Origin of the sequence: Paracoccus zhejiangensis (assembly GCF_002847445.1) — a bacterium.
GTDB classification, from domain to species: Bacteria; Pseudomonadota; Alphaproteobacteria; order Rhodobacterales; family Rhodobacteraceae; genus Paracoccus; species Paracoccus zhejiangensis.
In genome coordinates this window covers 2,639,394-2,753,702 of sequence record NZ_CP025430.1, presented here as the reverse complement: position 1 = coordinate 2,753,702, position 114,309 = coordinate 2,639,394, and the positions used below count along the sequence as shown (strand labels likewise).

General features: G+C 65.9%; 101 protein-coding genes, 1 tRNA gene, 3 pseudogenes and 1 riboswitch (2 of these 106 running past the window's edge). Of the genes and pseudogenes, 63 read left to right on the top strand and 42 right to left on the bottom strand.

The window, feature by feature from the left end:
• Positions 1-614 carry the 5' portion of a sulfatase-like hydrolase/transferase gene (locus CX676_RS13260; protein WP_101753043.1) on the bottom strand. 958 nt of this gene lie to the left of the window's left edge, so 614 of the gene's 1,572 nt are visible here — the first part of the coding sequence; it begins with the start codon at positions 612-614; the stop codon falls past the left edge of the window.
• The gene (locus CX676_RS13255; protein ID WP_232816452.1) at positions 611-1,372 is read right to left on the bottom strand and encodes a CDP-alcohol phosphatidyltransferase family protein; all 762 of its coding nucleotides are present in this window, start codon (positions 1,370-1,372) and stop codon (positions 611-613) included. The genes CX676_RS13260 and CX676_RS13255 overlap by 4 nt, the downstream gene beginning before the upstream one ends.
• A 111-nt stretch (positions 1,373-1,483) precedes the next feature.
• On the opposite strand from CX676_RS13255, the gene CX676_RS13250 reads away from it, so the two are divergent.
• Entirely contained in the window at positions 1,484-2,020 is a 537-nt protein-coding gene (locus tag CX676_RS13250; RefSeq protein ID WP_101753042.1) for a cytochrome b, read from the top strand.
• A gap of 60 nt (positions 2,021-2,080) precedes the next feature.
• Positions 2,081-3,094: an NAD(P)H-dependent flavin oxidoreductase gene (locus CX676_RS13245; protein ID WP_101753041.1), complete on the top strand. Its 1,014-nt coding sequence runs from the start codon at positions 2,081-2,083 to the stop codon at positions 3,092-3,094.
• Here CX676_RS13245 and serB read toward each other — a convergent pair.
• Positions 3,084-3,959, bottom strand: coding sequence for a phosphoserine phosphatase SerB (gene serB, locus CX676_RS13240; protein ID WP_101753040.1), 876 nt, complete (start codon positions 3,957-3,959; stop codon positions 3,084-3,086). The genes CX676_RS13245 and serB overlap by 11 nt on opposite strands.
• Positions 3,960-4,297: 338 nt before the next feature.
• On the opposite strand from serB, the gene CX676_RS13235 reads away from it, so the two are divergent.
• Positions 4,298-5,464 carry a nuclear transport factor 2 family protein gene (locus tag CX676_RS13235; protein WP_101753039.1) on the top strand — a complete coding sequence of 389 codons (1,167 nt, stop codon included), beginning with the start codon at positions 4,298-4,300 and terminating at the stop codon, positions 5,462-5,464.
• 60 nt (positions 5,465-5,524) lie between these two features.
• On the opposite strand, the gene CX676_RS13230 is transcribed toward CX676_RS13235, so the two are convergent.
• On the bottom strand, positions 5,525-6,592 hold the full coding sequence (locus CX676_RS13230) for a nuclear transport factor 2 family protein (RefSeq protein WP_101753038.1): 1,068 nt from the start codon (positions 6,590-6,592) through the stop codon (positions 5,525-5,527).
• Positions 6,593-6,797: 205 nt separating this feature from the next.
• Between CX676_RS13230 and CX676_RS13225 the strand changes: the two genes are divergently transcribed.
• From CX676_RS13225 to CX676_RS13165, 14 genes are all read left to right on the top strand, one after another.
• Complete coding sequence (locus tag CX676_RS13225) at positions 6,798-8,039, top strand: ABC transporter substrate-binding protein (RefSeq protein ID WP_101753037.1); 1,242 nt, start codon at positions 6,798-6,800, stop codon at positions 8,037-8,039.
• A 91-nt stretch (positions 8,040-8,130) separates the two neighbouring features.
• Positions 8,131-9,159, top strand: coding sequence for a carbohydrate ABC transporter permease (locus tag CX676_RS13220; RefSeq protein WP_101753036.1), 1,029 nt, complete (start codon positions 8,131-8,133; stop codon positions 9,157-9,159).
• Between the two features lie 4 nt (positions 9,160-9,163).
• Positions 9,164-10,045 (top strand): carbohydrate ABC transporter permease, encoded by an 882-nt coding sequence (locus CX676_RS13215; protein WP_101753035.1) that lies wholly within the window; start codon positions 9,164-9,166, stop codon positions 10,043-10,045.
• A 6-nt stretch (positions 10,046-10,051) separates the two neighbouring features.
• Entirely contained in the window at positions 10,052-11,104 is a 1,053-nt protein-coding gene (locus CX676_RS13210; protein ID WP_101753034.1) for an ABC transporter ATP-binding protein, read from the top strand.
• A gap of 70 nt (positions 11,105-11,174) precedes the next feature.
• Entirely contained in the window at positions 11,175-12,503 is a 1,329-nt protein-coding gene (gene hisD / locus CX676_RS13205; RefSeq protein WP_101753033.1) for a histidinol dehydrogenase, read from the top strand.
• 3 nt (positions 12,504-12,506) lie between these two features.
• Complete coding sequence (locus tag CX676_RS13200; protein ID WP_101753032.1) at positions 12,507-13,271, top strand: SDR family NAD(P)-dependent oxidoreductase; 765 nt, start codon at positions 12,507-12,509, stop codon at positions 13,269-13,271.
• On the top strand, positions 13,271-14,290 hold the full coding sequence (locus CX676_RS13195; RefSeq protein ID WP_101753031.1) for a LacI family DNA-binding transcriptional regulator: 1,020 nt from the start codon (positions 13,271-13,273) through the stop codon (positions 14,288-14,290). Before CX676_RS13200 ends, CX676_RS13195 begins: the two co-directional genes overlap by 1 nt.
• Positions 14,290-15,264, top strand: coding sequence for a nuclear transport factor 2 family protein (locus CX676_RS13190; protein WP_101754330.1), 975 nt, complete (start codon positions 14,290-14,292; stop codon positions 15,262-15,264). The genes CX676_RS13195 and CX676_RS13190 overlap by 1 nt, the downstream gene beginning before the upstream one ends.
• Positions 15,261-16,265, top strand: a complete 1,005-nt coding sequence (locus CX676_RS13185) for a nuclear transport factor 2 family protein (protein ID WP_101753030.1) — start codon at positions 15,261-15,263, stop codon at positions 16,263-16,265. The genes CX676_RS13190 and CX676_RS13185 overlap by 4 nt, the downstream gene beginning before the upstream one ends.
• Positions 16,265-17,260 carry a cupin domain-containing protein gene (locus CX676_RS13180; protein WP_408634461.1) on the top strand — a complete coding sequence of 332 codons (996 nt, stop codon included), beginning with the start codon at positions 16,265-16,267 and terminating at the stop codon, positions 17,258-17,260. The genes CX676_RS13185 and CX676_RS13180 overlap by 1 nt, the downstream gene beginning before the upstream one ends.
• Before the next feature lie 11 nt (positions 17,261-17,271).
• Positions 17,272-17,964 carry an alpha/beta fold hydrolase gene (locus CX676_RS13175; RefSeq protein ID WP_101753029.1) on the top strand — a complete coding sequence of 231 codons (693 nt, stop codon included), beginning with the start codon at positions 17,272-17,274 and terminating at the stop codon, positions 17,962-17,964.
• On the top strand, positions 17,964-18,659 hold the full coding sequence (locus CX676_RS13170; protein WP_101753028.1) for an RraA family protein: 696 nt from the start codon (positions 17,964-17,966) through the stop codon (positions 18,657-18,659). Before CX676_RS13175 ends, CX676_RS13170 begins: the two co-directional genes overlap by 1 nt.
• On the top strand, positions 18,659-18,820 hold the full coding sequence (locus CX676_RS22575; protein ID WP_157935932.1) for a hypothetical protein: 162 nt from the start codon (positions 18,659-18,661) through the stop codon (positions 18,818-18,820). Before CX676_RS13170 ends, CX676_RS22575 begins: the two co-directional genes overlap by 1 nt.
• Positions 18,807-20,159 (top strand): amidase, encoded by a 1,353-nt coding sequence (locus CX676_RS13165; protein WP_101753027.1) that lies wholly within the window; start codon positions 18,807-18,809, stop codon positions 20,157-20,159. The genes CX676_RS22575 and CX676_RS13165 overlap by 14 nt, the downstream gene beginning before the upstream one ends.
• On the opposite strand, the gene hisD (CX676_RS13160) is transcribed toward CX676_RS13165, so the two are convergent.
• From hisD (CX676_RS13160) to CX676_RS13145, 4 genes and pseudogenes are all read right to left on the bottom strand, one after another.
• The gene (hisD, locus tag CX676_RS13160; protein WP_101753026.1) at positions 20,147-21,439 is read right to left on the bottom strand and encodes a histidinol dehydrogenase; all 1,293 of its coding nucleotides are present in this window, start codon (positions 21,437-21,439) and stop codon (positions 20,147-20,149) included. The genes CX676_RS13165 and hisD (CX676_RS13160) overlap by 13 nt on opposite strands.
• A gap of 100 nt (positions 21,440-21,539) precedes the next feature.
• Complete coding sequence (locus tag CX676_RS13155) at positions 21,540-22,085, bottom strand: cupin domain-containing protein (RefSeq protein WP_101753025.1); 546 nt, start codon at positions 22,083-22,085, stop codon at positions 21,540-21,542.
• A 380-nt stretch (positions 22,086-22,465) separates the two neighbouring features.
• Positions 22,466-22,771 (bottom strand): hypothetical protein, encoded by a 306-nt coding sequence (locus CX676_RS22790; RefSeq protein WP_198590374.1) that lies wholly within the window; start codon positions 22,769-22,771, stop codon positions 22,466-22,468.
• Positions 22,696-23,700 (bottom strand): annotated as a pseudogene (locus CX676_RS13145) (IS3 family transposase). Before CX676_RS13145 ends, CX676_RS22790 begins: the two are co-directional and overlap by 76 nt.
• 43 nt (positions 23,701-23,743) lie before the next feature.
• On the opposite strand from CX676_RS13145, the pseudogene gatB reads away from it, so the two are divergent.
• Positions 23,744-24,140: pseudogene (gene gatB, locus CX676_RS22970) on the top strand (Asp-tRNA(Asn)/Glu-tRNA(Gln) amidotransferase subunit GatB); the annotation flags it as partial.
• Between the two features lie 75 nt (positions 24,141-24,215).
• Here gatB and xrtE read toward each other — a convergent pair.
• The 5 genes from xrtE to istA form a co-directional block, all read right to left on the bottom strand.
• A complete protein-coding gene (gene xrtE, locus CX676_RS13135) occupies positions 24,216-25,838 on the bottom strand; it encodes an exosortase E/protease, VPEID-CTERM system (RefSeq protein ID WP_101753023.1) in 1,623 nt (540 codons plus the stop codon).
• An 86-nt stretch (positions 25,839-25,924) separates the two neighbouring features.
• On the bottom strand, positions 25,925-26,116 hold the full coding sequence (locus tag CX676_RS13130) for a VPEID-CTERM sorting domain-containing protein (RefSeq protein ID WP_101753022.1): 192 nt from the start codon (positions 26,114-26,116) through the stop codon (positions 25,925-25,927).
• 146 nt (positions 26,117-26,262) lie between these two features.
• Complete coding sequence (locus CX676_RS22570) at positions 26,263-26,406, bottom strand: hypothetical protein (RefSeq protein ID WP_232816451.1); 144 nt, start codon at positions 26,404-26,406, stop codon at positions 26,263-26,265.
• 115 nt (positions 26,407-26,521) lie between these two features.
• On the bottom strand, positions 26,522-27,286 hold the full coding sequence (istB, locus tag CX676_RS13125; RefSeq protein ID WP_028095139.1) for an IS21-like element helper ATPase IstB: 765 nt from the start codon (positions 27,284-27,286) through the stop codon (positions 26,522-26,524).
• The gene (istA, locus tag CX676_RS13120) at positions 27,283-28,770 is read right to left on the bottom strand and encodes an IS21 family transposase (RefSeq protein WP_157935855.1); all 1,488 of its coding nucleotides are present in this window, start codon (positions 28,768-28,770) and stop codon (positions 27,283-27,285) included. The genes istB and istA overlap by 4 nt, the downstream gene beginning before the upstream one ends.
• Before the next feature lie 84 nt (positions 28,771-28,854).
• On the opposite strand from istA, the pseudogene CX676_RS22965 reads away from it, so the two are divergent.
• A pseudogene (locus CX676_RS22965) lies at positions 28,855-29,287 on the top strand (DDE-type integrase/transposase/recombinase); the annotation flags it as partial.
• Between the two features lie 173 nt (positions 29,288-29,460).
• Here CX676_RS22965 and CX676_RS13110 read toward each other — a convergent pair.
• The 3 genes from CX676_RS13110 to trxC form a co-directional block, all read right to left on the bottom strand.
• Positions 29,461-29,536: transfer RNA gene (locus CX676_RS13110), tRNA-Ala, on the bottom strand.
• A gap of 44 nt (positions 29,537-29,580) precedes the next feature.
• Positions 29,581-29,910 carry a hypothetical protein gene (locus CX676_RS13105; RefSeq protein WP_157935929.1) on the bottom strand — a complete coding sequence of 110 codons (330 nt, stop codon included), beginning with the start codon at positions 29,908-29,910 and terminating at the stop codon, positions 29,581-29,583.
• Positions 29,911-29,976: 66 nt separating this feature from the next.
• The gene (gene trxC, locus CX676_RS13100; protein WP_101753019.1) at positions 29,977-30,420 is read right to left on the bottom strand and encodes a thioredoxin TrxC; all 444 of its coding nucleotides are present in this window, start codon (positions 30,418-30,420) and stop codon (positions 29,977-29,979) included.
• Positions 30,421-30,821: 401 nt separating this feature from the next.
• Between trxC and CX676_RS13095 the strand changes: the two genes are divergently transcribed.
• Positions 30,822-31,964, top strand: coding sequence for a hypothetical protein (locus CX676_RS13095; RefSeq protein WP_157935928.1), 1,143 nt, complete (start codon positions 30,822-30,824; stop codon positions 31,962-31,964).
• A 36-nt stretch (positions 31,965-32,000) separates the two neighbouring features.
• Positions 32,001-32,225 carry a methylamine utilization protein MauJ gene (mauJ, locus tag CX676_RS23315; RefSeq protein ID WP_408634460.1) on the top strand — a complete coding sequence of 75 codons (225 nt, stop codon included), beginning with the start codon at positions 32,001-32,003 and terminating at the stop codon, positions 32,223-32,225.
• Positions 32,226-32,531: 306 nt separating this feature from the next.
• Here mauJ and CX676_RS13090 read toward each other — a convergent pair whose 3' ends face one another.
• The 6 genes from CX676_RS13090 to CX676_RS13065 all read right to left on the bottom strand — a co-directional run bounded on the left by CX676_RS13090 (position 32,532) and on the right by CX676_RS13065 (position 41,189).
• Positions 32,532-35,183: a DNA translocase FtsK gene (locus tag CX676_RS13090; protein WP_101753017.1), complete on the bottom strand. Its 2,652-nt coding sequence runs from the start codon at positions 35,181-35,183 to the stop codon at positions 32,532-32,534.
• A 15-nt stretch (positions 35,184-35,198) separates the two neighbouring features.
• Positions 35,199-36,383, bottom strand: coding sequence for an aminotransferase class I/II-fold pyridoxal phosphate-dependent enzyme (locus CX676_RS13085; RefSeq protein ID WP_101753016.1), 1,185 nt, complete (start codon positions 36,381-36,383; stop codon positions 35,199-35,201).
• Positions 36,384-36,530: 147 nt separating this feature from the next.
• Positions 36,531-37,775, bottom strand: a complete 1,245-nt coding sequence (locus tag CX676_RS13080; protein WP_157935927.1) for an anaerobic sulfatase maturase — start codon at positions 37,773-37,775, stop codon at positions 36,531-36,533.
• Positions 37,776-37,841: 66 nt separating this feature from the next.
• Complete coding sequence (locus CX676_RS13075) at positions 37,842-39,467, bottom strand: arylsulfatase (protein WP_198590192.1); 1,626 nt, start codon at positions 39,465-39,467, stop codon at positions 37,842-37,844.
• Positions 39,468-39,675: 208 nt separating this feature from the next.
• Positions 39,676-41,001 (bottom strand): amidase, encoded by a 1,326-nt coding sequence (locus tag CX676_RS13070; RefSeq protein ID WP_101753013.1) that lies wholly within the window; start codon positions 40,999-41,001, stop codon positions 39,676-39,678.
• The gene (locus CX676_RS13065; protein WP_101753012.1) at positions 41,001-41,189 is read right to left on the bottom strand and encodes a DUF1674 domain-containing protein; all 189 of its coding nucleotides are present in this window, start codon (positions 41,187-41,189) and stop codon (positions 41,001-41,003) included. The genes CX676_RS13070 and CX676_RS13065 overlap by 1 nt, the downstream gene beginning before the upstream one ends.
• 59 nt (positions 41,190-41,248) lie before the next feature.
• On the opposite strand from CX676_RS13065, the gene CX676_RS13060 reads away from it, so the two are divergent.
• The 4 genes from CX676_RS13060 to CX676_RS13045 are packed head-to-tail and all read left to right on the top strand — an operon-like array spanning position 41,249 to position 45,349.
• On the top strand, positions 41,249-42,514 hold the full coding sequence (locus CX676_RS13060; protein ID WP_101753011.1) for an RsmB/NOP family class I SAM-dependent RNA methyltransferase: 1,266 nt from the start codon (positions 41,249-41,251) through the stop codon (positions 42,512-42,514).
• Positions 42,515-42,574: 60 nt separating this feature from the next.
• Complete coding sequence (gene purH, locus CX676_RS13055) at positions 42,575-44,164, top strand: bifunctional phosphoribosylaminoimidazolecarboxamide formyltransferase/IMP cyclohydrolase (protein WP_101753010.1); 1,590 nt, start codon at positions 42,575-42,577, stop codon at positions 44,162-44,164.
• A gap of 3 nt (positions 44,165-44,167) precedes the next feature.
• Positions 44,168-44,791, top strand: coding sequence for a signal peptidase II (gene lspA / locus CX676_RS13050; protein WP_332872932.1), 624 nt, complete (start codon positions 44,168-44,170; stop codon positions 44,789-44,791).
• Between the two features lie 33 nt (positions 44,792-44,824).
• A complete protein-coding gene (locus tag CX676_RS13045; RefSeq protein ID WP_101753009.1) occupies positions 44,825-45,349 on the top strand; it encodes a DUF3035 domain-containing protein in 525 nt (174 codons plus the stop codon).
• A 26-nt stretch (positions 45,350-45,375) separates the two neighbouring features.
• Here CX676_RS13045 and CX676_RS13040 read toward each other — a convergent pair whose 3' ends face one another.
• Positions 45,376-46,344 carry a YVTN family beta-propeller repeat protein gene (locus tag CX676_RS13040; RefSeq protein WP_101753008.1) on the bottom strand — a complete coding sequence of 323 codons (969 nt, stop codon included), beginning with the start codon at positions 46,342-46,344 and terminating at the stop codon, positions 45,376-45,378.
• A gap of 20 nt (positions 46,345-46,364) precedes the next feature.
• Positions 46,365-47,582: an ABC transporter substrate-binding protein gene (locus tag CX676_RS13035; protein ID WP_101753007.1), complete on the bottom strand. Its 1,218-nt coding sequence runs from the start codon at positions 47,580-47,582 to the stop codon at positions 46,365-46,367.
• A 172-nt stretch (positions 47,583-47,754) separates the two neighbouring features.
• Here CX676_RS13035 and pedF point away from each other — a divergent pair, with 172 nt between their 5' ends.
• The gene (gene pedF, locus CX676_RS13030) at positions 47,755-48,468 is read left to right on the top strand and encodes a cytochrome c-550 PedF (protein WP_101753006.1); all 714 of its coding nucleotides are present in this window, start codon (positions 47,755-47,757) and stop codon (positions 48,466-48,468) included.
• A gap of 10 nt (positions 48,469-48,478) precedes the next feature.
• The gene (locus CX676_RS13025; RefSeq protein ID WP_232816450.1) at positions 48,479-49,498 is read left to right on the top strand and encodes a substrate-binding periplasmic protein; all 1,020 of its coding nucleotides are present in this window, start codon (positions 48,479-48,481) and stop codon (positions 49,496-49,498) included.
• A gap of 6 nt (positions 49,499-49,504) precedes the next feature.
• Here the strand turns inward: CX676_RS13025 and CX676_RS13020 are convergent, their stop codons facing one another.
• The 5 genes from CX676_RS13020 to CX676_RS13000 form a co-directional block, all read right to left on the bottom strand.
• Positions 49,505-51,721, bottom strand: coding sequence for a hybrid sensor histidine kinase/response regulator (locus CX676_RS13020; protein ID WP_101753005.1), 2,217 nt, complete (start codon positions 51,719-51,721; stop codon positions 49,505-49,507).
• Positions 51,718-52,863, bottom strand: coding sequence for an FIST N-terminal domain-containing protein (locus CX676_RS13015; RefSeq protein ID WP_232816449.1), 1,146 nt, complete (start codon positions 52,861-52,863; stop codon positions 51,718-51,720). Before CX676_RS13015 ends, CX676_RS13020 begins: the two co-directional genes overlap by 4 nt.
• Positions 52,860-53,570 carry a response regulator transcription factor gene (locus CX676_RS13010; RefSeq protein WP_101753004.1) on the bottom strand — a complete coding sequence of 237 codons (711 nt, stop codon included), beginning with the start codon at positions 53,568-53,570 and terminating at the stop codon, positions 52,860-52,862. Before CX676_RS13010 ends, CX676_RS13015 begins: the two co-directional genes overlap by 4 nt.
• Before the next feature lie 62 nt (positions 53,571-53,632).
• Complete coding sequence (locus CX676_RS13005; protein ID WP_101753003.1) at positions 53,633-54,532, bottom strand: FAD:protein FMN transferase; 900 nt, start codon at positions 54,530-54,532, stop codon at positions 53,633-53,635.
• On the bottom strand, positions 54,529-56,622 hold the full coding sequence (locus CX676_RS13000; RefSeq protein ID WP_101753002.1) for a 4Fe-4S binding protein: 2,094 nt from the start codon (positions 56,620-56,622) through the stop codon (positions 54,529-54,531). The genes CX676_RS13005 and CX676_RS13000 overlap by 4 nt, the downstream gene beginning before the upstream one ends.
• 126 nt (positions 56,623-56,748) lie before the next feature.
• Here CX676_RS13000 and CX676_RS12995 point away from each other — a divergent pair, with 126 nt between their 5' ends.
• The 5 genes from CX676_RS12995 (at position 56,749) to dnaJ (ending at position 63,686) form a co-directional block, all read left to right on the top strand.
• Positions 56,749-57,303 (top strand): SEL1-like repeat protein, encoded by a 555-nt coding sequence (locus CX676_RS12995; RefSeq protein WP_101753001.1) that lies wholly within the window; start codon positions 56,749-56,751, stop codon positions 57,301-57,303.
• A gap of 151 nt (positions 57,304-57,454) precedes the next feature.
• On the top strand, positions 57,455-59,266 hold the full coding sequence (locus tag CX676_RS12990; RefSeq protein WP_101753000.1) for a PQQ-dependent methanol/ethanol family dehydrogenase: 1,812 nt from the start codon (positions 57,455-57,457) through the stop codon (positions 59,264-59,266).
• Positions 59,267-59,681: 415 nt separating this feature from the next.
• Positions 59,682-60,317 carry a LysE family translocator gene (locus tag CX676_RS12985; RefSeq protein ID WP_101752999.1) on the top strand — a complete coding sequence of 212 codons (636 nt, stop codon included), beginning with the start codon at positions 59,682-59,684 and terminating at the stop codon, positions 60,315-60,317.
• 217 nt (positions 60,318-60,534) lie between these two features.
• Positions 60,535-62,457 (top strand): molecular chaperone DnaK, encoded by a 1,923-nt coding sequence (dnaK, locus tag CX676_RS12980; RefSeq protein WP_101752998.1) that lies wholly within the window; start codon positions 60,535-60,537, stop codon positions 62,455-62,457.
• Between the two features lie 74 nt (positions 62,458-62,531).
• Complete coding sequence (dnaJ, locus tag CX676_RS12975; protein WP_101752997.1) at positions 62,532-63,686, top strand: molecular chaperone DnaJ; 1,155 nt, start codon at positions 62,532-62,534, stop codon at positions 63,684-63,686.
• A gap of 39 nt (positions 63,687-63,725) precedes the next feature.
• Here the strand turns inward: dnaJ and yiaK are convergent, their stop codons facing one another.
• Positions 63,726-64,739: a 3-dehydro-L-gulonate 2-dehydrogenase gene (gene yiaK, locus CX676_RS12970; RefSeq protein WP_101752996.1), complete on the bottom strand. Its 1,014-nt coding sequence runs from the start codon at positions 64,737-64,739 to the stop codon at positions 63,726-63,728.
• Between the two features lie 120 nt (positions 64,740-64,859).
• Between yiaK and radC the strand changes: the two genes are divergently transcribed.
• From radC to CX676_RS12940, 6 genes are all read left to right on the top strand, one after another.
• A complete protein-coding gene (radC, locus tag CX676_RS12965; protein ID WP_101752995.1) occupies positions 64,860-65,642 on the top strand; it encodes a RadC family protein in 783 nt (260 codons plus the stop codon).
• Positions 65,643-65,936: 294 nt separating this feature from the next.
• Complete coding sequence (gene petA / locus CX676_RS12960; protein WP_101754325.1) at positions 65,937-66,497, top strand: ubiquinol-cytochrome c reductase iron-sulfur subunit; 561 nt, start codon at positions 65,937-65,939, stop codon at positions 66,495-66,497.
• 11 nt (positions 66,498-66,508) lie between these two features.
• Positions 66,509-67,831, top strand: coding sequence for a cytochrome b (petB, locus tag CX676_RS12955; RefSeq protein WP_101752994.1), 1,323 nt, complete (start codon positions 66,509-66,511; stop codon positions 67,829-67,831).
• A gap of 549 nt (positions 67,832-68,380) precedes the next feature.
• Entirely contained in the window at positions 68,381-69,193 is an 813-nt protein-coding gene (locus CX676_RS22960) for a cytochrome c1 (RefSeq protein ID WP_269801964.1), read from the top strand.
• A gap of 96 nt (positions 69,194-69,289) precedes the next feature.
• Positions 69,290-70,171, top strand: coding sequence for a ribokinase (locus CX676_RS12945; protein ID WP_101752992.1), 882 nt, complete (start codon positions 69,290-69,292; stop codon positions 70,169-70,171).
• Complete coding sequence (locus tag CX676_RS12940; protein ID WP_101752991.1) at positions 70,168-70,815, top strand: fumarylacetoacetate hydrolase family protein; 648 nt, start codon at positions 70,168-70,170, stop codon at positions 70,813-70,815. Before CX676_RS12945 ends, CX676_RS12940 begins: the two co-directional genes overlap by 4 nt.
• A gap of 16 nt (positions 70,816-70,831) precedes the next feature.
• Here CX676_RS12940 and aroC read toward each other — a convergent pair whose 3' ends face one another.
• Positions 70,832-71,932 (bottom strand): chorismate synthase, encoded by a 1,101-nt coding sequence (aroC, locus tag CX676_RS12935; RefSeq protein ID WP_101752990.1) that lies wholly within the window; start codon positions 71,930-71,932, stop codon positions 70,832-70,834.
• Positions 71,929-74,565: a DNA mismatch repair protein MutS gene (gene mutS, locus CX676_RS12930; protein WP_101752989.1), complete on the bottom strand. Its 2,637-nt coding sequence runs from the start codon at positions 74,563-74,565 to the stop codon at positions 71,929-71,931. Before mutS ends, aroC begins: the two co-directional genes overlap by 4 nt.
• Before the next feature lie 66 nt (positions 74,566-74,631).
• Positions 74,632-74,729, top strand: a riboswitch (TPP riboswitch).
• A gap of 29 nt (positions 74,730-74,758) precedes the next feature.
• Between mutS and CX676_RS12925 the strand changes: the two genes are divergently transcribed.
• The 9 genes from CX676_RS12925 to CX676_RS12885 all read left to right on the top strand — a co-directional run bounded on the left by CX676_RS12925 (position 74,759) and on the right by CX676_RS12885 (position 84,961).
• A complete protein-coding gene (locus tag CX676_RS12925; protein WP_101754324.1) occupies positions 74,759-75,739 on the top strand; it encodes a thiamine ABC transporter substrate-binding protein in 981 nt (326 codons plus the stop codon).
• Complete coding sequence (locus tag CX676_RS12920) at positions 75,715-77,274, top strand: thiamine/thiamine pyrophosphate ABC transporter permease ThiP (protein WP_101752988.1); 1,560 nt, start codon at positions 75,715-75,717, stop codon at positions 77,272-77,274. The genes CX676_RS12925 and CX676_RS12920 overlap by 25 nt, the downstream gene beginning before the upstream one ends.
• Positions 77,267-77,962, top strand: a complete 696-nt coding sequence (locus tag CX676_RS12915) for a thiamine ABC transporter ATP-binding protein (protein WP_101752987.1) — start codon at positions 77,267-77,269, stop codon at positions 77,960-77,962. The genes CX676_RS12920 and CX676_RS12915 overlap by 8 nt, the downstream gene beginning before the upstream one ends.
• A gap of 66 nt (positions 77,963-78,028) precedes the next feature.
• Positions 78,029-78,829: an NAD-dependent epimerase/dehydratase family protein gene (locus CX676_RS12910; RefSeq protein WP_101754323.1), complete on the top strand. Its 801-nt coding sequence runs from the start codon at positions 78,029-78,031 to the stop codon at positions 78,827-78,829.
• 222 nt (positions 78,830-79,051) lie between these two features.
• A complete protein-coding gene (locus CX676_RS12905) occupies positions 79,052-80,062 on the top strand; it encodes a TRAP transporter substrate-binding protein (protein WP_101752986.1) in 1,011 nt (336 codons plus the stop codon).
• A gap of 67 nt (positions 80,063-80,129) precedes the next feature.
• The gene (locus CX676_RS12900) at positions 80,130-80,930 is read left to right on the top strand and encodes a TRAP transporter small permease subunit (protein WP_157935926.1); all 801 of its coding nucleotides are present in this window, start codon (positions 80,130-80,132) and stop codon (positions 80,928-80,930) included.
• A 3-nt stretch (positions 80,931-80,933) separates the two neighbouring features.
• The gene (locus tag CX676_RS12895; protein WP_101752984.1) at positions 80,934-82,526 is read left to right on the top strand and encodes a TRAP transporter large permease; all 1,593 of its coding nucleotides are present in this window, start codon (positions 80,934-80,936) and stop codon (positions 82,524-82,526) included.
• Between the two features lie 13 nt (positions 82,527-82,539).
• Entirely contained in the window at positions 82,540-84,033 is a 1,494-nt protein-coding gene (locus CX676_RS12890) for a UxaA family hydrolase (protein WP_101752983.1), read from the top strand.
• Positions 84,034-84,040: 7 nt separating this feature from the next.
• On the top strand, positions 84,041-84,961 hold the full coding sequence (locus tag CX676_RS12885) for a DMT family transporter (RefSeq protein ID WP_101752982.1): 921 nt from the start codon (positions 84,041-84,043) through the stop codon (positions 84,959-84,961).
• On the opposite strand, the gene CX676_RS12880 is transcribed toward CX676_RS12885, so the two are convergent.
• The 5 genes from CX676_RS12880 to CX676_RS12860 are packed head-to-tail and all read right to left on the bottom strand — an operon-like array spanning position 84,958 to position 89,931.
• The gene (locus tag CX676_RS12880) at positions 84,958-85,650 is read right to left on the bottom strand and encodes a GntR family transcriptional regulator (protein ID WP_232816448.1); all 693 of its coding nucleotides are present in this window, start codon (positions 85,648-85,650) and stop codon (positions 84,958-84,960) included. The two genes, CX676_RS12885 and CX676_RS12880, sit on opposite strands and share 4 nt — an antisense overlap.
• A gap of 21 nt (positions 85,651-85,671) precedes the next feature.
• On the bottom strand, positions 85,672-86,613 hold the full coding sequence (locus CX676_RS12875; RefSeq protein WP_101754321.1) for a 2-hydroxyacid dehydrogenase: 942 nt from the start codon (positions 86,611-86,613) through the stop codon (positions 85,672-85,674).
• 11 nt (positions 86,614-86,624) lie between these two features.
• Entirely contained in the window at positions 86,625-87,392 is a 768-nt protein-coding gene (locus tag CX676_RS12870) for an SDR family oxidoreductase (RefSeq protein WP_101752981.1), read from the bottom strand.
• A 1-nt stretch (position 87,393) separates the two neighbouring features.
• On the bottom strand, positions 87,394-88,137 hold the full coding sequence (locus CX676_RS12865) for an SDR family oxidoreductase (protein ID WP_101752980.1): 744 nt from the start codon (positions 88,135-88,137) through the stop codon (positions 87,394-87,396).
• Between the two features lie 12 nt (positions 88,138-88,149).
• Positions 88,150-89,931, bottom strand: a complete 1,782-nt coding sequence (locus CX676_RS12860; protein ID WP_101754320.1) for an IlvD/Edd family dehydratase — start codon at positions 89,929-89,931, stop codon at positions 88,150-88,152.
• Between the two features lie 105 nt (positions 89,932-90,036).
• Between CX676_RS12860 and CX676_RS12855 the strand changes: the two genes are divergently transcribed.
• From CX676_RS12855 to CX676_RS12815, 9 genes are all read left to right on the top strand, one after another.
• Positions 90,037-91,188: a fumarylacetoacetate hydrolase family protein gene (locus CX676_RS12855; RefSeq protein ID WP_101752979.1), complete on the top strand. Its 1,152-nt coding sequence runs from the start codon at positions 90,037-90,039 to the stop codon at positions 91,186-91,188.
• Positions 91,189-91,252: 64 nt separating this feature from the next.
• Positions 91,253-92,233 (top strand): D-erythronate dehydrogenase, encoded by a 981-nt coding sequence (denD, locus tag CX676_RS12850; RefSeq protein ID WP_232816447.1) that lies wholly within the window; start codon positions 91,253-91,255, stop codon positions 92,231-92,233.
• Positions 92,220-92,963 carry a GntR family transcriptional regulator gene (locus tag CX676_RS12845; protein WP_198590191.1) on the top strand — a complete coding sequence of 248 codons (744 nt, stop codon included), beginning with the start codon at positions 92,220-92,222 and terminating at the stop codon, positions 92,961-92,963. The genes denD and CX676_RS12845 overlap by 14 nt, the downstream gene beginning before the upstream one ends.
• 39 nt (positions 92,964-93,002) lie before the next feature.
• Positions 93,003-93,455 (top strand): GAF domain-containing protein, encoded by a 453-nt coding sequence (locus tag CX676_RS12840; RefSeq protein ID WP_101752978.1) that lies wholly within the window; start codon positions 93,003-93,005, stop codon positions 93,453-93,455.
• Complete coding sequence (locus CX676_RS12835) at positions 93,433-93,825, top strand: GFA family protein (protein ID WP_101752977.1); 393 nt, start codon at positions 93,433-93,435, stop codon at positions 93,823-93,825. Before CX676_RS12840 ends, CX676_RS12835 begins: the two co-directional genes overlap by 23 nt.
• Positions 93,822-94,190, top strand: a complete 369-nt coding sequence (locus CX676_RS12830; protein WP_101752976.1) for a GFA family protein — start codon at positions 93,822-93,824, stop codon at positions 94,188-94,190. The genes CX676_RS12835 and CX676_RS12830 overlap by 4 nt, the downstream gene beginning before the upstream one ends.
• Complete coding sequence (locus CX676_RS12825) at positions 94,190-94,561, top strand: GFA family protein (protein ID WP_101752975.1); 372 nt, start codon at positions 94,190-94,192, stop codon at positions 94,559-94,561. The genes CX676_RS12830 and CX676_RS12825 overlap by 1 nt, the downstream gene beginning before the upstream one ends.
• Positions 94,562-94,617: 56 nt before the next feature.
• Positions 94,618-95,244 carry a LysE family translocator gene (locus CX676_RS12820; protein WP_101752974.1) on the top strand — a complete coding sequence of 209 codons (627 nt, stop codon included), beginning with the start codon at positions 94,618-94,620 and terminating at the stop codon, positions 95,242-95,244.
• The gene (locus CX676_RS12815; RefSeq protein ID WP_101752973.1) at positions 95,241-95,888 is read left to right on the top strand and encodes an RluA family pseudouridine synthase; all 648 of its coding nucleotides are present in this window, start codon (positions 95,241-95,243) and stop codon (positions 95,886-95,888) included. Before CX676_RS12820 ends, CX676_RS12815 begins: the two co-directional genes overlap by 4 nt.
• Before the next feature lie 207 nt (positions 95,889-96,095).
• Here the strand turns inward: CX676_RS12815 and CX676_RS12810 are convergent, their stop codons facing one another.
• Entirely contained in the window at positions 96,096-96,857 is a 762-nt protein-coding gene (locus CX676_RS12810) for an MBL fold metallo-hydrolase (protein WP_101752972.1), read from the bottom strand.
• Positions 96,858-96,999: 142 nt separating this feature from the next.
• On the opposite strand from CX676_RS12810, the gene CX676_RS12805 reads away from it, so the two are divergent.
• The 5 genes from CX676_RS12805 (at position 97,000) to CX676_RS12785 (ending at position 103,046) form a co-directional block, all read left to right on the top strand.
• The gene (locus tag CX676_RS12805) at positions 97,000-98,055 is read left to right on the top strand and encodes a saccharopine dehydrogenase (RefSeq protein WP_101752971.1); all 1,056 of its coding nucleotides are present in this window, start codon (positions 97,000-97,002) and stop codon (positions 98,053-98,055) included.
• A gap of 1 nt (position 98,056) precedes the next feature.
• Complete coding sequence (locus CX676_RS12800; protein ID WP_101752970.1) at positions 98,057-99,196, top strand: saccharopine dehydrogenase C-terminal domain-containing protein; 1,140 nt, start codon at positions 98,057-98,059, stop codon at positions 99,194-99,196.
• Between the two features lie 103 nt (positions 99,197-99,299).
• Entirely contained in the window at positions 99,300-100,484 is a 1,185-nt protein-coding gene (locus CX676_RS12795) for a PQQ-dependent sugar dehydrogenase (protein WP_101752969.1), read from the top strand.
• Between the two features lie 77 nt (positions 100,485-100,561).
• Positions 100,562-101,788: a PQQ-dependent sugar dehydrogenase gene (locus CX676_RS12790; protein ID WP_101752968.1), complete on the top strand. Its 1,227-nt coding sequence runs from the start codon at positions 100,562-100,564 to the stop codon at positions 101,786-101,788.
• 331 nt (positions 101,789-102,119) lie between these two features.
• Entirely contained in the window at positions 102,120-103,046 is a 927-nt protein-coding gene (locus CX676_RS12785; protein ID WP_157935925.1) for a hypothetical protein, read from the top strand.
• 90 nt (positions 103,047-103,136) lie between these two features.
• Here CX676_RS12785 and CX676_RS12780 read toward each other — a convergent pair whose 3' ends face one another.
• The gene (locus CX676_RS12780) at positions 103,137-103,508 is read right to left on the bottom strand and encodes a DUF3775 domain-containing protein (protein ID WP_101754317.1); all 372 of its coding nucleotides are present in this window, start codon (positions 103,506-103,508) and stop codon (positions 103,137-103,139) included.
• Between the two features lie 47 nt (positions 103,509-103,555).
• Positions 103,556-105,400: a DNA mismatch repair endonuclease MutL gene (gene mutL / locus CX676_RS12775; RefSeq protein WP_101752966.1), complete on the bottom strand. Its 1,845-nt coding sequence runs from the start codon at positions 105,398-105,400 to the stop codon at positions 103,556-103,558.
• 128 nt (positions 105,401-105,528) lie between these two features.
• Here mutL and CX676_RS22780 point away from each other — a divergent pair, with 128 nt between their 5' ends.
• Positions 105,529-105,705 (top strand): hypothetical protein, encoded by a 177-nt coding sequence (locus tag CX676_RS22780; RefSeq protein WP_198590190.1) that lies wholly within the window; start codon positions 105,529-105,531, stop codon positions 105,703-105,705.
• Positions 105,706-105,746: 41 nt separating this feature from the next.
• Here CX676_RS22780 and CX676_RS12770 read toward each other — a convergent pair whose 3' ends face one another.
• Positions 105,747-107,096, bottom strand: a complete 1,350-nt coding sequence (locus CX676_RS12770) for a M16 family metallopeptidase (RefSeq protein ID WP_198590189.1) — start codon at positions 107,094-107,096, stop codon at positions 105,747-105,749.
• Positions 107,093-108,484 carry a M16 family metallopeptidase gene (locus CX676_RS12765; protein ID WP_101752965.1) on the bottom strand — a complete coding sequence of 464 codons (1,392 nt, stop codon included), beginning with the start codon at positions 108,482-108,484 and terminating at the stop codon, positions 107,093-107,095. The genes CX676_RS12770 and CX676_RS12765 overlap by 4 nt, the downstream gene beginning before the upstream one ends.
• Positions 108,485-109,071: 587 nt before the next feature.
• On the opposite strand from CX676_RS12765, the gene CX676_RS12760 reads away from it, so the two are divergent.
• Positions 109,072-114,309 carry the 5' portion of a hypothetical protein gene (locus tag CX676_RS12760; protein ID WP_157935924.1) on the top strand. It continues 1,149 nt past the right edge of the window, so only the first 5,238 of its 6,387 coding nucleotides appear in the window; it begins with the start codon at positions 109,072-109,074; its stop codon lies beyond the right edge, outside the window.

Below are 114,309 nucleotides of genomic sequence, written 5' to 3'. Positions count from 1 at the left end.
CCGGTCAGCAGCCCGCCCTCTGCCGCCATCGGGTCCTGTTCTGCGAGTCGGCGGAATTCACGCAGGTCGGTCAGGCTGCGCAGTGCCAGCGCGGTCTTGTCCATCGCATAGCTGGCGGTTGCGGCCCGGAGCGGCAGCAAGCCGGGGATCAGCAGGGCCACCAGCCCGACCGCCGCCAGCAGCGCGGGCAGGCGTGGAACCGAAACGCGCTGCCAGACCCCCGCCGCACACCAGAGCATTGCGGCCAGACCGGCGGCGAGCATGAGGCACAGGGCCCCCGCGCCGATGGCGGCCCAGATCCCGAAGCTGCCGGCGATCATCCGGGCCGAGGCGTCGATCAGCGCCAGATCAGCGATCGGGTTGAAACCCCGGCCCAGAATCTCGGCCATGGCCAGATCGGCCAGCTTCAGCGCCGCGATCAGCAGCAGAAGCATGGACACCAGCGCCCGCAACACCCGGTTCGGTCCCGAGGCGATCAGCAGCAGCAGGATCAGCGGCAGTTCGGGCGTCATCAGCCTCGCAGGCGTGATGGCGCCCCCCGCCGCCGGCAGGATCATCACCAGCCACAGCGCCAGCGCCGCCATCCCCGCCTGCCAGAGCGCCGGTCGCCTCATCCTGCCCGCTCGCGCAGCCAGAGGATGTCGACTGCGAAGGACCAGACGACCAGCGCTGCCGCCAGCCGCGCCACGAGGATCGCGGCATCGGGGGTGAGGATGGGCAGCAAGAGCAGGATCAGCGTTGCCATCTGCACAACGCAAATCGTTTTGCGCCGGAACTTCTGCGGCAAGGGCGCGGCGAGCCACGGCCAGAGCAGCATGGCAACCAGAAAGGCATAGCGGGCAAAGCCAAGGATCAGCCCTTCGGCCCCGACTTCGCTGCCGGCCACGACATGCAGGGACAGGATCAGGGCAAGGATCGAATCGGCCTCCATGTCGAAGCGGGCGCCGAAATCCGAGACCAGCCCCTGACGCCGCGCCAGCCAGCCATCGACGCCGTCGAGGGCCAGCGCGACAACTGCGATCCCCGCCACCATCCAGCCGGCGGACTGACCGGCCATGAGCGGCGGAACCAGCGCCAGCGCCAGCGCCACCCGGATCAGCGTGACCGTATTGCAGGCACCGATGCGCCCATGCGGATAGCCCCGCCGCATCTGCCGCGCGACGATGAGCCAGATCAGCGCGAAACCGAGCGCGGCGAGGCCCCAGACGAGGGCACGCGAGCTGTCGAGAAGAAGGTGGCAGGCGAGCATCGCCGCCAGACCGGCCAGCCCGGCTGCCAGCAACCCCCGGCGCAGCGGATCGGCAGGCGCATTTCCCCGATGGACGGCGCTGCGCCCCGGTCGACCCTCTTGCAGATGCTGCGGGTTTCCCATGAGGACAAGCCTAGGCCAAGCCGGAAATGGGTCAAGCACTCCCGCATTGCTGGCAAAAGATTGATCGGCGGCGCGAAAGGGCTATCCTGCCCGGAACGGAGGGTGGTTCTGATGGAACATCAGCAGGGCTATGCGCGTCCCGCCCGGATCTATCACTGGGTCATCGCAGGTCTTGTGCTGCTGATGATCCCGGCCGGGTTGATCATGATCCAGCAGGGCCTGCCCCGGCCGGTGCAGGATACGCTGTTCATCTTTCACAAGAATACCGGGCTGATCGTGTTCCTGTTGATGCTGGCGCGGCTGGTCTGGCGCCTGCGGCATCCGCCGCCGCCCCTGCCGGCCGACATTGCGCCTTGGCAGCGCCGCGCGGCGGAGCTGACCCATCTGGCGCTCTATGTCCTGCTGATCGCGCTGCCGATCAGCGGCTATCTGCGGGTGCGGCTGGAGCGTTTTCCGATCGAATCGCTGGATGCGCTGGGGGTGCCGCCGCTGGTGCCGAAGAACGAGGCGCTGGCCGGGGTCTTCCAGTCGGTGCATCAGGCCTGCGCCTTCCTGCTGATCGCGCTTCTGGCGTTGCACATCGCGGCGGCATTGCAACACGCGCTGATCCGGCGCGATGGGGTCTGGTCGCGGATCTGGCCGCTTTAGCCGGGCTTTGCTTGCCCGGCCCGGCATGGAATAGTCTGCCTGAACCAGAGGAGAAGGGCGATGTTCGAGGGGTTGGGCACGACCACCAATGTCATTCAGGCACCCATGGCTGGGGTCTCAACGCCCGCGCTGACCGGGGCGGTCGCGAATGCCGGGGGTCTGGGATTTGTCGCACTGGCGACCTTCACCGCGGCCCGCGCCCGGCAGGAGCTGGACCAGACCCGGGCACTGACCGACAGGCCCTTTGGCGTGAACCTCTTCTGCCATGAACCGGCTACGCATGACCCGGCGAAAGAGGCGCGCTGGCTCGAGACGCTGGCGCCCGATTTCGCCCGCTTCGACGCCACCCCGCCCGAGGAATTGCACGAGATCTACACCAGCTTTCGCGTCAATGACGAGATGCTGGCCCTGCTGGTGGCCGAGCGACCGCCGGTCATCAGCTTCCATTTCGGCCTGCCGCGCCCCGACCAGATGCAGGCCCTGCGCGAAACTGGCGCGATCCTTCTGGCCACGGCTACCTGCCTTGGGGACGGGCGCACCGTCGCGGCGGCCGGAGTCGATGGCATCATCGCGCAGGGTTGGCAGGCCGGCGGGCATCGCGGGCTGATGGACCCGGTGGACATGGCGGCAGACACGCGGCTGGAGACGCTGCCACTCTTGGCCGAGTTGCGTGAACTCGGCCTGCCGCTGATCGCGGCGGGGGCGATCATGGAGGCGGCGGACCGGCGTGCGGCGATGGCGGCCGGCGCCGTGGCGGTGCAATGCGGCACCGCCTTCCTGCTGTCACCCGAGGCGGCCACCACACCGGATCACCGGGCGCGGTTGACCACCACGCCGACCGAGATGACCCGCGCGATCTCGGGCCGGCCCGCGCGCGGGCTGGTCAACCGCTTCATGGCGATGGATCAGCAGGATGCGCCGGGCTACCCGATGGCCTATGACGCGGCCAAGGCACTGAACGCGGCGGCGTCCGCCAAGGGAAATCACGATTACGCGGCGCAATGGGGCGGCAACGGCGCGGCAAAGGCGGTGGCGCGGCCCGCTGCCGAGACGCTGGCGGCGATCAGCGGCTGAATTCCTCGGCGGAATAGCCCTGCAGATAGAGAAGCGCAGTCAGGTCGCCGTGGTTGATGGTGATCCCGGCCTGCGCCGCGACCACGGGCTTGGCGTGCAGCGCGACGCCCGAGCCGGCCAGCTGCAACATGCCCAGATCATTGGCCCCGTCGCCCACCGCGATCACGTCGGCGGGCGTCAGTCCGCGCGCCGCGACGATCTCGTTCAGCGCCTCGACCTTGGCCTCGCGCCCCAGCACGGGCAGGGTGACATGCCCGGTCAGCACGCCCTCTTCCGACAAAAGCGTATTGGCGCGGTTCTCGTCAAAGCCCAGCTGTTGCGCGATCGGGCCGGTGAAGCTGGTGAACCCACCCGAGACCAGCGCCGCATAGGCGCCGTGCTTGCGCATCGTCGCCACCAGTTCCGGCCCGCCCGAGGCGAGGGTAATGCGCGTGTCCAGCACCTTCTGGATGGTCTCCTCGGGCAATCCGGCCAAGAGGCCGACCCGTTCGATCAGCGCCTCGTGGAAATTCAGCTCGCCATTCATCGCCCGGGCGGTGATCGCCGCCACCCGTTCGCCCACCCCGGCCTCGGCGGCCAGCTCGTCGATGCATTCCTGATCGATCATGGTCGAATCCATATCTGCCAGCAGCACCCGCTTGCGCCGCCCGGCTGTCGGCTGGATCGCCAGGTCGATGGCGATGCTCTGCAGATCGGACCAGACCTGCTGCCAGTCCGCCGGCGCTTCGACCATCTGGAACTCGGCGGCGATGCCGGGGCTGAGCCAGCGCATCTCCGAGCCGCCCCAGTCCTTCCGCAGGCTGTCGATCAGCGCCGGTTCGAGATTGGCATTTTTCGGTGCGGCGATCAGCGAGAGGGTCAGCATGGACGAACCTTTCTTGCGGCAGACGGCGCCACGGATGAAGGGAAAGAGGCGAGGCCGGCTTTAAGCGAAACTTTCTTCTTGCGCCAGACCGGGCTGGCGCTCGGGACCGCCGGTCCTTTCCTCGCATTGGTCGGGACGGAAGCGAGGGCCGAATTCCGTCGCCGATACCAGCGAGAATATTCAGGTAGGGATTTGCCATTTCCCCGCTTCTCGGATCGCTGAGAAGATGGCGATTGCTCATGAGAAACCCCGTCTCGATAGTTTCTTGCATTCGTATGCAAACCTGCTAGCCTTGAGGGAATCGAGGATTGGCTGGGCACAGACGGGAAGGATCTCACATGTCAGCGAAGGATCGGACGGCCGAGGATGAGGCGCCGGGGGCGGGACGTGGCAAGGCCGAGGCCGTGCTGCAGGTCGAGCGGCGCGACTTCGTCGAACTGGTTCCCGAGAACCGGCCGCGCGTCCAGAAGATGCAGGGCTTCGACGAGATCTATACTGACATCGTCGACTATATCGTCCGCTGCACCCATCGCATCTGGGACGAGCGCGACATCGGCCTGATTTATACCCATTACACCCATAACTGCGTGCTCTACGGCACGATGGGGACGATCTATGACCGCGAGGATGTGGTGCGCGACACCATCCAGCGGCTGGTCAGCCTGCCCGAGCGGCGGGGCATGGCGACCCATGTGATCTGGGATGGCGATGACCAGCAGGGCTTCTATACCTCGCATCTGGTCACCGGCTCGGGGCGGCATACGCAATACGGCCACTACGGTCCGCCGACCGGCCGCACTTTCACCTCGCGGACCATTGCGGACTGCATGATCCACGCCAACAAGATTTATCGCGAATGGGTCGTGGCCGACCAGATGGCGATCATCCGGCAGCTGGGGCTGGACCCGAACGGCTTTGCGCTGAAGGTGGCGCAGAAGCTGTTCGACAAGGGGATGGTCTCGGTCGATATCGGCGAGAACCGCCGGATGGTCGGGCAATATCCGCCCGAGGCCAAGGCCGATCTGTCCATCGCCAAGACCGATCTGGAGCGGCAGACACTGGACTGGCTGCACGCGGTCTGGAACCAGCGGATGCTGGGCCGGATCAAGGATGTCTATGCGCCGACCTGCCAGTATCACGGGCCGCTGATGGCCGAGATGTATGGCATCGCCGCCGTCACCCACCAGACGCTGGGGCTGATCGGCTCGCTGCCCGATGCCTCGTTCACGCCGCTGCACATCTGCTCGACCCCTTGCGAGGAGGGCGGCACCAAGGTTGCCGTGCGCTGGATCATGGAAGGGCACCATCTGGGCTACGGCCTGCTGCAGGGCCTGGGAGAGCCGACCGGCAAGCGCGTGCAGCTGATGGGGATCAGCCATTACCACTACAAGGATGGCAAGATCGTCGACGAATGGCGGGTCTATGACGAGCTGTCGCTGCTGATGCAGATCCGGCTGGCACAGCTGGCCGATGCCCCGGCGGCGACCATCGCCAGCGCGGAATAGGCGCAGGGTCCGAGGTTTCGAACGCCCCGCCGTCTGGCGGGGCGTTCTGCGTTCCGGGGGTCAGGCACCCCGGCGAAACTGGCGCTGCATCCGGTTCAGCACGTCGACGCCCATCTGCATCAGCAGGTTCAGCACATCCAGCGGCACCCAGTTCTCGCGGATCAGGCCGTGATGATGCAGGTAGAAATCCATCACCCGCATGGTCACAGGGCGGCCGGTGGGGCCAAGGCCAAGGAAGCCACCGCCCTGATGCAGGGCAAAGACGCTTGGCCAGCCGCCGGTGACGGAATAGGGGCCGTCGCCGATGCGGATGTAATGCCCGCCGCCATGCTGGGCTTTCAGTGCCGCGATCTCGTCCCATTGCCCGCCGCCCTTGCGGTTCGGAAAGGCGATGCGGAAGGGCAGCTGGTGGTCATCGACGAATCCCTCGAGCCCGCGCGTGGTGCCGATACCGCTCGGGCCATACCACATCATCCGGGGATGCCAGTGCTGGCGCTGCGGCATGTTGAGCAACCCCTCGCGCCCGGCGCCGGTCGTGTCGTTATAGGCGCCAAGCGTCGCATGCATGGCGAGGGTCTGGGCCAGGCTGGCGGCGCTTTCATTCGGATCCTGCGGGGTCAGCACCAGCCCGTCGCCGGTGATCGGGCCGGGCCATAGGCCCTCGACCCCAAGGCTGGGTGCCAGCGGCCAGAACCCGGCCTGCCGGATCAGGTCGAGAATGTCCCAGAGGCAGGTCGATTGCACGATCCGGCCGTCGTGGACCTGGTGCACCTCGCCATAGCGCAGGAAGGCGGTCCGGCCCGTGGCCGGGATGGTCAGCCAGTCATGGCGGAAGGTGCCGCAGTAATGTCCGACCGCCGCCACATAGTCGCGGCCCTCGTAGGAGCCGCCGACAAGGATCAGGTCCCGACGCTCGAGATCAGGGAAGGCGTGCAGCAGCGGTTCCCAGACTGCTCCGGCAATCGCCGTCGTGCCGCGCATCTCGTTCAACGGATGCGAGCCGCGCCATTCAGTATCGGGTGCATAAAGCGCGGCGAGACGGTCGGGCAGGTGGCCGGGGGACGATTCTGCCAGGCGGGACAGGTCGTGAAGCAGTCGGGTCTTGGTCGCGATAGGGTCGGTTTTCATCGTGATACCAGTGGTTTGCCGGTGAGTTTCTGGCGGCGCCAATATTTCTTGCATTCGTATGCAAGCATCGCTAGCATTGACCTTGCGTTAACGGGAATCAACCCCGAAGCGGGAAAAATCCAGGGCTTCGCGCCGGGCCGCCGCAAGGCCGCGCCGAAGTCAGCTTGTGCCCCGGACCGCCGGGGCAACACACAACAGGAGACGGATGATGAAAGACTTCCTGAAAGCCTCGGTCGCGATCACTGCCCTGTTGGCCTCGGCCGGGATCGCCTCGGCGGAATGCGGCATCGAAAAGGGCTCGGTGCGGATCCTGTCGAACGATTTCGCCGCCCTTCACGCCATCGCCACGGCCGCCGAGACCTGCGCCAGCGATACCGTCACCGTGACGAAGAACCAGACGACCGAGCACAAGAACATCCAGGTGCCGGCGCTGACCACCAATCCGGCGAGCTATACTGTGGCTGTCATTGCCACCAATTCGGTGGTGCCGCTGCTGACCGGTGATCTGGTGCGGCCGCTGGATGACTACGTGGCGAAATGGGGGCAGGATCTGCAGGAAAGCCAGCTGATCCGCGTGGACGGCAAGGTCATGGCCATTGCCTTCATGGCCAATGGTCAGCACCTGTTCTATCGCGAGGATATCCTGGCCGATAACGGCATTGCCGTGCCGACCTCTTATGAAGAGGTGCTGGCAGCGGCCAAGACCCTGCGCGACAAGGGAGTGATGCAGAACCCCTTGGCCTCGGGCTACAAGCCGGGCTGGGATCTCGCGGCGGAGTTCGTGAACACCTATCTCGGCACCGGCGGCGAATTCTTCAAAGAGGGCAGCGCCGAGGCCGATATCAACAATGAGAACGGCCTGACCGCGCTGGCGACGATGAAGGAGATGAGCACCTTCATGAGCCCCGACTGGGTGACCTATAACAGCAACCTGATGCGGCCCATCTGGGAGGCGGGCGATATCGCCATGCAGATCGGCTGGGGTTCGGTCGCCGGTTCCTATATCGCCGAGGACAGCCCCTCGCCCGAGATCGCCAAGGCCACGAAATTCGCTGCCGCGCCGACGATCGGTGGCGGGACCATCCCCTCCGCCGCCCTGTGGTGGGACGGGTTCGTGATCTCCAAGAACATCTCGGACGAGGATGCCGAGGCCTCGTTCCGCGCCATGATGGTCGGCATCTCGCCTGCGACGGCTGCGGCCAATGCCGATGCGGCGGTCTGGCTGGTCAAGGGCTACGAGGCGACGCCGGCCGCCGTTGGCGTGGTGGCCGACATGCAGGCGGGTGCGCGGCCCTATCCGATGGTGCCCTATATGGGGCTCTTGCACACCGCGCTTGGCGACAACCTGGCCGAGTTCATGCAGGGCCAGGAAAGCGCCGAACAGGCTCTGGCCGATGTGACCGCCGCCTATAACACCGCGGCGAAGGAAGCCGGCTTCCTCGACTGACCGATCCTGACTTCGGCGGGGCTACCCGGCCCCGTCCTCTTCGCCCGCCCTGAGGCGCCCATCCGCCCCGACCTGTTCGACGGAGTGACCGATGCCGCACAGAACCTTTCTTGCCTTCATCTGGCCCTCGCTGCTGGCCATGGTCCTGTTCATCGCGATCCCGATCCTCTCGGTCGGTTATCAGTCGCTGTTCGTCGAACATCCTCAGATGATGACCGAGGTCGAAAGCTGCGGCCCCTTCGGCTGCAGGACCGAGCGCCGGGTGGATGCCGCTGCCATGAGCGAATTGCGCGCCGAAAGCCCGATGGGCCGGTTCAACGGCATGGGCACCTACGCGAACCCCAGCCATCTGGCCTTTGACGAGGTCGGCGCGGCCTGGCGCAGCAGCGAGAGTTTCGGCCAGTTCCTGCGGCTGGTGATGAACCTGCCCTTCTACAAGGCGCTGTTCTTCACGCTGGCCTATACCTTCATCGTCACGCCGCTGGTCATCGTTCTGGGCTTCTGCATCGCCATCGCCGTCAACACCGTCTCGGCGCGGTTGAAGGGGCCGGTGATCTTCTTCTCGCTCTTGCCGATGATCGTGACGCCGCTGATCGGGGCGCTGGTGCTGTTCTGGATGATCGATGCGCGGGGCGTCATCGGGGCGACGCTGCAGCAGGTGTTCAACGATCCGCAACTGTCGCTGAAGGCCTCGCCCACGCTGACCTGGGTGACGCTGTTCGTCTATGGTGTCTGGCACAGCGCGCCCTTTGCCTTCGTGGTCTTCTATGCCGGGCTGCAGACCGTGCCGCAGGACACGCTGGAAAGCGCCATGGTCGATGGTGCGAGCCGATGGGAGCGGGTCCGTTTCGTCACCATCCCCTATCTGATGCCGCTGGCGACCTTCATCGCGCTGATGCAGCTGATGGACAATTTCCGGGTCTTCGAGCCGATCATCGGCTTCTCGGCCGAGGCGAATGCCACCTCGCTCAGCTACCTGATCTATTCCGACCTCAGGTCCGGTGATTTCCCGCTGTTTGGCTCGGCCGCGGCCAGTTCGATGCTGACCATCGGCGGGGTGGTGATCCTGCTGACCCCGGTGCTGATCCGCACCTGGCGCGAATTCAAGAGAAAGGGCTGATCCGATGGCAAAGGCACTGAATCAAAGACCGCTGCCGCTGGTCGCCCTGTCCACGGGCTTCGTCATCCTGTGGGTGCTGCTGGCCGCCTTTCCCTTCGTCTGGACCGCCTGGGGCTCGTTCAAGGTCGAGGCCGATTTCTTCTCGCGCACCGACTGGATGAACGCGATCTTCGGGCCGAAGACGCTGCAGCAGACCGGCGGCACCTTCACCGGCGATGCCTATGAAGCCGCGTGGATCCAGCAGGGCTTCTGGAAGGCCGTCCTGAACACCAGCATCGTCGTCGTCTCGGTGGTCACCATCTCGCTGACCTTCGGCACGCTCGGGGGCTATGCGCTGGCGCGTTCAGGGTTCCGCTATACCTTCTGGCTTCTGATCGCGGCGCTGATCTTTCGGGCCATGCCGCATGTGACGCTGGTCTCGGGCTATCTGCTGCCCTTCTTCGAGATGAACATCTGGGGCTATCTGCCCACCACCATCATCGTGCTGGTGGCGATCAACCAGCCCTTTACCCTGTGGATGCTGCATTCCTTCTTCATGACCATCCCCAAGGACCTGGATGAAAGCGCGCTGGTCGATGGCTGTACCCGGTTCCAGGCCTTCCGGCTGGCGGTGATCCCGGTGATGTGGCCGGGCGTGGTGACGACGGGCCTCTTCAGCTTCCTGCTGGCCTATAACGACTTCACCGTGACCTCGATGCTGCTGACGCAGGAAAACCAGACGATGGTCCCGAAAATCGCGAGCTTCCTCGGCTCGACCCAGCAGGAAGGCAAGGTGATGCTGGCCGTGTCCGCCGCCGTCTCGGCGATGGCCCCGCTCTTCGTGCTGGTCATGGTCTTCCAGCGCCAGATCGTCAGCGGCCTGACCGCCGGCGCCGTGAAAGGTTGAAATCAGATGGCTGAACTTCGTCTCAAGAATATCTGCAAGCGTTGGGGCGCCTATACCGGGGTCGACAATTTCGACCTGCATATCGCCGATCAGGAATTCATCGTGCTGCTGGGGCCGTCGGGCTGCGGCAAGTCCACAACCATGCGGATGATAGCGGGACTTGAGGATGTGACCGAGGGCGAGATCTGGCTGGGCGACCGCATGGTCAACAAGCTGGAGCCCAAGGACCGCGACATCGCCATGGTGTTCCAGTCCTACGGGCTTTACCCGCAGCTTTCGGTCTATGAGAACATCCGCTTCCCGCTGAAGGTCCGCAAGGTCCCGAAGGAACAGCATCACGAGAAGGTCATGGCCGCCGCCGCCATGGTGGAACTGACCGATCTCCTGGACCGCCGCCCCGCCGCGCTGTCCGGCGGGCAGCGTCAGCGGGTGGCGCTTGGCCGCGCCATTGTCCGCAAGCCCACGGTCTTCCTGATGGATGAGCCGCTGTCGAACCTCGACGCCAAGCTGCGCGTCTCGACCCGGGCGCAGATCAAGAACCTGCAGCACAAGCTGAAGACCACGACCATATATGTCACCCATGACCAGATCGAGGCGATGACGCTGGCCGACCGGGTTGTGGTCATGAACAAGGGCAAGATCCAGCAGGTCGGCACACCCACGGATATCTATGACAACCCCGCCAATACCTTCGTGGCCAGCTTCATCGGCAGTCCGGCGATGAACCTGGTCGAGGGCACATTGCGAAACGGCGTCTTCGAGGCCGAGGGCATCCGCGTGCCGGGCCTCGACGTGGCCCATGACGGGCCGGTGATCCTGGGCTTCCGGGCCGAGGACGTGTCGCTGGCCGCCGAGGGTGGCGAGCTGAGCGCGCCGGTCTATTCGATGGAGCTGCTGGGAGAGTCCTCGATGATCTCCTATCGCATCGGCGAGGCGCTGGTCTCGATCAAGGCACCCAAGGATTTCCGCGCCGAGATCGGCGAAACGGTCGGCACCAGCATTCCCGCCGCGATGTGCCACCTGTTCGACGCCAAGACCGGCCAGCGCATGACCGGGTGAGGGCAGACGCCCCGCCCCGGTGAACAGGACAGGACGCGGCAGCGCCCGCATTTCGAGAAGGCATGAAATTATGGCAATTCAACATCTGAAATCCGGCAAGCCGGCCGAGGCGCGGGCCGAGGATGATGCCCGCGTCAGCGCGACGGTCGAGGCGACGCTGAAGGATATCGAGACGCGGGGTGATGCCGCCATCCGCGATTTGTCGGTGACCTTTGACAAATACGATCCGCCCTCGTTCCGCCTGTCGCCGTCCGAGATCGAGGCCGCCATGCAGCAGGTCAGCACGCGGGACATGGAGGATATCCGCTTCGCCCAGACCCAGATCCGCCGCTTTGCCGAGGCGCAGAGGGCATCCTTGCAGGATATCGAGGTCGAGACCCTGCCGGGCGTGGTGCTGGGTCATCGCAATATCCCGGTGCAATCGGTCGGCTGCTACGTGCCGGGCGGCAAGTTCCCGATGGTCGCCTCGGCGCATATGTCGGTGCTGACCGCCTCGGTCGCCGGCGTGCCGCGCATCGTCTCGGCGGCGCCGCCGGTCAATGGTGCACCGCATCCGGCCATCGTTGCCGCCCAGCATCTGGGCGGGGCGCATGAGATCTATGTTCTCGGCGGGATGCAGGCGGTCGGCGCCATGGCCATCGGCACCGAGACGATCGAGCCGGTGCACATGCTGGTTGGCCCCGGCAATGCCTTCGTCGCCGAGGCCAAGCGCCAGCTTTACGGCCGCGTCGGCATCGACCTTTTCGCCGGCCCGACCGAGACCATGGTGATCGCCGATGACACTGTGGATGCGGAACTGTGCGCCACCGATCTCTTGGGTCAGGCCGAGCATGGCTATAACTCGCCCGCCTGCCTCATCACCAACAGCCGCAAGCTGGCCGAGGAGACGCTGGCCGAGATAGACCGGCTTCTGGACCTTCTGCCCACGCGCGAGACGGCGCTGGCCTCGTGGCGCGATTACGGCGATGTCTATCTGTGCGACAGCCATGACGAGATGCTGCAGCTGGCCAATGATCTGGCCTATGAGCATGTGCAGGTGATGACCGACCGCGACGACTGGTATCTGGAGAAGATGCACAGCTATGGCGCGCTGTTCCTTGGCCCGCGCACCAATGTCGCCAATGGTGACAAGGTGATCGGCACCAACCACACCCTGCCGACCAAGAAGGCCGGGCGCTATACCGGCGGTTTGTGGGTCGGCAAGTTCCTGAAGACCCACAGCTATCAGCGGGTGACGACCGACGAGGCGGCGACGCTGGTGGGCGAATATGGTTCGCGCCTGTGCCTCTTGGAAGGTTTCGTCGGCCATGCCGAGCAATGCAATATCCGGGTGCGCCGCTATGGCGGGATCAATGTCCCCTATGGCGCACCGGCCCCCTATCGCGATGCGGCCGAGTAGATCATGAGCCTGCCCGTTTCCCCCACCTTCCGCCTTGATGGCCGCCGGGCCCTGGTCACGGGTGCCTCGTCCGGCATCGGTGCCGCCTGCGCGGCGGCGCTGGCCGGGCAGGGGGCGCATGTGGTCTGTGCCGCGCGGGGCGTCGAGAAGCTGCAGGCGGTGGTGGACGAGCTGACCGCGCGGGGCCAAAGCGCCAGTGCGCTGGCGCTGGATGTGGCCGACCCCGCTGCCATGGCCGCAACGCTCGAGGCGGAACCGGGCTTTGACGTGGTGGTGAACTCGGCCGGGCTGGCGCGGCATTCGCCGGCGCTCGAAACACGACCCGAGGATTTCGACGCGGTGGTCGGGGTCAATCTGCGCGGCGCCTATTTCCTCTCGGCGGCTGTTGCCCGCAAGATGATCGCAGCGAGGAAGGGCGGCTCGATCATCCATATTTCCAGCCAGATGGGCCATGTCGGCGGCACCGACCGGGCGCTTTACTGCGCCACCAAGCACGGGCTGGAGGGGATGCTGAAGTCGATGGCGCTGGAATGGGGCCGCGACCGGGTGCGGATCAACAGCGTCTGCCCGACCTTCATCCGCACGCCCTTGACCGAGGCGACCTTCGCCAACCCCGAGCGCGTCCGCTGGATCGAGGAGAAGATCAAGCTGGGCCGCGTCGGCGAGGTCGAGGACATCATGGGCGCGGTGATCTATCTGGCCTCGGATGCCTCGGCCTTGGTAACAGGTTCGGCGCTGATGGTTGACGGAGGTTGGACGGCGGACTGATGACGGTGGAAAAGGTAACTTCGCAAGATGTGGCGCGGCTGGCCGGGGTCAGCCAGTCGGCGGTCAGCCGGGTCTTTACCCCCGGGGCCTCGGTCTCGCCCGCCATGGCGGAAAAGGTGCGGGCGGCGGCGGATCAGCTGGGCTATCGCCCGAATGTGCTGGCGCGCTCGCTGATCACCGGGCGCTCGCGGATCATCGGGCTTGTGGTGGCCTATCTGGAAAACCAGTTCTACCCGGTTGCGATCGAGCGCCTGTCGCGCGCGCTGCAGGCCGATGGCTATCACATCCTGATCTTCATGGCCGAGAACTCGGACAGCCAGGTGGCCGAGGTGATGCAGGAGCTGATCGACTACCAGGTCGATGGCATCATCACCGCCTCGGTCGCCATGACCAATGACCTGACCGCGCGCTGCGGCGCCGCCGGCATTCCGGTTGTGATGTTCAACCGGGGGCAGGACGGAACCACCCATTCCTCGGTCACCTCGGCCAATGTCGCGGGCGGGGTGAAGGTAGCCGAGTTCCTGCTGGCCGGCGGGCATCGCCGCATCGCCCATATCGCCGGATGGGAGGGATCATCCACGGGGCGCGACCGTCGGCGCGGGTTCCTCGACACGCTGACCGCCGCCGGGCAACAGCCCGTCGCGGTGATTGACGGCATGTATGCGCGCGAGGCTGCCGCCGAGGCGGCGCGGCAGATGATGGCGCTGACTGAACCGCCCGACGCGATCTTCGTCGGCAATGACCACATGGCTTTCGCCGTCATGGATGTGCTGCGGTTCGAGCTGGGCCTGCGCATCCCGGAAGACGTTTCCATCGTCGGCTATGACGATGTGCCGCTGGCGGAGTGGCCGGCCTACAACCTGACCACGGTGCGCCAGCCAGTCAACCGCATGGTTCAGGCCACGGTCGAGACCATCCTTGGCAAGATCGAGGACCCGGCGCGGCAGGCGGAAAAGATCGAGATCGACGGGCCGCTGATCCTGCGCGGCTCGGCCCGGATACCGGAAGGATGGATATGATGAAGGATTTCGACCCCAAGTTCCGCGACTTCCCCGACTATATCCTCGGGATCACCCGCGAGATCTGGGAAGACCGCGGCATCGCCACGCTGCACCAGTATTACGCACCCGATATCGTCGTGCGCTCGCCCGCCTCGGTGGTGGTCGGCAATGGCGATGTGATCGCGGCGACCATGGCGACGCTGGCCGAGTTTCCCGACAGGCAATTGCTGGGCGAGGATGTGATCTGGTCAGGCACGCCCGAGGAGGGGATGCTGTCCTCGCACCGGGTCTTCTCGACCGCCACCCATGCGGGCGATGGCATCTATGGCAAGGCCACCGGGCGCAAGCTGCACTATCGCATCCTGGCCGACTGCCATGCCATCGCCAACCAGATCAATGATGAATGGCTGATCCGCGATCAGGGTGCCATCGTGCGCCAGATGGGTCTGGACCCGCGCGATTTTGCCCGCGCCCAGATCGCCTCCGAGGGCGGGGCCGAGGCGGCATCGCGCCCGCTGACCCCCGCCACCGACCGGCCCGGCCCCTATCTCGGTCGCGGCAACGACAATGAATGGGGCCAGCGTTATGCCGACCTGCTGACCCGGATCATGGGCGCTGACCTGGCCGTCATCGGCACGGAATATGACCGGGCCGCGCAGCTGGAACATCCGGGCGGCGTGACCGCCCATGGCCGCGAGGCTGCCGATCATTTCTGGATGGGCCTGCGCGCCGCGCTGCCTGCGGCGACCTTCACCATCCACCACGTCATCGGCCGCGACGATCCGATGATGCCGCCCCGCGCCGCCCTGCGCTGGAGCCTGACCGGAAAACATTCCGGCTGGGGCGCCTTTGGCCGACCGACCGGGGCCGAGCTGCATGTCATGGGCATGTGCCATGCCGAGTTCGGTCCCCGGGGTCTGCGCCGCGAATGGGTGCTGTTCGATGAGACCGCGATCTGGAAGCAAATCCTTTTGCATACGGGTGAGCTATGAGTGCCGATCCGAACCCGGTCGAGCAGGGCGCGCGCCCCGCGCCGCGCTATGACGATCCGGTCAGCTATATCCTCGGGATCACCAAGGACATCTGGGAAGATCGCGGCATCGCGCTGTTGGAAACCGCCTATGGGCCGCAGATGATCATGCGCAATGCCGGCGGGATGAAGATCGGCAACCAGTCGGTCATCAATGACACGCTGGCCAAGATGGCCGCCTTTCCCGATCTCGAGATTCTCGGCGAGGATGTGATCTGGTCGGGCGATCCGAACGGGCGATACCTGTCGTCGCATCGCAGCGTCATCACCGGCACCCATACTGGCCACGGCGTCTGGGGCCCGCCCTCGGGCAAGCGCTTCACCGTGCGCTGCATCGCCGATTGCTCGGTTCTGGACGAGGTGATCGACGACGAATGGCTGGCCTATGACACCGGCGATCAGGCCCGGCAACTGGGCCATGACCCCGCCGATTTCGCCCGCGCCCGGATCATCGCCGAGGGCGGACCCGAGAAGGCGACGCGGCCCTTTACCCCCGATCAGGACCAGCCCGGACCCTACACTTCGCGCGGCAATGACAGCGAATGGGGCGCCCGGCTGGCCGAGATCGTCACCCGGATCATGGAGAAGGACATTTCCGTGATCCGCCTGGAATATGACCGTGCCGTGCGCATCGAACATGCCGGCGGTCATGGCGGTTGGGGTCAACAGGCGGCCGAGGCGATGTGGATGCGCCTGCGCTCGTCCTTTCCCTCGGCGCGCTTCGCGGTCCATCACGTCATCGGTCGCTCGGACCCGCATCAGCCGCACCGCGCCGCGATCCGCTGGAGCCTTGACGGGCTGCATGACGGCTTCGGCCGCTTCGGGCCGCCCACCGGCGCGCCGGTCCATGTCATGGGCTTTACCCATGCCGAGTTCGGCCCCTGGGGACTGCGCCGTGAATTCACCCTGTTTGACGAAGTCGCGATCTGGAAACAGATCCATCTGCACACCGGAGATCTCTGATGGAAACCCTCGAACGAGACCGCATCACCAGCGCCGAGATGGAGGCGCGCATCGTCCGCTATGGCGACCTGCAACCCTGCAAGACCGCCTTCATCGATGCCCATACGCCGGGATCGAACCAGAAGGAGAACTTCACCATCATCGGCGGCGGGGTCAGCGAAAGCCCGGACCAGCATGTGCATATCTCGATCCCGCACGGCTTCAACATCGGCGCCGCCGGCCAGCCGCCGAAATGCCGCAACAGCCTGCATTCGCACCGCACCGCCGAGGTGTTCTTCGTCCTCAAGGGCCGCTGGCGCTTCTTCTGGGGCCGCTGGGGCAATGCGGGCGAGGTGGTGCTGGAAGAGGGCGACATCTTCAACATCCCCACCGGCATCTTCCGCGGCTTCGAGAATATCGGCACCGATTACGGCATGATCATGGCGATCCTCGGCGGCGACGATGCCGGGGGCGGGGTGATCTGGGCGCCGCAGGTGATCGAGGATGCGCGCGACCACGGGCTGATCCTGTCATCCAAGGGCAAGCTTTACGACAGCAAGAAGGGCCAGGCGCTGCCCGAGGGCGAAAAGCCCATGCCGCTGCTGACCGAAGACGAGCTGAAGGCCTTCCCCGAACCCACGACCGCCGATGTGGTGCCTCACTATGTCGCCCGCTATCTGGACCTGATGGCGCTGGCCGACCGTCAGTCGGCACGGGTCATCGGCGAGAACGGCAAGCTGCGCGACAAGCCGGGCTTCGAGGTTGATTTCATCACCAACCGCTCGGCCTCGGAGGCGAGCCAGAGCCATGACCATCCGGCGGTGCTGATGCCGGTGAAGGGGCATTGGAAAGTGGTCTGGGAGGGTGGCAGCGCCACCTTGGCACCGGGCGATACGATGAGCGTGCCGGAGAACCTGCCCTATACTCTGACCCCCTCGATGACCGGCGAGGCCGCGCTGTATCGCTCGGTCGGGACCGCCGATCCCGCCGGTGCGACCTGGGCCCCGGCAGCCTGAGCCAGTCACCCATGACGCCGCTGATCCTTCTGCCCGGAATGATGTGCGATGGCCGGTTGTTCGACCCGCAGATCGCCGCATTGGGCCAGACCCGTGAGGTCCGCGTCGCGCCGATCAGCGGCCACAGCTCGACCGCCGCGCTGGCGGCCGAGGTGCTGGCCCATGCCCCACCGCGTTTCGCGCTGGCGGGCCTGTCGATGGGCGGGATCGTGGCGATGGAGGTTCTGGCGCAGGCGCCTGACCGGATCGAGCGGCTGGCGCTGCTGGACACCAATCCCCGCGCCGAACTGCCCGAGGTTCAGGCCCGCCGCGCGCCGCAGATCGCGGCGGTCGAGGCGGGCGGGCTGCGTCAGGTCATGGCCGAGCAGATGATCCCGAACTATCTGGCCGACGCGGCGGGGCATCCCGATCTCCTCGACCTCTGCATGGAGATGGCGCTGGACCTTGGCCCGCAGGTCTTCGCCCGTCAGTCGCTGGCGCTGCGCGACCGGCCCGACCGGCAGGAGGTGCTGGCCGGCGCGGGGATGCCCACGCTGATCCTCTGCGGGCGCGCGGACCGGCTGTGCCCGGTCGAACGCCACGAGCTGATGCACCGGCAGGTGCCCGGCTCGAACTTGGAGATCATCGAAGGCGCGGGCCATCTGCCCACGCTGGAACAACCCGAACACACCACGGCGGCCTTGGCCCGCTGGCTGGAGGCATGATGGATACCGCCCTGCTGGACCTGCTGAGATCGGTCGACACCCCCACGGTCTGCAATGCCATCGAGGTGGCCGAGGGCCGTCGCGGCTTTGACCGCTTCACCCGTGGCACGGTCATCTGCACCGAACCCGAGGCCGGGGCCATCGTCGGTTACGCCCGAACCGCCAGCCTCTCGGCCATCGCGCCCCCGACCGAGCCGCCCGAGGTGATCCGGGCGCGGCGCATGGATTACTACCGCTACATGGCCGAGGCACCGAAACCCGCCATTGCCGTGGTCGAGGATCTGGATGTCCCGAACGCCATCGGCGCCTATTGGGGCGAGATCAATGTGACCGTCCACAAGGGCTTCGGTCTGGCGGGCACGCTGACGAATGGCGTGGTGCGCGATCTGGGCGATCTGCCCAAGGGCTATCCGGTGATCGCCGGCTCGGTCGGGCCGAGCCATGGCTATGTGCATCTGCGCAGCGTCGGTCAGCCGGTGCGGGTCTTCGGCCTGACCGTGGCCGAGGGCGATCTGGTCCATGCCGACCGCCACGGGGCGCTGGTGGTGCCTGCCGAGGTGATCCCGGTGCTGGCCGCCTCGATCCGCAAGCTGTTGGAGACCGAAAAACTGGTGCTGGAACCCGCCCGGGCCGAGGGCTTTGACTTCGCGGCTTTCGAGGCGGCATGGTCGGCCTTCGAGAAGGCACGGACCTGATGGCCCTGAGCGATCAGCAGAAATTCGACAAAGCGCTGGAGAAGGCGGGGATCGCGCTGGATGCGCGGGACAGGGCGGCGGCATTGCCGGTTTTTTGCTCGCTTGCCGCTGCCTGCACGCTGCTGAAATCTGCCGAGGCCGCCGCGCATGAACCCCGCTGACCTGCCGCTTGCCGAGGCTGCTGCGCAGCTTCGCGCCCGCCAGCTTCGCGCCCGCGATCTGGTCGAGGCGCATCTTGAACGTATCGCCGCGCGCGACGGCAGGATCGGCGCTTTCGTGGCGCTGGATGCCGAGGGCGCGCGCCGCGCCGCCGATCTGGCGGACACCGCGCTGGATGCAGGGGAGGAAGGCGGCCCGCTGTTGGGCATTCCCGTCGCGATCAAGGACCTGGTCGAGGTCGAGGGTCAGCCCCTTACATGCGGCAGCCGGATCTTTGCCGATCGCGTGGCCACCAAGGATGCCGCTGTCATCTCTGCACTGCGCCGGGCCGGGGCGATCCCGCTCGGCATGGTTGCCACCTATGAATTCGCGCTGACCGGCCCGACCTTCGACAGCGCCTATCCGCCGGCGAGGAACCCGTGGAACGTCGAGCACATCACCGGAGGCTCGTCCTCGGGCTCGGCCGCCGCCGTCGCGGGCGGGCTGGTCAGGATCGCGCTTGGCACCGATACCGGCGGCTCGGTGCGCAGCCCCGCCGCCTATTGCGGGGTGGTGGGTCTGAAGCCGACCTATGGGCTGGTGCCGATGGAGGGAGTGTTTCCCTTGTCGCCCGGCCTCGATCATCTCGGGCCGCTGGCGGCCAGCGTCTCCGATGCCGCGCTGATGCTGGAGGCGATGGCACCGGGATCGTCGGGTCTGGACGGGCTGGGGCTGGGCGTTCGCGGGTTGCGCATCGGCTATGCCCGCGACTGGTTCGCCGACGATCCCGCCGCCACTCCGGCTCTGGTGGCGGCGATGGATGAGGCGGTGTCGGTCCTGTCGATGCTGGGGGCCAAGATCCGGCTGATCGCCCTGCCCGATTATGCGCTGGCCGAAGCTGCCGGTGCTGTGATCCTCCATGCCGAGGCGTTGCACCTGCATCGGAAGATGCTGGCGGATCAACTGGATGGCTACGGGCGTCAGGCGCGGCAGAGCCTTGCCGCCGGGGCGGGGCTGTCGAAAGCCGACATGGCCCGCGCCCGCAAGGCGGGGGTGTCGATCCGTGCTGCGATCGATTCTGTCATGTCCGATTGCGATGTGATCGTCACACCGACCACGCTGGCCGCAGCCCCGCCCGTGGCGGCGTTCCAGCGTGAGGAAACCGTCTGGACGGCGATGCGCACCTTGCCCTTCAACCTGACCGGCCACCCGGCGCTGTCGCTGCCCATCGGTTTCGAGGGTGGTTTGCCACTGGGGATGCAGATCATCGGGAAGCATCGGGCCGAGGCGATGATCTGCCGCGTCGGCGCCGCCTTCGAGGCGGCGACCGACCATTCGGCACAACGGCCCTATTTCGCCTGAAGCAGGTCCAGCCGCAGCTGCGCGGCGCGGCGATGACCCTCCAGCCCCTCGCTGGCGCTTTGCCGTGCGGCAGGCGGCGCAACCTCGCGCACACCCTCGGGCGTCAGCCATTGATGCGTGGCGATCTTCGCATAGGCCCCGACCCACAGCCCGCCGGTATAGCGCCCCGCCGCCATGGTCGGCAGAGTGTGGTTGGTGCCGGCGCATTTATCGGAATAGACGACACTGGCCAAGGGGCCGATGAACAGCGAGCCATAGTTGCGCAGCTTCGCCGCCATCGCCTGCGGATCGCGGGTATGGACCTGCAGATGCTCGGCCGCGATCACGTCGGAATAGGCGATCATCGCCGCCTCGTCGGCGCAGACCGCGATCTCGCCATAGTCGCGCCAGGCCGCGCCGGCGGTCTCGGCAGTCGAGAGGGTTTGCAGCTGGCGCGCCACCTCGGCCTCGACCGCCTCGGCCAAGGCCTTGTCGGTGGTAATCAGGCCGACGCGGGTGCGCACGTCATGCTCGGCCTGGGCCAGCAGGTCGGTGGCGATCATCGCCGCATCGCCGGTCTCGTCGGCGAGGATGTAGATCTCGGAGGGGCCGGCCAGCTGGTCGATGCCCACGGGGCCGAAAACCTGCCGCTTTGCCTCGTTCACATAGGCATTGCCGGGGCCGACGATCTTGTCGACGCGCGGCACCGAGGCGGTGCCGAAGGCCATTGCGGCGATGGCCTGCGCCCCGCCGATGCGGAAGATGCGGTCAGCGCCCGAGAGGTGGCAGCCGGCGATCATTGCGGGATGCGCATTGGGCGGCAGGCAGGCGATGATCTCGCCGACGCCCGCCACCGTCGCCGGAACGATGGTCATGATCGGCGCCGACAAGAGCGGATAGCGCCCGCCCGGCACATAGCAGCCGACCCGCTCGACCGGGATGACCCGATGGCCCATGTGCACGCCAGGGCGGGGCTGAAAATCGGACAGCGCGCCGATGGTCGCAAGCTGGGCCTCGGCGAAGGCACGGACATTGGCGATGGCGAATTCGGTATCGGCGCGGGTCTGCGGATCAAGCGCCGCGACGGCGGCTTCGCGGTCGGCCATGGAAACCTCGAAGACCTCGGGCGCGGTGCCGTCGAAGCGTTCGGAGTACTCCCTGACCGCGGCATCCCCGCGGCTCCGGATATCGGCCAGGATCTGGCGCACGGCGGCCTCGACCGGGGCATTGTCGCCACTGGCGCTGCGCGCCGGCTGGCGCAGCCAGGTCACGCCATGCGGCAAGTCTTGGATCAGGCTCATCTTCGGTTCCTCCCGGCTACGGATGACAGGCGGAAGGCTAGTGGCCGGGCCGGTCAGCCGTCAATTCGGCCGGAAGGGCCTGTCCAGTATATCGACCGCGTCAGTAGTTCGGCGGGGTGACCGCGCTGACGATCTCGGCGATGGTCCCGCCGATGTTGCGGAACCGATGCTCCTGCCGGCTGTCGAAGTAATAGGCGTCGCCCGCCTCGAGGATCGCGATCTTCTCGCCCACTGTCAGCTCGACCCGGCCCGCCAGGACATAGCCGGCCTCCTCGGCGGCATGGCTGAGCCCGCCGCCACTGTCGGCGCCGGGGCGATAGCTTTCCTTGAGGAACTGGATCTGACGCGCGGGAAAGTTCAAGCCGATGATCTTGTAGGATATTCCATCTGATCCGCCGATCTCCGGTAGGTCGTCTGCGCGGTAGAACGGGTTCGCCTGCGCAGTCCGCCCCGAGGACATGAATCCGACAATGGTGGTGCCAAGTGCATCGAGGATCGCCCCCAGCGTGTCGATGGTCGGGCTGATCTGGTCACGCTCGATCAGCGAGATGGTCGAATGCGACACACCGGACCGCGCCGCCAGCACCCGGATGCTGAGCTGCCGCCGGCTGCGCAGTTCCTTGAGTTGGCGACCGATCTTTGCCATGCGGAGGTGCCTCTGTGTGGGGCCGGTGGTGGAGAGTATAATGGACAGGCCGATGGTTGGCCAGTCAGAGATCGGTAGGAGGGTTATCGGTTTCGGCCTGCTGGCAGAAATCATTCCCCCACGGAAACCGGCCTTACCTCGCATGGTCACTACCCCGGCGATGGTGATGATCGCCGCCGAGGTGATCGATAGGTCAGGTGCCAAGGCTGCTGAGCTCAAGCTTGCGAGGCGCAAATGCACCAGCCAACCCTTCGGTTCACGGGGATGTAGAACCTATGTCGGATAATCGGAACGATGGTTGACGGCTTTCGAGTGACGCGTTTGGGATGGGGATCACGATGGTTTCTGATCCGCGTCCGCATGCGCGATGCGGCCCGCAGTCAGATGGGAGGGACGGCCATCTGCGGCGGCACCGGCCGACCTGTCCTCCCATCGGTCCGGTGCTGCGCTTCCACGGCGTCGAGCAGGGCCAGCACCCTGGGTGTCAGACTGGCGTCATAGATCTCGGAGCGGGCCCGAATGCGGCCCGCATAGGGTGCCGGATCGAAAACCGACTCGGGATGCGCGCGGCGCAGCTGAGCATGCAGGGCCTTTCCGATGCGGATCAGGGTCAGAACCGCGGCGCCGTAAACGACAAGGAAATCGCCATCACCGGGGGAACCGCGAAAAAAGGATGGCGGACACATTGACCTGCCACGGGTCTTTCATCTCGCGTAGTGGGTCGGGCGATTGCGCTGGTCAGGTGAAGGGCGAACCCCGTGGGGGTTTGGTAGCCCAAGGCCGAGTGCGGCCGCGCGGTGTTGTAGTCGATCGCCCAAGCCGTGATCAGCTCGCGAGCATGAGCCAAGTTGCGGAACAAAGTCTTGTTCGGGAACTCGTAGCGGAACGGTCCATTGAAGCTTTCGACGAAGCCGTTCTACAGAGGCTTGCCCGGCGCAAGGTCATGCCAGTCGATCCCGTTCTCGGCACACCACCGCAGGATTGCATTGGAGGTCAACTCTGTGCCGTTATTGGACGCGATCATGCTCGCCTTGCCTCGGCGCTCGAACAACGATGCCAGTTCCCGCAAGACGCGGCGGCCGAGATCGATGTGTCCGGGATCGCCGCCTGGCATTCACGGGTGGCGTCATCGACTACGTTCAGAATCCGGAACCGCCGACTGCAGGCGAACTGGTCATGCACGAAGTCCAAGGACCTGCGGGCATTGGCCCGCGCATCGATCAATATAGGGGCGCGCGTTCCAATGGCCTTGCGGCGCGCCCTGCGCTTGCGCACCATCAGCCCCTCTGGGCGATACAAACGATAGATCCGGTTGATACCGGACGGCTCGCCTTCCTGACGCAGCAGGATGAACAGCCGCCAAATCCTGCATCTGTTCAGCCAGCAGCTTCTTCAGCTTGAGGTTCTCGTCCTCAAGTGCCCGAAGCCTCTTGGCCTCGGACACCGCCATCCCGGAATACTTTGCCCTTCAAGCGTAGAACGTGCCCTCCGACATGCCGTGCTTGGGGCAAAGGTCGGCGCACTTCGCACTGGGCTCGTGCTCCAGCAGGATACCAATGATCTGCTCCTCGGTCAGTCTACCTTCTTCATCGTCTGCCCGCTCCTTGGAAAGGATTCTAGTTACAGATGGAGGAAAAATCTCATGGCAGGTCAGAAGGGTCATCAACGAGTTGTTCGGTCGGATGAACAAGAAGGGACTGACCATCGAGACATCGCCGATTTCCGCAGCGTAGCTTGACGGAGTAGTCGACCTGGTCGCCTCGGGCTGGATCGCCAAGGACCTGATCGAAATTCCGTGGGCCGAGGGCGGCGAACCCGCCGAGATCGTGGCCGCGCGAGGCATGAAGCAGGTCTCCGGTCTGGGGTCCATCGAAACCGACGTGGACGAGATCATCGCCGCGAAGCCGGCTCAGGTCGAGAGGGAGAAGGCGAATCCGAAACTCGCCGGCTGGCTCGTCGGCCCGGTGCTGAAGGCCACTGGCGGGAGGGCCACTGGCGGCAAAAGCCAATCCGGCCGTCGTGGACGAGTTGGTGGCAACGAAGCTGGGGCTGTGATCACCCGCCTCTGACGGGGTGCTTTGCGGATCCTTCGCAGGCGACATCGTTCGGGCGAGATGCCGCGCCCGGCCTTCAGATAATCGCCAGGTTGCCGGTACCGACAGCCACGCCAAAGACGATCAGGTTGGCGATGGCATGGGCCGCGATCGCATCGGAGATCCGTCCGGTTCGCCGGGTGACCAGCGAAAAGACCAGGCCGGCGATCAGCGCCTCGATCCATCGGTCGTGAAGGGCGGCGAAAAGGCCGGCAGTGATCGTCGCCGCAAGCAAAACCCGCCACAGGGGAGCGGGCTGGTCGGGTGCGGCACCGCGGATGCGGCTTTCCAGGTAGTCGCGGAAGAACAGCTCCTCGACCAGCGGCACCAGCAGCACCGTGCCGATGCCCCGGAACAGGAACCACAAGGCCAGCGCCCCTCCCGCCAGGCTGCCGTAGGGCGGGGGGCCGTCGATCGGGGTCACGGGGATGGCGATCCACATCACCCCAACAGCTGCACCGGCGATCCAGGACAAGGGCGCGACGCGGCGGGGCAGATCGCGGATGACCGGCCAGACCAGCGCAACGGCGGCGGCGAGAAGCAGCACCCGGATCGGGTAGAACATCGCCGGGTTCTGGCTGATCGCGGGGACGACCACGGCGGTCAGCATGAAGACCGCGAAGGGCAGGATGCGTGCCGCCACCGGGTCACGGCGCAGCGGCGGCAATTCCGGTGCGGTGGCCACGGCGGCCGTCGGCGCGCGGTGCAGCCAGCCGATCTGCCGCGCCACGGCGATGATCCCCAGCGCCACAGCGGTGAACATGACCCATCCGGCATGGCTGTGGAAGCCGCCGACGGCCAGCTCTGGCCGGCCCTCGATCCCGATGATCAACAGCACGGCGATCCGCACCACGTTCAGCGTGGCACTGGCCAGGATACCCAGCGGGTAGAGCAGCAGGGCATGGGGAAAGCGCAGCTCGGCACGAAACAGCCACAGGTAGAGGCTGACGAAGATCGTGACCAGGGCGATGCCCTCGATTCCCGAGCAGACAGGGGCAACCGAGATCATGAAATCCTCGGTCCCGATATGCTTCTGCACCGGGTCCGAGAGGGTCACGTAGCCCGCGGCATCGATCAGCCAGGCAACGGCACTGAAGGTCAGGTCTGCGATGGTGTCCAGTTGCCAGACCGGTTGCAGCTTGACCGCAAGCGCAGGCGCGGCCGCACCGGCGGCCACGACCACGGCCAGCGCGCCGCCCCCGGCGCGCAGGAACTGCCGCCACAAGCGCCAGGGCGCCAGCCAACCCAGCAACCCGACCAGCAGTAACCCCATGCCCAGTGCCCACAGCGCGAAGGCCGGCAACAGCATGGCTGCCCCTTGCCCCTGCCGCATGAACAAGGCGGGCAGCATGGCCAGCGCGAACCCGGCGAGGTTCAGCCCCAGCGGCTTCAGGCTGCGGCCAGCCTCGGCCAGAAGGGTGCGAAACAGCGCCGGACGCAGCAGCGCGAAAAGCCCGATCGCGGCAATGATGCAATAGAGCGCCGCCAGTGACTTGCTGGCCGTGGCACAGGCCGGTTGCGGCCAGTTGTCGAGACAGCGGAACTCGATCCCGTGCTTGAAGGTCACCCCGATGACAAGGAACTGGGCGACCAGCAGAAACGCCGCCAGCAGCAGCGGGCGGAACGGGGGACGGGCGGGTATCACACGGCTATCTGACATCGCAGGCAATCGTTGAAGAACAGGTTCTGGAATGAACAGGCCCGCCGAAGGGCGGGCCTGTCAATATACCGATCGACAAAAACCGATCAGTGGGCGCGACGACGACGCTCCCAGGTCAGCAGCACGATGGCGGCCAGCGCGGCGATCGCGGCGGTGCCTTCGAGGGCGCTGATTTCCGGGACTGGGGTCGGGCGCGGCCCCATGTTGGCGAAAGCGACGCCGCTCGCCAGTGCGGTGGTCAGGCTGGCCATCAGGCCAGTCAGAGCGATTTTCTTCATCTTAGAGCTCCTTCAGGTTTACCAGACGGCAATCCAAGTTACCGCCACTCTTCACGACAGAACCGCACCCGCGATCCCGATCCCGGCGCTTGGAAGCCGGAATAGCCGCCGCGCCGCCACCACGGGCGGCGCGGCCTTTTGCACGGTCAGAAGCAGAAGCAATCCTGAGCCAAAGCGTCGAAGGCGACGCCGACGATCAATGGCTGCGCATTGCCTGCCAGTTCGGCCTCGTCCGTCGGATCAAGGATCAGGCCGACGATATCACCTTCGCCTGCCTCGAAACCTGTCAACGGCGGAGCAAAAACCGGCCACGGGGCGGCGCAAAAGCAGGCCACTTTCTTGCGCGCTTGAGCCCGCCGGGAGGGCGTAGCCCGAGCGGCGGGCTCAAGCGCGCGTTGCGGTTTTCTATGGGGTCTGGCCGGCGTTTCGGGCCCGACTTTGCGCGAGCCTGTAGCTCTCGCCATTCATCTCGAGGATGTTGACGTGGTGGGTCAGGCGGTCGAGCAGAGCGCCGGTCAGCCGCTCTGTTCCGAAGGTCTCGGTCCATTCGTCGAACGGCAGGTTGCTGGTGATGAGCGTGGCGCCGCGCTCGTAGCGTTGCGAGATCATCTCGAAGAGTAGCTCGGCGCCGGTCTTTGACAGAGGCACGAAGCCCAGTTCATCGATGATGAGCAGTTTGACCGAAGCCAGCTGCTTCTGGAGCCGCAGGAGGCGGCGCTCGTCGCGGGCTTCCATCAACTCGTTGACCAGTGCCGCGGCCGTAGTGAAGCTGACCGACATTCCTTTCTGACAAGCGGCCAGTCCCAGCCCCAGAGCAACATGCGTCTTGCCCGTGCCACTCGGTCCGAGCGCAATGACGTTTTCGCGCCGCTCGATCCATTCGCAACGGGCAAGGTCCAGCACCTGCATCTTGTTGAGCTTCGGGATCGCCTTGAAGTCGAAGCTGTCCAGGCTCTTCTTGGCGGGGAACTTTGCAACCTTGATCCGGCGTTCGATCATCCGTCCCTCGCGGTCGATCAGTTCCAGTTCGACCAGTCGGGCGAGGAACTGGACGTGGTCCAGGCCCTCGGCTGCACATTGGCGCGCCAGCTTCTCGTGCTCCCGCAAGAAGGTCGGGAGCTTCAGCGTCTTCAGGTGATGAGCAAGCAGGATCTGCGGCGCACCGGTCATGCCGCGTCTCCCGACAGCAGAGACATGTAGCTTGCCGCCGAGGTGGTCCCCACGTTGGCCCGCGGCAGGTAGGGATAGACATCGAGGTCCAGCTTCGGCGGCCGTTTCTCAACATGGCAGAGAGCGAGGTGCTTCACGGCATCGAAGCCGACAGCGCCCAATTGCAGGGCCTTCTTCACGGCCGCGTGGAGATCATCGATGTCGAAGGTTTCCAGCAGGCGCAAAACCTGCACATATTCCCGGCGTCCCGCCTTGATCATCCGCGCCTCCATCAGGCGGCGCAGGGTTGCGAACTCCGGCGGCAGGTTCCATTCGGCAAGAGGCGCGGCCTGATCCAAAGCATTGATCTTCCTCTCGATGAGCGGGAGGTAATGCACCGGATCGAACACCATGTCCTCGCGGTCATAGCAGCGGGGGTGGCGTGCGATGAGCTCGCCACCGCAGCCGATCACAACCTCGTCGACATAGCCCCTGATCCAGACATCGCGGTGGCCGTAGGCGACCGGCACCGAGTAATCGTTGGTCTTGTAGCGCACCAGCGCTTGGGAACTGACTCGCCCGGTGGCTTGGTCGCAGGCATCGAACGGCGCGGGTGGCAGATCAGACATCACGACCAGATCTCGCACGAGGCGTTCCCCGATGGTCTCGGACTGGCCGCGCAGAACATCCGCCTGACGTTTGCGACACTGCTCCTCCAGATAGGCGTTGAACGAAGCCCAACTCACAAACCGCGGGACCGGGACCATGAAGTTGCGGCGGGAATAGCCGACCAATCCTTCCGCGTTGCCCTTGTCGTTCCCCTTGCCGGGGCGGCCATAGCGGTCTCGGAACAGGTAGTGGGACAGGAACCCGCTGAAGAGCGTGGCCCGCTGACGTGTGCCGTCCGCCAGGATCTTCGCAACAAGACAGCGATCGTTGTCGTAGAGGACCGATACCGGCACCCTGCCGAAGAAGGCGAAGGCGTGGACGTGGCCGTCTACCCAGGCTTCCGCTGTCGCCGCGGGATAGGCGCGCACGAAGCAGGCATCACTGTGCGGCAAGTCCATAACGAAGAAGTGCGCCTTCTGCTCGACGCCGCCGATGACGACCACAGCCTCGCCGAAGTCGGCCTGGGCATGTCCTGGCGGATGGGCTAGCGGCACGAAAATCTCTCGGCCGCGCCGCTCGCGCTCCCGCATATAGTCCTTGATGATCGTATAGCCGCCGGTGAAGCCATGCTCATCGCGAAGCCGCTCGAATACCCGCTTCGCCGTGTGCCGTTGCTTTCGATGGACCTCGCGATCCCCCTCCAGCCAGCCATCGATGATCTCGGTGAACCCATCCAGCTTCGGCCGCTTCACCGGCGCCGTCCGCCGGTATCCAGGCGGAACCGAGAACGCCAACATCTTCCGAACGCTGTCGCGGGAAACCCCAAACTGACGCGCAGCCTCGCGCTGGCTCATGCCTTCTGAACAAGCCAGGCGAACCTTCCGATACAAATCCACGGTGAAAATCCTCCCGCCCTCCCTGTCGCCAGAAAGGGTAAAGGTGGACGACTTTTACGCCGCCCGCAGCGGGCTCATCCCGCCGCTACCGTGGTCGACTTTCTCACCGCCGTTCTCAGCTGGTCGAGGCAAAACTGTCAAACGACGGATGTCGTCCTGCAAGCTATGCTTATGGCAGTCTGTCGGCGAGCATTGAAGGGAATGGCGCCGATTCCTTCAGATCAGGGTAGTCAGTTCTCAGCATGGACAGGACGGCATTCTTGCGCGCTGCGATCTTGACCATTCGATGAATCGTCCTCGCAACTGTCACGATAATGCGGTCGCCGTGAGCTTCTTCAATCTGCTCAAGCGCGAACGGATCAGGCGCGGGGCCAACAGGACCCGCGAGGAAGCAAGGCAGAACGTGTTCGATTGCATTGAAATGTTATACAACCCGAAGCGCAAGCCTGCGAGGAGCGGGATGCTGTCGCCTGCCGAGTCCGAGCGGTGGAAGATGACAAGACGCGAAGGCGTCTAAGGAACTCGGGGCTATTCACAATAGCGATTCCGCCGATGTTATGGCGCAGACCCTAACGTCTGGATGTAGCAAATCTTGTAGCGGAATATGTAGCAAAATGCTATCGCTTCATGACTCATGTGCAGCCAAGCCATTGAGGAATAAAAATTTTCTAAAAATCCACCTGATTTATCTGGTGGAGCCAAGGGGAGTCGAACCCCTGGCCTCATCATTGCGAACGATGCGCTCTACCAACTGAGCTATGGCCCCACAGCACGCGGTTCTAGCCTGCGGAGGCCGATTGTCAAGCCATGTCAGCCGGCGACGCGGGTGCAATCGAAGCTGTCGCCGGACTGGTGCGAGAACCAGGTCATGGTCTGGTCGGTCACGTTCTGCAGCGACATGCGGTTGCCATTGGCCAGCGTGATCTGGGTCGCGCCGTTGGCGGTGCGGAGGAATTCGGCGACGGCGATCGGCGCGTCCTCGTTCGAGGGCATGTAGCCGTCGGGCAGGAAGGTCATCACCGTCACGCCGCAATCCCAGCTGCCCATGAAGGCGAAATCGGCCGGGTCGGTGGGGCCGGGCGCGGGGGTGCAGGCGGCCAGCAGGGCGGAGAGGGACAGAGGGGCAAGGCAGCGGGGCATGGCAGGCTCCATTCGCGAGTCGGACCCTGCCATGATACGCCGCAAGTTACCGGTCCTGAACGGAAATCAGCGCGCCCCGACTGCCACCTCGGCAAAGCGGACCAGGTCGGCGGCGGGGCGCGCGCCCGCCTCGCGGGCCAGTTCGCGGCCGCCGCGGAACAGGATGAAGGCGGGGATGCCGCGGATGGCCCAACGCTGGCTGGCGGCAGGCTCGCGTTCGGTGTCGATCTTGGCCAGGCGCACGCGGCCTTTCAGCGTGCGCGCGGCCTTCTCGAACTCGGGCGCCATCTGCCGGCAGGGACCGCACCAGGGCGCCCAGAAATCCACCAGCAGCGGCACCTGGTCGGTCTTCGCGGCCTTCTCGAGCGTCCTGGCATCGACGGCAACGGGCTTCCCCGGCATCAGCGCCACGCCGCAGGTGCCGCATTTGGGATCCTGGGCAAGCTTCTCGGCCGGCACGGCATTGGTCTGCCCGCAATCGAGACAGGTCAGTTTCAGCTTCTCGGCCATGCGTAGGCTCCCCGGTTTTTGAAAAGGTTATCTGGGGGTTTATGGCGCGGTTGCAAGGATTGGGGAGAGGTCGGACTATTCCGGGATCGCGCTGCGGGTCCCGGGCTTCGGCGGGGCGTTGCGCAACGGCGGCGTGCGGTGGGTGTTGCGCGGGAGGAGGGGTGAGCGGCGGAAGGGCCAGCAAATGCTGGGGATGGGGGTGCACAGTGCGTACACCGGGTGTGCACAGGCTGTGCACAGGGGGTGCACGGGTTAGGATATCGGTGTGGTGAATGATGGGTCACAGCATTGTAGATTGGCAGGTGAATCCCAGTTGCTAGAGCGGGAAAAATGGGTACTGAACAAAAAATGGCGCTTTTGGGCGTATTGATGGCCGGCGCATCCTTAACTAAGCGTTAGGGATGTATGCAAAAGACCTCTCACTACGCCTCCATCGTGATCTTTCTGAGATACAGAGCTACGACCAAACGCTTGAACGCTTTCAAAGTTTGCGTGGGTATGGTCAGCTTCCGCGAGGTCGTGAAAGAGCGACACAGCGGCTTACAAATGAGGAAATTGCACGTTCAATTTTGGGCTATGTGCCCATCCTCAGTGGATGGGCAGGGCAAGTCGCTTCAATCATGAGCGAGCTTCGACCCGTTGGTGGAGTGAGCGGATCGTTCAGAAATACAACGTCGCTCGTGGCGGCTATCGCGGCTTTGTTGCAAGAAGAATGCCACTGCAATGCCCTTATCTCCTTGTCGCTGTCCATAGCTCGTATTCCCGGGAACGATGAGTATCACGCAAAGTTCCTCTTCGAGGAGGGCGGTTCCCGAAAGACGGCAAGTTATGTGTCACGGTATGCATCGTCGCTAACCGCCGAAGGTGCCGGCAAGGACTTTGACCATGACCAGCTTGTGTCGAGCAGCACGCGCCAATTGGTCCTAAGTCGCGAGTTTTTTCGAGCGTTGAAGCAGGAAGTTGACCTTTCCCGCGAAATGGGCTTGCCGCTAAAGACGGACCGGCGCGAATATGAGAGTGAGGATGAGCGCAACGCATTTCACAAACGGCTCGGCGTCCAAAGCCACTCGAAGTTCTTGAATCTTGGCGTTGATACAAATGTCACTTGGCCAAAGGATCCGACACGGATCAAGTTTGGTGGCCGCCATTTCGTTCTATTTCCTAAGACGAAAGACAACTCCTATTCGTTAAGCATCGATCTCTTCAACGAAGGCGTCACGGCTGAGGAGGCGAGGACGCTTTTCAATCGTTTTCTGAGCCTTCTGTCATGGTGTGATAATCGCTACGCGATCTTGCGTGAGGGTTGGTCTGGCAACCCGGTGCCCGTACCCGTTCCGAGACGCGATATAGCCACCTCGACTATGTCAATCTGGGCGTTCGGTCGCACCATGCCAGATGACGAGCGGCTATTGAATTGTCTTTCTTACTACCGTGAGGGCTTGAACGCTGCAGAAGCTGAAATTGCATCTCAAGAGGTGCTCAGCTTCTTCAAGGTGTTTGAAATGAAGCGGAAGGGACCGAGGGTTAAGGCATGGATTGCCTAGGTCTTCGACCAGGCCTGCGCCGAAGTTCCTGAGAAAATGTTGAAGATGTTCAATGAAAATAGACAGGACCTCTCTGTTGAAGAGTATGTCTATCGAAATTGCCGTGTTGCTACTGCTCATGCATCGAAGGATTATCCATCGGATGGGGATATCTCATCCGAGACCCGCAGACTATCCGTGGCTGCAGAAATTATGCGGGCTTTGGCGCGATATTATATCAAAACGCAATTTGATTTTTCCGATTCGTATTTTCACGACTGAAAGATGTTCTCCACCGGGGCCGGAAATATACCGCGGCCTCTAGACTTTCGAGATAGGCTTTGGGTGCGGTGTCTATCGAATTGTACCAAAGTCCACTCTCCCCCGACGAACCCCGGCCCGGAATCAAGCGCGAGGCGCGCCGGGCCAGCGGCCGACCACCCCCTGGGCGGCAGCTTTGGTGACGGTCAGCGCCGAACAGCCGTTCGATATATTTTCGCCATAAAGGTGCTTTGCTCAACCTCCCCTGCGTCCCCCGGCGGTCAGCCGCTGGCCCTTGGTCAGATGCGGCGGAAGCGAGTGCCCCCCTCACACCTCCGGCACCAGCACCTCGCGCTTGCCGACATGGTTCGCCGAGGACACAACCCCCTGCTCCTCCATCTGCTCCACCAGCCGCGCGGCCTTGTTATAGCCGATGGCGAGTTTGCGCTGGATATAGCTGGTCGAGCACTTGCGATCCTTGGCGACGATCATCACCGCCTGGTCGTAAAGCGCATCGTCGCTGCCATCGCCGCCGAGGCCCAGCACGGCGTCGATATCCGAGGCGACCTCGTCCTCGGGGCCCTCGACCACGCCGGATTTGTAGCTCGGGGGGCCGAAGCTCTTCAGGTGGTTCACCACCTCCTCGACCTCCTCGTCGCTGACAAAGGGGCCGTGGATGCGGGTGATGCGGCTTCCGGTGCCCATGTAGAGCATGTCGCCCTGGCCCAGAAGCTGCTCGGCCCCCTGTTCGCCCAGGATGGTGCGGCTGTCGATCTTCGAGGTCACCTGGAAGCTGATCCGGGTGGGGAAGTTCGCCTTGATCGTGCCGGTGATGACATCGACCGAGGGGCGCTGCGTCGCCATGATCAGGTGGATGCCCGAGGCGCGGGCCATCTGCGCGAGGCGCTGGATGCAGGCCTCGATCTCCTTGCCGGCGACCATCATCAGGTCGGCCATTTCGTCGACGATGACGACGATATAGGGCAGGCTCTCGGGAGCGAATTCCTCGGTCTCGAAGACCGGCTCGCCGGTATCCTCGTCAAAGCCGGTCTGGACGGTGCGGCGGAACATCTCGTTCTTCGACAGCGCCTCGCGGACGCGACCGTTATAGCCCTCGATGTTGCGCACGCCCATCTTGGACATCTTGCGATAGCGGTCCTCCATCTCGCTGACGACCCACTTCAGCGCCACGACGGCCTTCTTGGGGTCGGTCACGACCGGGGACAAAAGGTGCGGGATGCCGTCATAGACCGACAGTTCCAGCATCTTCGGGTCGATCATGATCAGCCGGCATTCATCCGGCGTCAGCTTGTAGAGAAGCGACAGGATCATGGTGTTGATGGCCACCGACTTGCCCGAGCCGGTGGTGCCGGCGATCAGCAGGTGGGGCATCTTGGCGAGGTTTGCCACCACCGGATCGCCACCGATATCCTTGCCGAGGGCCAAGGGCAGCGGGTGGCTGCCATCGCCGAAGGCGCGGGCCGAGAGGATCTCGCGCAGCACCACCTTTTCGCGGCGCTGGTTCGGCAGTTCGATGCCGATGACGGTGCGGCCCGGCACGGTCGAGACGCGGGCGGACAGCGCCGACATCGAGCGCGCGATGTCATCGGCCAGACCGATCACCCGGCTGGCCTTCAGGCCCGGCGCGGGTTCCAGTTCGTAAAGCGTGACCACCGGGCCGGGGCGGACCTCGGTGATCTGGCCCTTGACGCCGTAATCGTCCAGCACGGCCTCGAGCATGCGGGCGTTTTCCTGCAGTGATTCCTGGCTCATCTGGTGCTGCGGGCTGGCGACGGCGGCGGTCAGCAGCGACAGCGGCGGACGTTCATAGGCGCTGGTGGATTCGTCAAAGCGCAGAGCGGGCTGGGCCTCGGCCTGGGCCTGGCGCGAGGGGGCAGGGGGCTTCACCTTGGGTGGCATCACCACACGGGCGGTCTCGGCGCCGAAGGGGCGGGCCTCGGCGGGTTCGATCTCGTCGATTTCGGGTTCGGGCTGACTGCGGCCGCCGTCGCGGGCCAGCCGCGCGGCCACGGTCGCCAGCACCGAGGGGCGGTTGCCGTGGGATTTGATCGCATCGCTGATGCGGTGGTTGACCTCTTCGGCCGAGGGCGCCTCGCCGTCGTAATGGGCGCTGCGATCGACCAGTTCCGGCTCGGGCCAGTCCTCGGTCAGCTGCTCCATCGGTTCCGTACCGGCGGGCTGGCCGCGCAACCGGGCCATCAGGCCCATACGTGCCTCGGTGAAGGTGGGTGCATCGGGCACAGCCGAAGCCCGTTGACGCTTCTCGGCCCGCTTCTCGCGCAGGCGTTGGGCGGTCTGGGTCGACAGGACCGCACCGCGACCGGCCAGCCGCATGGCGCCGTCATAGGCGGTCACCAGCCCGATGACGAAGCGCCGCCACAGCTGGCGCAGCTCAGTCTGGTCGAAGCCCAGCACGAAGGCCGAGAATGCCAGTGCGCCGGCGGCGACCAGCAGGGCGGCGAGCTTGATGCCGACATAGGGGCTGAAGGGCAGGACGGTCAGGATCGCGCCCATCACCATGTCGCCGAAATGGCCGCCAAGGCCATAATTCTGCGCCCATTCGGCGGGCGGGACCATCGAGGTTGCATAGATCGACCAGAGCGCCACGGCGATCGGCAGGAAGATCGCGCGCATGATCCGCTCTTCACCCCGGTGCAGCATCAGGCGCAGGCCCCAGACCACCGCACCGACGACCAGACCCCAGGCGCCATAGCCGGCGATCATCATCAGCGGCGAGGCGATATAGGCGCCGAAGGTGCCCAGCAGGTTTTCGGCCGGCTGGTCGGTGGCCGAGAGGAAGCTCGGGTCATCGGGGGACCAGCTCGACAGCATCATCGCCACGATGATGCCCAGAAGCACCAACCCGCCGCCCAAGAGTTCCTTGCCGCGCCGTTCCAGCGCCGCCTGCGTCGTCTGATCGAACAGCGGATCGCGGTGTTTCGCCTGCCAGCTTGCCATGATCCTTACCCTTCCCTACTCGCCCGCATCATAAAGCACGGCCTTGAGCCGCGTCAGTGCGGTTTCTGTCTCGTCTGCCGGGCCGACCAGGGCCACCCGGATGAATCCTGCGCCGGGATTGCGGCCCCCGACCTCGCGCGAGAGATAGGCACCGGGCAGGACCTGAATCCCGGCCTTGGCCCAAAGCGTCTTCGCCGCCGCCTCGCCATCCTCGACCGGCAGCCACAGGAAGAAACCGCCAGCGGGGCCCTGATAGCCCGGCACATTGCCCAGCACCCGGTCGGCGATGGTGAATTTCTGCTGGTAGAGGCGCAGGCTCGCGGTCACATGCGCCTCGTCGCGCCATGCCGCCTCGCTGATGCGCTGCGCCGGCAGCGACAGGGGCGCACCGGCAAAGCTGCGCAGCTTGCGGATCTGGGCGATGTTCTCGGCGCTGCCCGCGACGAAACCCGAGCGCAGCCCGGGCAGGTTCGACCGCTTGCTGAGCGAGTTGAACATCACCACCCGATCGGCCTGACCCATGGCAGTGGCGACGGCCAGCGCGCCGGGCGGCGGCGTATCGCGCCAGATCTCGGAATAGCATTCATCCGAGAAGATCAGGAAGTCATGCCGCGCTGCCAGCGTCACCAGTTCCTGCAGGTAATCGACCGAGGCAATGGCGCCCTGCGGATTGGCCGGCGAGCAGATATAGGCGATGGCGGTGCGATCCAGCAGATCGGTGGGCAGGCTGGCATAGTCCGGCAGGTCGTCCGTATCGCGCGTCGCCGGGACATAGACCGGATCGGCGTTCACGGCGGCCGCCGCGACTGTATAGACCTGATAGAACGGGTTCGGCATCAGCACCGCCGGCCGCTCGCCATTCTTCCACTCGGGGCAGAGCGCCAGCGCGGCATTGAACAGCCCCTCGCGCGTGCCGTTCAGCGCCATGATCCGCTCTGGCGCGACCTGCAGCCCATAACGGCGCTGGAGCCAGCCGGAAATGGCGTCCAAGAGGCCCTGCGTGCCCTCGTTGGTCGGGTATTTGGCGAACTCGCCGATATGCTCGGCCATCACCGAGGCGACGAAATCGGGCATGGCATGGCGGGGCTCGCCAATGGTCATCACCATCGGCTCGCCGCCGGGCTGAATGCCCGACAGAAGCTTCCGCAGACGCGGAAACGCATAATCCGGCAGGTTCGAGAACCGCTCGGGGATTGCCATACTGCCTCGCTTTCGGGATCTGATGTCCCGTTTTGCTGTCAGAGTAACGTGAAGCCCGGTTCCCGTCCAGCAAAAGGACGGCGGCAACAGGGGGTTGTGGCTTTTGGGTCGGGGTGCCGGGACCGGCTCCGCAGGGTGCGGCGGGGGTCAGAGCCGCCCCAGCCGCTGCAGGATGCGGACCACATCCGGACCGATGTGGTCATAAAAGGCATAGAGCCCGGCACAGAGATAGTTCAGGCCCGGCTCGCCCGTGGCGGTGCGGATCAGCCGGTTCTTGGGACATTCGCCCCAGCAGAGCCGCAGATAGGCGCAATCGCGGCACTTCTGCGGCAGGGTGGCGCTTTTCGCCCGGCCGAAATCCTGTTGCGGCTTGGAAAAGGCCAGCTCTCCCAGATGGGTCTCGCCGATATTGCCGATACGATAGTCGGGATAGACGAAATGGTCGCAGGAATAGACCTCGCCATCATGCTCGACCGCCAGCGCCTTGCCGCAGAACTCGCTTTGCGTGCACATCTGCGCCGGCTGGCCGGCGGCCTGCGCCACGGCGGTCTCGAACAGGTTCACATGGACGCGGCCGATATCGGTGGCGAACCATTCATCCCAGACCGCCGACAGGAAGGCGCCGTAATCGACCGGATCGACCGACCAGTCGGTGACGATCGAGTCCGGCAGGCCGGGGCGGGCGCGCGGCTCGTCCTCGCGCGGCTGGTCGTGGGTCAGGGCGGGGGCGTCGGTCTGGAACTGGCGCGGCTCGACAGCGGGGGTGAACTGGACACGCCATGTGCCAAGTTCGTCGGCAAGGAAGCGATAGACCGCGCGCGGTTCCAGCGCATTTTCGCGGTTCACCACACAAAGCGCGGCGAAGGGAATCTCGGCCTCGCGCAGCAGCTTGGCGGCGGCAATGACCAGATCGAAGGTCGGCTTGCCGTTCTTGGTCACGCGGAAGCGGTCATGCAGATGGCGCGGCCCGTCGATCGACAGCCCGACATGGAAGCCGTGCGCTTTCAGGAAGGTGATCCAGCGCGCATCCAGCAGCAGGCCATTGGTCTGAAGGTCATTCTCGATCCGCTGGCCGGGTTTGCGGTATTTCGCCTGCAGCACCACGACCTTCTGGAAGAAGGGCAGGCCCATCAGCGTCGGCTCTCCGCCCTGCCACGAGAAGATAACCTCCTCGCCGGTCTGGCCCTCGATATATTGCCGGATATGCTGCTCGAGCACCTCGTCGGACATGCGCGAATGGGCGGGGTGATGCAGCAGCCCCGACTTGTGCAGGTAGAAGCAATAGGTGCAGTCGATATTGCACTCGGCCCCCGAGGGTTTGACCATCGCGTGAAAGCGGTAGGTCTGACCGCTCCTGCGGGCTGTCGGGTCCAGGGCAGGGGCTTGGGCCATCGTCACGGGTTCCACATGGGCAACAGGGGCGGCGCGCCCGATGGTTGGGGCGCGCCGCAAGGCTGGTTACTGGTTGGCCGCGTTCATCTGCTTGATCATGGCCGAGAAATCCAGCGTCGGCGCGGACTGCACCGGCGGGTGCTCCATGAGTGATTGCACATGCTTGCCCAGAAGATCCTGCACCGGCTCGGACAGCCATTGCTTGCGCTGCATCGCCTGCGAGCGGTCGCCGACGGTGTCGAAGGATTCATAGGGATCGAAATGCAGGTTGTAGATCATCGGGAATTTCTGCGTGACCCACTCGCTGTAATAGTCCTCGCTGGTTGCGAAATGCAGCTTCCAGTTTCCGACCCGCACCGCCTTGATGTCGCCCTCGTAGTAATACAGGAAATCATTGCGCAGCGACTTGTCGGTCTTGCCTTCCCAGAGGTCGAGGTTGTTCACGCCGTCGATGACCTGATCCTGTTCAGCCAGAATCCGTTCGGCGGCATCCGGAACCCCGGCGGCGGCGGCCAAGGTCGGCAGCACGTCCATATGGGCCTGAATGCCGTTGATGACCCTGCCGCCGGGGATCTGTTCGGGCCACCAAGCGATGAAGGGCACGCGGACTCCGCCCTCATAGGTGGTCATTTTTTCGCCCCGGAAGGGCGTGGTGCCGCCATGGGCGCGGGCGCTGTGTTCCGGGCCATTGTCGGTCGAGTAGATGACGATGGTGTTTTCCAGTGCGCCCATCTCTTTGATCGAGTCGAGGAAGGCCCCGACCTGGCGGTCATGCTGCATCAGGCCCGAGCCGTAGAGATCGTGCTCGGTCGTGTCGTTCAGCGCCAGATAGCGATCCTCGTCGGTCAGATGCGTGTACATGTGCATCCGGCTGGGGTTCATCCAGACGAAATAGGGCTTGTCAGCCTCTTCGGCGCGTTTGATGAAATCAAGCCCGGCATCATAGAATTCCTGATCGACGGTTTTCATCCGCTCGATGGTCAGTTGGCCGGTATCCTCGATCCTTTGCGTGCCGATGCGGCCGAACCGCGGGTCCTCGGTCGGATCATCGACATCGGTGGCCCAGCTGTGCACCACGCCGCGCGGTCCGTAGTTCTCGAAGAAGGGTGCGGGCGGATAGTCCTTCTGCTCGGGTTCTTCCGAGCTGTTCAGGTGATAGAGATTGCCGAAGAACTCGTCGAAGCCGTGCATGGTGGGCAGGTGCTCGTTGCGGTCGCCCAGATGGTTCTTGCCGAATTGGGCGGTGGCATAGCCCTGGGTCTTCAGCACCTCGGCCAGCGTGGGCGTGGCGGGCTTCAGGCCCAGATCGGCGCCGGGGCGGCCTACCGTGGTAAGGCCCGAGCGGATCGGGTATTGCCCGGTGATCAGCGCCGCACGTCCGGCGGTCGAGGAGGGTTGGGCATAATGTTCGGTGAACATGATGCCTTCACGCGCCAGTCGATCGATATTGGGCGTGTGGTACCCCATCACCCCTTGGCCATAGGCGCTGATATTGGTCCAGCCCACGTCATCGGGGAAGATGATGATGATATTGGGTTTGCTGGCTGCGTCTGACTGCGTGGCGTCACCCGTGGCTGCGGGCTCGGCTGTCGTCTGTGCAAGGACCGGACCGGCAAGCATCGCGGCCAGCGCCAGGCTTGAGGTCGCAAGGACGGTCCGGATCGACGTTGGGGGTCTGAAAGACTGAGACATGGCTTTCCCTTTGAATGTAAACGCCAGCTCGGGGGGCCACGCGCATGATACCATGCTTAACCATGATCTGTGAAAGGCCCGGGGGGTGTGACCAATTGGCGCACAACCACAGGGAGGTGCGGCCGGGAGGGCGCGCACACCGTCCAGATCGGGAAATTTCTCTTGGGATTTTAAGGCGTTCGGCCCGCGATCCGGGCCGAACTCAGGGTCAGCCGAGTGCGGCCTCGATTCCGGCCGCCACCCGCAGCAGCAGCCGGTCACCATCGGTTGCGCCCATGGCCATCAGCCCGCAACCGGGCTGGCCGGTAGGCAGGGTGGCCGCGGGCAGGCCCATCAGGTTGCCGACCCGGGTATTGCGCAGCGTCAGCAGGTTCGCCTTGACGAAATAATCGGTATCGGTTGCCAGCCGTTCGGCATCGGGCGGCAGGACCGGCACGGTGGGCAGGATCACCGCGTCATAGCCCGCCATCTCGGCTGCCCATTCCCGGCGATAGCGCACCAGCGATTCCCACGCGGCGACGAAATCCGGGGCGCTGACCTCCTTGCCGCCCCGGAAACGCTCGAGGATCGGCGGATGCATCGCCTCGGGCGCGGCCTCGATCTGGTCGCGCCAGATGCCATAGGCCTCGGGCGCAAACAGCAGCGGCGACAGCGCCATGGCCTTGGGCAGAAAGCCCGGCGCGGTGCGCGAGATGATGGCACCCGCAGCGGCAAGACGGTTCACCGCGTCCTCGAAGGCGAGGACCGGGGCCTCTTCGGCCTCGTCGAAGGGCACGCCGTCCAGCACCATCAGCCGCAAGCCGGCGACCGAGGCACCGGCGAGATCGACCGGCTGATCGCCGCGCAGCGCCGCCAGCAGGAAGGCGCAATCCTCGACCGTGCGGGCCAATGGGCCCACCACATCGAACTTGCGCGCCAAGGGCACCACGCCGCGGCTGTCGGTCCCGCCATGCGTCGGCTTGAACCCCACCAGCCCGTTCCACGCTGCCGGAACCCGGATCGAGCCGCCGGTATCGGACCCGATTGCCGCCGCCGCCAGCCCCATCGCCACCGAGACCGCCGCCCCGCTGGACGAGCCGCCGGGCGCCAGCGCCGCATCCAGCGCATTGGGCGGCGTCGCCGTCATCGGGTTCAGCCCAAGACCGGAAAAGGCCAGCTCGGTCATATGGGTCTTGCCGAGGCAGACGGTTCCCGCCGCCGTGGCATTGGCCAGCGTCGCTGCATCCTGCGCCGGGATCCGGCCTTCCAGCAGCCGCGAGCCGGCCTCGGTGGCGATGCCGGCGCTGTCGATATTGTCCTTCCAACTGATCGCCACGCCGTCCAACAGGCACCGGCGCATCCCGGCCTTGTTGCGGTCATGGGCGGCAATGGCCTCGACCTTGGCGCGTGCCGGGGTCACGCGGGCATAGATGCGCTTGGCATAGGGATTGGCCTCGATCGCGGCCAGATAGGCCTCGGTCTGGTCGACCGGGTCCAGAAGCCCGGCCATGATCGCGCGGCCCTGTTCGGCCGCCGACGCCCTGAGCCAGTCCATCAGAAATCCACCGCCAGACCGTTCTTCTCGTAATCGCCAAAGCGCACCGGCTCGGCGCCATCGCGCCCGCCATATTCCTTGGGCGGCGGCGGCAGCGCCTCGGCCTTTTTGCGGCGCTCGGCAGCTTCGGCAAGGGCACGCTTCGCGGCGGGGGGAAGGTCAGCGGGGATATCGTGCTTGTCGGTCATGGTCTTGGACCTCTAATGCGCCTATGTGTCTCACTTCGGTTTAGGCGAAGGAAGCGGCTTTGGCAAAGGTTCAGGATCGGGCGGTTCAGGATGGCGCGCGCAAGGGTGCGCTGACGCTGCTGGCGGGTCTGCGCGAGGGGCGGTCACTCGGCGATCAGGCCGGGCGGCTGAACCACCTGCCGCATGGCGACCGGGCGCGGGCGCAGCGGCTCGCACTGGCCGCCCTGCGCCACCGGGATCGCGCCGACCTAGTGCTGGGCCGGTTCCTACAGCGCAAGCCAAAGCCCGAGGTGGCTGACCTGCTGCGTCTGGCGACGGTCGAACTGCTGGAACTGGGCGAGGCCCCGCATGGCGTGGTGAATGCCGCCGTCGGGCTGGTGCGCGGCATGGGCAAGAAGGGCGCGGCGGCCTCGGGCATGGTGAACGCGGTTCTGCGCAAGGTGGCCGAGGTCACGGACTGGGCCAGCCTGCCGGTGCAACCCCTGCCCAATTGGCTGAGGAAGGCGCTGGTCGCCGCCTATGGGCGCGAGGCCCTTGCGGCGATGGAGGCGGCGCATCAGGCCGGCGCGCCGCTGGACCTGACCCTGAAACCGGGTGCTGCCGGACCCGAAGGCGACCTGCTGCCCACCGGCTCGGTCCGTCTGGCCGGCTCGCCGCAGCTTTCGGCGCTGCCGGGATTCGAGGCGGGCGACTGGTGGGCGCAGGATGCCGCCGCCGCACTGGCGGCGAAGCTGCTGAACGCGCAGCCGGGCGAGACGGTCGTGGACCTCTGCGCCGCGCCGGGCGGCAAGACGCTGCAACTGGCCGCTGCCGGGGCCAAGGTCACGGCGGTCGACATCTCGGATCAGCGCATGGCGCGGGTGGCCGAGAACCTGGCCCGCTGCGGGCTTTCGGCCGAATTGGTGGTGGCCGATGCGCTGGACTGGACCCCGGCCAGCCCGCCCGATGCGGTGCTGCTGGATGCGCCCTGTTCCGCCACCGGCACGATTCGCCGCCATCCCGACCTTCCGCTGCTGCGCGATGGCGAGGGGCTGGCCGAGATCACCGCGCTGCAATCGGCGCTGATCGACCATGCGCTGGCGATGCTGCCTGCGGGCGGTCGGCTGGTCTTTGCCACCTGCTCGCTGCTGCCCGAAGAGGGCGAGGCGCAGCTGGCCGCCGCAGTGGCGCGTCACCCGGACCTGCAGGTGATCCGCCCCGACCTGCCCGGCGTGGACCCCGCATGGATCACCCCCGAGGGTGGGCTGCGCCTGCGCCCGGATTATTGGCCGGATCGTGGCGGCATGGACGGGTTCTTCATCGCCGCTCTGCGGAAAACCGCCTGAGTGCTGGACGCCGCCTCGCCCTAGAGGTAACTGACCCGCAAACCACGCCCGAGGACCCAGATGACCGACCTGATCCCGCTGCGCCGCGCGCTGATTTCCGTTTCCGACAAGACCGGGCTGATCGATTTCGCCCGGAGGCTGGATGCGCGGGGGATCGAGATCCTCTCGACCGGCGGCACCGCCAAGGCGCTGCGCGAGGCCGGGCTGACGGTCGTGGACGTGGCCGATGTGACCGGCTTTCCCGAGATGATGGACGGGCGCGTCAAGACGCTGCACCCGGCGGTGCATGGCGGTCTTCTGGCGCTGCGCGACAATGACGAGCATCTGGCCGCGATGGAGGCCCATGGGATAGGGCCGATCGATCTTCTGGTGGTGAACCTCTACCCGTTCGAGGAGACCGTGGCCAAGGGCGCGGGTTACGACGAGTGCATCGAGAATATCGACATCGGCGGTCCGGCGATGATCCGCGCGGCGGCCAAGAATCATGCCTTCGTCAATGTCATCGTCGATGTGCAGGATTACGACGCGCTTCTGGCCGAGATGGATGCCAATGACGACCGCTGCTCGCTGGCGTTCCGCAAGCGGCTGGCGCAGACCGCCTATGCCCGCACCGCGGCCTATGACGCGGCGGTCTCGACCTGGATGGCCGGGGCCATCGGCGAGGAGACTCCGCGCCGCCGCGCCTTTGCCGGGACGCTGGCGCAGGGGCTGCGCTATGGCGAGAACCCGCACCAGGCGGCGGCCTTCTATGTCACCGGCGAGGCGCGGCCGGGCGTTGCCACCGCGCGCCAGTGGCAGGGCAAGGAACTGAGCTACAACAATATCAACGATACCGATGCGGCTTTCGAGCTGGTGGCGGAATTCGACCCGGCTGAAGGCCCGGCTTGCGCCATCATCAAGCACGCCAATCCCTGTGGTGTGGCGCAGGGCGGTTCCGCGCTCGAGGCCTACAAGCGCGCCTATGACTGCGACCGGACCTCGGCCTTTGGCGGGATCGTGGCGCTGAACCAGCCGCTCGACGGGGCGACGGCGGAAGAGATCGTGAAGATCTTTACCGAGGTGGTCATTGCACCCGATGCCGACGAGGAAGCGAAGGCGATTTTCGCCGGCAAGAAGAACCTGCGCCTGCTGACCACCGGCGGCTTGCCAGATCCGATGGCCGCGGGGCTGACCTTCCGGCAGGTGGCGGGCGGGTTCCTCGCCCAAGGGCGCGACAATGGCCATGTGGCGCGCGAGGCGCTGAAGATCGTCAGCAAGCGCCAGCCCTCGGATGCGGAACTGGCCGATCTCATGTTCGCCTGGACCGTCGCGAAACATGTGAAATCCAATGCCATCGTCTATGCCAAGGACCTGGCGACCGTGGGCATCGGCGCCGGCCAGATGAGCCGCGTGGACAGCACCCGCATCGGCCGCCGCAAATCCGAGGACATGGCCGAGGCGCTGGCCCTGCCGCTGCCGCTGACGGTTGGCTCGGCGGTCGCCTCGGATGCGTTCTTCCCCTTTGCCGACGGGATCGAGGCTTTGGCCGAGGCCGGGGCCAAGGCGGTGATCCAGCCCGGCGGTTCGATGCGCGATGCCGAGGTGATCGAGGCCGCCGACCGTCTGGGTCTGGCCATGGTCTTCACCGGCCAGCGGCATTTCCGGCACTGATCCATGACCGAGAACAGCGCTCCGCCGCCGCTGCGGAAAAAGCCCGCAGCAGCCAAGCCCAAGCCCCGCGCGCCGAAGATCGAGCCGCGGCCCGATCCCGCGTTGACCGGCTCGATGCGTCTGGTCGCCTGGGTTGCGGGTGCGATCGTCCTGATCGATCAGGTGCTGAAGTACTGGGTCGTGCATGTGCTGGAGCTGGACCGGGTTCGGGCCATCGACCTCTTGCCCCCCTGGCTGAACCTGCGCATGGCTTGGAACGAGGGGGTGAATTTCGGCCTTCTCTCCAGCGAGAAGGATTTCATGCGCTGGGTGCTGATCGCCGTGGCGGTGGTCATCTGCCTCTGGGTGTGGTTCTGGCTGAAGCGCAGCGCGCAGGGGCGGATCGCCAAGATTGCCGGCGGGCTGTTGATCGGCGGGGCCATCGGCAACGTCATCGACCGGATCTATTTCGGCGCGGTGGCGGATTTCCTGAACATGTCGCTGCCGGGCTGGCAGAACCCCTACAGCTTCAACGTGGCCGATATAGCGATTTTCGCCGGCGCCATCGGGCTGATCCTGATGCCGGCCAAGGACAAGGCAGAAAAGCCGGGCGACAAGACCCGTGACGAGCCTCGGAATTCACGCTAGAACGGGCCGAAAGAGACAGAGGGCAGGCACAGTATGCGGGCATTCGCGCTGACATTGACGATCACGGCCGGGCTTGGACTGGCCGCTTGCAGCAACGATCCGCGGCTGATGAACCTGAAATCCGGTCAGGACGGGCCGGACGAGTTTGCCATCCTGCCGACGAAACCCCTGTCCATGCCGCCCGACCTCGCGCTGCTGCCGACGCCGACGCCCGGTGGTGGCAACATTACCGACCCGACGCCCTTCGGCGATGCCGTGGGCGCGCTTGGCGGCAACCCGGCGCGGCTGGCCAATAACGGCGTCGGCGCGGCCGATGGCGGGCTGGTTTCCTATGCCTCGCGTTACGGTGTTCAACCGAACATCCGCGGCGAGTTGGCGCAGGCCGATGTCGAATGGCGCTCGGACCATTCGCGCAAGCTCTTGGAGCGGCTGGCCCAGACCAGCGTCTACATGCGGGCCTATCGCCCGATGACGCTGGATTCGGATGCCGAGCTCTTGCGCTGGCGCCGCGCCGGGGCGCAGACCCCAAGCGCACCGCCGCCGCCCGCCGACGAATAAGCCTGCCGACGAATAAGACGGCGCGATCAGGGCCGCGTCGCCGCGCCCCAGGGATAGCGACCGACCTTGATGGTCTTGACCGGGTTGCGGCTGGCCACGTCGATCACCGTCACATCGCCCGATACGCCGTTGGTGGTGAAGAGCTGGCTCATGTCCGGTGAAAACGCCATGTGCCAGACCCGGCGGCCAACCAGCACGTAATCCTCGACCTCGAGGGTCTTCATGTTGACCACGGCGACATGGTTCGCCGGACCCAGCGCCACCCAGGCAAATTCGCCCTTCTCGTCGAACTCGAAACCGACAGGCTGAATCTTGTCGGGATGAATGTTCGGCATGTCGAAGCGCACCTTGCCGAGTTCTGCCTGAGTCTTGGCGTCGAAGACCGTGATGGTGCCGCCGATCTCGGAACTGACCCACAATTGCCCGCCGTCATGGGTGAACTCGGCATGACGGGGTCGCGAGTCGACCAGGGTATTGGCGAAAAGCTGCTGCGTCCCAGTATCGATCCAATGCGCCATATTGGTGGTTTCCGAGGTGGTGATGGCGATCTTGCCATCGGGGCTGACGGCCATGCCCTCGGGCTCGATCCCCACATTGATCTGGGCGACCACCTTATGCGTCTCGGTGTCGACGACGGTGGTGATCGCGTCATCCTCGTTGGCGATATAGAGATGCTTGTCATCGGGATGCAGGACGAATTGCTCGGGGTCCTCACCCGAGGGCAGGTCATGCAGGATCTCGCCCGTCTCCGGGTCCATCACCTGCACCGTGTCGCTGTCCGAGGCGCAGATATAGACGACGCTGTAATCCTTGCTGAAGGTGATGCCGCGCGGGCGCTCGCCGGTCGGGATGGTGCGGGTCACCTCCAGCGTCGCCACGTCGATCACGCTGATCGAGTTGTCCTTCTCATTGGTGACCCAGATCTCGGCGGCATGGGCCATCGGGGCGGCGGACAGGGCGGCCAGAATCGGGGCGGAAAGGGCAAGACAGCGCATGGCAAACGTCCTTGGTCAAATCAGTCGGAAAAGGCGGAGCAGGCGGATTCGGCGCGGTCGGTGCCAAGCGTGTCGAGCTCGGTCACCTGATGCATGAAGCCCTCGATCGGGGCGAGCGCGACCACGGCGCGGTCGCTGACCAGCGGGATCGGCTGGCGCATCTGGCCGTTCCAGTCGCGGAAGCTTTGCGGGCGGCCCTTGAACCCGGCCAGTTGGAACTGGTCGGAGAGAAGGAAATCCCGCAGCGCGGCCGGATCGGAGCTGTTCAGCCGCGTCACCGCCTCGCCCACGGCGCGGACGGCCGCCCAAGCGGCGTAATCGGCCGATTGCATCTCGCGCCCGTTCAGGTCGATGAAGCGGCTTTGCAACTGCGCCGCGCCCGATTGTTCGACCGAAGGCGACCATGCCGCCGGCACGATGCCCTCGGTGCCCCCGGTGGGACGGGGAAGCCAGGTGTTGAAAGGGATGTAACGGTCGAAATCGTCCAATGTGTCCGACAGTAGCAGCAGGTCGTAATCGCCGAAATCCTGGGTGAACAGCGGCACCTCGGCGCTGGCATTGCGGCGCATGTCGGCGTCAAAAGCCCAGGTCTTGCGGGCGGCGATCTTCTGCCCGAATTTCGTGGCCGAGGCTTCCAGCGCGGCGGAAAATTCCGCATCGCCCGGATGCTCGCCCTCGATCAGCACCAGATCCGACCATTGTCGCCAGGCGATGAACTGCATCAGCGCATCGGTCAGCATCGAATCCGAGGGCGCGGTGTGAAGCAGGTTCCGGCGGCAATCGGCACCGCGCAAGCTGTCCTCGCCACGCGCGATGTTGAAGATCAGCGCCCCCTGCGCCTCGGGCAGGTCGGCGATCTGGATCATGGTCTGGGCCGGGGCATCGACCAGCAGGAAGGGGGTCGCGGCCAGTGCCGAGCGGGCGGCGGCCAGCGCATCCTCGCCCTCGGGCACGAGGGTTTCGGTCAGCTGGTAGTCATGGCCCATGAAGCTGCCGGTGGTGGCATTGTCCTCGCGCCCCAGCCTCGCGCCGGCAAGGCCGGTATCGGCGGGCGGCGGGGCAAGGTTCGACAGGATCGGCGGGGCAGGCTGTTCGACCTTCAGCCAGCCGATGGGTACCGGCAGCGGCTCTTTCGCGGCTGTCTGGGCCAGCGCGGGCGTTGCCAAAACTGCGACCAGAAGCGCCGCGATTGGTAAGCTGCGCCAGTCGCAGCGGGCGGCCTGTGCCGGTCCGGTCATCCTCGTCCTCCCCTTTCGGAAAGAATAAAAACTGTCGCGGACATGCCCAATTCGACCATGGTCCCATGCCGCTCTGCTGCGGCGCGGCGCGGCGCGACCAATGTCGAATAGCCGTGAAGGACCGCCCCGACTTAGACCAAGGGCAAGGTGACAGGCTGAGGAGGAGTTTGCCATGTCCGGACTTGCGAAACCGACCGAACGGCTGATCCTGGCCGCGATCCTGAGCGTGGCGACGCTGACCCCCGCTGCCGTTCTGGCCCATGGCGACGTGGCGCCGCAGGCCGTTGATACGGCCGGCCTGCCCGAGATCGCCGCCGATGACTGGGCGACCGTCAACCCCTACCGCGCCGATACCGCCGGCGACGAGGTGTTCAACAAGGCGGTCGAGATCGGCGCCTCGGGCTATAACCAGAACTGCGCCCGCTGCCACGGGCTCGAGGCGATCTCGGGCGGGCTGGCCCCCGACCTGCGCTATCTCGAGGCCGAGGAATATGGCGATGAATGGTTCATCGAACGCTTCCGCGAGGGCTACACGCAGGACGGCGTGACCAAGATGCCGGCCTTTGGCGAGCTTCTGGGCCCGGCGGCTGCCTGGGCGATCCGCAGCTATGTCGAAAGCCGCCCCGATGACGGGCAGGTGACCGAGGCCGCGCCGGAGCTGACCGAGATCCGCGACTCGCTGAAGGCCGCAGCCGATGGCGGCAGCGCCGACAGTGCGGCGATTGCGGCGCGTCTGACCGAGATTGCCGGTGCCATCGAGACCCTGTCGGGCGCCCCGGTTTCGGACAATATCGCCATCCGCGCGGCCCATGTGCTGGAAGCCAAGCCCGAAGCCTATGGCGAGGCGGCCGAGGTGTTGACCATCGGGCTGTCGGCGGCGCATTGATGCCGATGTGATGCGGATGCGAACGAATTTCATCGCAGGCAAGGGGGCGCAATGCGCCCTTTTCGCCGTTCTGGCGCTTGGTCTTGTCATGCCAACTGCCGCACAAGAGGCTGGGACGAAAGCCCCGCTGTCGCCCTTCGCCGTCACCACCCCGCCTTCAGCCGAAACGGCCAAGGGCAAGCAGGACCCCTGCGCCGATTTCGTGCCGCAGGCGAAGCCGCAGAATGCCAGCCGCGACATCGTCGGGCAGGATCTGGATCAGGTGCGGGAACGCGGCTTCATGACCTTCGCCGTCTATGACGCCTATCCACCCTATTCGTGGCTCGAGGGTGAGACGCCGCGCGGAGTGGATGTGGACATCGCCAAGCTCATCGCCGGCGAGATCGGGGTCGAGCCGCGCTTTACCTTCGTCATGTCGGGCGAGAATCTGGAAACCGACCTGAGGTTGAACATCTGGCAGGGCTCGGCGCTGAATGCGCCGGTGTCGAACGTGATGATGCGCGTCCCCTATGACAGCCATTTCGCCTGCCGGGTCGAGCAGGTAGTGTTCAACGGCCAATATGCCGAGGAATCCATCGCCATCGCCTATGCCAAGAAGGATTACCCCGAGAACCCGCCGGTGCCCGCCTATTTCCGCATCGATACGGTGGGGGTCGAGAATGACTCGATCTCGGATTTCTACCTGACCAGTTTTGCCGGCGGGCAGACGGCGGCGGGCGTGCGGCGCTATCCGACCGTGGCGGCGGCGATGCAGGCGCTGGCGGATGGCGAGGTGATGGCGGCGATGGGGCCGCGCGGGCAGCTGGAATATGCCATTGCCGAGCTGGGCCCCAAGGCCGGGATCGGGCTGCACCAGCCGCCCTTGCCGGGGCTGGCCAAGTCGCGCTGGACGCTGGGGACGGGCGAACATTTCGCCCATCGGCCTCTGGCCTATGCGGTGGATGACGCCATCGCGGCAGGTCTGGCCGATGGCCGCATCTCGAAGATCTATGACAGCTACGGCATGACCCACCAGCCGCCCGAGAGGTAAGGGCTTTCAACCCTCGGAGGGTGTGACCGAGGCCAGAAAGCTGCGCAGGGCGTCGGTGTCCAGCGGCTTTGGCAACAGCGCCATCCCCTCGGCCAGACAGGCCTCGACCAGCGTCGCCGAGCGGTCGGCCGAGATGATCCGGCCGGGGCGGCGGCCAAAGCGCAGCTCGACCTCGCGCGCCAGATCGAGCCCGGTTTCGCCCTCGCCCAGCTGATGGTCCAGCAGCACCGCATCCGGGGCGATGCCGGTCTCGTCCAGCAGCACCAGCGCCTCGGCATAGCTGCCGGCCTCCAGCACGCTGACGCCCCAGCTGTCCAGAAGGCCGACCATCGCCTCGCGCATCTGGTCATCGTCATCGACCAAGAGCACGATCAGCCCGTCACCCGGCAGGGTCTGGTCTTCGGCATCCGACAGATTGCCGGCCGCGATGGTCAACAGCGGTGCGGCCCCCGACCCGGCCAGCGGCAGCGTCACCTTGAACACGGTGCCCTTGCCGGGGATCGAGCAGAGTTCGAGGTGATGCCCCAGTCGCGCGCAGGCGCGTTCGACGATGGCAAGGCCAAGACCCATGCCCTCGCTGGCGCTGGCACGGCGGTTCAGCCGGCGGAACTCCTCGAAGATCACCCGCTGATCGGCCTCGCGGATGCCGGGGCCGGTATCCCAGACCTCCAGCCTGAGCGCGCTGCCCTGCCGCCGCGCACCGACCAACACCCGGCCCGAGGCGGTATAGCGGATGGCGTTCGACATCAGGTTCTGCAGCACCCGGCGCAGGAAGCCAGCATCGCTGACCACATGGGCGGCGCTTGGCATCACCCGCAGGTCCAGCCCCTTGGCCTCGGCCTGCGGCGCCAGCGCATTGGCGACCGGGATCAGGATCTCGTCCAGCGGGAAGACATAGCGATCCAGCGGCTCGTCATCGCTGTCCAGGCGCGAGATATCCAGCAGCGCCTCGATGATGTCCTCGACATTCTGCAGCGCCTGTTCGGCCTTGGCGATGGTCTCGGCCTGCGGCCCCTCTTTGGCGCCCATCAGGTAGAGCTTCGCGGCTGACAGCGGTTGCAACAGGTCATGGCTGGCGGCGGCGACGAAACGGTTCTTGGCGGCGTTCGAGCGTTCGGCCCCGCGCAGGGCCAGCTGCAATTCGGCGGTGCGGGCGCGCACGCGATCTTCCAGCGACTGGTTCACCCGGGTCAGGTCGGCCAGACTGGCGCGTTCCTCGGTCACGTCGGTCAGGCTGATGATGAAACCGTCATCCGGCAGGTGCTGCATGAAGGTTTCCAGCGTGCTGCCGTGACGGTCCGAGAGTTCCTGGAATACCGGCGCCCCGCGGCGGCTGTGGTCGCGCACCCAGTCGGTGATGCGGTGGCGCGCCTCGGCATCGGGCAGCACGAACATCTGCTGCAACTGCTCGGCCACGCGTTCGAAATCCGCACCGATGCGGAAGGCGGTGGGCGGCAGGCGGGTGAGGATGCGGAATTGAGAGTTCCACAGCACCAGCCTTGCGTCGCGGTCGAACACCGCCACGCCCTGCACCAGATGATCCAGCGCCGCGCGGATCACTTGCGACTGGTTGTCCAACAGGTTCTCGCGCGCCGCGCGTTCGGCCCGGATCAGGTCGGTCACGTCGGTCTGGATGATGGCGGTGCCGCCATTGGCGGTGCGGTGCTCGCTGATCTGCAGCCAGTGATCGCCGGCGAGCCCGATGGTCAGGTTGGCATGGGGCTGACCGTGGCTTTGCAGCCGCGCCTCGCGCCAGTCGTCGCGGCTGACCCCGCGCGGCAGGCGCAGATGGGCGCTGTCACTGGCCAGCGAGATATAGCTGGTAAATCCCATGCCCAGCCACAGCCGGTCCCGCACATCGCGCAGCCCCCAGCAGAAGCGGCTGTTATAGAGCTTCAGCCGGTCGTCCTGATCGAACAGCGCAAAGCCTTCTTGCACGGTTTCCAGCGCGCTTTCGACATCGCGCCGCTCGCGTTCGATCAGGGTATTGGCCTGCGACAACTGCTCGTTGCTTTCGTTCAGCAGACGCAGCGCGGTTTCCAGTTCCGAGGTGCGACGGCGAACCTCTTCCTCCAGCACCACCGCGCGTTCGAAATGGGCATAGGCGGCGCCATCGGCATCGGTCTGGGCCTCGACCCGGCGCATCAGTGCGTCGCAGATCGCCGTCATCTTCGACAGCTTCCGCTCGAGTGAATCGGCGGGGTCCAGCAGGCTTTCGGTCATCGCCGCGCCGGTTGCTGGGGATGGAAGAAGGCCACGCCGGTCATGGTCATGTTCACATGGGTCGCGCCATATTGCTCGCCATAGGTCGAGAAGCCCACCACGTCATGGCGCCGAAAGCTGTCGGACATGGTGCGGCTGGCCTGTGTCTGCTCGGCCTCCTGCCGGCGCAGCACGCAGTCGCAGATCAGCACCCGGTCCAGATCGCCCATCTTGGCGATGGCCTGCAGGTCCTGTTCCAGCGTCTCGGCAATGTCGCGGGTCTGCGCCAGCGTCAGCACCACCCCCTCGTCAATGGCCGAGTAGAAGACCAGATCGCCGTCCTCGGTGACGCGCTGGATCGAGCGGACGTAATACTGCCCGCCCACCCGCACCACCAGAGGATGCGCGGCAAAGGTAAAGGTCGACAGCTGGTCCGGGTCCTTGCCGAGGATGCGGGCATATTCGCGCGCCGCCGGCTCGTCATTGATCCGCCGCACGATGCGGCCGTCGCGGTCGGCCTCGGTCACCACCATGCGCTTGTCGCCGGGTTCCAGGTGGTCGAAGCTGAACACCTTGATCGGGCAATCGGTGCGCAGGAAGGCCAGCACCGCGGCATTGGTCATCACCCGGCCATTATGGGCGACAAGGCAGCGGTGGAATTGCTGGCCGTCGCCGGCCGAGCCGCCAAACAACGGCACCGGCCCCAGCCCCTGCGCCACCATCCGCATCAGCGCGTCCTCGCGCATGGTGATGCCATCGACCATCAGGAAGGCGAATTCATGGTGGAAATCCGGCCCGGCCCGCATCGTCGCCTTGCGGGCAAGGATCAACTCGCGCACCTGCCGCGCGGCATCCAGCGCCCCGAGATCGGGGAAAACCACCGTGGCGGCGCGGAAATGCGCCTTCGGCAGGCCGACGGCGACGATGCGGCCCTCGACATAGCCGCGATCGATCTCTCCGGCGGTGGTGCAGGCGATGACCGCGACCTCGGGCAGGGCCTCGCTGGCGGCGGCGCAGACGGCGGCGAAATCGGCGGCGGGGGAGACGAAAAGCGCTAGCAGCGCCAGATCATCACCAAGCGCCGCGCGCAATTCGCCGCCGACATCGGCGCAATCGGGCGGCAGGTTCGCCACGCGGGTCAGGCGGTCGACAGTCTCGCTCACGTCTCGAACGAACCCAGGTTGCCGATCCGCGCCTCTTGCGCCACTAGCACCGCCTGCGTGCGGCTGTTCACCCCCAGTTTGCGCATGATCGAGGTGACATGCGCCTTGACCGTGGTTTCGGCGATCGACAGCTCATAGGCGATCTGCTTGTTGAACTTGCCCTCGCAGATCAGCGCGAGGATGCGCGCCTGCTGCTGTGTCAGGCTATTTACCCGGTCGGCGGCGGGGTTGCCCGATCCGCCCTCGGAGGGGCGCGGCAGCACCGTGCCCTCGGGCAAAAAGCTCTCGCCCCGCGCCAATGCGTCGAAGGCCGACTGGTAGACATGGCGCTGGCTGTGCTTGGGCACGAAGCCTGCGGCCCCCGCGCTCATGGCGGCGGCGATGATGCGCGGATCGGTGACGGATGATACGATCATCACCAGCGATCCCGGTGCTGCCCGGCGCACCCGTAGCAGCCCCTCCAGCCCGTCCACATCGGGCAGGTTCAGGTCCAGAAGGATGATGTCGGGCGGCGGCGCGCTTTCCAGCCGGATGATCGCCTCGTTCAGCGTCTCGACGGCGGTGACATCGGTGATCCCCCGCACCATGCGAAGCGTGATCGAGATCGCATCGCTGAACAGCGGGTGATCCTCGACGATCAGGGCGGTTTCGATGCGCCGGTTCTGGCCGTCGCGGTTCGATTCGGGGTGTGTGGCGTTCTGCTGCATGAAGCCAGCATATCGCGATTGCGAAGCTTGTCGCCACGGTTGCGTGAAGGACGGGGGACGGCTCATGTCACCTCGGTGATGAGATCGCCATTCGGGGCGATGGCGGTGATGCGGGTGACGGCGGGGCCAGCGCGGCGGAGGATCGCCGCCAGCGCGGCGCGGTCGGCAAGGCAGAGGGCGGTGGAGAGCCCGTCGGCCAGCGCGGCGTTCTCGGCCTCGACGCTGAGAGTGGACCAGATCGGGGCGGTTTTCCCGGCAGGATCAAGGATATGCGGCGCGGCCCCCAGCATCAGGGCAGTCGGTGAGGAGGTGGCGATGGCATTGCCCTGAAGTCGCCGGTCCAGCACCAGCCCAAGGCCCGGATCGCTAACCCCCACCCGCCACGGCCCGCCAAGCGCGGCAAATTCGCCCAGATCGACCAGCGCGCGGGTCAGGCCATGCTGCGCCAGCACCGCGCGCACCGCATCGGCGGCAAAGCCCTGCGCGATGCCGTTCAGCGTCAGCGCCTGCCCCGGCGCAAGTTGCACCCGATCGGCGGTGATCCGAACGCCGTCCCAGCCAATCAGCGCGCGGGCCGGGCCGGGGTCGCCCCCCTCGGCCAGCGCCCGCCAGAGCGGCTGCACCGTCGGATCGAAGCGGCCTTCGGTCAGCGCATGGACATGGCCGGCAAGCCGCAGCAGGGCAAGAAAATCCGGGTCGGGATCGTCCAGCCGTCCGCCCGCATTCAGCCGCGACAGTGCCGAGCCGGGGCGGTAGAGGCTGAACAGGTCCTCGATCTGCGCCATCCTGGCCAGCGCGGCAGTCAGGGCCGGGCCGGTCTGCCCGGGTGGCCCGTGCAGCGTCAGACGGGCATCGGCGCCCATGACCACGCCCTGCCAGTCGGCGGGGGCGGCCTGCGTGGGACGGGCCAGCGCTGAGAAGGCGGTGACGGCGAGAAAGCGGCGGCGGGTCAGGGCGCTCATTCCGCCGCCTCCGGGATGCGCAGCGCGCGGCGGCGCGACAGGACCAACGGCACGCATTGGCGCGCATCATCATGGATGGTGACGCAATCGAGGCATTGGAAGCACTCGGCATAGTCGATCTCGCCCGATTTGCGGATCGCCGCATAATTGCAGCGCACCCGGCACAGCTGGCAGGGCGTGCCGCATTCGGCCCGGCGCGGAATCCAGTCGCGCCCGCGCAGCGCCCCGCCGATCGCCATCAGCGCGCCAAGCGGGCAGAGATAGCGGCAGAAGCCCTTGAAGACGAACATGCCGAGGACCAGCCAGAAACCGGCATAGGCGACATAATACCAGTCGCGGATGAAGAAGACGGTGATGGCGGTCTTGAACGGCTCGATCTCGACCGCCTTGTCGAGATGGCCGGGCGAGATCAGCATGGTGGCGACCAGCCCTGCCAGCGCGGCGAATTTCACCAGCTTCAGCCGGGCGTCCCAGACCGCGCGCGGCTCGATCCGGGGCAGGCGCAGGGCGCGGCCGATGTGATGGGCGAATTCCTGCAACGCGCCGAAGGGGCAGAGCCAGCCACAGAAAAGCCCGCGCCCCCAGAGGAAGAAACCAAGGATCGCGGCGCCCCAGATCACCAGCGAGAACGGGTCATAGAGGAGGAAGTTCAGGCTGCCCCCATCGATCAGCGCCCGGGCGGTTGCCAACGGCGTGACGATGGAAAGCTGTCCCTGACCCCACCAGCCGACGAAACCCACCACGACCGCAAGGATCGCCAGCCGCACCGGGGTAAAGCTGCGCAATCCGGCCAGCCAGCTTTGGCGCAGCAGCAGAAGCGGCAGCAGCGCCGCCAGCCCCCCGGCCAGCAGGATCAGGTCGCTTTCGCGGTTCAGCAGCGCCTCGCGCCAGGGCGGCAGGGTCTGCGGCGGCTCGATCGTTTTGAAGAATCGCGGGTCGGAGCGCGCGGCGATCTGGATGTGCTGGCTGCCGGTCTCGGGCTGGAACATGCCGTGCTGGCGCACGATCTGGACGTTCAGCAGCCAGTCCTGCACGGGGTTGAAGCCAAGCCGGCGGTCGGTGCGCAGGATCATCGCCGTGCCGTCATGTAGCGCCTCGGGCACCTGATCCGACAACCCGACCAGCAGATCGGCATCGCGCAGCGCCACCGGCAAGCCGCCCTGCTCTGCCGTCAGCCGGTCGGGCGCGGTATTCCTGACGAAATCCGGCGAAACCAGCCCGTGCCGGCCCGTGTCGATCACCAGCAGCGGCTCATCATCGGGCGAGATCTGCTGGAAATCCTGCAACTCGGCCAGCGTGCTCGCGTCCAGCGCGGCGCGGGCGACCGAGGGCGGGCCGATATCGATCAGCCAGAGGTCCAAAAAGGGCGCCTCGGGCTCGGCCTTGGCCTCGGGGTCGTCATCGGCCCAGATCGTGCCTTTGAACAGGGCGTCCACCTCGGCATTGCTGACCCGGCGATGCGCCGCCAGCCCCTGCGCCACCAGATCATCCCAGCTCAGCGTCTCGTCATGATCCGGGTCGGGCGCGGCGGGCGGGCCGCTGGCAATGCCCTGCATCCGCTCGCGCGCCACCTTCAGCGCCGCTGCCAGCAGGGTTTCATGGGCGATGCGGACGCTGGCCGTGGCCTTGGTCACACCGTCCAGATAGATCAGATCGCTGCCCGCCCCGCCCGCGCCATAGGCGTTGCCGACGACCATCGGATCGGCGATCGACAGGCCCGGATATTGCTCGAAGAAGGCATGGAACGGCGCCTGACCCAGACCCGAGACGAAGATCGGCTCGTTATGGTCCAAGAGCTTCACATCCAGGAAGCGGCCGTTCAGGTCCAGCACCACCAGCATGTTGATCGGTGCGCCCGAGAAGCCGGGAAGGGGCGCCAGCGGTCCGGTCTCGAAGACATAACCTGCCAGCGCCCCGCCGGAATTCAGCAACTCGTAAACCCCGTCCTCGCTGAGCGGTTCGCCCAAGGTCATCGGCGGCACGATCAGCGCGGCGATGCGTTCGGGCGGGCTGGGCATCACCTTGGGGGCCGCCTCGATGCGGGCGGGCAAGGCCAGAAGGACAAAGAGGACGATCAGAACTGCGCGCATGGCCCTCAGCCTAATCGTGGGCCGGGTTTGGCCGTAGTTCGACTTAGGTCTTGGCCGGGGGTTACGACCATGGTCCGTCTGGTCAGCTGGGCCGCGCAACCCTAGCCTCACCGGCAGGAGGTGAGAATGTCTGAGCCTGCAACCTTCCCCTGCATCGCCGCCCTTGCCCTCACGCTGGCTTTGCCGGCCGTGGCGCAGCAATCCGATCCTTACGGCACGCTCAATCCCGACGAGCAGAGCATGGAGCGGATGATCCAGAACGCCCGCGAGGGCAAGCTGGACATGATGACCTGCGCCTCGGGCTATGCCATGACCAAGAAGGGCGAACACGGCATTGCGCGCGAGACCTTCACCGCCTGCGCCGATGCCGGCTGGACAGCGGCGATGACCTGGATGAGCCAGCTCGATAATAACGCGCTGGCCGGTCCTTATGACCCCGATGCCGCCGCAGAATGGAGCCGCCGTGCCGCCGAGGCCGGCGATCCGATCGGCAAGTTCAACCATGGGCTCGACCTGATCCGCGGCTATGGCGTGGCGCGGGACGAGGATGCCGGGCGGGCGCTGATCGATCAGGCCGCCGCCGAGGGCGTCGATTCCGCCATCCGCTTGCGCAACGCCGGTTACGACCCCGACGAGGTGACGCCGGATGCCGACAACTGGCGTTATGGGCCGATGTTCTGATCGGCCTTGTGATCCGCCGCTATGCGGCGAATCAAATCGGCGCAAATCTCATACCAAAGTCTTACGACAATACGAGAATTGATCGGTTTCGGGCCCCGGACTTAACTCGGCGAAGCGTGCGCGAGATGCGCCACCGCGAGGGAGGATACCGATGAAATTACTCACCGCGACCGCAATGCTGGCGGTCATGATGGCAGTGCCGGCTCTGGCGCAGGTCACCGAGGAAGACCTGGCCAAGGACCAGAGCGTGACCGAGACGGTGCTGACCAATGGCATGGGCCGCGATCTGCAGCGCTTCAGCCCGCTGGACAAGATCAACAAGGAAAACGTCAAGCAGCTGGTTCCGGCCTGGGCCTTCTCGATGGGCGGCGAAAAGCAGCGCGGTCAGGAAACCCAGCCGCTGATCTATGACGGGGTGATGTATGTCACCGGCTCCTATTCGCGGCTTTACGCCATCGACGTGAAGACCGGCGAGGAACTGTGGCAATACGACGCCCGCCTGCCCGAAGGCATCCTGCCCTGCTGCGACGTCATCAACCGGGGCGCCGCGATCTATGGCGACAAGATCTATTTCGGCACGCTGGACGCGCGCATCGTGGCGCTGGACCTGAAGACCGGCGATGTCGTCTGGCGCGACCAGATCGCCGATTACAAGGCCGGCTACAGCTACACCGCCGCGCCGCTGATCGTCGACGGGCTGGTCATCACCGGCAACTCGGGCGGTGAATTCGGCATCGTCGGCGAGGTGCAGGCGCGCAATGCCGATACCGGCGAGGTGGTCTGGACCCGTCCGATGATCGAGGGTCACATGGGCACCTTCAACGGCGCCGAAAGCACCATGACCGGCACACTGAACGCGACCTGGCCAGGGGATCTGTGGAAGACCGGCGGTGGCGCGACCTGGCTCGGCGGTTCCTACGACCAGGACACCAAGACGCTGGTCTTCGGCGCGGGCAACCCCTCGCCTTGGAACAGCCACCTGCGTGGCGCCGGCACCCCGGTCGAAGGCAACAAGGGCGACAACCTCTATGCCGCCTCGCGCGTCGGCATCGATCCGGCCAATGGCGAGATCAAGTGGCATTTCCAGACCACGCCGCGCGAGGGCTGGGACTATGACGGCGTGAACGAGGTGGTGTCCTTCACCGATGCCGAGGGTGCCAAGAAATACGCGACCGCCGACCGCAACGGCTTCTTCTACGTGCTGAACCGCGAGGACGGGAAATTCCTGAACGCCTGGCCCTTCGTCAAGGACATCACCTGGGCCTCGGGCATCGACGAGACGGGCCGGCCGATCTTCGTCGAGGAGAACCGCCCGGGCGACCCGACCGCCGCGACCGAGGGCAACAAGGGCGCGACCGTCTTTGCCTCGCCCAGCTTCCTTGGCGGCAAGAACTGGATGCCGATGGCCTTCAGCCAGAATACCGGCCTGTTCTATGTGCCCTCGAACGAATGGGGCATGGACATCTGGAACGAGCCGATCACCTACAAGAAGGGCGCCGCCTATCTGGGCGCAGGCTTTACCATCAAGCCGAACTACGAGGACCATATCGGTTCGCTGAAGGCCATCGATCCGATGACCGGCGAATGGAAATGGGAGTTCAAGAACGGTGCTCCGCTGTGGAGCGGCGTGATGACCACCGCCGGCGGGCTGGTCTTCTTCGGCACGCCCGAGGGCAAGTTCATCGCGCTGGATGACAGCACCGGCGAGGAACTGTGGTCGTTCCAGACCGGCTCGGGCATCGTCGGGCAGCCGGTGACCTGGGACATGGATGGCGAGCAATATGTCTCGATCGTCTCGGGCTGGGGCGGCGCGGTTCCGCTCTGGGGTGGCGAGGTGGCCAGCAAGGTCAACTACCTGAACCAGGGTGGCATGGTCTGGACGTTCAAGCTGCCCTCGGGCGCCAGCACCGCCGCGACCGAACCCGCTGGAGAAGCACCGGCGGAAGCCGCCTCCAACGGCTGACGTCCGATCTGACATCTCCCTGCAGAACGGCACGACAGCGCCCCGCCGGCCCGAAAGGTCGGCGGGGTTATTTTGTTGGGTTTCCTGTGTCGTTTCAGGACCGTCCAATTTCACCGGCTGATCTGGAGACATCGCCCGGAACAAGGGTCGCAGACCCGCCGGGCGAGCGCCTGCCCGTCCGGGCGGGCTGGCGCTTGGGTGACGCTGGTCCCGAGTTCAGGCAACAGAGGGCCTTGGCACCATAAATCGCGCAGGCGTGCCGTCGGCAGCGCCATCCCACGGCCAGGCGCTCGCCCTGTGTTCCAGCCGGGGCATCGGGTCGGGCGACCGATCTTCCATGCGCTCCCCGCACTTCCCGCTTGACCCACGGCCAAACTCCTGTCCAATCGGCGCGCCCCCACGTTGCGAGCCCGCCATGGACCTGACCCAGATCCTGACCTTTGCCAGCGTCACTGCGCTGCTGGTGATGTCGCCCGGCCCGAATGGCCTGTTGATCGCCAAGACTGTGCCCACATCCGGGCGCGCGGCGGGATTTGCCAATATCGCCGGGTTCATCGCCGCCTTCTTCGTCCACGGCACGCTGTCGATCCTCGGCATCTCGGCCATCCTGATGGCCTCGGCCACGGCTTTCGCCTTCATCAAGCTCTTGGGCGCGGCCTACCTGATCTGGATCGGGGTCAAGGCGCTGATCGGCGCATGGCGCGGCGGCACGCCCCCCGTCGAGGTTCAGGCCGCGCGCCGACCGCGCAGTCTGCGCCGCGCTTTCGTCGAGGGGTTCCTGACCAATGCGCTCAATCCCAAGGTCTCGATGTTCTATCTCGCGGCCTTCCCGCAATTCATCGCCGCCAGCCATGCGGGCATCGGGTCGGCCTATCTTCTGGTGGTCGTTCACAGCCTGATCAACGCGCTGTGGTTCGGCTGGATGGTGCTGATGTTCGCCCAGCTTGGACGCTTCAGCCGCAGCACCCGCGTGCAGCGCTGGCTGAAGGGGGTGACGGGGGTCGTCTTCATCGGCTTCGGGCTGAAGCTGGCCAGCCTTCGTCAGGGCTGAAGCAGACCGGCAGGAATTGGTCCGCATTCGACATTTTTCCCGGCATTCCTGCCCGCTCATCGGCTTGCGGGTCCGAAATGGCTTCCTATATAGACCAGCGAAGGCCGGACGTTGTCTGTCACCCTGTGCAGGCAGCGGCTCGGAACTCATGGGATCGGGCCGCGGAGGCCGTAATGGATCCGGGGCCCATTATATCGCCGTAAGAAAGGTTACATGAATGTCTAAAGTCATTGGGATCGACCTTGGCACCACCAACAGCTGCATCGCCATCATGGACGGCAGCCAGCCCAAGGTTATCGAGAACAGCGAGGGTGCGCGTACGACCCCCTCGATCGTCGCCTTCACCGAGGGTGAGCGACTGGTCGGCCAGCCGGCGAAACGCCAGGCGGTGACCAACCCCAGCAATACCATCTTCGCCGTCAAGCGCCTGATCGGTCGCCGCCTGACCGACCCCGAGGTCGAGAAGGATCGCAAGCTGGTGCCCTACGACATTGTCGATGGCGGCAATGGCGACGCCTGGGTCGAGGCCCGGGGCGAGAAATATTCCCCTTCGCAGATCAGCGCCATGATCCTGCAGAAGATGAAGGAAACGGCCGAGAGCTACCTGGGCGAGACGGTCACCCAGGCGGTCATCACGGTTCCGGCCTATTTCAACGACGCACAGCGTCAGGCCACCAAGGACGCGGGCAAGATCGCCGGTCTCGACGTGCTGCGCATCATCAACGAGCCGACCGCGGCCGCGCTGGCCTATGGTCTGGACAAGAAGGAAAACAAGACCATCGCGGTCTATGACCTTGGCGGCGGTACCTTCGACATCACCATCCTGGAAATCGACGACGGTCTGTTCGAGGTGAAATCGACCAACGGGGATACCTTCCTCGGCGGCGAAGATTTCGACATGAAGATCGTCAACTACCTGGCCGACGAGTTCAAAAAGGAACATGGCGTCGACCTGACCAAGGACAAGATGGCGCTCCAGCGCCTGAAAGAGGCGGCGGAAAAGGCCAAGATCGAATTGTCGAGCGCCAGCCAGACCGAGATCAACCAGCCGTTCATCTCGATGGACAAGAACAGCGGCGTGCCGCTGCACATGGTGGTCAAGCTGACCCGTGCCAAACTGGACAGCCTTGTCGGCGATCTGGTCAAGCGCACGCTGAAGCCCTGCCAGGACGCGCTGAAGGATGCCGGCGTCTCGAAGGGTGACATCGACGAGGTGATCCTCGTCGGCGGTCAGACCCGGATGCCGCTGGTCATCGAGGAAGTGACCAAGTTCTTCGGCAAGGAACCCCACAAGGGCGTGAACCCCGATGAGGTCGTGGCACTGGGTGCCGCGGTTCAGGGTGGCGTGCTTCAGGGCGACGTGAAGGACGTGGTTCTGCTCGACGTGACCCCGCTGTCGCTGGGGATCGAGACGCTGGGTGGCGTGTTCACCCGCCTGATCGACCGCAACACCACCATCCCGACCAAGAAAAGCCAGATCTTCTCGACCGCCGAGGACAACCAGAACGCCGTGACGATCCGGGTCTTCCAGGGCGAGCGCGAGATGGCCGCCGATAACAAGATGCTGGCGCAGTTCAACCTCGAGGACATTCCGCCGGCACCGCGTGGTCTGCCGCAGATCGAGGTGACCTTCGACATCGACGCCAACGGCATTGTTTCGGTTTCAGCCAAGGACAAGGGCACCGGCAAGGAACAGAATGTCACCATCCAGGCCTCGGGCGGTCTCTCCGACGAGGATATCGAGCGGATGGTGAAGGATGCCGAGGAAAACGCCGATGCCGACAAGTCCCGGCGCGAGCTGATCGAAGCCAAGAACCAGGCCGAAAGCCTGATCCACTCGACCAAGAAATCGCTGGAAGAGCACGGCGACAAGGTCGATGGCTCGACCGTCGAGGTGATCGAGCTGGCCGTCGGTGCGCTGGAAGAAGCCGTCAAGTCCGAGGATGCCGGCAAGATCAAGTCGGGGATCCAGAACGTCATGGATGCGTCCATGAAACTGGGCGAGGCGATCTACAAGGCGCAGTCGGCGGAGGGCGCGTCCGACGAGGGCGATGCTGACCGTGACGGTCCGCGTGACGTGGATGACGATATCGTCGATGCCGATTTCGAAGATCTCGGCGACGACAAGAAACGGGGCTGATCCCCGCCACACTTCTGGGGCCGGTCCGCAGCGCGGGCCGGCTTCTTCCGTGAGGGTCCGGAACAGGAAACTACATGGCTAAGCGCGACTATTACGACGTTCTGGGTGTGACTCGCGGTGCTTCCACCGACGAGATCAAGAAGGCCTATCGCCAGAAGGCGAAAGAGCTGCACCCCGATCGCAACATGACCGACAACAGCTGCGAGGCCCGCTTCAAGGAAGTGAACGAGGCCTACGAATGCCTGAAGGACGACCAGAAAAAGGCCGCCTATGACCGCTTTGGTCACCAGGCCTTTGAAAATGGCGGCGGCTTCGGCGGACGTGGCGGGCATCCGGGAGATTTCGGCTCGGCCTTCGCCGATGTGTTCGAGGATCTCTTCGGCGACATGATGGGCCGTCGCGGCGGCGGCGGCGGGCGTACCCGGGCGCAGCGCGGGCAGGACCTGCGCTATAACCTGCGGGTGACGCTGGAAGAGGCCTACCAGGGCCTGCAGAAAAAGATCACCGTTCCCGGCTCGGTCACCTGCGAAGAATGCAATGGCACCGGTGCCGAGGGCGCGATCGAACCGACCACCTGCCCGACCTGCTCGGGCATGGGCAAGGTGCGGGCGCAACAGGGCTTCTTCACCGTCGAACGCACCTGCCCGACCTGTGCCGGTCAGGGCCAAATCGTCAAGAATCCCTGCAAATCCTGTGCCGGCGCTGGCCGGATCGAGCGGGAACGCACGTTGTCGGTGAACATCCCGGCGGGGGTCGAGACCGGCACCCGCATCCGTCTGGCCGGCGAGGGCGAGGCGGGGATGCGCGGCGGTCCCTCGGGCGATCTCTATATCTTCGTCGAGGTGCAGGAACACGCGATCTTCCTGCGCGACGGCAAGATGCTGGCCTGCCAGGTGCCGGTCAGCATGGTCACGGCCACGCTTGGCGGCGAGGTCGAGGTGCCCAGCATCGATGGCGGCCGCTCGCGGGTGAAGGTGCCGGCAGGCAGCCAGACCGGCCGGCAGATGCGCCTGCGCGGCAAGGGCATGCCGCCCCTGCGTCACGGCGCCGGCGCCCATGGCGAGCCGGGCGACATGCTGATCGAGCTGACGGTGGAAACGCCGGTCAACCTGACCGCACGGCAGAAAGAGCTGCTGCGCGAGTTCGAAAGCGTCAAGGCCGACAACAGCCCGCAATCGACCAGCTTCTTCAACAAGGTCAAGGGCTTCTGGGACGACATGACCAGCTGACTCGGTGGGGCGGGCAGTCCCGCCCGCCCCGCCTTCCCCTCAGGCCAGCGCCTGCACCTCGGCCCAGACCTTTTCGTCCACCGGCACGCCGTCCTGCAGGTTCTCGGCCCGCATGCGCCGGGTATTCTGCCCCGGATAGGTGACACCTCGCCCGGCCTCGGCCGGGGTCGATGACGCCAGATGCCGGGCCATGCCCGCCAGCGTCTCGCGCAGGTGGTCGGCGCTGCCAAGCGTCTCGGGATCGAAACCCATGTAGATCTGCGAGCAGCCAGTGCAGCTGCCTTCGCCCACCTTGTCGATGCCATCGGTCGCCAGCCCCTCGGACAGCGCCGCCGCCAGCACATCCAGAACGATCGACAGCCCCGCACCCTTCCACAGCCCGGTCGGCAGGATCCGCCGCGTCGCCTCGATCGCCGCCGGGTCGGTGGTCAGCTCGCCCGCGCTGTCAAAGCCGCCCGGATAGGGCAGTTGCCGGCCCTGCTGCCGCGTCACCTCCAGCTTGCCATAGGAATATTGCGACATCGCCATGTCGAGGACCAGCGGCGCATGATCCGGCGTGCCGGGCAGGGCGATGACCAGGGGGTTGTTGCCGATCCGCGCATCGGTCCCGCCCCAGGCCGGCATGACAGATTCGGTATTGGTCCAGGCGATCAGGATCTTGCCGGCCTCGGCCGCCCGCCAGCCATAGGCGCCGCCGCGCATCCAATGGGTGGTGTTGCGCAGCGCGACAATGCCGCAGCCCTGTTCCGCCGCGATCGCCAGTGCCCGGTCGGTCGCCGCCAGCGCGTTCAGCACGCCCGGACCGCGCCGTCCGTCCCAGATCTCGATCGGGCCGACGCGGCGGGCCAGCGCGGGCTCGGCCCCGGCATCGACCCAGCCGCGTTGCAGGTAATCGACAAAGCGCGGCACGCGGTTCAGCCCGTGCGAGGCAACGCCGTCGCGGCTCGATTCCGCATGGATCCGGGCGCAGATCCTCGCCTTGTCGGGGGCCATGCCGGCGCGCCGGAAGGCGGCCTCGATTGTGTCTGCAACGGTGTCGAATGGCACGCGCATCTGTTGTCCTCCCTCGTTCACCGGCAGTTGATCGCTTTCTTTCCCCAAGGGAAAGAGCCGCCGGTGATCCTGCGCGGTTTCTTTACCGAATCTTCAGCCCCGCCGTGCCAGCCTGCCGCCATGGCCCCGAATCGCGCCTTTTCCGAAGCACCGCTGCCGCTGTTCTTGCCGGCTGCGGATGATGTCGGCCTGCTGCGTCCCGTCGTCGCAGGGCCGCCGGGCAAGGCGGCACCGTCCTATCTCGTCGATCACCGCGCCCGGCTGCGCGACCGCCTGCTGAGCGGTGGGGCGGCGGCCATGCCGGATTATGAGCTGCTGGAGTTGATCCTGTTCCGCGCCGTGCCGCGTCAGGACATGAAACCCTTGGCCCGGCTGCTGCTGGACCAGTTCGGCGATTTCAACCGGGTCATCAGCGCCACCCCCCAGCGGTTGCAGGCGGTGCCGGGTGTCGGTCCCGCCGTCATTGCCGAGCTGAAGGTCGTCGAGGCCGCGGCGCAGCGGCTTGCCCGTGCCCGGGTGATGAACCGCCCGGTCCTCTCCAGCTGGCAGGCGCTCTTGGATTATTGCCATACCGCCATGGCCCATGCCGAGACCGAGCAGTTCCGGGTGCTCTATCTCGACCGCAAGAATAACCTGATCGCGGACGAGGAACAGGCCCGCGGCACGGTCGACCATGTGCCGGTCTATCCGCGCGAGATCCTGCGTCGGGCGCTGGAACTGAACGCCTCGGCGCTGATCCTGGTGCATAATCACCCCTCGGGCGACCCCAGCCCCTCCGAGGCCGATATCACCATGACCGCCCGCATCGTCCAGGCCGCGGCCAGCCTGTCGATCACCGTCCATGACCATCTGATCATCGGAAAATCCCGCGAGGTCAGCTTTCGTGCCGAAGGGCTGATCTGATCGCTCTCCGACGATTCGCCCCTCTCGCGTCTCTGCCCAATCATCCGTGCTGAAAATATCCCGCGGGTTCGGGGGCAGCGCCCCCGCCTTGCCGCCCTGACCGGCCCGAGCCGAACCGGCATCCCGGGGCCGCGACAATTTTCCAACAACCCCGGCCCTTTGCCACCATTTGCCCGGGCAAACCCGCTGGACTGACGCGAATTTGACCGCTACAACGCCCCGGCAATGGCTGCCATCCGCGCGGCCCGGATTGTCGTACCGGCCAAGCATAAGGCCCGAACTGGAGAAAAACCCGTGTCCAACGTAGATGATCACGCAGGCACCCGGAGGGACTTCCTCTATTATGCCACGGCCGGGGCCGGCGCCGTCGCCGCAGGTGCCGCCGGCTGGACCCTTGTGAACCAGATGAATCCCTCGGCCGATGTCCAGGCGCTGTCCTCGATCCAGGTCGATGTCAGTGGTGTTCAGCCCGGCTCGCAGCTGACCGTCAAATGGTTGGGCAAGCCCGTGTTCATCCGCCGCCGCACGCCCGAAGAGATCGAGGCGGGCCGCGCCGTCGACCTGGGCGAGCTGATCGACCAGGGCGCCGAGAATGCCAACAAGCCGGACGAGCCGGCGACCGACGAGAACCGCACCATGGACGAGGCCGGCGAATGGCTGGTGATGATCGGCGTCTGCACCCATCTGGGCTGCGTGCCGATCGGCGATGGCGCCGGTGACTTCGGCGGCTGGTTCTGCCCCTGCCACGGCAGCCATTACGACACGGCGGGCCGCATCCGCCGCGGCCCCGCGCCGCAGAACCTGCATATTCCCGTTGCCGAATTCGTCAACGAAACCACGATCAAGCTGGGCTAAGGGGGCACCACATGGCCGGAATTCCGCACGACCATTACGAGCCCAAGACGGGCCTGGAAAAGTGGCTGCATCGCCGCCTGCCGGTGGTCAGCATCATCTATGACACGCTGATGATCCCGACGCCGAAGAACCTGAACTGGTGGTGGATCTGGGGCATCGTCCTGGCCTTCTGCCTGGCGCTGCAGATCGTGACCGGCATCGTGCTGGCCATGCATTACACGCCGCAGGTTGATCTGGCCTTTGCCAGCGTCGAGCACATCATGCGCAACGTGAACGGCGGCTATATGCTGCGCTACCTGCACGCCAATGGCGCCTCGCTGTTCTTCCTCGCGGTCTATATCCACATCTTCCGCGGCCTCTATTACGGCAGCTACAAGGCCCCGCGCGAGGTCACTTGGATCATCGGGATGCTGATCTACCTTGCGATGATGGCCACCGCCTTCATGGGCTACGTGCTGCCCTGGGGTCAGATGTCCTTCTGGGGTGCCACGGTGATCACCGGCCTCTTCGGCGCGATCCCGGGCATTGGCGAATCGATCCAGACCTGGCTGCTGGGCGGGCCCGCCGTGGACAACGCCACGCTGAACCGCTTCTTCTCGCTGCATTACCTCTTGCCCTTCATCATCGCGGCGCTGGTCGTGGTGCATATCTGGGCCTTCCACACCACCGGCAACAACAACCCGACCGGCATCGAGGTGCGCCGCACCTCGAAAGCCGAGGCGGAAAAGGACACGCTTCCCTTCTGGCCCTATTTCGTCATCAAGGACCTGTTCGCGCTGGCGCTGATCCTGGTGGTGTTCTTCGCCGTCGTCGGGTTCATGCCGAACTACCTCGGCCACCCCGACAACTACATCGAGGCGAACCCGCTGGCGACGCCCGCGCATATCGTGCCGGAATGGTACTTCCTGCCCTTCTACGCCATCCTGCGCGCCTTCACCTCGGATGTCTGGGTGGTGATGCTGGTCGAATGGCTGAGCTTCGGCATCATCGACGCCAAGTTCTTCGGCGTGCTGGCGATGTTCGGCGCCATCCTGGTCATGGCGCTGGTGCCCTGGCTCGACACCAGCCGCGTGCGCTCGGGTCGGTTCCGCCCGCAGTTCAAGTGGTGGTTCTGGCTGCTGGCCGTCGACTTCGTCGTGCTGATGTGGGTTGGCGCCATGCCGGCCGAGGGGATCTATCCCTATATCGCGCTGGCCGGCTCGGCCTATTGGTTCGGTTATTTCCTCGTCATCCTGCCGCTTCTGGGCGTGATCGAGAAGCCCGAGCCGATGCCCTCGACCATCGAGGAAGACTTCAACGACCACTACCGGGCCGCGGCCCAGCCTGCCGAGTAAGGAGAGCCGAGAATGACCCTGAGAACCAAGACGCTCTCGGCCGTTTCGGCCCTGCTGATCGGCTCGGCCGGTTTCGCCTTCGCGCAGACCGCAACCACCGAGCAGCCTGCCGAAGCGCAGGTGGTCCCGGCTCCGGCCGAGACGGAAGCGCCGGCTGCGGCCGAGCCCGCTGCCGAGGCCCCCGCTGCCGAGGAACCGGCGGCGGAAGCTCAGGCTGCAGAAGCACCCGATGCGGAAGCCCCGGCGGCCGAGCCTGCCGCTGAACCTGCAGCCGAGCCCGCGGAAGCGGCCCCGGCGGCAGAAGCCCCGGCGGTCGAGACCCCGGAAGAGGCTGCTGCGGATGATACCGCTGCCGATGCCGCCCCGGCCGAAACCGTGGCCGGTCAGCAGGATTCGGAAGAACTGCCGGCCGATGCCTCGGCTGACCAGTCCGAAGCCGAAGAGACCGCCCAGGACGAGACAGCGCCCGCCGCCGACGAAACCGCGGTAGAAACCACCGCGACCGAACAGGACGCGGCCGCCGGCGACACCGCCGAGACCGCCAGCGAGATGGTCGAGGCCGATGCGCCGACCGCAGCCGAAGGCGAAACCACGGCCGAGGCTGACGAGGCTGCCGAACACGCGGCCGAGGAAGAGGGTGGCGATCACGGCGGCGGTCATATCGAGGATATCGCCTTCAGCTTCGAAGGCCCCTTCGGCGCCTATGACCAGTTCCAGCTTCAGCGCGGGCTGCAGGTCTATACCGAGGTCTGCGCAGCCTGCCACGGCATGAAGCAGGTGCCGATCCGCACCCTGCATGACGAGGGCGGCCCCGGCCTGCCCGAGGATCAGGTGCGCGCCTATGCGGCGCAGCTGTCGATCATGGACGAGGAAACCGGCGAAGAGCGTCCGCGCCTGCCGACGGATCACTTCCCGACCGTCAGCGGTGACGGCATGGGTCCGGACCTGTCGCTGATGGCCAAGGCCCGCGCCGGCTTCCACGGCCCCTATGGCACCGGCATCAGCCAGCTGATCAACGGCATCGGCGGCCCGGAATACATCCATGCGATCCTGACCAGCTATACCGGTGAGGACATGGAGCAGGCGGGCACCGTGCTCTACGAGAACACCGCCTTCTCCAGCGGCTATATCGGGATGCCGGCGCCGCTGTCGGATGATCTGGTCACCTACGAGGACGGCACGCCGGCCACGGTCGACCAGATGGCCCGCGACGTGTCGGCCTTCCTGATGTGGACCGCCGAGCCGAAGATGATGGACCGCAAACAGGTCGGCCTGGTTTCGGTGCTGTTCCTGATCGTGCTGTCGGGCCTGCTGTTCTACACCAACAAGCGGCTCTGGGCGCCCCACAAGGGCAAGCACTGATCCCAGACGCAGCGATCGTGATTTCGGAACGCGCCCTTGCCGGGCGCGTTTCTTTTTGTCACATCGGCTTGGCAGGGATCAGCGAAGGGGCAGGCCATGACCGTCTGGAATCTCGGGTCGATCAATATCGACCATACCTATCATCTGCCGCACCTGCCGCGCCCCGGCGAGACGCTGTCGGCCCGTGACTATCGCAAGGGCTTGGGCGGCAAGGGCGCCAACCAGTCGCTCGCCGCAGCGCGCGCCGGGGCCAGCGTGGTCCACCTGGGCGCGGCGGCGCGCTCCGATGACTGGGTGGTCGGACGCCTGACCAGTGCCGGCGTCGACACCACCCATATCGTTCGCCACCACGACCAGGCCACAGGCCATGCCATCATCCTCCTGGACGATGACGGCGAGAATTCCATCGTCATCCATGGCGGCGCCAACCGGACCTTGCAGCAAGAGCAGTTCAAGTCCGCCATCGCCCGGATGAAGGGCAGGGACTTCCTCTTGATGCAGAACGAGACGAACCTGCAGGTCGAACTGGCGCAGGTGGCGGCAAAGCGAGCGGTTCGGGTGGTCTATTCCGCCGCGCCCTTCGACATCGAGGCGCTGCGCGCCGTGCTGCCACATGTCTCGATCATCGCGGTGAACGAGGGCGAGGCAGCGGAACTGACGGCGGCCTTCGGCGAGGATCTGGCGGTCGAGGGGATGCTGATCACCCGTGGCGCCAAGGGGGCGGAATACCGCGATCTGCGCGGCGGGCGCAGCTTCGAGGTGCCGGCCTATCCGGTCGAGGTCGTGGATACCACGGGCGCGGGCGACTGCTTTGCCGGCTATTTCATCGCCGGGCTGGATCGGGGCGACGACATCCCGGTGGCGCTGCGCCGCGCGGCGGCGGCGGCGGCGCTGAAGGTCACCCGCAGCGGCGCCGGTGACGCCATCCCCAAGCTCGACGAGGTCGAGCAATTCCTGGCCAGCAAGGAGCAAGAATGACCCTTCCGACCCCCAGCCTGCCTCTGGACGGCAGCGACTTCCCGGTCCGTCGCATCTTCTGCATCGGCCGCAACTATGCCGACCATGCCGCCGAAATGGGCAACGAGGTTGACCGCGAGAAGCCCTTCTTTTTCACCAAATCCGCCCATGCGCTGACCGGGCCGGGCGATGTGCCCTATCCACCGGGCACCACGGACCTGCACCACGAGGTCGAGCTGGTGCTGGCCATCGGGACGGAGTTGGTCGATGCCACGCCCGAGGCGGCAGCGGCGGCGATCGTCGGGCGGGCCGTGGGCATCGACATGACCCGGCGCGACCTGCAGGCCGAGGCCAAGGACAAGCGCCGCCCGTGGGACGCGGCGAAGGATTTCGATTTCTCTGCGGTGGTCGCGCCGCTGTCCTCGGCCCCTGCCGGCCCCGGCATCCGGCTCACCGTCAACGGGGCGGTGCGGCAGGACGGCCGGCTCGACCAGATGATCTTTTCCGAAGCCGAGATCGTGGCCTTCCTGTCGACCCTCTACCGGCTGATGCCGGGCGACCTGGTAATGACCGGCACGCCCGCCGGCGTCAGTGCCCTGCAGCGCGGGGACCGGATCGAGGCGGAGGTGGACGGATTGCCGCCGCTGAGTGCGCTGATCGTCTGAGCGTTCCGCCCTCTCTTCAGCCGATCTGGCCGCGCACCCCGCCGGTCTGCGCCCGGTCCATCAGCAGGTGGTCGAGGATCACGCAAGCCGCCATTGCCTCGGCCACCGGCACGGCGCGGATCCCGACGCAGGGATCGTGGCGGCCCTTGGTGATCAGGTCGATCTCCTCGCCCTTGGCGTTGATCGAGCGGCGCGGCGTGGTGATGGAACTGGTGGGCTTCACCGAGAAGCGGACCACGATGTCCTGACCCGAGGAGATCCCGCCCAGAATCCCGCCGGCATGGTTCGACAGGAAGATCGGGCCGTCATTGCCCATGCGGATCTCGTCGGCATTGGCGGTGCCGGTCAGGGCGGCGGCGGCCATGCCCTCGCCGATCTCGACCCCCTTCACCGCGTTGATCGACATCATCGCCGCGGCCAGATCCGTGTCCAGCTTGGCATAGACCGGCGCGCCGAGACCCGGCGGGCAGCCCTCGATCAGCACCTCGACCGCCGCGCCGACGCTGTTCTGGTCCTTGCGGATGCCATCGAGATAATCTGCCCAGGCATCCGCCGCCGTGGCATCGGGCAGGAAGAACGGGTTCTCGTCGATGGCCGAGCGATCGAAACGCCCGCGCTCCAGGTGCATCGCGCCCATCTGCACCATATAGCCAGTGATCCTGAGGTCGGGCAGCATCTGTCGCAGCACCGCATGGGCCACGCCCCCGGCGGCGACCCGCGCCGCTGTCTCGCGCGCCGAGGAACGCCCGCCGCCGCGATAGTCGCGATGGCCGTATTTCAGCTGGTAGGTGATATCGGCATGGCCCGGGCGATAGGCCTGCGCGATATCGCCGTAATCCTTGCTGCGCTGGTCGGTATTCTCGATCATCAGCTGGATCGGCGTGCCGGTGGTCCTGCCCTCGAACACGCCCGAGAGGATGCGCACCTGGTCGGCCTCGCGCCGCTGCGTGGTGTGCTTGCTGGTCCCCGGACGGCGGCGGTCCAGAAACTGCTGGATGAAGGCCTCGTCCAGGGGCACGCCCGGCGGCGTGCCATCGACGGTCGCGCCAAGCGCCGGGCCGTGGCTTTCGCCCCAGGTGGTGAACCGGAATTCGCGGCCAAAGGTGTTGTAGCTCATGCGGTCTCTCCGGTCAGGGATTTCAACTCGTAGATCAGGTCCAGCGCCTCGCGCGGGGTCAGGCTGTCGGGATGGATGGCCTTGATGCGCGCATCAACCGGGCTTTCCTTGGCCCTTGCCGGGGCAGGGGCCGCAGGGGCCGCTCGGAAGAGGGGCAGGTCGTCGATCAGCGCGGCCGGACGGGCTGCCCCCTCGCGTTCGCCCGATTCCAGCGCGGTCAGCACCTCGCGCGCGCGCTCGACGACCGAAGCCGGCAGGCCCGCCAGCCGCGCCACCTGCACGCCATAGCTGCGATCGGCGGCGCCCTTTCGGACTTCATGCAGGAAGATCACCTCGCCCTCCCATTCGCGCACGGCGACGGTGGCGTTTTCCACCCCGTCGAGCCGCGCCGACAGCGCCGTCATCTCGTGGTAATGGGTGGCGAACAGCGCCCGGCAGCGGTTGGCGCCGTGCAGATGCTCCATCACCGCCCAGGCAATCGATAGCCCGTCCCAGGTTGCAGTGCCGCGCCCGATCTCGTCGAGGATGACCAGCGCATGATCGTCGGCCTGATTGAGGATGGCGGCGGTCTCGACCATCTCGACCATGAAGGTCGAGCGTCCGCGCGCCAGATCATCTGCCGCGCCGACCCGGCTGAACAGCTGGCTGACCATGCCGATATGGGCGCGGCGGGCCGGGACATAGGCGCCGGCCTGTGCCAGCACCGCGATCAGCGCGTTCTGGCGCAGGAAGGTCGATTTGCCGGCCATGTTCGGCCCGGTCAGCAGCCAGATCGCCGGGGTCTCGCCGGTGGTCAGGTCGCAGTCATTGGCGACGAACCCCTCGGCCTTGCGCTTCAGCGCGCGTTCGACGACCGGATGCCGCCCGCCCTCGACCAGGAAGGCGCGGCTGTCATCGACGCGCGGGCGCGACCAGCTTTCGCCGGTGGCGATATCGGCAAAGGCGGCAGCCAGATCGATCTCGGCCAAGGCCCGCGCCGCCTGACCGATGGCGGCGGCCTGATCCAGAACCGCGCCGCGCAGGCGTTCAAAAATGCCGCGCTCGATCTCGAGCGCCCGGTCGCGGGCGTTCAGGATGCGGGTTTCCAGTTCCGACAGCGGGACGGTGGTAAAGCGGATCTGGTTGGCGGTGGTCTGGCGGTGGATGAAGGTCTCGTTCAGCGGCGGGGCCAGCATCTTCTCGGCATGGGTTGTGGTCGTCTCGATGAAGTAACCCAGCACGTTGTTGTGCTTGATCTTCAGGCTTTGAACGCCCGCCAGCGCGATGTAATCGGCCTGCATCCCGGCGATGACGCCCCGGCCCTCGTCCCTGAGCCGCCGGGTTTCGTCCAGATCGGCCTCATGGCCGGGGGCGACAAAGCCGCCATCGCGGGCCAGCAGCGGCGGTTCGGCCACCAATGCGTCATCCAGCAGGTCGATCAGTTCGTCATGGCCTGTCAGGTCGCGGGCGGCATCCAGCAGCACCTGCGGCGCGTCCTCGGGCAGGCGGGCGGCGATCCCGGCGCCTTGGGTCAGCCCGGCGCGGATGGCGGAGAGATCACGCGGGCCGCCCCGGTCCAGCGCCAGCCGCGACAACGCGCGGTCCATGTCGGGCACGCGCGAAAGGGCATCGCGCAGGTCGGCGGCAAGGCGGGCATCCTCGACCAGCGCCGTCACCGCATCCTGCCTTGCATGGATCAGCGCCAGATCACGGCTCGGCGCGCTGATCCGCCGTTCCAGCAGACGCGCCCCCGCCGCCGTCACCGTGCGGTCGATGGCCGACAGCAGCGACCCCTCGCGCCCACCCGACAGGGCCTGCGTCAGTTCGAGGTTGCGACGCGTGGCGGCGTCGATCTGCATCGCCCCGCCGGCGCGTTCGCGGACAGGCGGGCGCAGCAGCGGCAGCTTGCCCTTTTGCGTCATGTCCAGATAGTCGACGATCGCGCCCATGGCCGACAGCTCGGCCCGGGTGAAGGCACCGAACCCGTCCAGCGTCTCGACCCCGTAAAGCGCCGACAGCCGCCGCGCCCCCGCGCCGCTGTCGAAGGCACCGGGCGGCAGGTCGGTCAGCGCCGCACCGGCATCCGCCGCCAGATCGTCAAGGTCCGCACCCTCGACGGCCAGAAGCTCGCGCGGGGCGAGCCGCGCCAGTTCCGGGGCAAGGCGGGGCAGCGAACATTCCATCACCTGAAAGGCGCCAGTGGAAATATCGACCCAAGCCAGCGCCGACTCCTCGCGCACCGTGGCGAAGGCGGCGAGGAAGTTGTGGCGGCGCGCCTCCAGCAGCGATTCCTCGGTCAGTGTGCCGGGGGTGACCAGCCGCACGACATCGCGGGCGACCACAGATTTCGAACCGCGCTTCTTGGCCTCGGCCGGGTCCTCCATCTGCTCGGCAATGGCCACGCGGAAGCCCTTGCGGATCAGCGTCAGCAGATAGGACTCGGCGGCATGGACCGGCACGCCGCACATCGGGATCGGCTCGCCCTGATGGGTGCCGCGCTTGGTCAGCGCGATGTCGAGTGCGGCGGCCGCGGCCACCGCATCGTCAAAGAACATCTCGTAGAAATCGCCCATGCGATAGAACAGCAGCGCGCCGGGATTGGCCTCCCGGATCGCCAGATATTGCACCATCATCGGAGTGGGCTGGTCAGTCATCTGCGCCTTGCCTGTCGTTCCTGGCGTTTCTAGCCGCTTGCGCTGGCCGGTGGAACCTCTACATTTGCAGCCACCTCGGGGTGCCCACAGGGCTGAGACGCGATAGCGGACCCGTTGAACCTGATCCGGCTCACACCGGCGGAGGGAAGGTTTCGCGATCCTTCTTTTCGGAACCCTGACAAAGGAGGTCGCGATGAAACGCCTTGCCCTTCTGGCCCTGCTGGCCGCCAGCCCCGCGCTGGCGCAGGAAAAGCCGGTGCTGACCGTCTATGCCGAGGATTACGTCACCAGCGAATGGGGGCCGGGTCCGAAGATCGAGGAGGGGTTCGAGGCGATCTGCGGCTGCGACCTGACATTCGTCACCGGCGACATCCTCCCCCGCCTCCTGATGGAAGGCGAGGGGACCGAGGCCGATGTTGTCTTCGGCCTCAACACCGATGTGCTGGCCCGCGCCCGCGCCTCTGGCCTTTTCGCGCAGCATGGGCAGGACACTTCGGATATGTCTCTGCCCGTGGCTTGGGAGGATGACATCTTCCTGCCCTATAACTGGAGCGAGACCGCCTTCATCTATGACGAGACCCGCACGCCAAATCCGCCGAAAAGCTTCGCCGAATTGCTGGACGCGCCCGAGGATCTGAAGATCGTCATCCAGGACCCGCGCGGTTCGATCTCGGGTCTGGCGCTGCTCTTGTGGGTCAAGTCGGTCTATGGCGAGGGCGCGCCGCAGGCCTGGGCCAAGCTGGCGCCGAAGGTGCTGACCGTGACCAAGGGCTGGTCGGAAAGCTATGGCCTCTTCACCGAAGGCGAGGCCGATATGGTGCTGTCCTTCACCACCTCGCCCGCCTATCACATCGAGGCCGAAGGCGACAAAACCAAGCACGCCGCGATTTTCCCGGAGGGGCATTATTTCCTGACCGAAGTGGCGGCGCAGGTGAAGGGCACGGATCAGCCGGAACTGGCGCAGAGCTTCATGGACTGGGTGCTGACGCCCAAATTCCAGAGCGTCATTCCCCATGCCAACTGGTCGCTGCCGTCGAAACTGCCCGAGGCCGACTGGCCACAGGTGATGCGCGATCTGCCGCGACCGGACAAGACCCTGTTCTATAGCGAGGACGAGGCCGAGGCGCTGCGCCGGCCGGCGCTGGATGAATGGCTGGCGGCGTTCTCGCAGTAAGACCCGGTCTTGGCGGGGTGGTCACGGCCGCGCTGCTGGCCGGGCTGATCCTTGGCACGCTGGCGGCGGTGGCAAGCTTTGCCGGCGGGCTTTCGGGGCTGGGGCCGTGGGACTGGCGCGCGGTCTGGTTCACGCTGTGGCAGGCCGCCGTTTCGGCCACGCTTTCGGCCATGCTCGCGATCCCGGTCGCGCGGGCGCTGGCGCGGCGGCGGTTTCCGGGCCGTTCGGTGCTGGTCACGCTTCTGGGCGCGCCCTTCATCCTGCCGGTGATCGTCGCGATCATGGGGCTGATCTCGGTCTTTGGCCGGAACGGGCTGCTGAACGAGGGTCTTCGTGCCCTCGGCCTGCCCGAGATCAGCATCTATGGCTGGCAGGGCGTCATCCTCGCCCATGTCTTCTTCAACCTGCCCTTGTCGGTGCGGCTGCTGTTGCAGGGTTGGCAAGGGATCCCCGCCGAACGCTTCCGGCTGGCCGAGAGCCTTGGCTTTGCACCCCGCGACATCACCCGGCATCTGGAACGGCCGATGCTCAGGGCGGTGCTGCCCGGGGTCTGGCTGGCGGTGTTCCTGGTCTGTCTGACCAGTTTCGCCGTGGCCTTGGCGTTGGGGGGCGGGCCGAAGGCCACGACGGTCGAGCTGGCGATTTATCAGGCCTTCCGCTTCGATTTCGACATGGGCCGCGCGGCGACGCTGGGGCTGGTGCAGGTTGGGCTGTGCCTTGGCGCCATGGCGCTGGCCAGCCGGTTCACCATCCCTGCGGGTTTTGGCGCCGGCATGGACAGCGCGGCATCGTTGCGCGGGCCGGGTGGCTGGCGGCGCGGGGGCGATGCGCTGGCGATCACGCTGGCGGCGGGCTTCCTGCTATGGCCGATGTTGACCGTGATCCTTGCCGGCCTGCCGCGCCTTCCGGCGCTGGAGGCGACGGTCTGGGTCGCGGCGGGGCGCTCGGTCATCATGGCGCTGGTCTCGGCGCTGCTGACGCTGGCGCTGGGGCTCGTCTTGTCGCTGGCCATCGCACGGGGAAGTGCGGGATGGCCCGCCCGGCTGATCGAGGCCGCCGGGATGCTGCCGATCATTGCCTCGCCGCTGGTGCTGGGTACTGGCCTTTATCTGATCCTGCGGGTCTGGATCACGCCGGGGCAACTGGCGCTGCCGGTGACGGTGGCGATCAACGCGGTGATGGCGCTGCCCTTTGCCCTGCGCGCGCTGATCCCGGCGGCGCGGGTGCTGGAACAGGACTACGGACGGCTGGCGGCGTCGCTGGACCTGCGGGGCTGGGCGCGGCTGCGCCATCTGACCCTGCCGCGTCTGGCCCGGCCCTTGGGCTTTGCCGGCGGGCTGGCGGCGGCGCTGGCCATGGGTGATCTGGGGGTCATCACGCTGTTCGCCAGCGACCAGCCGACACTGCCGCTGAAGCTTTACCAGTTGATGACGGCCTATCGCATGGCCGATGCCGCCGGATGTGCGGTGCTGCTGATGGCGATCAGCTTTGCCCTCTTCTGGGCCTTTGACCGGGGAGGGCGGCTGAATGCTTGAGTTTCGCGGGGTGCGGCTGGCGCTTGGTGATTTCCGCCTCTCTGCCGATCTGACCGTCGGGACCGGGGCGAGGGTGGCGGTGATCGGGCCGTCGGGATCGGGGAAATCGACGCTGCTGGGGCTGATCTCGGGCTTCCTGGTCCCCGATCAGGGACAGGTGCTGTGGCAGGGGCGCGATCTGGCGCCACTGTCGCCGGGGCAAAGGCCGGTCTCGGTGCTGTTTCAGGACCAGAACCTGTTTCCGCATCTGAGCGTCGGGCAGAATGTCGGCCTTGGGTTGCGCCCCGACCTGCGGCTGTCACCGGCCGAGCGGGAACGGGTCGCAGGCGCTTTGGCGCGGGTCGGGCTGCAGGACATGGCAGACCGCCGACCGGCGCAGCTCTCGGGCGGCCAGCAAAGCCGGGTGGCGCTGGCGCGGGTGCTGCTGCGGGCGCGCCCGCTCCTGCTTCTGGACGAACCCTTCGGCGCGCTTGGCCCGGCGCTGAAGGACGAGATGCTGGACCTGCTGGCCGAGATTGCCGGGCAGACCGACGCCACGGTGCTGATGGTCACGCATGATCCCGACGACGCGCGCCGCTTTGCCCCAGAGACCATCGTGATCCATGACGGCCGCGCCGAACCGCCCGTGCCGACCGGCCCGCTGCTGGATGATCCGCCGCCGGACCTCAAAGCCTATCTGGGAGGATAGATGGACGAGCATTGCGCCCGGCAGGAGTTTCGCCCCATCATGCGGCGAAAAGCGGAAAGGAAGCGGATGAAACGGTTGCTCATCACGGGGGCAGCGGGCGCGCTGGGGCAGATGTTGCGAGAACGGCTGGCGCCGATGGCCGAGGTGCTGCGGCTGTCGGACATCTCGGATCTGGGACGGCCGGCGAAGAACGAGGAAGTCTTTACCTGCGATCTGGCCAATGAAGAGGCGGTGTTCGACATCGTCGCCGATTGCGACGGCATCGTGCATCTGGGCGGCGTTTCGGTCGAGCGCAGCTTTGACCAGATCTCGCCGGCGAACCTGCGCGGGGTCTATAACCTCTACGAGGCGGCGCGGGTCAACGGGATGCCGCGCATCCTTTTCGCCAGCACCAACCACACCATCGGCTTCTACAAGCAGGATCAGCGCCTGCACGCCAGCGACCCGGTGCGGCCTGACGGGCTTTACGGCGTTTCGAAGGTCTTTGGCGAGGCGATGGCGCGGATGTATTATGACAAGTTCGGGCAGGAAACGGCGATCGTCCGCATCGGCTCTTGCACGCCCGAGCCGAAGGACTGGCGGGCCTTGGGAAGCTGGTTCAGCCATGACGATTTCGTCTCGCTGATCGGCACGGTGTTCCGCGTCCCGCGCCTTGGCTGCCCGATCATCTGGGGCGCGTCGAAGAACGATGCCGGCTGGTGGGACAATTCAGCGGCAGGTTACCTGGGTTGGGAGCCGCAGGACAATGCTGCCGACCACCTTGACCGGATCGTGTCCGAGGTGCCGCGCCCGGCGAAGAACGCGCCGGTCGCCGTCTACCAGGGCGGCAGCTTCACCGCCGAGCCGATTCACCGCGAGAAGAAGTAGTTCCGAGCCCTTCGCGGGCTGACCGGATGCCAAATCAGAAGATCGCGCCTCAACTGGGGCGCGATCTTCTTCATTTTGTGCAAAACTCGGGCAGATGGGCGCCCTTTCCCCGCGTCTTTCCCGCGGACATCGAGGTTTTTGCAGGGCTGGCACATAAATGGTATACCAGAATTGCGGAAACCATGTTAGACGGCGTGCCATCGCAGAGGAGGACTGACGAGAATGACCATCAAGAAAACCATGATCTGCACCGCTGCCCTGATCGGACTGGCCGTGCCGGCGGCAGCCGAAACGCTGCGGATTCAAACGCATTACGCCCCCGAAACCACTTCGGGCAAACTGGCGCAGGGCTTTGTCGACCAGGTTGCCGCCGATTCGAACGGCGATCTGACCATTGAAATGTTCTATTCATCTTCGGTGGTGAAGACGGTCGAGACCTTCGACGCCGCTGCCAATGGCATTCTCGATTGCGACATGACCGGCGGCGCCTACCAGACCGGCAAGAACCCGGCCTTCCAGTTCGTCGGCGACATCATGGGCGGCTATGACGTGCCGCAGCAGCAATATGACTGGCTGAAGCAGCCGGGCAATGTCGAACTGGTGCAGGCGCTCTACAACCAGTACGGGATGCAGTTCGTCGGCTGGTGGATGTATGGACAAGAGGCGCTGGCCTCGTCGAAGCCGCTCGACAACCTTGACAGCCTGAAGGACTGGAAATTCCGCTCGCCCCCGGGGATGGAGACAGAGATCTTCGCCAAGCTTGGCTCGAAGCCGGTGGTGATGGATTTCACCGAGGTCTTCACCGCGCTGGAAACCGGCATTATCGACGGCGCCGATGCCTCGGCCATCTCGAACAATGTCGGCCTCGGCCTCTATGACGTGGTGAAGAACGCCACCTATCCCGGCTTCCACTCGATGCCCGCCGACCACCTGGCCTGCAACAAGACCAAATGGGACAGCCTGACAGACGAGCAGCGCGCCGTGGTGCAGAAGGCCATGGACGACCTGTCGATCCGCTCGGCCGAGACCTTTGCCGCCGCCAACGAGGAAGCGGCCAAGGCACTGACCGAAAAGGGCATCCATATCTCGGACTGGTCGCAGGAGGACCGCGCCGGCTTCCGCAAGGCGGCGCAGGAGACCTGGCAGGAATGGGCGGCCAAGACCCCCGAGGCCAAGTCGCTGGTCGACAGCCACATCGCCTACATGAAGGAAATCGGTCTCATCACCGAGTAAACCGGCTCGCTTCTCGCGCGGCCCGGAAGCGGGCCGCGCCACGTTTCCCCCGTGAAAGGACATGGCGATGCAACCAGCGATGCGCTTTGGCAAGGACATGATGTGGCCGGCGATCTTCGTCGCGGCGATGATGTGGGTGATCTGGTTCTTCCCGCGCTTCATCGTCTCGATGGGCAAGGCCAATGACAATCTTCTGTCAAAATACCAATCCGCCGGGCTGATCGACTATGTCTTCGCCTTGGTCGCGCTGGTGGCGCTGATCATGGGCATCCGCACCGCCCGCGCCACCAAGGGCGAGATCGAGCTGCGCAGCAGCTTCGACCGTTTCGCGCTGTTCGTTTCGCGCGTGACCATGCTGATCCTGACCGGCGTTGTGGGCGTCATGTTCTTCGAAGTGGTCGCCCGCTATGTCTTCGAGCGCCCGACGCTCTGGGCCAACGAGACCTCGCTGTGGATGGCGGGGTTCATCTACCTGCTGTCGGGCCTCTACGCGATGCAGCAGCGCTCGCATATCTCGATCTACCTTGTCTATGACCAGATGCCCCGCGGCCTGCAGCGGCTCTGCGACCTGATCTCGACCGGGCTGATCTGCCTGTTCGCACTGGCGATCCTCTGGGGGTCCTGGACCGAGGCCGCACAGAAATTCATGCGGTGGGAGACCTTCGGCACCGCCTTTGACCCACCCCTGCCGGCGACGATGAAGATCATGGTGATCTTCGCCACGCTGGCCATCGCGGCGCAGGCCGTCGCCAACCTGATCGTCGACTGGCATCGCGGCCCGGAAAGCCACGGCGTCGTGGATGAAAGCGAAGTCGGCGAGATGATCGAATCCGCCCAGCACCAGTTCGACCACTCCAAAAGGGCGTAATTCATGGATATCTCGACGATCTCGATCATCCTTCTGGGTGCGCTTTTCCTGCTCTTGATCATCGGCATGCCGCTTGGCCTCGCCTCGGGCGTGCTGGGCGTCGCGGTGCTGGTGATGAAATTCGGCCCCACGCTGCTTTTCGCCGATTTCGGCAGCGGGCCGCTGAACATCATCGGACAGCGCATCTATGGCATCCTGACCGATTACGTCCTGATCTCGGTGCCACTCTTCATCCTGATGGCGAACCTTCTCGAACGCTCGGGGATCGCGGCCGAGATGTACAATTCGCTGAACGTCTGGCTGAACCGCACCCGCGGCGGCATCGCGCTGGTCACCTCGATCATGGCCGTCATCATGGCCGCCATGTCGGGCATCATCGGCGGAGAGGTGGTTCTGCTGGGCCTGATCGCCCTGCCGCAGATGCTGCGGCTGGGCTATAACCGCAACCTCGCCATTGGCACCATCTGCGCCTCGGGCTCGCTTGGCACGATGATCCCGCCCTCGATCGTGCTGATCATGTACGGCATGATCACCGAGACCTCGATCAAGGCGCTGTTCACCGCCAGCTTCCTGCCGGGCTTCGTGCTGGCGAGCTTCTATCTCATCTACATCTTTGTCCGCGTCCGCCTGCATCCCGAGGATGCACCGCTGCCGCCCCCGGTTCCGGGCGAGCCGATGGGGTCGGAAAAGTCCGCGCTGTTCGGCACCTTCCTGCTGACCTTGCTGGCCGGTGGCACCGGCGCGCTGGCGCTGCGGGCGATCTTCCTGACCGTGACCGGGCAGAATGCCGTGGTGGCGGGAGTCGATCCGATCGCGCTTGGCACCCCCTCGCACGCGATCTGGCTCAGCGTCATTGCGCTGGCCGCGATCGCCGTGATCCTTTTCGTCTGCGGGCGCGAGCGTCTGGCAACCTCGTGGAGCATGGGCAAGGGCATGGTCGCGCCGCTGATCGTTATCGGCGTGGTTCTGGGCTCGATCTACGGTGGCGTCACCGGCATCACCGAGGCCGCCGGCATGGGCACCATCGCCGTCGCCGTCATCGCCACCCTGCGCGGCGAGATGACCATGGACCTGCTGACGGAATCGCTGAAGCGCACGCTGAAGGCCACCGGCACGATCCTGTGGGTGACCATCGGCGCGACCGCGCTGGCCGGCGCCTATACCATCGTCGGCGGCCCGAACTACATCGCCAGCACCATCATCGGCTCGGACATGCCGACCATGGTCGTCATCCTGATCATGATGCTGATCTTCCTGGTCCTTGGCATGTTCATGGACTGGGTCGGCATCGTGCTGCTGGTCATCCCGGTCTTCCTGCCCATCATCAGCCAGTTGCCGATCGAGGAGATCGGTTTCATCGGCCAGATCGCGCCGGAACATCTGGCCATCTGGTTCGGCGTGGTCTTCTGTATGAACATGCAGGTCAGCTTCCTGTCGCCGCCCTTCGGCCCCGCCGCCTTCTACCTGAAATCGGTGGCCCCGCCCGAGATCTCGCTGACCGACATCTTCAAGGGGTTCCTGCCCTTCATCTGCCTGCAGCTTCTGGCCCTGTCGATCCCGTTGATCTGGCCGAATATCGTCTCTCTCTTCCTCTGAAGGCACCACCGACATGACCCGTATCGTGATCCTCGACCCCGCCGACAATGTCGGCACCGTCACCGGCGCGCTGGCCAAGGGGGAGCAGGGGGCCAATGCCGCCATCCCGCGCGGCCACAAGATCGCGCTGGCCGACATTCCCAAGGGGGCCGAGGTCACGAAATACGCCCAGGTCATCGGTTGGGCCTCGGAGGAGATTGCCAAGGGCGATCACGTCCACACCGAGAATGTCGAGTTTCGCAACATCAGCCATGAACATGTCTTTGGGGTGAACCTGCGCCCAGCGGCGACGCCGGCGAAGATGGACAGTTTCATGGGCTATCGCCGCCCGAACGGCCGGGTTGGCACGCGGAATTTCATCGCCATCCTGACCTCGGTCAATTGCTCGGCGACGGCGGCGCGGCAGATCGCGGCGCATTTCACCCCCGAGAAGCTGGCCGATTACCCGAATGTCGACGGCGTCACCGCCTTCGTCCACGGCACCGGCTGCGGCATGGCCGGGTCGGGCGACGGGTTCGAGGCGTTGCAGCGCGTCATGTGGGGCTATGCCAAGAACCCGAATGTCGGCGCGGTGCTGATGGCGGGTTTGGGTTGCGAGATGAACCAGATCGACTGGCTGATCGAAGCCTATGGCCTGACCCCCGGCCCGCTGTTCCAGACGATGAACATCCAGGACGTGGGCGGCTTGCGCAAGACCATCGAGCTGGGGGTGAAGAAGGTCGAGGCGATGCTGCCCATCGTCAATGCCGCCGAACGGACGGAATGCCCGGCTTCCGAGCTGATGGTGGCGCTGCAATGCGGTGGCTCGGACGCCTGGTCGGGGATCACCGCCAACCCGGCGCTTGGCTATGCCTGCGACCTGCTGGCGGGGCAGGGTGCGACCGGCGTTCTGGCCGAAACGCCCGAGATCTATGGCGCCGAACACCTGCTGACCCGCCGCGCGGCCAGCCCCGAGGTGGGCGAGAAGCTGTTGTCCCTGATCTCGTGGTGGGAGGATTACACCGCCCGGAACAAGGGCAGCATGGACAACAACCCCAGCCCCGGCAACAAGAAGGGCGGGCTGACCACCATCCTTGAAAAGTCGCTGGGCGCGGCGGCCAAGGGCGGCACCACGCCACTGAACGGCGTTTACAAGTATGCGGAACCGGTGACGGCGCGCGGTTTCACCTTCATGGACAGCCCCGGCTATGACCCGGCCTCGGTCACCGGCCAGATCGCCTCGGGCTGCAACCTTGTGGCCTTCACCACCGGGCGCGGCTCGGCCTTTGGCTCGAAGCCCTCGCCCTCGATCAAGATCGCCACGAACAGCGAGATGTATGGCCGGATGACCGAGGATATGGACGTGAATGCGGGCCGCATCCTGACCGGCGAGGCGACCGTGGAAGAGGTCGGGCGCGAGATCTACGAGCTGCTCTTGCGCATCGCCTCGGGCGAGAAGTCGAAATCCGAGGCGCAGGGACTGGGCGATTACGAATTCGTGCCCTGGCAGATCGGCGCGGTGATGTAGCCCGCCGATGCCGACCAGTGCCGAAATCCTCGCCCGGCGGCTCAGGCCGAAGGGCGACGATCCCGACGCCGTCGACCGCCTGGCCGGGATCGCCATCTTCACCTGCGCCGTGGCGCTGTTTGCCGTGGTCGATACCTCGGCCAAATGGCTGATCCTTGCCGGCGTGCCGACGCTGACCGTGGTGTTCGTGCGCTATTTCGGCCATCTGGCGCTGATCCTCGCGGTGACCCTGCCGCGCGACGGGCTGAAAAGCTTCCGCTCCGTGAACCCCAAGCTGCAATTCTTCCGCTCGATGTGCCTCCTCGGCTCGACGCTTCTGAATTTCACCGCGCTCAGCTTTCTGCCGCTGCCGGTGGCCATTTCGATCATGTTCGCCGGGCCGATCTTCGTCACGCTTCTGTCCATGCAGCTTCTGGGCGAGCCGGTGACGCGCGGGCGGCTGGCGGCGGTCGGGCTGGGCTTTCTCGGCGTGCTGGTCGTGGTCCAGCCCTGGGGCGGGGCGTTTCACCCGGCCATGCTGATCTCGATCTGTGCCATGCTCTGCGCCTCGATGTATTTCATCCTGACCCGCCGGCTGTCGCATGAATCGACCATCACCCACCAGATCTGGTCCGGCGGCGTGGCGACGGTGGTGCTGCTGCCGATCCTGCTTCTGCATTGGGAATGGCCGCAGGGGGCGTTGGAATGGATCGTCTTCGTCCTGATCGGCCCGGTGGCGCTGGCGGCGCATACGCTGGTGGTGCAGGCGCATCAGAAGGCGCGGGCCTCGGTGCTGGCGCCGGTCGTCTATCTGCAGCTGATCTTCGTCAGTATCACCGGCTACCTGGTCTTTGGCGACGTGCCGGGCCTCAGCGTCATCATGGGCGGTGGCATCATCATCGCCGCCGGGCTGTGGCTCAGGCAGATCGAGCGGGCGAGCGTGGGTTAGTCAGCACCTGAACCGGCGCCGAAATGCGCCTCGATATTGCGCAGCATCCCGGTCATGTGGCTGTCGATATGGCGGCGGATCTCGGCGGGGTCGCGGCGGGTCAGCGCATCGACCATGCCGGCATGATCGCCAAGCGTGCGGTTCATGTCGTGTCGCTGGCGTGCCGACAGGAAGCGGATGCGCCAGAGCCGCTGCAGATATTCCTGATGGGTCCGGGCCAGCGCCGCATTGTGGCTGGCGGCGACGATGGCCGAGTGCATGGCCATGTCCAGACCGAAGACATCGACCTTGTCGCCGCTGTCATAAAGCTCGGCCACTTCGAGCGCCTGTTCGCGGATGCGGTCGATTTCCGCGTCCGTGGCGTTGCGGCAGGCCAGTTCGCCCGACATCAGCTCCAGCATCCGCAAGACGGCGATCTCGTTGCGCACCTCGTCAAGGCTGGGTGCGGCGACGATGGGACTGCGCAGCGGGCGCAGCGTGACCAGACCCTCCTTGGCGAGGATGCGCACCGCCTCGCGCAGCGGCGTGCGGCTGATCCCCAGCCGGTCGGCATTGTCGCGTTCCTTGATCTGGGTGCCGGGCGGCAGGTCGCCGTTCAGGATCTCGCGCCGCAGCTGGTCGGCGATGGCGGCGGGAATGGTGCGGTCGGCGCCATGATCCCCGCTCTGCGCTGACTCGGCGTCCATCATGGCGACCCTCCCGTGACCCGGTCAGTTGACCGGCGTTGACAATGCTGTCCCGTCCAGCCCCGCGCGCAGGTTCCGGCGCTGCAGATCGCCCATCGCCCCACGGGTCTCGACCGTTGCCGAGCCGATATGGGGGAGGGGATAGAGGTTGTCCAGTTTGACCAGACGTTGATCCACCTTCGGCTCGCCCCGGAACACGTCCAGCGCCGCGCCGCGAATGGTGCCGTCGGTCAGCGCCGCGATCAGCGCGTCCTCGTCGATGACGCTGCCGCGCGAGATGTTGACCACCACGCCATCAGGGCCGAGTGCCTTGAGCACTTCGGCATTCACCAGCCCCTGCGTCGCCGGGCCGCCAACGATGGCAATGACCAGGTCATCCACAGCCCCGGCCAGTTCGACCGGATCGGCGTGATAGGTCCAGCCCGCCGGCGCGTCCTTGGGGCTCCGCGACTGGTAATGGATCTCGGATTTGAATGCGGCCAGCCGGTCGGCGATCTCGCGCCCGATGCGGCCCATGCCAAGGACGCCAATGCGCCGCCCCGACATCTTGCGCCCCAGCGGCAGGTCGCCCTTCGCCGCCCAGTCCCCGCTGCGGATAGAGGCCGCGCCGGGTTCGAAGCGGCGGTTCAGCGCGATCAGCAGGCCCACGGCCAGATCGGCCACATCGTCATTCAGCACATCGGGGGTGTTGGTGACCTTGATGCCGCGCGCGCTGGCAGCGGCAACGTCGATGGCATCGTAACCCACGCCGAAATTGGCGATCACCTTCAGACCCGGCAGCTTGTCCATCTCGGCTGCACCAAAGGGCGTGCCGCCGGCATAGGCGAGGCCGCGGATGCCCGCCCGCTCGGTCTCGGTCAGCGTATCGATCTCGTCAGGCCGGGCCAGCAGCCTTGCGCCGAAATCCTCGCGCAGCGCGGTGGCGTCGCGGTCGAGATAGGGGCCGATGGCCAGCGTATCCGTCATGTCCTGTTCCTTCACAGCGAGGCGGTGATGCCGCCATCCACATAGAGCGTTGTGCCGTTGACGAAGCTCGAGGCCGCCGACGACAGGAAGATCGCCGCGCCGACCAGTTCCGGCAATTGCCCCCAGCGACCGGCGGGGGTGCGCTTGGCCAGCCAGGCGCTGAACTCGGCATCCGCGACCAGCGCGGCATTCAGCGGCGTGTCGAAATAGCCGGGCGCGATGGCATTGCAGTTCAGCCCGTATTTCGCCCAATCGGTCGCCATGCCCTTCGTGAGGTTCGCCACCGCGCCCTTGGTGGCGGTATAGGGGGCAATGCCGGGGCGGGCGAGCGCGCTCTGGACGCTGGCGATGTTGACGATCTTGCCTGCACCCCGCGCGATCATGTGGCGGGCGACGGGCTGGGCGACGTTGAAGACGCTGGCGATATTCGTCTGCATCAGCCGCTGAAAGGCTTCCGCCGGGAAATCCTCCAAGGGGGCGCGGTGCTGCATCCCGGCATTGTTGATGAGGATGTCAATGGCCCCGCTCTCGGCCTCGAACCCGTCCACGGCGGCGCGGGCGGCCGCGTGATCGGTCACATCGAAGGGCAGGGTCGACACGTCGAGCCCGTCGAGGCGCAGCAGATCGGCGGCCTCGTCCAGCTTCACCGCATCGCGGCCATTCAGGACGATCGAGGCCCCTGCCGCCGCCAGCCCCTGTGCCAGCGCAAGGCCGATGCCCTGCGACGAGCCGGTGATCAGCGCCCGCTTGCCGCTGAGATTGAAAAGCGACAGGCTCATCTCAGCCCCGCCCGATGAAGGGCATCTTGGTCGCCATCACGGTCAGGAACTGGATATTCGTCCCCTCAGGCTGGGTCGCCATGTAGAAGACCGACTCGGCCACGCGCTGCGCATCCATCATCGGCTCGGCCTTGATCGAACCATCTGCCTGCGGCACGCCGCGCTGCATCCGCTCGGCCAGCGAGGTCAGGGCATTGCCGATGTCGACTTGCCCGCAGGCAATGTCGAAAGGCCTCCCGTCCAGCGAGATCGCCCGGGTCATGCCCGTCACCGCATGTTTCGAGGCGGTATAGGCGATCGAGCCGGGCCGCGGTACATGGGCCGAGATCGAGCCGTTGTTGATGATCCGCCCGCCCTGCGGCTCCTGCGCGCGCATCACCCGGAAGGCGGCGCGGGCGGCCAGGAACATGCCGTTCAGGTTCACGTCGATCACCTTGCGGAAATCGTCGGGGTCGATCTGGTCGGGCGTATTCGCCGGAATATTGGTGCCGGCATTATTGAACAGCACATCCACCCGGCCCCATTTCGCCACCACCTGGTCAAAGGCCGCATCTACCGCCGCCGCATCGGTCACGTCGCAGGGCAGGGCCAGCGCATCGGCATTGTCACCCGCTACCTCGCGCAGCTGGTCCTCGCGCCGCCCGATCAGGCCGACGCGCCAGCCGTTTGCCAAGAAATGCTCGGCGGTGACGCGGCCGATGCCGCTGCTGGCGCCGGTGATGATGATGGTCTTCGGATCGGCCATGGTGGTTCCCCTTTAGTGATTGTCGCGCGGCAGGCTTTTCGCCACCTTGTGATAGGCCGTCGCCAGTTCCAGGCAACCGCCATCGGCCAATTGCCCCACATGCTTGCGATAGATCTCCTGCCAGGGCGTCTGGTTCACCAGCTCGGGCGCATTCCACGCATCGCGGCGGCGCTGCCATTCGGCTTCGTCCACCAGCGCGTTCATGGTCCGCGCGTTCAGGTCAAGCCGCACCCGGTCGCCGGTCTCGAGGAAGGCCAACCCGCCGCCGACCACCGATTCCGGGCTGGCGTTCAGGATCGAGGGGCTTTCCGACGTGCCCGATTGCCGCCCGTCACCCACCGTCGGCATATGGTTGATGCCCTGTTTGATCAGCGCATCGGGCGGCTGCATGTTCACCACCTCTGCGCTGCCCGGATAGCCGACGCAGCCCACGTTGCGGATGAAGAGGATGCAGTTTTCATCGATATTCAGCGCCGGGTCGTTGATCCGGTCGTGGTAATCCTCGGGGCCTTCGAAGACGATGGCGCGGGCCTCGTGGATGCCCTCCTGCCCCGGCTGCGACAGGAAACGCTGCCGGAAATCGGCCGAGATGACACTGGTCTTCATCAGCGCGCTGTCGAAGAGATTGCCCGAGAGGACGAGGAAACCGGCATTCTGCCGTAGCGGCTCGGCGACGGTGCGGATCACGTCCAGATCGCCGCTGTCCCAGCCCGTCAGGTTCTCGCCCATGGTCTTGCCGCTGGCGGTCATCGCCGCGTCACGGATCAGCCCGGCCTTGCGCAATTCGCCCATCACCGCCGGAACGCCGCCGGCCCGGAAGAAGCTTTCGCCCAGATATTCGCCCGCCGGCTGCATGTTCAGCAGCAGCGGCACCTCGAAACCGATGGTTTCCCAGTCCTTCACGGTCAGCTCGACCCCGGCATGGCGGGCGATGGCCTGCAGATGTGGCGGCGCATTGGTCGAGCCGCCGATGGCTGCATTGACGACAATGGCATTCTCGAAGGCCTCGCGGCTCAGGATGTCACTGGGCTTCAGGTCGTCCAGCACCATCTGCACGATGCGCTTGCCGGTCTCGTAAGCCATGTTCATCCGCTCGCGGAAGGGGGCGGGGATGGCGGAATTGCCGGTCAGGGTCATGCCAAGCGCCTCGGCCATGGCATTCATGGTGCTGGCCGTGCCCATGGTGTTGCAATGGCCAAGGCTGGGGGCCGAGGCGCAGACCCGGCTGATGAACTCGTCATAGTCGATCTTGCCCTCGGCCAGAAGCCGGCGGCTTTCCCAGACAATCGTGCCTGAACCGGCGCGCTTGCCCTTCCACCAGCCATCCAGCATCGGCCCGCCATTCAGCGCGATAGCCGGAATGTCGACGGTTGCCGCGCCCATCAGCATGGCGGGCGTGGTCTTGTCGCAGCCGGTGGTCAGCACCACCCCGTCGATCGGATAGCCGTGCAGCACCTCGACCAGCGACAGATAGGCGAGGTTGCGGTCCAGCGCCGCCGTCGGGCGCTTGCCGGTTTCCTGGATCGGATGGACCGGGAACTCCATCGGGATGCCGCCACCGTCGCGGATGCCCGCCTTGATCCGGTCGATCAGGAAGACATGGATCTTGTTGCAGGGGGCAATGTCGCTGCCGGTCTGGGCAATGCCGATCACCGGGCGCTCGGATTGCAACTCCTCGCGGGTGTAGGCCTGATTCTGGTAGCGTTCCAGGTAAAGCGCGGTCATGCCGGGATTGTTCGGGTTGTCGAACCATTCCTGGCTGCGGAAGCGTTTGTGGGCGCGTGTATCCGACATGGTTTCCTCTCCCGAACCGGCGAATTGCCAAAGCTTGAAATTTTGGTATACCATTTTTGGAGGCGCGTAAAGCGCAACCATGACCGCACCCGAGGAGGAATTCGCATGACCCCAGCCACCAACCTGCCCGAAACCGGGATCTTCGCCGGGCGCATCTGGCGACCGGGCATCGGCCCGGTGCTGGTGGTGCTGCGCGAGGGCGCGGTCTTCGACGTCACCTCGCCCGCGGTGCCGACCATGCGCGACTTGCTGGAACTGGACGATCCGGTGGGCTGGCTGGCTGCGATGCCGGGCGAGCGGGTCTGCGATCTTGCCGATCTCGAAGGCGAAACGGATGATCCCGATGCGCTGCGGCTGATCTCGCCCGCCGATCTGCAGGCGATCAAGGCCAGCGGCGTCACCTTTGCCGAATCGATGGTCGAGCGGGTGATCGAGGAACGCGCTGCCGGCAATCCCGACCTTGCCGCCGAGATCCGCGCCCGCATCGGTGCGCGCGTGGGCGACAATCTTCGGGGCATTGTCCCCGGCTCGGACCGCGCCGCCGAGGTCAAGCGGGCGCTGCAGGAAGAGGGGCTGTGGTCGCAATATCTCGAGGTGGGCATCGGCCCGGATGCCGAGGTCTTCACCAAGTGCCAGCCCATGGCCTCGGTCGGCTGGGGGGCGCGGGTCGGGTTGCACCCGATCAGCCGCTGGAACAATCCCGAGCCGGAGATCGTGCTGGCGGTGGACAGCCGGGGTCGGATCAAGGGCGCGACGTTGGGCAACGATGTGAACCTGCGCGATGTCGAGGGGCGCTCGGCGCTGCTTCTGGGCAAGGCCAAGGACAACAATGCCAGCGCCGCCATCGGGCCGTTCATCCGGCTGTTCGATGCGGGCTATGGGCTCGAGGATGTAAGGCAGGCCGAACTGACCTTGCGGGTCGAGGGCGCGGACGGGTTCGTGCTGGACGGGCGGTCCTCGATGCGCCGGATCAGCCGCGATCCCGCCGATCTGGTCAGCCAGACGTTGGGCCGGCACCACCAATATCCGGACGGGATGATGCTCTATCTCGGCACACTCTTCGCGCCGACGCAGGACCGCGACGCGCCGGGGCAGGGCTTCACCCATCACCCGGGCGATCTGGTCACCATCAGCGAGCCGGGACTGGGCGCGCTGGTCAACCGGGTGGCGCTGTCCACCGATTGCCCGGAATGGCGCTTTGGCACGGCGGCGCTGATGCGCAATCTTGCCGCACGCGGCCTGCTGGCAACGGCTTGAACTTCCCCGCAACCGCTGGGTAACGTATACACTGCTCGACGCCGGGCAGCGGCGGGAGGAGTCTATGGTGCAGGTTCTGATTCTGGGGGCCGCGGGCATGGTCGGCCGCAGGCTGGCGCAGCACCTGCTGGCAAGCGGCAGGCTGGGCGATCAGCCCGTCAGCCGCATCACCGCCTTCGACATGGTGCCCGCCGATCTGGAGGCCGGGGCCAGCGGCATCGACCTCAAGATCGTCACCGGCGACATCTCGGACGCGGCGACCATCCGCGCGCTGGTGGCGGATCGTCCCGATGTCATCTTCCACCTCGCCGCCGTGGTTTCGGGCGAGGCCGAGGCCGATTTCGACAAGGGCTATCGTATCAACCTCGACGGCACGCGGCATCTCTTCGAGGCGATCCGGGCCGAGGCCGATTACCGCCCGCGTGTGGTCTATACCTCGTCCATCGCCGTTTTTGGCGCGCCCTTCGGCGACAAGATCGGCGACGAGTTCCTGACCGCACCGCTGACCAGCTATGGCACGCAGAAGATGATCGGCGAGCTGTTGCTGAACGATTATTCCCGCCGCGGCATCTTCGACGGCATCGGCATCCGCCTGCCGACCATCGTGGTCCGACCCGGCAAGCCCAACAAGGCGGCCTCGAGCTTCTTTTCCGGCATCATCCGCGAGCCGCTGGCCGGGATCGAGGCCGACCTGCCGGTGGATGACGACGTGCGCCACTGGGTCGCCAGCCCCGATTCCGCCGTCGGTTACCTGGTCCATGGCGCGACCATGGACCTCGAACCCGTCGGCCCACGCCGCTGCCTGACCATGCCGGGCCTCTCGGTGACCGTGGCCGAGATGCTGGCGGCGCTGCGTGACGTGACGGGCGAGGATGTCGTGGCGCGGGTTCGCCGCAAGCCGGACGAGACCATCCGCCGGATCGTCGCTGGCTGGCCGCGCGATTTCGACGCCACGCGGGCCGCGGAACTGGGCTTTGTCACCGATGCCAGCTTCCACGAGATCATCCGCGCCCATCAGCGCGAGACCGGCCATGGCCTCGCCTAGGACCGGGGCGCCCCGCCCCGGCGACCGTCGCGCCCGCTCGCGTCCCAGCCTGCAGGGCATCGCCGACCTGCCGGCCCGCGACCGCGCCTATCACGACCTGCGCTATCGCATCCTGACCGGGCGTCTGGCCCCCGGCACCACGCTGCTGGAAACCGAACTGGCGGCACTTCTGTCGCTGTCGCGTACCCCGGTGCGCGAGGCGACGATCCGGCTGGCCGAGGAGGGGCTGATTGCCATCCGCCCGCGCCACGGCATCACCGTGCGCAGCCTGACGCTGAACGATGTGCGGGATATTCTCGACGTGCTCTCGGCGCTGGAGATCCGGGCGGTGGAACTGGTAGCGCGGCGCGGGCTGGCGCGGGCGGATCACGACCGTCTTTTGCACCTGATGGACCGGATGGAGCGGGCGACCGAGGCCGGCGATATCGCGCAATGGTCCGAGATGGATGATGATTTCCACTCCACCGTCGCGGGGCTCTGCGGCAATGACCGGCTTCTGTCGACGCTCGACGAATACTGGTCGCAGCAATACCGCCCGCGCATGATGATCGTACCGCTGCGCCCCAAGCCGACGCAATCCAATATCGAGCATCGCCGCATCGTCGAGGCGCTGGCCGCCGGTGATGTCGAGGCGGCGCGGCTGGCCCAGCAGCAGCACCGCGCCCGCGCCGACCGCCAGCAGCTTGACCTGCTGCGCGACCGGCTGGCCGATGGCGCGGATCGTGCGTGACCCCTTTTCCGGGCGGCGCGAAATCCCTAGATCAGCGCCATGACCGATTATGACTCCCTCTCCGCCCGCATCCGCGCCCTGACCGAAGGCGAGACCGACGAGGTCGCGCTGATGGCGACACTCGCCTGCGAGCTTCACCAGTCCGATGACCGTTTCGACTGGACCGGTTTCTACCGCGTCACCGCGCCGGACCTGCTGAAGATCGGCCCCTATCAGGGCGGGCATGGCTGCCTGGTCATCCCCTTTTCGCGCGGCGTCTGCGGCGCGGCGGCGCGAACGGGCGAGGTGCAGCTGGTGCCTGATGTGGACGCCTTTCCCGGCCATATCGCCTGCGCCAGCTCCACCCGGTCCGAGATCGTGCTGCCGGTCTGGGGGAAGGATCGCCGGCTGATCGGCGTGCTGGACATCGACAGCGATCTGCCCGACGCTTTCACCGCCGAGGATGCGCGGCGGCTGGAGGCGATTCTGCATGACACATTCGGCGGGCTCTGAATTTTCCGGCTCCTGCCTTTGCGGGCAGGTGCGGTTCGAAGGCACGTGGGGCAGCGACCCGCTGCGCGCCTGCCATTGCGGCCAGTGCCGGCGCTGGTCGGGCCATGTCTGGGCCGCCGCCCTTGCCGACCGGCTGGAGATCACCGGCGAGGTGACATGGTTCCGCTCCTCCGCGCAGGCCGAGCGCGGCTTCTGCCCGACCTGCGGCTCGTCGCTTTTCTGGCACCGGCTCGGGTCCGACAAGATCGACGTGGCGGCGGGTTGCGTCGATGCGCCGACCGGGATCGTGCTTTCCGGACATATCTACGTGGCCGACAAGGGCGACTACTACGCCATCGATGACGGTCTGCCACAGGTCGAACGCGAATGATCGCAGGGACCTGCCTCTGCGGTGCCGTGCGCTTTTCCGGCGCGGCTGACAGCCCCGAGGTCACCGCCTGCCATTGCGGCATGTGCCGGCGCTGGACCGGCCATGTGAACGCCGCCTTCCACATGCGCGCGCCCCGGATCGAGGGCGAGGTGCGCTGGTTCCGCTCCTCCGACCGGGCCGAGCGGGGGTTCTGCCCCACCTGCGGCTCGTCGCTCTTCTGGCGCGAACCGGGCGAGACGGGGATGGCCGTCGCCGCCGGGGCGGTATCGCACCCGACCGGGCTGCGGCTGGTCGGGCATATCCATGTCGAGGGCAAGGGCGATTACTACCGGATCGCCGACGGCCTGCCGCAGCGGGGGCGCTGATGATCGCGGGATCCTGCCTTTGCGGCGCGGTGCGGTTCTCGGGCCATCCCGAGACGCCGCATGTGATCGCCTGCCATTGCAGCCAGTGCCGGAAATGGTCGGGCCATGTCTGGGCCTCGTTCCACCTGACCGACGCGCGGATCGAGGGTGAGCCGCGCTGGTTCCGGTCCTCGGATCACGCCGAGCGGGGGTTTTGCGCCACCTGCGGCACCTCTCTGTTCTGGCGGCTCGAGGGGCGCGAGGCGCTGTCGGTCTCGGCCGGGGCGCTGACCGATCCGACCGGGCTGAACCTGGGCGAGCATATCTATGCCGCTGACAAGGGCGATTATTACGAGATTGCCGACGATCTGCCCCGCAAGGATCAGGATTGACCTTTCAGCCGCTGCGTTGGATGCAGCGGTGAAACCTTCAAACCGGATGGGCTGAGATGATCTGGGACACCATCGCCAATATCCCGCTGGCGCAGCTGACGGCCTTCATCGCCGGCGGGCTGGTGCTGAATTTCGCGCCGGGACAGGACGTGTTCTTCGCCAGCGCCTGCGGCATCCAGGGCGGTCCGCGCGCCGGTGCGCTGGCGGGTTTCGGCGTGGGCTTGGGCGTGCTGTTCCACCTGACGCTGGCGACGGTCGGCCTTGGCGCGGTGGTGGCGGCGCATCCCGAGGCATTGCTGGCAGTGAAATATGCCGGTGCCGCCTATCTGCTGTGGCTGGCGTGGAAAAGCTGGAATGCCGGGCCGGTCGACCCGACCGCGCAGGCGGCGCGGCGGCCCTGGAACATCGTCCGCCGGGGTGCGCTGTCGAATATCCTGAACCCCAAGCCGGTGCTGTTCCTGCTGGCCTTCCTGCCGCAATTCACCAGCCCCGCCTATGGCGCGATCTGGCAGCAGATCCTGGGCCTCGGGCTGATCTTCGCCTTTACCGGGATGTTGGTCACCATCGGCTATGGCGTGGTCGCGGGCTATGCCGGGCAGGTGCTGGGCCGGCGTCTGGGGCTGGTCAACAAGATCGCCGCGGTGCTGTTTGCGGGTCTGGCGCTGCGACTGGTTGCGAAGTGAGCTTTTCCTACAGCCCGCCGCCCGATCCGCCCGAGGTCATCCATGCCGATCACGAGATCCTGGTGGTGTCGAAGCCGGCGGGCCTTCTGTCGGTGCCTGGTCGCGGCGAGGACAAGGCCGATTGCGCCATCGAGCGGCTGCGCGGCGCCTTTCCGACCATCCTGCTGGTGCATCGGCTGGATCAGGACACCTCCGGGGTGATGATCTTCGGGCTGACGCCCCATGCGCAGAGGAACCTGTCGAAGCAGTTCGAGGATCGCAAGACCAAGAAAGCCTATGTCGCCCGCGTGGCCGGCCGGCTGGAGCCGAAGACCGGGACCGTCGATCTGCCGCTGATTGTCGACTGGCCGAATCGCCCGCGCCAGAAGGTCGACCACGCCGAGGGCAAGCCGGCGCTGACCGAATGGCGGGTGATCCGGGCGGGTGATGACGAAACGCGGGTGCGGCTTTTCCCGCTGACCGGGCGCAGCCATCAGCTACGCGTGCACATGGCCGAGACCGGGCATGCGATTCTGGGCGATCCGCTTTATGCGGCAGGCGCGGCGGCGGATTTCCCTCGGCTGATGCTTCATGCCGAGAGTTTGCGGATAAAGCATCCCGATAGCGGCGTGCAGATGACGTTTACGGCGCCGGTGCCGTTCTAGGCGGGGCAGAGGTACGCTTGCAGGCCCCGGCCCGGAGCAAGGCACGCAGTGCCGCCGGGCCAGCGGCCGACCGCCCCCCGGGGCGGCCGCTCTGGTACGGTTCTGCGCTGAACGACCGTTCCATATGCTGGCACCATAAATGCGCTTTGCACAATCGCCTCAGCGGCCACCCGGCGGTCAGCCGCTGGCCCTTTGCTGCGCCTGCCCTTATCCCCCCGGATACCAGTTGGCGATCACCACCTGCGAGCCCGAGCCCCCAGCCTCGACCAGGGTCTTGAAGGCCTGAACATCGCTGCCCTTGTGGTGATAGGGATAGACAAAAGCCGGCTTGAAGCCCTCGACCCCTGCCGCCGCCTGCTCGACCGTCATGGTATAGGGCAGGTTCATCGGAAGGAAGGAAACCTCGATGCCGGTCAGGCCCTTCATCTCGGGGATGTCCTCGGTATCGCCGGCGATATAGACGCGCTTGCCGCCTAGGGTCAGGACATAGCCATTGTCGCGCCCCTGCGGGTGATATTGCAGCCTGTCCTCGGTCAGGTTGTAGGCCGGGATGGCCTCGATGCCGATGGCGCCCTGCATCGCCTGCGCGCCGTTCTCCATCGCCGTGGCGCGGGCCTTCAGCGCCTCGGGCAGCATCGCATGGACGGCGGGATTGGTGATGATCGGGGCGGCGCCGCCGATGCCTTCCAGCGTCGGCGCGTCGTAGTGATCGCCGTGCTCATGGGTGATGAGGATGAGGCCGGCCGGCGGCAGGGCGGCATATTTCTCGGCCCCGCCGACCGGGTCGACCCAGATCACCCCGCCCGGGGTCTCGATCACCATCGAGGCGTGATCGACCGGGTGGATCACCACATTGCCGCCCTCGACGGCATAGGAATTGGCGTCTTGCGCAAAGACATGACGTGGCAGCGCGGCCATGCTCAGCGCGGCGGCGCCGAGCTTCAGGCTGGAACGGCGGGTCATCGGCATCTTCGGTCCTCCTGTTTGCGGGTCATTTTGGGGGCAGAGGCCCAACGCCCGCGGACCGGGCAGGTTCCGGGCGGGTCTGCTGCGCCTTGTCGCCACCTGCCCGCTGTCCTAGACACATCCTGCAAACCGAGCGGGGGACAGCATGACGCATCTCTGGGTCCGGGCGGAAAGCCGCCCCAATGAAGACCGGGTGGGCATCACCCCCGAAGGCGTAGCGGCGCTAATCGCCCAAGGCATGACTGTGACGGTCGAAGAGAGCCCCAGCCGGGTCATCCCGATCGAGGATTACCGCAAGGCCGGGGCTGATATTGCCCCCGCCGGCGCCTGGGTCGATGCGCCGGACGAGGCGATCATCTTTGGCCTCAAGGAACTGCCCGAGGATGGCACGCCGCTGAAACACCGCCACATCATGTTCGGCCATGCCTTCAAGGGCCAGCCGGCGGGGCGGGTGCTGCTGAAGCGGTTCAAGGCCGGCGGTGGCAGCCTCTATGACCTCGAATACCTCTTGGACGAGAACGGCCGGCGGCTGGCGGCCTTCGGCTATTGGGCCGGGTTCGCGGGTGCGGCGGTCTCGCTGAAGGCCTGGGCGGCGCAGCAGCAGGGCAGCATCTGCGGCCCGGTGCGCAGCTGGCCCGACAAGGAGGCGATGATGACCGACCTGCGCGCGGCGCTGGACGGGACCGGCCGCCCGCGCCCCTCGACCATCGTCATCGGGGCCAATGGCCGGGTGGGCACGGGCGCCAGCGACCTGCTGACGGCGATGGGCTGTTCGGTGACAAAATGGGACATGGCCGAGACCGCCAGCGGCGGACCCTTCCCGCAGATCCTGATGCACGGCGTCTTCATCAATGCCATCCTCGCCAATCCCGGCTGCCCGGTCTTTGTCCCGGCAGAGGCGGTGCATCCCGGCCGGGCGCTGTCAGTCATCGGCGACGTGGCCTGCGACCCGACCAGCGAGTTTTCCCCGATCAAGGTCTATGACCGCACCACGACATGGGCCGAGCCAGTGCTGCGGGTGACCGATCACCCGGTTCTGGACGTGATGGCAATCGACAACCTGCCCTCGATGCTGCCGCGCGAAAGCAGCCTCGACTATGCCGCCCAGCTTCTGCCGGTGCTGAGCCGGCTGGACGCCATCGACGCCGGCCCCTGGGGCGGCGCAAACGACCTGTTCACCAAGCATCAAAGCGAGGTCTGACATGACCATCCACTGGATCGGCACCGGTCTTTCCGCCATTCCCGGCCTGCGCCGCCTGATCCGCGAGGGGCGGCCGGTCGTGGTCTGGAACCGCACCGAGGCCAAGGCGCGCGAGGCGGTCGGCGACCTGACCGACGACATTCGCGCCTATTCGCCCGAGGCACTGGCAGGCGCGGTGACCAAGGGCGACATCATCGTCTCGATGCTGCCCGCCGATCAGCATGTGGCGCTGGCCCAGATGGCGATCGAAAAGGGCGCGCGCTTCGTCAGCTCCAGCTATATCGCACCCGAGATGGCGGCGCTTGACGCGGCGGCCAAGGCGGCGGGCGTCGCGGTGGTGAACGAGGTCGGGCTGGACCCCGGCATCGATCACATCATGGCGCATGAGCTGGTGGCCGATTACCGGCAGGTGGCCAAGCCGGGCGATGTCATCAGCTTCACCTCCTATTGCGGGGGCGTGCCGAAATACATCAACACCTTCCGCTACAAGTTCAGCTGGTCGCCGCTTGGCGTGCTGCGGGCGCTGCGCTCGCCGTCGAAATCGATCCGGGGCGGCGAGACCCGCGACGTGTCCCGGCCCTGGCTGGCGGTCGAGACCTATGACGCGCCCTTGCCCACGCCGGAACGCTTCGAGGTCTATCCCAATCGCGACTCGCTGCCCTTCCTCGGGCAATACGGGTTCGATCCGGACTGGACGGTCGATGAATTCGTGCGGGGCACCATCCGCCTGAAAGGCTGGAAGGAAGCCTGGACCCCGGTCTTCGAGGAGATCGAGACGCTGCAGGGCGAGGCCGGCGAGGCGCGACTGCGGGCGATGGCCGAGGAATTCTGGCGCGCCAATGCCTATGCCCCGGGCGAGGCCGACCGGGTGGTGCTGTTCGTGGCGCTGAAGGCCGAACGCGGCGGCAAGACCGTCTGGCACAAGGAATGGGTGCTCGACGCGCATGGCGACCGGGCGGGATCGGCCATGGCCAAGCTCGTCTCGATCCCGGTGGCGCTGGCGGTCGAGGCGGTGGCCGACGGTCGGATCGCACCGGGCGTTCATGCCGCGCCCGAGGATCCCGAACTGGTGGCGGGCTGGCTGGTCGAGGTCGGCCAGATCGCCCAGCATCTGGCCAAGGTGAACCACCTGAAGGCGTGAGCCGGCCAACGCAGATGTGAAGGGTCGGGCGGCGCGGGGGCCGGAACGGATCGACCCCGCGTCGGTTGGGTTCCCAAGCATTTGTAAAAGGGAAGGTTCCGCCATGAAACGCATTGCCCTGACCGCCGCCTCGGCCCTTCTGGCCAGCGCCGCCTGCGCCCAGGATTTCAACAGCGAGGCGCCGAACGTGCCCGATCAGCAGCCCGCCTTCGAGGGTCAGACCCGTGCGCCCGTGCTGGCCGATGACCTGCGGCTTTCGACCGAGGCCGTGGCCGAGGGGCTGGAAAACCCCTGGGGTATGGCGGAATTGCCCGATGGCGCCTGGCTGGTGACCGAGCGGCCGGGCCGGATGCGTCTTGTCGCTGCGGATGGCAGCCTCTCCGAACCCATCACCGGCCTGCCCGAGGTCGACAACCGGGATCAGGGTGGCCTTCTGGACGTGGCCGTTGCCAATGATTTCGCCGAGACCCGCCGGGTCTGGTGGAGTTTCTCGGAGCCGCGCGAAGAGGGCAAGACCGGCACCGCCGTCGGCACCGGCACCCTCTCTGCCGATGGAACGGCAATGGAGGATGTTCGCGTCATCTTCCAGCAGCAGCCGGCCTGGGATTCGGCCATGCATTACGGCTCGCGGCTGGTCTTCGACAACGAGGGCGCGCTCTACGTCACCACCGGCGAGCGTTCGCATCCCGAGCCGCGCCAGCTGGCGCAGGATGTGACCACGCACCTGGGCAAGGTGCTTCGGATCAGTCCGGATGGCGGCGCGGCCCCCGGCAACCCGGCGATCGAGGGCGGTCAGCCGGAAATCTGGTCCTATGGCCACCGCAACCTGCAGGCGGCGGCGCTGGCGCCCGATGGCACGCTCTGGACAGTCGAGCATGGCCCGCGCGGCGGGGACGAGCTGAACCACCCGAAGGCCGGCCGGAACTATGGCTGGCCGGTCATCACCTATGGACAGGAATACAGCGGCGATCCAATCGGCGAGGGCCAGACGGCAGCGGAGGGGATGGAGCAGCCGGTCTATTACTGGGACCCGGTCATCGCTCCGAGCGGGATGGAATTCTACCAGGGCGAGATGTTCCCCGAATGGCAGGGCGATGCGCTGGTCGGCGGCATGGGCGCGCTGGCGCTGGTGCGGCTGGAACTTGACGGCGAGCGGGTGACCGGCGAGGCGCGTCATCTGCCGGATATTGGCCGGGTGCGCGATGTGGACGTCGCCAGCGACGGGGCGGTGATGCTGCTGATCGACGATCCCGAGGGCAGCATGATCCGCGTGACGCGGGCCGAGTGATCGTTCCGCAGGCGGCAGACTGGAATGCGACGGCGCGGCGTGGCACAAGCGTGGCTGTGTTCTGACGAGGGGTTTTCATGTTGCGATCTACCGGAATGGCCCTGTGCCTCGTTTGCGTCGGCCCCGCCATGGCGCAGGATTTCAACGAGTACCCGCCCAATGCCGCGGGACAGGCCCCCGCCTTCGAGGGCCAGACCCGCGCGCCGCTGCTGACCGATGAGATCGCGCTGGAAACGACCACGGTGGTCGAGGGGCTGGAACATCCCTGGGGCATGGCCGAACTGCCGGATGGCAGCTGGCTGGTCACCGAACGCCCGGGCCGGTTGCGCATGGTTTCCCCGGAAGGCGCGCTGTCGGCGCCGATCACCGGGCTGCCCGAGATCGATCCGCGCGGGCAGGGCGGTTTGCTGGACGTGGTCGTCAACGATGATTTCCCCGAGACCCGCCGCGTCTGGTGGAGCTTTGCCGAACCGCGCGCCAAGTGGAAAAGTCTGATCCGAGGCCGCAACTACGCGGCCAGCCGCACCGCCGTCGCCACCGGCACCCTGTCCGAGGATGGCACCGCCATCGAGAATGCCGAGGTGATCTTTCGGCAGGACCCGGCCTGGCACGGCAATTCGCATTTCGGCTCGCGGCTGGTCTTTGACCCCGAGGGCGCGCTGTTCGTGACCACCGGCGACCGCTCGGACCCCGAGGCGAGCCCGCTGGCGCAGGATCCGGGCACGCATATCGGCAAGGTGCTGCGCCTTGCCCCCGAAGGCGGACCGGCGGCGGGCAATCCCGAGATCGAGGGCGGCCAGCCCAAGGTCTGGTCACTTGGCCATCGCAACCTGCAGGCTGCCGCACTGGCGCCTGACGGTCATCTGTGGACTGTGGAACACGGCCCGCAGGGCGGGGACGAGCTGAACCGACCCGAGCCGGGGGGCAATTACGGCTGGCCGGTCATCAGCTATGGTCAGGACTACAGCGGCGCGCCGGTCGGCGAGGGCCAGACCGAGGCCGAGGCGATGGAGCAGCCGGTCTATTACTGGGACCCGGTCATCGCCCCCAGCGGCATGGCCTTCTATACCGGCGAGATGTTCCCCGAATGGTCGGGCGACGCGCTGATCGGCGGGCTCGCCGGCATGGCGCTGGTGCGGCTGCGGCTGGCCGATGGCAAGGTCATCGGCGAGGCGCGGCACCTGCAGGATATCGGCCGGGTGCGCGATGTCGAGGTCGCCAGTGACGGCGCCATCATGCTGCTGATCGATGATCCCGAGGCGCCGATGATCCGGGTGACGCGAGGCAACGGCGACGCGTCCTAGACGAGCAATTTCAGGCAGTTGTTCGTCCCGAGAGGTCATCGGCAGTCATCTGGCAGCGGAGGCCAGACTGCGCGGTGAACTTGCCTGATCGCAGGGTCACGTGGTAGTCTGGACATGTTGCGGGGCCAGGAATTTCCCTGCGGGAGATTGCTTTCGTACCATGGTTATCATAACTCGGTGGAGAGTCCGCTGCGCAGGAGCCGCAGCTAGGACTCGACATCTCTCAGAATGATCAGGCGGCACGGCGATGATGTCGGTTGATCGTCCATAGCATCCAGTATCTGAACAAGGGGCAGTGCCAAGCGTCCCGTCGATCCAAATGGAGGCAAGGATGATACGTGAAACTCGGCGGTATCTGCGGCGACTGGCTCTAGCTGCTGCAATGGGTCTTCCCTTCCTGTCAGCCCCCGTCGGGGCCACCGCCCAGGAGATCGAGGGCCTGCAGGGCAACGCGGCAGGGGCCATCGAGGCGCAAATCAGAAGCGCGAACTTGCGCTATCCACAGGTGCACATCTTCTATGGTGACTTGACGGGTCGCGGGACAAGCGATGCCGTGTCCTTCGTCTACTACGATGCTGGCGGCAGCGCGGAGCGACTGGCGACCTGGATCTGGCTCGACGCGGACGGGGAATATGAACTGGCCCGGACGGTCCCCAACGAAGAGGTATTCGGCTACGAGCCACGGGGCGTCTCTTTTGCTCCCGGTCGCGTGACAGTGACAACAACCGTCCCGCAAGCAAATGATGCTCATTGCTGCCCGACAGGCGAACGCACCTTCGTGCTGGAGCTTGGCGCCAACGAAGCACCCGAAAACAGCCCGGCAACCGCCGCGCGGAGCAGCGGCAACTGGGTCGCAACGGCCCAAAACTCCCCTGCCGGGGTGACGGTCACCGGCACCGCACGGGATGGCAGAACCACCTTCTCGGGTGGGTGCAACCCTCGCATGGGGAAGGGGTTCATGGGGTCTCTCTATGGGTATGGGGGTGATGCGCTGCAGCGCGTTGATGATCAGAGTGAACCCGTTTCTTTCAAGGTGGCCGGGCGTAGCGGAACGAGTTCATTTGCCGGGCAGATGCATTATTTCGCGCCCGATGAAGCATGGGTTATCACGGGGTCGCTTCCGACTGATTTTCTCGACGCCTTTGCCCGCGGCAATACCCTTTCCATCCAGAATGGCCGGGGCGAAGAAGCCGTGGCCTTTGATCTCGGCGGATCATCGAAAGCCGTTCAGGCCATGCGTCAGGTATGCGGCATGTAGCGACACTGTGGTTAGTCTCCGCCGGGGCCCCAGGCATGACCCGTTGAACCGATCAGCCCAATGGGTGTGCAAGCTGATCAGAGCGACGTCCTAGACCGGCTTCTGCAACTCGTCCTCGGCCGCCTCGGGCGAGAGGCCAAGCGCTTCCATTCCGGCCTCGAGGTAATCGGCCAGTTGCGGGTCGCCCATCAGGTAATCCTCGGTCGGCGTGGTGCGTTCCGCCCGTGCGGTGGCGATGGCCTCGTCCAGATCCTCGGCGTCAAAGCTGTCGCGGCCGATCCACATGACCGCGACCAGGCTGGCCTGCTCGTCCTCGTTCAGGCTTTCGATGAAATCATGCAGTTCGGTCCGGGTGCCATATTGGCGGCGCTGGCCGTTATCGGCCCAGGCATCAATGCTGCTGCCATATTCGCGGGCGCGGATGATGACATGGGCGATCTTGTCCGGGGCAATCTGCAGCATGACGGGCCTTTCGGGTTGGCCCATGGTGGGCCTCGCCGGCCTGCGGGTCAATCCTTGCGGCCGAACAATCGCTCGATATCGGCCAGTGGCAATTTGACCCAGGTGGGCCGGCCATGGTTGCACTGGCCGGATTTCGGCACCCGTTCCATCTCGCGCAGCAGCGCGTTCATCTCGTCCGCCGTCATCCGCCGGCCCGAGCGGACCGAACCATGGCAGGCCATGGATGAGAGCACCGCATCGATCCGCCCCCTCAGCCGGTCCGAGGCGCCTTGATCGTCCAGATCGTCAAGGATGTCGCGGATCAGCGCGCCGGCGTTCAGCCGGGTCAGCAGTGCCGGCACCTCGCGCACGGCGACGCTGCCGCCGCCGAAGGGTTCGATCACCAGCCCCAGTTCTGCGAGATCCCCGGCGATGGACAGGATCTGCGCGGCCTCGGCCTCGGACAGCTCGACGATTTCGGGGATCAGCAGCGACTGGCTGGCGATGCCGTTCTCCTCGGCCTGCGCCTTCAGCCGTTCATAGACCAGCCGCTCATGGGCGGCGTGCTGATCGACGATGACCAGCCCGTCCTCGGTCTGGGCGATGATGTAATTCTCGTGGATCTGTGCGCGGGCGGCGCCGAGAGGCGCGGCGACGGGTTCGGGCACGGTCTCTGGCATCGGCTCGAACCGGGCCGAGGGGGATTCGGCGAAACCGGGGCTCTCGAAAACGGGGGCCTCGAAGACCGGCGCCTGCAGGTCCAGCGAGGCGCGTCGGGCGCTGGCCGAGGGGCGATAATCCATCTGGTACGGGCGGGGGGGGGCGACACCTTCCGGCTCGACCCGGAAGGCCCCGAGCGTCGCCGTGCCAACCGTCGACGAGGCGCGATGCCCGGCCCCCGCCAGTGCGTGCCGCAGCGCACTGACCACGAGGCCGCGCGCCAGACCGGGATCGCGGAAGCGCACCTCGGCCTTGGCTGGGTGGACGTTCACATCGACCAGCTGCGGGTCACAGGTCAGGAACAGCACCGCCGCCGGATGCCGACCCGAGGCCAGCACATCCATGTAACCCGCCCGCATCGCCCCGGTCAGCAGCTTGTCCCGCACCGGGCGGCCGTTGACATAGACGTGCTGCGCCACCGCCGCGCCGCGCGAATAGGTGGGCAGGGCGGCAAAGCCGGTCAGGGTGATCTCGTCGCGGGTGGCGTCGATCGGCAGGGCATTGTCGATGAAGTCGCGGCCCATGACGCGGGCCAGTCGCGCCTGCAGCGCGCCGAACAGCTCCCCCTGCTCGGCATCGGCACGAAACACCACGCGGTCGCCATCGGTCAGGGTGAAGCCGACATAGGGCTCGGCCATGGCAAGGCGCTTGACCACATCGGCGATGGCCTGCGCCTCGGCGCGGTCGGTGCGCATGAATTTCAGCCGCGCGGGCGTGGCGAAGAACAGGTCGCGCAGCTCGACCACGGTGCCGCGATTGCCGCTGGCAGGGCGCACGGGCTGCATCCGCCCACCGGCCACGGTGATGCTGGCCCCGTCCGCGCCCGCGGCGCGCGAGGTGATGGTCAGCCGCCCCACCGCGCCAAGGCTGGGCAGGGCCTCGCCGCGAAAGCCGAAGCTGCGGATGTTCAGCAGGTCCGAGCCGTCGATCTTGCTGGTGGCATGGCGCGCCAGTGCCAAGGGCAGGTCCTCGGCCAGCATGCCGCAGCCGTCATCGCTGACCCGGATCAGGCTCTTGCCGCCATCGGCGATGGTGATGTCGATGCGGGTCGCGCCGGCATCCAGCGCGTTCTCGACCAGTTCCTTCACCGCCGAAGCAGGACGTTCCACCACCTCGCCAGCCGCGATGCGATTCGCGGCGGCCTCGTCCAACTGCCGGATAACAGGGCGGATATGGGGTGCCTGACTGTTCATGACCCCAGATATAGCATTGCGGGCAGGCTGCGGGAAGGAATTCATCCCGGGATCGTCGCAGCGAGGAAACCGGATTGCCCAATCATTCGTTGAACCGGGCAAACACATTCAACTCAAGGAGATTGGCCATGACGAAAATCGCTATCCTTCTGTGCGGCGCTGCCCTGACGCTGGCGGCCTGCGGACCGAACACCGCGACCCGCGCGACCACCGGCGCCGCAACCGGTGCTGTCGTGGCCGGCCCTGTGGGCGCGGTGGCGGGTGCCGCACTTGGCGGAACCGGTGCCGTTCGGGTCAACCCGTAACGACTCCACGGTAACGAGTTACCCGCGCCGGGGGCGAACCCTCAGTTCGTCTGCGGCGCGGATTCGGCGCTCGCCTCGGCCGCTGCCGCATCATCCGTGACGCCCACGGGCCGGCCGACCAGCACGAAGCGCAAGTCATCTGACTTGAGCAAACGCTCGGCCACGCGCTGCACATCCTCTTTCGTCACCGCCTCGACCATGCCGTTGCGGGTGTTGACGTAGTCGATGGGCAGGCCGATCAGCTGCATCCCGGCGAGGATGCCCGCGATCTTGCCATTGCCGTCAAAGCGCAGCGCATATTCCCCGGTCAGGTAGGTCTTGGCGTCGGTCAGTTCCTTGTCGGTGACGCCCTCGGCCATGCGGCCCCATTCCTGCCGGATCAGATCGACGCCCTCGGCCACCTTTTCATTGGCGCTGGCCATGCCGCCGGCCCAGGTCTGGCCATAGATGCCGGTCGCCAGCCCGGTGCCGATGCCATAGGTCAGCCCGCGTTTCTCGCGGATCTCGTCCATCATCCGCGAGGAAAATCCGCCGCCGCCCATGATGTGATTGGCGACCGTGGCGGCGAAGTAATCGGGATCGTCGATCGGCAGGCCCGGCCCGGAGAAGGTCACGATGGTCTGCGGGCTGTCCCAGTCAACCACGGTCACGCCCGGCGTGAGTTGCAGGCTCGCCGGTTCGGGCAGGGGCGCGGTGCCGGTTTCCGGCAACCCGCCGAGGATGGTGTCCAGCAGCACGCCCAGTTCCTCGGGGGTGATGTCGCCCGCCGCGCCCACGACCACCCGGTCGCGCGCCAGCACCCGGTTCTTGGCGGCAATCAGATCCTGCTGGGTCAGCGCCGCCAGCGATTTCTGCGTGCCGTTCACCGACGAGCCATAGGGGTGATCGCCCCAGGCCTGATGCGCCATTTCCTTGGCGGCGATGCTTTGCGGCTCGGTCGCCTCGGAGCGGATGATCGCCTGCACCTGCGCGCGCACCCGCTCGACCGCATCGGCGTCAAAGCGCGGCTGGGTCAGCGCAAGGCGCAGGAGTTCGGCAGATTCGTCGCGATGTTCGGTCAGCGCGCTGAGATTGATCGACAGCTCGTCATCGCTGACATCGAAATTCAACCTTGCGCCAAGCGCCTCGAGTTCCTGCGCGAAGGCGGTGGAATCCATCGGCCCGGCGCCTTCCTCCAGCGTTGCGGTCATCAGGTTGATGGCCCCGCGCTTGCCGGGGGCCTCCAGCGAGGCGCCGCCCCTGAAATCGAGCGAGATGGCGGTGAAGGGGATCGAGTGATCCTCGACCAGCCAGGCCTTGATGCCGGCGGGCGAGGTTACGTTCTGGATCTCGATGGCCTGTGCCGGCAGGGCCAGGAGTGTCAGGATCAGGGCGTAAGCGGCGCGGATCATCCCTGTTTCTCCTCTTTGGGGGCGGCCTTGGTGGTTGCCGGCGTCCCGGCCTCGGTCTCGGCGGGCGGTTCGGGCAGCAGCCAGCCGGTGACGCTGGCGTCGCTGTCCAGCACCTCGCGGGCGGCGGCCATCACATCCTCGGCGGTCACGGCGTCCAGGATATTCGGCCAGTCGTTCACATCCTCGACGGTCAGCCCGGTGGCCAGTCCCTGCCCGTAATCATAGGCGCGGCCATGGGCCGAATCCTGGGCATAGATCTTGGCGGCGCGGATGCCGGTCTTGACCCGCTCCAGGTCCTCGGGATCGGGGCCGGTCTCGAGGAATTTCGCCAGCACGGCGTCGAACTGCGCCTCGGCCTCCTCGGGCGTCACGTTGTCGGCGGGGACCATCGACAGGTAGAAGGTGGTCGGATCTACCGCCAGCCCGTCATAGCCCGCGCCCACCCACAGCACCTTGCCGGGCAGTGCCAGCTCGCGCCCCAGAACCGAGGTCTGCATCGACCCACCCAGCAGTTCCGACAGCACTGTTAGCGCCGCCGCCGTCTTCTGGTCGCCGGGATTGCGCTCGGCCGCCAGGGTGGTGCGAATCATCGTGGGCTGCGCCACGCGCGGATCGACCCGGCTCATCCGGCGGGGCGAATCCTGTTCGGGTTCCTGCGGGCGGACGCGGGGGGCGATGTGATCCTCGGCGGCGATGGGACCGTAATACTGTTCCGCCAAATCGCGCGCCCGTTCCGGCGTCACGTCACCGGCCAGTACCAGCACGGCATTGTTCGGGGCATAGTGCGCGTCATACCAGGCGATGGCGTCGTCGCGGGTCAGCCCCTCCATCTCGGAACGCCAGCCGATCACCGGGCGGCCATAGGGATGGTTGTAGAACTGCACGGCGTTGCGTTCCTCGCCGAACAGCGCACTCGGGTCGCTGTCGGTGCGTTGGGCGCGTTCCTCAAGCACCACCTCACGCTCGGCCTGCCAGTCATCCTCGCCGATCTTCAGATTGGCCATCCGGTCGGATTCCATCTCCATGATCAGCGGCAGGCGATCGGCGGCGATGCGCTGGAAATAGGTGGTGAAATCATAGGAGGTGAAGGCGTTGTCATTGCCGCCATTGGCGGTCACGGTCTTCGACAACTCGCCCGGCGCCAGCTTGTCGGTGCCCTTGAACATCAGGTGTTCCAGGTAATGCGCGATGCCCGATTTGCCCGGTGCCTCGTCGGCCGAGCCGATCTTGTACCACAGCATCTGCACCACGACCGGGGCGCGGTGATCCTCGATCACCACGGTTTCCAGCCCGTTGGGCAGGGTGAAATGACTGATGCCCTCGGGCATCTCGGCCAGCGCGACCGCCGGCAGGGCGGTCAGGGCGGCGGTCAGAAGAAGGGCGCGCATGGAAAGCTCCGGCAGGGACGGGCAGAAGGTGCAGCCGCCGCCCGCCGGGCGCAAGCCGCCCTCGCGCGTTTGTGTGGATCGATTTCCTGCGACGCAGTGGCGCAGCACCCTGCGCAGATTCGGCCCGGGCGGCCAAAAGCTGCCCTTTTCGACAGATTTTTGTCGATTGACTTGCCGAAAATGCTCTGGTCAAGCGGGATATGATTTGATTTTTATGTTTCTGTGGATAGCAAGCGCGCAAGTCTTGATGCGCAAGGACGAGTAATATGGTTGTTTGGTTTTCGCGCCCCCATGATCGCATGGTGGCCAAAGGGTTCCGCTGGTCGCATTTCCGCCAGAGTACCGCGCTGATCGGCGCGACCTTGCTGTTCTGCCTTGCCGGGGTCGGCGCAGAGGCAGATACGCTTTATTACAACCATGGGAGCAATGGTGTCTCCGAAGGGCTACAACCCCTACCAGAGACGGGCGGCATCTGGTCACTGAGTTCGAATGATCGGAACTGGGTTGAGGGTAATGGCGAAGATTATTCGAGTGTAAACAGGTCGTTCGACAACCGGAGCGATCCGCTAAGGCATGATGTCTATTTCTTGACTGCCGATGACGGGCTTGTCGAAATCGAAATCGACGGTGGGATCCGCGCTGACGATATGTTCATCGCCGACGGGAGCTTCGAGTTCAACGACGAGAATGACCGGTATGGTAGCATTGATGCCGAGACGCTGACAATCAGGGCGCCGGGCATCCTCTATCTCGACGCCAATTTGACCATCGAAGCGGCGACCACCGTCCAGGGTTCCCTTTTTATTAGGGACAACACGACCTTGACCCTGACCGATCTTCGCGATGGGACCGAAAACGCGTTGGTCGTCAATGGCGGAAGCTTCACTCTTGATGGAACGGTCGATGGGGGCGTTACGATCAACGCGAACAGCCAGCTGGTTTTTGGGGACACTGCCATCATCACCGGCACGCTAACTCTCAATGCAACGACCTTCACGGGCGCCGGGCAATTGGGTCGACTGATTGTCGGCGAGGATTCCAGTGTAACTTTTGGTGGTGCCTCGGCCGAAGTGGATGGCGCGGTCGAGAATGCCGGGACCTTAACCCTTGGCGCCGGCAGCTACGGCGGCACGCTGTCCAACAGCGGAACGCTTGTTCTTGCCAGCGACGTGGCCTTCGCCGATGCCAATTCCTCCGACACGTTGGACGGCGAGAATCTGGCCGGCGCGACCATCCGCGTCAACAGCGGCAACCATACCCTGTCCTTCGTCCAGAATTTCCAGAACGACGGAACGCTGGAAAGCCTGGGCGCCGGCAATTCGCTGACCATCGAGGCGGGGTTGCTGACGCTGAACCAGAGCACGGTGATCTCGGGCAATGTCATCCTGTCGGGGGCAATCCGCAACCTGACCGATCTCGATCTTGTCCATGTGCCGGTGCTTGGGGGCGATATCACCAATGCCGTTGACGCAACCGCGACGGTGACCAGCGATGTGGACGGCAACGGGCATGATTTCACCAACGTCGGCACCTTGCTGGTGGCGGGCGGTGATCTGACCGGGCTTGCCAGCCTGGAGAATACCGGCTTCCTCCAGGTTGCCACGGGACAGGCGCTCGGCGCGACCACGATCTCGCATGACGCCGGCACGCTGACCAGCCAGGGCACGCTTGCGGGCAGGATCACCTCCTCCGCGACCGCCCTGATCCAGGGCCGGGTCGACGGGCGCTTCGAGGTTGCGGGTGGCGTGACCACCATCACCGGCGCGCTGACCGCGACCGGGGGAGATGACAGCCGTTCGCTCGTCGTCCGTTCCTCGGGCGAATTGGTCATTGCCGACGACACCAACGTGACGACGGATATTCTGGTCAATGACGGTCGGCTGGTTCTGGGAACAGCGGCCTCTGGAACGACCGATACCGTCATCAGTGGCAATGTCATCAACTCGGGCGAGATGAGCGGCGAAGGGCGGATCACCGGGAACCTGACCCTTGCCGGCGACAGCGCCACGGATTTCACCGGCATGTTGCTGAGCGTCGATGGCACGCTGATCAACGATCTCGATTCTGCCGTCTTCCTGCGCGATTTTGTCGGCGTGACCTTTGGCTCGGTCGGCAACCTCGGCAACCTGACCATCGCCGATGCCATCACCTCGGATGTATTCAACTACGTCGGTGGCACAATGAGGGTCAACGCGGCGATCACCGGCGATCTCGCCAGCCACGGGGCAACCACGCTGAACAGCGAGGTGATCGGCCAGTTGCGGGTTGTGAACGGCACCACCAGTATTGGTCCGAATGTCGCGGGCGGCCCGGTCCTGGTCGGCGGCGGTACGAACCGGGAACTGCCCGTGTTCGCGGATGGCGTGCTGCTGGTCAACAATGGCGACCTGACCTCGTCGGGCGCGGTCCGGGCCGCCGGACAGATCCGGGTGTCGCAGCCCCAGACCCTGACCACCCCGCGCCTGATCATCACCGGCGACAGCGGCAGCTGGGTCCGGGGTACGGTGGCGGGCGCCATCACCGTCGCGGCCACTGGCCGGCTGGAGCTGAATGGCGGGATCGTCACCGAACTGGTCACCAATGCCGGACGGTTGGACGGGGCCGACACGACCGGCCGGACTGTCCGCCTGCAGGGCGGGTTGCAGAACAGCGGCGTGGTGCGGATGTCCTCACCGGGCCGCCCGGTCATCATCACCGGTTCACTGCGCAACGAGGCCGCGGGCGATGCCGAGATCATCGGCAATGTAACCGCCACCGACGACGCAAATGCCAGTGTCGTCAACCTGGGCGAGCTGACCATCACCGGCAATATCGACGGCGCGGCCACGAACAGCGGCCTGCTGACCCTGAACGGGAACGCGTTCCGTCTGGACAACAACCTGAACGGCACCGCGACGGTGAACGGCACAATTGGTGTTGCCGGCACGCCGGCTGCCTTCGATGTCGTCAACCGCGGCACCTTCAACCTGGACGGCACGATTGCCAACAGCCTGCAGAATATCGGTACGGCGACGATCGACGGCACGATCAACGGCAATGCCGTGAACACCGGTACGCTGAACCTCGCCGGCAATGTCGGGTTGCAGCTGCAGAACAACGGCGCGGGCGCGACGCTGAACATCATCGAGGACAGCCGGGCCGCCGAACTGGTCAATACCGGCACGGTCAACGTTCGCGCGGACCGGAGCCTCGATCTGACCAGTGGTCAGCTGACCAACGGCAGCGGTGCGAACCTGAACATCTATGGCACGGTCGAGACCTCGGCCCCCTCGGGTGTGCTGGCAGTGCAGAATGACGCGGGCGGCAGGCTGACCCTTGCCAATGGCGGCACGATCTCGGGCAACCTGACCAATGCCGGGATCGCCGGGATTGCCGGCCAGGTGACGGGCAGCGTCGTCAACAATGGCACGGGGGTCATGAGCCTGCGGGACGGTGCCCAGATCGACGGTGGCCTGAACAACCAGGCCAACGTGACAGTTGTCGCCGGGGCGACGGCCACGGTGCAGGGCGGCACGACCAACCAGGGCAGCCTTGGCGTCGAAGGCAGGCTGGAGTCGAATCTGGTGAATGCTGCGGGCGGCACGCTCGCGATCACCGCCGGGCGGGTTGTCGGCACGGTTCGCAATCTCGCGAATGCCAGCATCATCAGCAGCGGTACGATCGAGGGCGATGTAACGAATGCGGGCACCTATTCGACGGACCTGTTCAGTGAGGTCCAAGGCGACTTCACCAATGACGGCCTGCTGACCCAGTCGCGGAACAACTCGCAAATATCGGTGACGGGAACCATCACCAATAACGGAACGATCAGCGCCGGCAGCTTTGCCGATGCCACGATCCGGATCAATGCCGAGACCTATGTCAACAATGGCACGACCGAGGGCAGCATCATTCTCGACGCCAATATCGGCAACGTCGATCAACTGATCTTTCGCGGGAACAGCCAGCTTCTGGGCGACCTGACCAACCAGGACAACGGCGTCGTCCGGGTCTGGGGCAACGTGACCGGGACCGGCGACAATACCGTCATCAACAACGGCGTGTTCGATGTCTCGGACATTGGCGCCCTGACCAATGTCGATACCATCACCAATTACGACCAGTTCCTGATCGCCGCTGGTGGCCGGGTTCAGGCCAACAGCTTCATCAATGCCGACGGGCTTCTGTCCAATGGCGGCCGGATCGAGGCCGATCTCGCCAACCGCTCGGGTGCCGAGTTGCGCTCGACCGGGACCATCGCCGGTGACCTGACCAATGCCGGCCTTGCGGCCCTGGCGGGGCGTGTCGAGGGTACGCTGCTCACGACGGCTGCCGGCAACACCACCGTTTCGGGCGCGCTTGCGGTGACCGGTCCGCTGCGGAACGACGGCATGATGCAGATTGCGCAGGGCGCGAGGCTGACATCGACTCAGACCGTAGTGAATGGAAGCACCGGCACCCTGACGGCGCAGGGCGCGATCACCGGCACCGTGCTGAACTATGGAACGGCGCAGCTCTTCGGCGGCCTGACCGGCAATCTGAACAATGCCGGCGAGGCGCTGCTGGCGGGCGCGATCAGCGGTGCGCTGGTCAATAACAGCACCGATGCAAGCTCGGTTGTCCGTATCCGCGACAGCCTGCAGGCCGGCTCGGTCAACAACCAGAGCGGCATGTTCGTGGTCGGTGCGGGCCGCAGCCTGACCGTCCAGAACCAGTTCCAGAATGGTAGCGACGGTGCCCTGACCATTGCCGGCACGGTTAATCTCGGTTCCGACCAACCGCTCTCCAATGCCTCGGGCGCGCGAATGGCGATGCTGGACGGTTCGACGCTCAACGGCGATCTGCTGAACGACGGTCGGGCCAATCTGGCTGGCACGGTCGATGGCTCGGTGCTGAACCGGGAAAGCATGACCGGCGCGGGGCTGATTTCCGGCAGCCTGACCAACCAAGGCGGCACATTCGACACGGGTGGCAATTTGGTCGTCAACGGCGCAGTCATCAACCAACGCGCGCCGTTGACCGGGGGGACGTCGCAGGGAGGCATGGCGCAGCGCGCCGCGCCGGGCGATCCTGCCATGCTGCGGGTCAACGCGAATACCACACTGACGGCGCGCGGCGGCGTGACCAATGACGCTTATTCGACCGTCGAGGTCGATGGCACGCTGAACGGCAACCTTGCCAATGATGGCCGGTTCAGCCTGACCAATCGCCTGAACGGATCGCTGTTGAACCGCGGAACGGCCGAGCTTGAAGGCGAGATCAGCCGAGACGTGAGCTTCCGTGCAGGCAGCATCGCGCTGACCGGCGATCTGACCGTCGGTGGCACCTTCGACGCCTTCCAGGACTTCACCATTGCAAGTGGCCGGACCCTGACCACCGACCTCTACAACAACAATGCGGAACAACGGCTGACCGTCAATGGACGCCTGGCCGGCGCGGTGCGCAACGCCGGGATCATCGATGCCGGCGATGGCGTCTCGATCGGCAGCCTCACAAACGAGGGCACGGTTCTGGTCGGCAGCGCCCTGAACATCCAGGGATCGCTGGTCAACAATGGCCGGATGAACCTGCAAAACACCAATGTCGGGGATGTTCTGACCGTCAATGGCGGCGCTGGCGGGAACGGCGTTTATGCCCTTGATATCGACATCAACGGCAATGGTGGCACCGGGACCTCGGACCGGATCGTCGTTCGCGGCGGTGCGGTCACCGGCTCGGTCCTGCTCAGCTTCGACGCGGGCAATATCGAGGCGCCAAGCGACGCATCCCGCCGCATCCTGGTTTTCGACGTGGATGGCAGCCGGGGCGCGGATAACAGCTTCACCTTCGCGGCCGAGAACCTGCCG

Coding starts and splice junctions, on each gene's coding strand:
- CX676_RS12865 (WP_101752980.1), bottom strand. CDS start 88,137: ATGGCCGATCCGAAGACCATCATCATCACCGGCGCCAGCAGCGGCATC.
- CX676_RS13230 (WP_101753038.1), bottom strand. CDS start 6,592: ATGAAAACCGACCCTATCGCGACCAAGACCCGACTGCTTCACGACCTG.
- CX676_RS22790 (WP_198590374.1), bottom strand. CDS start 22,771: ATGTGTCCGCCATCCTTTTTTCGCGGTTCCCCCGGTGATGGCGATTTC.
- denD (WP_232816447.1), top strand. CDS start 91,253: ATGGTGCAGGTTCTGATTCTGGGGGCCGCGGGCATGGTCGGCCGCAGG.
- CX676_RS13095 (WP_157935928.1), top strand. CDS start 30,822: ATGTATGCAAAAGACCTCTCACTACGCCTCCATCGTGATCTTTCTGAG.
- CX676_RS12790 (WP_101752968.1), top strand. CDS start 100,562: ATGTTGCGATCTACCGGAATGGCCCTGTGCCTCGTTTGCGTCGGCCCC.
- CX676_RS12830 (WP_101752976.1), top strand. CDS start 93,822: ATGATCGCAGGGACCTGCCTCTGCGGTGCCGTGCGCTTTTCCGGCGCG.
- radC (WP_101752995.1), top strand. CDS start 64,860: ATGGCCCCGAATCGCGCCTTTTCCGAAGCACCGCTGCCGCTGTTCTTG.
- CX676_RS13105 (WP_157935929.1), bottom strand. CDS start 29,910: ATGCCCCGCTGCCTTGCCCCTCTGTCCCTCTCCGCCCTGCTGGCCGCC.
- yiaK (WP_101752996.1), bottom strand. CDS start 64,739: ATGCGCGTGCCATTCGACACCGTTGCAGACACAATCGAGGCCGCCTTC.
- CX676_RS12765 (WP_101752965.1), bottom strand. CDS start 108,484: ATGCGCGCCCTTCTTCTGACCGCCGCCCTGACCGCCCTGCCGGCGGTC.
- dnaJ (WP_101752997.1), top strand. CDS start 62,532: ATGGCTAAGCGCGACTATTACGACGTTCTGGGTGTGACTCGCGGTGCT.
- CX676_RS13170 (WP_101753028.1), top strand. CDS start 17,964: ATGGATACCGCCCTGCTGGACCTGCTGAGATCGGTCGACACCCCCACG.
- aroC (WP_101752990.1), bottom strand. CDS start 71,932: ATGAGCTACAACACCTTTGGCCGCGAATTCCGGTTCACCACCTGGGGC.
- CX676_RS12855 (WP_101752979.1), top strand. CDS start 90,037: ATGACCCCAGCCACCAACCTGCCCGAAACCGGGATCTTCGCCGGGCGC.
- CX676_RS12920 (WP_101752988.1), top strand. CDS start 75,715: ATGGCTGGCGGCGTTCTCGCAGTAAGACCCGGTCTTGGCGGGGTGGTC.
- CX676_RS22960 (WP_269801964.1), top strand. CDS start 68,381: ATGGTCGAGGCCGATGCGCCGACCGCAGCCGAAGGCGAAACCACGGCC.
- CX676_RS12875 (WP_101754321.1), bottom strand. CDS start 86,613: ATGACGGATACGCTGGCCATCGGCCCCTATCTCGACCGCGACGCCACC.
- CX676_RS13130 (WP_101753022.1), bottom strand. CDS start 26,116: ATGAAGAAAATCGCTCTGACTGGCCTGATGGCCAGCCTGACCACCGCA.
- CX676_RS12805 (WP_101752971.1), top strand. CDS start 97,000: ATGACGCATCTCTGGGTCCGGGCGGAAAGCCGCCCCAATGAAGACCGG.
- CX676_RS12885 (WP_101752982.1), top strand. CDS start 84,041: ATGCCGACCAGTGCCGAAATCCTCGCCCGGCGGCTCAGGCCGAAGGGC.
- CX676_RS13190 (WP_101754330.1), top strand. CDS start 14,290: ATGAAGGATTTCGACCCCAAGTTCCGCGACTTCCCCGACTATATCCTC.
- CX676_RS13035 (WP_101753007.1), bottom strand. CDS start 47,582: ATGACCGGACCGGCACAGGCCGCCCGCTGCGACTGGCGCAGCTTACCA.
- mutS (WP_101752989.1), bottom strand. CDS start 74,565: ATGACTGACCAGCCCACTCCGATGATGGTGCAATATCTGGCGATCCGG.
- CX676_RS12785 (WP_157935925.1), top strand. CDS start 102,120: ATGATACGTGAAACTCGGCGGTATCTGCGGCGACTGGCTCTAGCTGCT.
- CX676_RS13065 (WP_101753012.1), bottom strand. CDS start 41,189: ATGACCGACAAGCACGATATCCCCGCTGACCTTCCCCCCGCCGCGAAG.
- trxC (WP_101753019.1), bottom strand. CDS start 30,420: ATGGCCGAGAAGCTGAAACTGACCTGTCTCGATTGCGGGCAGACCAAT.
- CX676_RS12795 (WP_101752969.1), top strand. CDS start 99,300: ATGAAACGCATTGCCCTGACCGCCGCCTCGGCCCTTCTGGCCAGCGCC.
- CX676_RS13045 (WP_101753009.1), top strand. CDS start 44,825: ATGCGGGCATTCGCGCTGACATTGACGATCACGGCCGGGCTTGGACTG.
- CX676_RS13085 (WP_101753016.1), bottom strand. CDS start 36,383: ATGGCAATCCCCGAGCGGTTCTCGAACCTGCCGGATTATGCGTTTCCG.
- CX676_RS12900 (WP_157935926.1), top strand. CDS start 80,130: ATGCAACCAGCGATGCGCTTTGGCAAGGACATGATGTGGCCGGCGATC.
- dnaK (WP_101752998.1), top strand. CDS start 60,535: ATGTCTAAAGTCATTGGGATCGACCTTGGCACCACCAACAGCTGCATC.
- CX676_RS13090 (WP_101753017.1), bottom strand. CDS start 35,183: ATGGCAAGCTGGCAGGCGAAACACCGCGATCCGCTGTTCGATCAGACG.
- CX676_RS13075 (WP_198590192.1), bottom strand. CDS start 39,467: ATGTCTCAGTCTTTCAGACCCCCAACGTCGATCCGGACCGTCCTTGCG.
- CX676_RS13220 (WP_101753036.1), top strand. CDS start 8,131: ATGCCGCACAGAACCTTTCTTGCCTTCATCTGGCCCTCGCTGCTGGCC.
- CX676_RS13175 (WP_101753029.1), top strand. CDS start 17,272: ATGACGCCGCTGATCCTTCTGCCCGGAATGATGTGCGATGGCCGGTTG.
- CX676_RS13165 (WP_101753027.1), top strand. CDS start 18,807: ATGAACCCCGCTGACCTGCCGCTTGCCGAGGCTGCTGCGCAGCTTCGC.
- istB (WP_028095139.1), bottom strand. CDS start 27,286: ATGACCGGTGCGCCGCAGATCCTGCTTGCTCATCACCTGAAGACGCTG.
- CX676_RS12945 (WP_101752992.1), top strand. CDS start 69,290: ATGACCGTCTGGAATCTCGGGTCGATCAATATCGACCATACCTATCAT.
- CX676_RS13250 (WP_101753042.1), top strand. CDS start 1,484: ATGGAACATCAGCAGGGCTATGCGCGTCCCGCCCGGATCTATCACTGG.
- CX676_RS12905 (WP_101752986.1), top strand. CDS start 79,052: ATGACCATCAAGAAAACCATGATCTGCACCGCTGCCCTGATCGGACTG.
- mutL (WP_101752966.1), bottom strand. CDS start 105,400: ATGAACAGTCAGGCACCCCATATCCGCCCTGTTATCCGGCAGTTGGAC.
- CX676_RS13020 (WP_101753005.1), bottom strand. CDS start 51,721: ATGACCGAAAGCCTGCTGGACCCCGCCGATTCACTCGAGCGGAAGCTG.
- CX676_RS12835 (WP_101752977.1), top strand. CDS start 93,433: ATGACACATTCGGCGGGCTCTGAATTTTCCGGCTCCTGCCTTTGCGGG.
- purH (WP_101753010.1), top strand. CDS start 42,575: ATGACCGACCTGATCCCGCTGCGCCGCGCGCTGATTTCCGTTTCCGAC.
- CX676_RS13195 (WP_101753031.1), top strand. CDS start 13,271: ATGACGGTGGAAAAGGTAACTTCGCAAGATGTGGCGCGGCTGGCCGGG.
- CX676_RS13215 (WP_101753035.1), top strand. CDS start 9,164: ATGGCAAAGGCACTGAATCAAAGACCGCTGCCGCTGGTCGCCCTGTCC.
- CX676_RS13005 (WP_101753003.1), bottom strand. CDS start 54,532: ATGAGCGCCCTGACCCGCCGCCGCTTTCTCGCCGTCACCGCCTTCTCA.
- CX676_RS13010 (WP_101753004.1), bottom strand. CDS start 53,570: ATGCAGCAGAACGCCACACACCCCGAATCGAACCGCGACGGCCAGAAC.
- CX676_RS13225 (WP_101753037.1), top strand. CDS start 6,798: ATGATGAAAGACTTCCTGAAAGCCTCGGTCGCGATCACTGCCCTGTTG.
- CX676_RS13200 (WP_101753032.1), top strand. CDS start 12,507: ATGAGCCTGCCCGTTTCCCCCACCTTCCGCCTTGATGGCCGCCGGGCC.
- CX676_RS13185 (WP_101753030.1), top strand. CDS start 15,261: ATGAGTGCCGATCCGAACCCGGTCGAGCAGGGCGCGCGCCCCGCGCCG.
- CX676_RS12800 (WP_101752970.1), top strand. CDS start 98,057: ATGACCATCCACTGGATCGGCACCGGTCTTTCCGCCATTCCCGGCCTG.
- CX676_RS13235 (WP_101753039.1), top strand. CDS start 4,298: ATGTCAGCGAAGGATCGGACGGCCGAGGATGAGGCGCCGGGGGCGGGA.
- CX676_RS12870 (WP_101752981.1), bottom strand. CDS start 87,392: ATGAGCCTGTCGCTTTTCAATCTCAGCGGCAAGCGGGCGCTGATCACC.
- CX676_RS12810 (WP_101752972.1), bottom strand. CDS start 96,857: ATGCCGATGACCCGCCGTTCCAGCCTGAAGCTCGGCGCCGCCGCGCTG.
- CX676_RS13180 (WP_408634461.1), top strand. CDS start 16,265: ATGGAAACCCTCGAACGAGACCGCATCACCAGCGCCGAGATGGAGGCG.
- CX676_RS13245 (WP_101753041.1), top strand. CDS start 2,081: ATGTTCGAGGGGTTGGGCACGACCACCAATGTCATTCAGGCACCCATG.
- CX676_RS13070 (WP_101753013.1), bottom strand. CDS start 41,001: ATGGACTGGCTCAGGGCGTCGGCGGCCGAACAGGGCCGCGCGATCATG.
- hisD (WP_101753026.1), bottom strand. CDS start 21,439: ATGAGCCTGATCCAAGACTTGCCGCATGGCGTGACCTGGCTGCGCCAG.
- CX676_RS12940 (WP_101752991.1), top strand. CDS start 70,168: ATGACCCTTCCGACCCCCAGCCTGCCTCTGGACGGCAGCGACTTCCCG.
- CX676_RS12990 (WP_101753000.1), top strand. CDS start 57,455: ATGAAATTACTCACCGCGACCGCAATGCTGGCGGTCATGATGGCAGTG.
- CX676_RS12910 (WP_101754323.1), top strand. CDS start 78,029: ATGAAACGGTTGCTCATCACGGGGGCAGCGGGCGCGCTGGGGCAGATG.
- CX676_RS12860 (WP_101754320.1), bottom strand. CDS start 89,931: ATGTCGGATACACGCGCCCACAAACGCTTCCGCAGCCAGGAATGGTTC.
- CX676_RS12925 (WP_101754324.1), top strand. CDS start 74,759: ATGAAACGCCTTGCCCTTCTGGCCCTGCTGGCCGCCAGCCCCGCGCTG.
- CX676_RS12820 (WP_101752974.1), top strand. CDS start 94,618: ATGATCTGGGACACCATCGCCAATATCCCGCTGGCGCAGCTGACGGCC.
- petB (WP_101752994.1), top strand. CDS start 66,509: ATGGCCGGAATTCCGCACGACCATTACGAGCCCAAGACGGGCCTGGAA.
- CX676_RS12780 (WP_101754317.1), bottom strand. CDS start 103,508: ATGCTGCAGATTGCCCCGGACAAGATCGCCCATGTCATCATCCGCGCC.
- hisD (WP_101753033.1), top strand. CDS start 11,175: ATGGCAATTCAACATCTGAAATCCGGCAAGCCGGCCGAGGCGCGGGCC.
- lspA (WP_332872932.1), top strand. CDS start 44,168: ATGACCGAGAACAGCGCTCCGCCGCCGCTGCGGAAAAAGCCCGCAGCA.
- CX676_RS13155 (WP_101753025.1), bottom strand. CDS start 22,085: ATGGCAAAGATCGGTCGCCAACTCAAGGAACTGCGCAGCCGGCGGCAG.
- CX676_RS13080 (WP_157935927.1), bottom strand. CDS start 37,775: ATGGCCCAAGCCCCTGCCCTGGACCCGACAGCCCGCAGGAGCGGTCAG.
- CX676_RS12845 (WP_198590191.1), top strand. CDS start 92,220: ATGGCCTCGCCTAGGACCGGGGCGCCCCGCCCCGGCGACCGTCGCGCC.
- CX676_RS12890 (WP_101752983.1), top strand. CDS start 82,540: ATGACCCGTATCGTGATCCTCGACCCCGCCGACAATGTCGGCACCGTC.
- CX676_RS13025 (WP_232816450.1), top strand. CDS start 48,479: ATGCGGATGCGAACGAATTTCATCGCAGGCAAGGGGGCGCAATGCGCC.
- CX676_RS13040 (WP_101753008.1), bottom strand. CDS start 46,344: ATGCGCTGTCTTGCCCTTTCCGCCCCGATTCTGGCCGCCCTGTCCGCC.
- CX676_RS12840 (WP_101752978.1), top strand. CDS start 93,003: ATGACCGATTATGACTCCCTCTCCGCCCGCATCCGCGCCCTGACCGAA.
- CX676_RS12770 (WP_198590189.1), bottom strand. CDS start 107,096: ATGATCCGCGCCGCTTACGCCCTGATCCTGACACTCCTGGCCCTGCCG.
- CX676_RS12985 (WP_101752999.1), top strand. CDS start 59,682: ATGGACCTGACCCAGATCCTGACCTTTGCCAGCGTCACTGCGCTGCTG.
- CX676_RS12825 (WP_101752975.1), top strand. CDS start 94,190: ATGATCGCGGGATCCTGCCTTTGCGGCGCGGTGCGGTTCTCGGGCCAT.
- mauJ (WP_408634460.1), top strand. CDS start 32,001: ATGTTGAAGATGTTCAATGAAAATAGACAGGACCTCTCTGTTGAAGAG.
- CX676_RS12880 (WP_232816448.1), bottom strand. CDS start 85,650: ATGATGGACGCCGAGTCAGCGCAGAGCGGGGATCATGGCGCCGACCGC.
- CX676_RS13255 (WP_232816452.1), bottom strand. CDS start 1,372: ATGGGAAACCCGCAGCATCTGCAAGAGGGTCGACCGGGGCGCAGCGCC.
- CX676_RS22780 (WP_198590190.1), top strand. CDS start 105,529: ATGACGAAAATCGCTATCCTTCTGTGCGGCGCTGCCCTGACGCTGGCG.
- pedF (WP_101753006.1), top strand. CDS start 47,755: ATGTCCGGACTTGCGAAACCGACCGAACGGCTGATCCTGGCCGCGATC.
- CX676_RS12895 (WP_101752984.1), top strand. CDS start 80,934: ATGGATATCTCGACGATCTCGATCATCCTTCTGGGTGCGCTTTTCCTG.
- CX676_RS12995 (WP_101753001.1), top strand. CDS start 56,749: ATGTCTGAGCCTGCAACCTTCCCCTGCATCGCCGCCCTTGCCCTCACG.
- xrtE (WP_101753023.1), bottom strand. CDS start 25,838: ATGTCAGATAGCCGTGTGATACCCGCCCGTCCCCCGTTCCGCCCGCTG.
- CX676_RS13210 (WP_101753034.1), top strand. CDS start 10,052: ATGGCTGAACTTCGTCTCAAGAATATCTGCAAGCGTTGGGGCGCCTAT.
- CX676_RS12915 (WP_101752987.1), top strand. CDS start 77,267: ATGCTTGAGTTTCGCGGGGTGCGGCTGGCGCTTGGTGATTTCCGCCTC.
- serB (WP_101753040.1), bottom strand. CDS start 3,959: ATGCTGACCCTCTCGCTGATCGCCGCACCGAAAAATGCCAATCTCGAA.
- CX676_RS13000 (WP_101753002.1), bottom strand. CDS start 56,622: ATGCGCGCAGTTCTGATCGTCCTCTTTGTCCTTCTGGCCTTGCCCGCC.
- CX676_RS22575 (WP_157935932.1), top strand. CDS start 18,659: ATGGCCCTGAGCGATCAGCAGAAATTCGACAAAGCGCTGGAGAAGGCG.